Raw genomic sequence first — 92385 nt, 5'->3', positions numbered from 1 at the left:
CCCGTCGCACAGTTCAGACCGATCATGTCGATCCCCAGCGGCTCCAGCGCCGTCAGCGCCGCACCGATCTCCGAACCCAGCAGCATCGTGCCGGTGGTCTCGACGGTGACGGAGCAGATCAGGGGGACGCTGACACCGAGGGCCTCCATGGCGCGGCGGGCACCGATGATGGAGGACTTGGTCTGGAGGAGGTCCTGGGTGGTCTCGACGAGCAGCGCGTCGGCGCCGCCGGAGATCAGGCCCTCGGCGTTGACCTGGTAGGCGTCGCGGATCTGGGCGTAGGTGATGTGGCCGAGGGTGGGCAGCTTGGTGCCGGGGCCCATGGAGCCGAGCACCCAGCGCTGCTGTCCGGTGGAGGCGGTGAACTCGTCGGCGACCTCGCGGGCGATGCGGGCGCCGGCCTCGGAGAGCTCGAAGTTGCGTTCGGGGATGTCGTACTCGGCCAGGGCCGCGTAGTTCGCTCCGAAGGTGTTGGTCTCGACGCAGTCGACGCCCACCGAGAAGTACGCCTCGTGGACCGAGCGCACGATGTCGGGGCGGGTGACGTTCAGGACCTCGTTGCAGCCTTCGAGCTGCTGGAAGTCTTCCAGGGTGGGGTCCTGTGCCTGGAGCATGGTTCCCATGGCTCCGTCGGCGACGACCACGCGGGTCGCGAGCGCCTCTCGGAGGGCATCGGCCCGGGTCTGGGTGTCTGCGGGCGGGTTCGGCAACGAGGCCATGGTTGAGCTCCCTGGGATGCGACGGCTGTCGGCTTTGCGCCCCCGCTGTGTCAGGGGTGCACGCGGTCAGGGTAACCGCGCGGCACCCGCCCCGGTGAGGGCGTCCCACGTGGCGGACTGCATTCTGTGCGCGGGAGTCACACGGAAGGTCCCCTGGTCGGCGGCGCACCGGCAAACACCCAACCATGCACAAGGTCGGCATCGACCGATAGTGTTCAGCATTGTCGAACTACGTCAGCAGGAGGCTGCGCGATGGCACGGAACATCCAGTCGCTCGAACGAGCCGCTGCGATGCTGCGGCTCCTGGCCGGCGGGGAGCGCCGGCTTGGTCTCTCGGACGTGGCGTCCTCCCTGGGCCTGGCCAAGGGCACGGCGCACGGGATCCTGCGCACGCTGCAGGCCGAGGGCTTCGTCGAGCAGGACCCGGCCTCCGGGCGCTACCAGCTGGGCGCCGAGCTGCTGCGGCTGGGCAACAGCTACCTGGACGTGCACGAGCTGCGCGCCCGGGCGCTGGTGTGGACGGACGACCTGGCCCGGGCGAGCGGCGAGAGCGTGTACGTCGGCGTGCTGCACCAGAGCGGGGTGCTGATCATGCACCACGTGTTCCGGCCGGACGACAGCCGTCAGGTGCTGGAGGTGGGGGCCATGCAGCCGCTGCACTCCACGGCCCTGGGCAAGGTGCTGTCGGCCTACGACCCGGTCGCGCACACGGAGGCACTGGACGGCGAGCGGGAGGCGTTCACGCCGCGCACGGTGACCGACGCGGCGGGCTTCGAGGAGGTCCTCGACCTGACCCGGGCGCGGGGCTGGGCGGCCGACGTGGAGGAGACCTGGGAGGGCATCGCTTCGGTGGCGGCGCCCATCCACGACCGGCGCAGGATGCCGGTGGGCGCGGTCGCCGTGGCGGGCGCCGTGGAGCGGGTCTGCGGGGAGTCCGGGGAGCCGCGTGCCGCCCTGGTGGCGTCCGTGCGGGACTGTGCCCGGTCGGTTTCGCGCGACCTCGGAGCAGGCCGGTTCTGAGCTTGACCTGATCCCCTTTGGTCCACCCCTTGGCCGCTTTGGGCGCCATTCGGGTGGACCTCTTCGTTTCCGGACCGGCCATTGGCCGGATTTGGGCGATCGTACCGAGTGGTAACGATCCGGTTCTTTGACCTGGTCAGGCCTTGACGCGTTCTGAACCCAGGCGGAAAACTGCCGTTCATCGGTCGGCATTGTCGAACACCTACCGGCAATACGCGTTAGGGTAGGGCGAGGCCATGGACCGGTGAACCACTCACCGAGTGCGCGGACCACCGGAGGGACCCGGTGTCCGCCCACCCCCTGGACGTAAGACAAAGGAGTCGCGGGTGTCCAGCTCCGACATCTTCATCGGCGAGACCATCGGTACCGCCCTGCTCACTCTGCTCGGCGGCGGCGTGTGCGCCGCTCTCACGCTCAAGAGCTCCAAGGCCCGCGGCGCGGGCTGGCTCGCGATCACCTTCGGGTGGGGCTTCGCCGTCCTGATCGCCGCCTACGTCTCCGCGCCTCTCTCCGGCGCGCACCTCAACCCGGCGGTCACCGTCGGCATAGCCGTGAAGACCGGCGAGTGGGGCGACGTCCCCGTCTACTTCGCCGGCCAGCTGCTCGGCGCCATGATCGGCGCGGTCCTGATGTGGATCACCTACTACGGCCAGTTCCGCGCGCACCTGGCGGACCCGGAGAACATCAAGGACGCCAAGCTCGGCCCCGAGGACCCGCACCCGCACGACGTCGCCGGCCCGGTGCTCGGCATCTTCTCCACCGGCCCCGAGATCCGCAACGTGGTCCAGAACCTGGCCACGGAGATCATCGGCACCTTCGTCCTCGTCCTCGCGATCCTCACCCAGGGCCTCCAGGGCGAGGGCAAGGGCCTCGGCGTCATCGGCGTCCTCATCACCTCCTTCGTCGTCGTCGGCATCGGCCTCTCCCTCGGCGGCCCGACCGGCTACGCCATCAACCCGGTCCGCGACCTCGGTCCCCGCATCGTCCACGCCCTGCTCCCGCTGCCCAACAAGGGCGGCTCGGACTGGGGCTACTCCTGGATCCCGGTGGCCGGCCCGCTCGTCGGTGCCCTGCTCGCCGGCGGTCTGTACAACATCGCGTTCGCCTGATCAGCTTCGGCCGCGTTCGTAAGATCCGCACCGCCCTCCTGATTCCGCCTACTCAACAGACCTGCCAGGAGCAGCCACCATGACCAGCAGCACCGGCCCCTTCATCGCCGCGATCGACCAGGGCACCACCTCCTCCCGCTGCATCGTCTTCGACCGCGACGGCCGCATCGTCGCCGTCGACCAGAAGGAGCACGAGCAGATCTTCCCGAAGCCGGGCTGGGTCGAGCACGACGCCACCGAGATCTGGACCAACGTCCAGGAGGTCGTCGCCGGCGCCATCGCCAAGGCTGAGATCACTGCCGCCGACGTCAAGGCGGTCGGCATCACCAACCAGCGCGAGACCACCGTCCTGTGGGACAAGAACACCGGCGAGCCGGTGCACAACGCGCTGGTCTGGCAGGACACCCGCACCGACTCCCTCTGCAAGGAGCTCGGCCGCAACGTCGGCCAGGACCGCTTCCGCCGCGAGACCGGCCTGCCGCTGGCGAGCTACTTCGCCGGCCCGAAGGTCCGCTGGCTGCTCGACAACGTCGAGGGCCTGCGCGAGCGCGCCGAGGCCGGGGACATCCTCTTCGGCACCATGGACTCCTGGGTCATCTGGAACCTCACCGGTGGCGCCCAGGGCGGTGCGCACGTCACGGACGTCACCAACGCCTCGCGCACCATGCTGATGAACCTGCACACCCTGGCCTGGGACGAGAAGATCGCCGAGTCGATGGGCGTCCCGCTCAACGTGCTCCCCGAGATCAAGTCCTCCGCCGAGGTCTACGGCCACGTCAAGGACGGCGTCCTCGCCGGTGTCCCGGTCGCCTCGGCGCTCGGTGACCAGCAGGCCGCCCTCTTCGGCCAGACCTGCTTCGCCGAGGGCGAGGCCAAGTCCACCTACGGCACCGGCACGTTCATGCTGATGAACACCGGCGACAAGATCATCAACTCCTACAGCGGCCTGCTGACCACGGTCGGCTACCAGATCGGCGACCAGAAGCCGGTCTACGCCCTGGAGGGCTCCATCGCCGTCACCGGCTCGCTCGTCCAGTGGATGCGCGACCAGATGGGCCTGATCAAGTCCGCGGCCGAGATCGAGACCCTGGCCTCCTCCGTCGAGGACAACGGCGGCGCCTACTTCGTGCCGGCCTTCTCCGGTCTGTTCGCCCCGTACTGGCGCTCCGACGCCCGCGGTGTGATCGCCGGCCTCACCCGGTACGTCACCAAGGCGCACATCGCCCGTGCCGTCCTGGAGGCCACGGCCTGGCAGACCCGCGAGATCACCGACGCCATGACCAAGGACTCCGGCGTCGAGCTGGCGGCCCTCAAGGTCGACGGTGGTATGACCTCCAACAACCTGCTGATGCAGACGCTCTCGGACTTCCTGGACGCCCCCGTGGTGCGTCCGATGGTCGCCGAGACCACCTGCCTCGGCGCCGCCTACGCCGCCGGCCTGGCCGTCGGCTTCTGGCCGGACACCGACGCCCTGCGCGCCAACTGGCGCCGCGCGGCGGAGTGGACCCCGCGGATGCCCGCCGAGCAGCGGGACCGCGAGTACAAGAACTGGCTCAAGGCCGTCGAGCGGTCCATGGGCTGGATCGACGACGAAGACGCCAGCTGACGCACCAGCTGTCGAATCGACGAGGAGCTGAAGAGACATGAGCACCCTGCAGAGCGTCCCCACACTGGGCACGCACCCGACCGCCGGCTCGAACCCGAGCCGCGCCGAGACCCGTGAGCAGCTGGCCAAGGCCACGTACGACCTGCTGGTCATCGGCGGTGGAATCCTGGGCACCTCGGTGGCCTGGCACGCCGCGCAGTCGGGTCTGCGGGTGGCCATGGTGGACGCCGGCGACTTCGCCGGCGCCACCTCCTCCGCCTCCTCGAAGCTGGTCCACGGCGGTCTGCGCTACCTGCAGACCGGCGCGGTCAAGCTGGTGGCCGAGAACCACCACGAGCGGCGGGTGCTGGCCAAGGACGTGGCCCCGCACCTGGTCAACCCGCTCACCTTCTACCTGCCGGTCTACAAGGGAGGCCCGGTGGGTGCGGCCAAGCTGGGCGCGGGCGTCTTCGCCTACTCCGCCCTCTCGGCCTTCGGCGACGGCATGGGCAAGGTCATATCCCCGGCCCGTGCCGTCGCCGACAACCCCGGCCTGAAGACCGACAACCTCAAGGCCGTCGCCGTCTACTACGACCACCAGATGAACGACTCCCGCGTGGCCGTGATGACGGTCCGCGCGGCCGTCGAGTCGGGTGCCGTCGTCCTCAACCACGCCGAGGTCACCGGCCTGCGCATGACGCGCGGCCGGGTCTCGGGTGCCGAGCTCAAGGACCGCCTCGACGGTACCGAGTTCGGCGTCGACGCCCGCGTCGTGCTCAACGCCACCGGCCCGTGGGTGGACCACCTGCGGCGCATGGAAGACAAGCACGCGCTGCCGTCGATCCGCCTCTCCAAGGGCGCGCACATCGTCATGAAGCGCAAGTCGCCGTGGAAGGCCGCCATGGCCACCCCGATCGACAAGTACCGCATCACCTTCGCCCTGCCGTGGGAGGACCAGCTCCTGCTCGGCACCACCGACGAGGTGTACGAGGGCGACCCGGCGGACGTGCGCGCCACCGAGAAGGACATCCAGCAGATCCTGGACGAGGCCGCGTTCTCGATCAAGGACTCCGACCTCGACCGCTCCCTGATGACGTACGCCTTCGCCGGCCTGCGCGTGCTGCCCGGCGGTCCCGGCGGCGTCGAGAAGGCCAAGCGCGAGACGGTCGTCTCCGAGGGCGCGGGCGGCATGCTGTCCGTGGCCGGCGGCAAGTGGACCACGTACCGCCACATCGGCCGCGTGGTCATGGACAAGCTCGCCAAGCTCCCCGGCAGCCCGCTGACCGAGGACATGGAGCCGGTGAAGTCCCTCGTGCGCCGCGTCCCGCTGCCCGGTGTCGCCAACCCGAACGCCGTCGCGCACCGCCTGCTGGTGGACCGCGAGCCCGGCACCCGGATGGACCCGCTGACCGCCCGCCACCTGGCCTCGCACTACGGCTCCCTGGCCTTCGACATCGCCCGTCTGGCGAACGAGGACGCGGCGCTGGCCGAGCGGATCCACCCGGACGGCCCGGAGATCTGGGCGCAGGTCGCCTACGCCCGCGACCACGAGTGGGCCGAGACCGTGGACGACGTGCTGCGCCGCCGTACGACGGTGACCGTCCGCGGCCTGGACGACGAGTCCGTGAAGGCCCGCGTCGAGGAGATGCTGGCCCGCAAGGCATAGCTCGTACTCAGGTGGGGAAGAGGGGCGGTTCCGAGGGGAACCGCCCCTCTGTCGTGGGCTGTGGCGGCCGACCCCACAAGGCTTAGGCTTTCCCACGTACACGAGGAACTTCGGAAGGAGACCTGGGTGATCGAGCTTGAGGGCGTGCCCGAGCTGATCGACCCGGTCATGGTGGCCGCGTTCGAGGGCTGGAACGACGCGGGTGACGCCGCCTCCGGTGCGGTGGCGCACCTGGACCGGGAGTGGAAGGGCGAGGTCTTCGCGGCGCTCGACGCCGAGGACTACTACGACTTCCAGGTCAACCGGCCGACGGTGTTCCTGGAGCACGGGGTCAGGAAGATCACCTGGCCGACGACGCGGTTGTCGGTGGTCCGGATCGGCGGCGCGAAGCCGCGCGACCTGGTGCTGGTGCGGGGCATCGAACCGTCCATGCGGTGGCGGTCGTTCTGCAACGAGCTGCTCGGTTTCGCGCACGAGCTGGGCGTGGAGATGGTCGTCATCCTCGGCGCCCTCCTCGGGGACACCCCGCACACCCGGCCGGTGCCGGTCAGCGGGGTGACGTCGGACCCGGACCTGGCACGGACGATGGACCTGGAGGAGACCAAGTACGAGGGCCCGACGGGGATCGTGGGCGTGCTCCAGGAGGCCTGTACGCACGCGGGTGTTCCGGCGGTGTCGCTGTGGGCGGCGGTGCCGCACTACGTGTCGCAGCCGCCGAACCCGAAGGCGACGCTCGCGCTGCTGAACCGGCTGGAGGACCTGATCGACGTCAGGATCCCGCTCGGGGAACTGCCGGAGGACGCGCGGGCGTGGCAGCTGGGGGTGGACCAACTGGCCGCCGAGGACAGCGAGGTGGCGGAGTACGTCCAGACGCTGGAGGAGGCGCGGGACACGGCGGACCTCCCGGAGGCGTCGGGTGACGCGATCGCGCGGGAGTTCGAGCGGTACCTGCGGCGGCGGGACCCCTCGTCTGGCGACGGGCCGGGGGACGGGTCGTACCTGCGGGACACCTCCGGCGGGCCGCGCGCGCCCAAGCGCAAGCCGGACCCCTCCCCGGAGGAGCCTCCGGCGGCGCCGCCGGAGGACGAGCCCGGGGACGACTCCCCGGAGGCCTAGCGGTCCCGGAAGGGCGGGCGGGGTACGGCTGCCGCTGCGCGGAGCTGTCCCCTACCCGCCCTTTCACCGTTTCCTGGGGCTCCGCCCAGACCCCGCGCCTCAAACGCCGGCGGGGCTGATTTCAGCCCCGCCGGCGTTTGAGGCGGAAGCGGAGAAAGGGCGGGGCGGGGAGAAGGCTCCGCGCAGCGGATCCCCGGCCCCGCCCCGGGTGCTACAGGGCCACGCCCAGGAGGGCGTCGACCGTGCGGGAGACCAGGCCCGGGGCCGTCTCGTCCGTTTCGTCGGAGGCCAGCTGGGCCTCGACCCAGCGGTCCACCGCCGCGAGAGCGGCAGGGGCGTCGAGGTCACGGGCGAGGGCCTCGCGGACCTCTTCCACCAGGGCGTCGGCGGGAACGCCGTCCGGGCGGGAGACGGCCGCGCGCCAGCGGGCCAGGCGGGCCTCCGCCTCCGCGAGGACGGCGTCGGTCCACTCCCAGTCCGCCCGGTAGTGGTGCGAGAGCAGCGCCAGACGGATGGCCGCCGGGTCCACCCCGGCCCGCCGCAGGGCGGAGACGAAGACCAGGTTGCCCTTGGACTTCGACATCTTCTCGCCGTGCAGGGCGACCATGCCCGCGTGGACGTACGCCTTGGCCATCGGGAACTCGCCCGTCAGGGCGTGCGCGTGGGAGGCGCCCATCTCGTGGTGCGGGAAGGCGAGGTCGGAGCCGCCGCCCTGGACGTCGAAGCCCATGCCCAGGTGTTCCAGGGCGATGGCCACGCACTCGATGTGCCAGCCCGGCCGGCCGGGGCCCAGCGAGGCGCCGTCCCAGCTCGGGTCGCCCGGGCGGGCGGCCATCCACAGCATCGGGTCGAGGGGGTTCTTCTTACCCGGGCGGTCCGGGTCGCCGCCGCGCTCCGCGGACAGCAGCCGCATCGCCTGGGCGTCGAGGTTGGAGACCCCGCCGAAGTGCGGGTCGGACTCCACCGAGAAGTAGACGTCGCCCTCCAGTTCGTACGCGGCGCCCGCGTCGCGGAGCCGCTCGACCAGCGGCACGATGCCGGGTATGGCCTCGACGGCGCCGATGTAGTGCTGCGGGGGCAGCATCCGCAGGGCGGTCATGTCCTCGCGGAAGAGGGCGGTCTCGCGCTCCGCGAGCTCGGTCCAGTCGTGCCCGTCGCGCAGCGCCCGCTCGAGCAGCGGATCGTCCACGTCCGTGACGTTCTGGACGTAGTGGACCTGGCGCTTGTTGTCGAGCCACACGCGCTGGACGAGGTCGAACGCGTTGTAGGTCGCCGCGTGACCGATGTGGGTCGCGTCGTACGGGGTGATTCCGCAGACGTAGAGGCGGGCGACGGGACCGGGGTCGACGGTGACCGTCGCCTGGGTCGCGGTGTCGTGGATCTGGAGGTCGCGGCCCTTGCCGGGCAGGGCGGGGACCTCAGAAGCGGGCCAGGCATGCATGCTTCGAGCCTAACCGGACGACTGTTCCGGAAACGAATGGGAGCAGCACTGTTGGCTTGATCGACACCCTTGTGCTTTGGCCGGATCTGTGCGTTCGTTCCCATCCGGCCCCTTCCGTCGCCCGCCCTGCTCAGACGGGCGGCCAGGGGATCGACGGCCACTGCCCGGAGGGCTTCGGATGCGTCCCGCTGCGCAGCAGGAGGGCCACACGGGCCCGTACGGCGGCCAGCTCGGCGGGGGTGATCAGTTCGGCCAGCCGGGTGGTCAGCGGGCCGTCCTCGGCCAGCTGGGCCTCCAGGGAGGTCAGCACGGAGCGCGCCTCACCGGTCAGCGGCTCCCCCGCCCAGCCCCAGAGCAGGGTGCGGAGCTTGTCCTCGGAGTGGAAGGTCACACCGTGGTCGATCCCGTAGAGGCGGCCGTCGGGCGCGGGGAGCAGGTGGCCGCCCTTGCGGTCGCCGTTGTTGATCACCGCGTCGAGGACGGCGAGCCGGCGCAGGCGGGGGTCGTCGGCGTGGACGAGCAGGGCCGTGCGGCCCTCCCCGACCTCCGCGAGGGCGACCGCCTTCCAGCCCTCCCCGGCCTCCTCGCCCTCCACCAGCGCGAGCAGTCGCGGCTCCGGCTGTTCTCCGGCGTCGATCCAGTGCTGCACCATGCCCTCTCCGTAGGGGCCGTCGCGCAGCACGGTCGTGGGCACGAGTCCCCAGCCGGTGGCCTCGGAGACGAGGTAGGCGGCGCGCTCGCGCCGGGCGAGGTTGCCGTCGGGGAAGTCCCACAGCGGCCGCTCGCCCTTGACGGGCTTGTAGACGCATTCCGCGCTGCGGCCCTCGTAGGCCACGGTGCACAGCAGCACGGCGTTGGACGCCTCGGCGATCCGGCCGCGGACGGTGAGCTCACCGTGGGTGAGCAGCTCCTCTATCGGGGTCACGGCGCTCACACCTGGCGCCGGTACCCGTTCTGGCGGGGGCACACGTGCCCCTCGGGGTCCAGGGGCAGGCTGCACAGCGGGCACGGCGGGCGGCCGGCGTTGACCACGTCCAGGGCGCGCTTGGCGAAGGCCCGGGCCTGGGCGCCGGAGAGCCGCACGCGCAGCATGGGCGGGCCGTTCTCCTCGTCCTGGAGGAGCCGCTCCTCGGCCTCGGCGAGGTCCTCCTCGGAGTCGGCGTCGAGTTCGACGAGCGCCTGGGCCTCGACGATCATCCGCTGCTGTTCGCCGTCCCAGGCCAGCGCCATCGTCCCGACGCGGAACTCCTCCTCGACGGGGACGTCCAGCGGTGCGGTGTCGGCGGCCTCGGTGGTCGCGACGGCGGGGACGGGGGCGTTGCCCCCGGTGCGGCGCACGACCTCGTCGAGCAGCTCGTCCATCCGCTCGGCCAGCGCGGCGACCTGGGTCTTCTCCAGGGAGACGCTGGTGACGCGGGGGCCCTGGGAGGCCTGGAGGAAGAAGGTGCGACGTCCAGGCAGACCGACGGTGCCCGCCACGAAGCGGTCCGGCGGGTCGTAAAGGAACACCTGACGGGGCACGACCGGTCTCCAAGTCTGGGGCGGGGGCAGGGCTGCGCACTTGTGTTGGCCCTGCCACCCTACTGCGCCGTCCGATCAGGCCGCGCCCGCGCCGCCGCCCACGACGGCGTTGCCGCCGCCCTCGGCCGCGTTCTCCGCGGGGGGCGCCGCGGCCGGGATGAGCGGGGCGAGGTCGCCGGTGTCGCCGAGGCGCAGCAGGAAGGGCCGGGTGGGGGTGTAGCGGATCGCGGTGACCGAGCAGGGGTCGACGTGGACGCGCTGGAAGAGGTCGAGGTGCATGCCGAGGGCGTCGGCGACGACGGACTTGATGATGTCGCCGTGGGAGCACATCAGGAAGACGGCGTCGGCGCCGTGCGCCTCCTCGATCCGCGCGTGCCACTCGCGGACGGCGTCCACGGCGCGGCTCTGCATGGCGCGCATGGACTCGCCGCCGGGGAAGACGGCGGCGGAGGGGTGCTGCTGGACGATCTTCATGAGGGGTTCTTCGCCGAGTTCGGAGAGCTTGCGGCCCGACCAGTCCCCGTAGTGGCACTCCCCGATGCGCTCGTCGGTGTGCAGGGGCAGCTCGGGGCGGGCGGCGAGCAGCGGGGCCAGGGTTTCCCGGCAGCGCTGGAGCGGGCTGCAGACGGCGGCGGCGAGGGGCACTCCGTCGAGCCGCCCGGGCAGCGCGGCGGCCTGTGCGGCGCCCCGTTCGTCGAGGGCGACCCCGGGGGTCCAGCCGGCGAGCAGACCGGCGGTGTTGGCGGTGGACCGCCCGTGTCGTACGAGGATCAGCGTGGCCATGGGAGCAGCCTAAGCGCTGGTGCCGGCGTGCGGACGGGGCCCGGTGGGGGAAGAATGCCCCGCGTGATTGTGGACTGCGCGATGTACCGGGACGGCCGGCGCTCCGAGGCCCCGGGGGACCTCTCGGAAGCCCTGGCTCAGGCACGCGCGGTGGGTGACGCGTTCCTGTGGATCGGCATGTACGAGCCGACGGAGCAGGAGTTCGACCACGTCAGCCACGAGTTCGGACTGCACAAGCTGGCGGTGGAGGACGCGCTGACCGCGCACCAGCGGCCGAAGCTGGAGGTGTACGACGACTCGCTGTTCGTCGTCCTCAAGCCGGTGATGTACGACGACGACGCGGACACGGTGACCACGGGCGAGCTGATGCTGTTCATCGGCGACTCCTTCGTGGTGACGGTCCGGCACGGCGAGGGGGCGGCGCTGGCGGCGGTCCGGCGGCGGCTGGAGCACGAGCCGGGGGTGCTGCGGCACGGGCCCACGGCGGTGCTGTACGCGGTGTCGGACGCGGTGGTGGACCACTACATCGAGGTGGCGGCCGAGCTCCAGGCGGACCTGGAGGAGCTGGAGGCGGAGGTGTTCGCCCCGCAGACGGCGGACACCAAGAACACCGCCGCCCGGATCTACGGGTTCAAGCGGCAGGTGCTGGAGTTCCGCCGGGCCACGAGCCCGCTGTCGCAGCCGATGGACCGGCTCGCCTTCGGGAACGTGCCCTTCGTGCACGACCACGCCAAGCCGTTCTTCCGGGACGTCGCCGACCACCTGACGAAGGCGAACGAGTACGTCGAGGGCCTGGACCGGCTGCTGTCGGACGCGCTGGCCGCGCACCTGGCGCAGATGGGGGTCCGCCAGAACGACGACATGCGCAAGATCTCCGCCTGGGCGGCCATGGCGGCCGTCCCGACGATGGTCGCGGGGATCTACGGGATGAACTTCGACCACATGCCGGAGCTGCGGGAGTGGTGGGGCTACCCGGCGGTGCTGGTGCTGATGGCGGTCCTGTGCCTGGGGCTGCACCGGATGTTCAAGCGGCGCGGCTGGCTGTGAGCGCCGCCGCGCTCAGGCGAAGCCGGGCGCGGGGAGGGGACTGCCGCCCAGCGGGTCCGTGCGCTCGGGCTGGCGCAGCGCGATCATGCGGTGCCAGCCGCTGAAGCGCTCGTACGCGTACGTCCCGCGGATGCCGGCGGCGAGGGCGGCGGCCTTGGGCGCGGGCCAGCGCAGGAGCCGGCCCATGTGGTCCATGACGGCGAGGCTGACGTCCCGGTAGACGGCGATCTCGGCGAGGGCGCTCTCGCGCAGGAGGCGGTGGATGGTCCGGCCGTGTCCGGCGCGGGCCAGGCGCAGGAGTTCCTCGTGGCAGTAGGCGAGGTGGTTGTCCTCGTCGTGGCTGATCACCTTCACGGCCCTGCCGACCTCGGGGTGGCGGCCGAAGTGGCGCAGGAGCATGTCCATCTGGTCGGCGGCCCGCTGTTCGGTGACCCGGCTGTGCGCCAGGTAGACGACGATGTCCTCCTCGCCCAGCGGCTCGTCGCGGCGCAGTTTCTCGTGGGCGAGGCCGATGCCGCGGCGTTCGAGGAGCATCGTGTAGTCGGTCTCGGGCGGTACGGGGACGGCGGGCAGCCCGCGTTTGCGCAGCAGGGCGCGGAAGATCCGGCCGTGCTTGTCCTCGTCGGCGCCGTGCCGGGCGATCTTGGGCGCGAGGTCGCGCATGCCGTCGGGGACGAGGGCGGCGATCCTGGCGTTCTCCCAGCCGCCCTGGGACTCCCCGCTGGCGGCGATGGAGCAGAACAGCTGGAAGGCGTCGTCGCTGTCGACGATCTCCTGGAACAGGCTGCGTGCGGAGAGCATGGAACGAGTCAAATGCGGATGGAGCGGGCGGGCAACCGAGGGGTGCCGCGACTCGGCCGAATGAACGAAACCCCGGCCCGCGCCGCGGGGCGTAACCCCGCGGGCGGGCCGCGCGTTGTTCGCTGTGTCGGCCGTGGCGGGGAAGACCCCCCGAGCCCCCACCACGGCCGCAGGCTTCCGGCGCCGCCCCGCATCCGTCGCGCGGGCGGCGCCGGTGCGTCAGGCCAGGCCGGCCAGTTCCAGGGCCTCGGTGCCTGCGCGCAGGGCGGTGAGCCGCTCGTCCAGGGTGAACCCGGCCGGGGCGAGCGTGAGGGTGGTTACCCCGGCGTCGGCGTAGGCCCGCATCCCGTCGGCGATGCGCTCCACCGAGCCGAGCAGGGTGGTGGAGTCGATCAGCGAGTGCGGGACGGCGGCGGCCGCGGCCGTCTTGTCACCGCCCAGGTACTTGGCCTGGATCTCGGCGGCCTCCTTCTCGTACCCCATCCGCTGGGCGAGCTGGTTGTAGAAGTTCTGCTTGGGGCTGCCCATGCCGCCGACGTACAGGGCGGTGTAGGGGCGGAACATGTCCGCGAGGGCGTTCACGTCCTCGCCGACGGCCAGCGGTACGGTCGGGCAGACGTCGAAGCCGTCCATGGTCAGTCCGGCCTTCGCGCGGCCCGCGCGGATGTGGCGCAGGGCCGTCTCCTCCAGGTGCTCGGCGGCCGGGAAGATCAGCAGGGCGCCGTCGGCGATCTCGCCGGTCTGCTCCAGGTTCTTGGGGCCGATGGCGGCGATGTAGAGCGGGATGTGCGGGCGCTCGGGGTGCACGGTCAGCTTGAGGGGCTTGCCGGGGCCGCCCGGCAGCGGGAGGGTCCAGTGCTCGCCGTCGTAGCTGAGGCGTTCGCGGCTCATGGCCTTGCGGACGATCTCCACGTACTCGCGGGTGCGGGCGAGGGGCTTGTCGAACTTGACGCCGTACCAGCCTTCGGAGACCTGCGGGCCGGAGACGCCGAGGCCGAGGCGGAAGCGGCCCTTGGTGAGGGAGTCCAGGGTGGCGGCGGTCATGGCCGTCATCGCGGGCTGGCGGGCCGGGATCTGGAAGATGGCCGAGCCGACGTCGATCCGCTCGGTCTGGGCGGCGACCCAGGCCAGCACGGTCGCCGCGTCGGAGCCGTAGGCCTCGGCCGCCCAGCAGACGTCGTAGCCGAGGCGGTCGGCCTCCTGGGCGACGGCGAGGTTGTCGGCGTCCATGCCCGCACCCCAGTAGCCGAGATTGATGCCGAGCCGCATGTGTCGTCCCCTTACGATGTGCCGGTTTACCGATCAGTAACGTAGGTCTGCGCAGGGACTCTAGCGCGCCCGACGGCCTCACGGCAGTGCCCCAGTAGTCTCAGCGGTCATGGAGCAGAGGCATCTCGGCCGCACCGGACTGCGCGTCTCCCGGATCGGCCTCGGCACCCTGACCTGGGGCCGTGACACCGGCGAGGAAGCCGCCGCCGAGCAGTTGAAGACGTTCTGGGAGGCGGGCGGCACGCTGGTCGACACGGCCGACGTGTACGGCGGCGGGGAGTCGGAGTACCTCCTGGGGCGGCTGGTGGGCGGCCTCGTGCCGCGCCGGGACCTGGTCATCGCGACCAAGGCGGGCAGCGTCCCGGACCCCGACCGGCGCTTCAACGGCTCGCGCGGGCATCTGCTGGCGGCCCTGGACGACTCGTTGGACCGGCTCGGCACCGACCACGTCGACCTGTGGCAGATCCACGCCTTCGACCCGCAGACCCCGCTGGAGGAGACCCTCCAGGCGCTGGACCTGGCGGTGGCCAGCGGACGGGCCCGCTACGCGGGGGTCTCCAACTTCAGCGGCTGGCAGCTGGCGAAGGCGGCGACCTGGCAGCTGGCGGCGCCGGGGGTGCGGACCCGGCTGGCCTCGACGCAGATGGAGTACTCCCTGCTCCAGCGGGGCGTCGAACGGGAGGTCCTGCCGGCCGCCCTGGACCTGGGCGTCGGCCTGCTCCCCTCCTCCCCGCTCGGCCGGGGCGTCCTCACCGGCAAGTACCGCGAGGGCACCCCCGCGGACTCCCGGGGTGCGTCGGCCTCCCTGGCGGCCTTCGTGGAGCCGTACCTGGACGAGGCGGCCGGGCGGATCGTGGACGCGGTCGTCACCGCCGCCCAGGGCCTCGCGGTCACCCCGCTCCAGGTGGCCCTGGCCTGGGTCCGCGACCGCCCCGGGGTGGCCGCCCCCATCGTCGGCGCCCGAACGTCGGCGCAGCTCGCGGCGGCGCTGTCGGTGGAGGCCCTTAGTCTTCCGGAGGAGATCCGCCGGGCGCTGGACGACGTGTCCGCACCCGTGCACCGCTACCCCGACCAGGACTGGAGCACGCTGTGAGCACGGACCCCGAGACGACGCCGCCCGAGGCCACGCCCCCGGGACCGCGCCCGAAAGCCTCCGGCACCCCGGCCCCCGAGCCCCGACCCGCCCCGGCCCCGGGCGCCCCGCTCCCCGAAGCCGAGCCGCCGGCCGGAGCGGTCCCGGACGCCGGGCCGGCCTCCGCCGAAGGCGGTGCCGACGGCGGGGCGGCCCCGGGCGACGCCGGGGCCGAACCGGCGGCCGGGGCCGGGGTGGACGCCGGGGCGGACCCCGCCGAAGCTACCGACGGCGGAGCCGATGCCCGTGCCGAAGCCGAGGCGGGCTCCGGCGCCGCCGGGGCGGACGCCGGGGCCGGGGCGGAGCCGGATGAGGCCGTGCCCGCCGCGGACGGGGCGCAAGCGGACGGCGGGACGCCCGGCGGAGCCGGGGCGGAGACCGGTGGGGGTCCGGGGGCGGAGCCCCCGGTTTCGGGAAGGGGCGGGGTGGGGGAAGGCCCCGCAGGGTCCGCGCAGGCCGCCGCGCCGGACGACGCCGCCGGGCCCGGGAGCCGCTCCGGTGCCGATGGCGGGGACGACACACAGGCCGGGGGCGGGGCGGAGCCGCAGGCCGCCGAGGCCGGGAACGGGGACGAGCCGCAGGCCGCCGGGGGCACCGGCGGGGAGGGGGCCGCGGCCGGGCTCAGCGAGGCGCAGGCCGAGCTGGCCGCGCAGCGGGTCGAGCGGGAGCGGATCGCGCGGCGGAAGGCCGAGCGGGAGCACCCCGTCGACGCGGGCGGCAAGCTCAGCGGCCGCGCCGCCGACCTGCTGGCCGCCGTACGGGCCGTGGAGAGCGGGGCCAAGGCACCCGCCGTGACCTTCGACGAGGCTCCGCCCGCGCCCCGCCGGCCGGCGGCCCCCGCGCCCCCGCAGCCCCGCCCGCAGGCCCCCGTCCCGACCGTCGGCGACGTCGGGGCCGTGCGGGCCGTACTGGCGCGCGGCGGGGCCCCGGAGGCACTGGCCGGGCCGGCCGCCGAGGCCCTCGGCGAGGGCGCGGCCGAGCAGCTGGCCGAGGACCCCTGGCGGCTGCTGGCCGTCCCCGGCGTGCGCCCGGCGCAGGCCGACGGCTTCGCCCAGGCCCTGCTCGGCCCCGCGGCCGGCCCCGCCGACGCCCGGCGCGGCGCCGCCCTGGTGGACTGGCTGCTGGCGCAGGCCGCCGAGCGCGGCCACACCGCCCTGGAGGCCCCCGTGCTGGAGAAGGCCCTGGCCCAGTACGGGGCGCCGGCCCCCGCCGAGACCCTGGAGGCGGCGATCGGCGAGGGCGCGGTGCTGGTGTTCCACGAGCCGCTGGGCGAGCCCGTCGCGGAGGACGAGGAGCAGCCGGTACGCGTCCTCGTCGGCCTGGAGGAGCACGCCCTGGCCGAGGAGAGCCTGGCCGACGGCCTGGCCCGGCTGGCGGCCACCTTCACGGCCCCGGCCGACTGGTCCGCGGCCGCGGCCGGCCCCGGCGCCGACCTGGTCCGGGCGGTGGCCGCGGCCGGCCTGGTCACCCACACCGGCGGCGAGGCGGCCCGCGCCGAACCCCTGGCCCTGGCGGCGGCCGCCCGCGAGCGGGGCCTGCGCACCGTCCTGGCGGCGCACGCCCCCGCGCCCGGCGCCGTCACCGTGGCGGAGCTGCTGGCGGGGGCCCAGGGTCCCGGCCGGGACTCCGACGGCCGCTTCGAGCTGGACCTGCTGGTCGTCCTGGACGCCCCGCAGCTGGACGTGGAGGCGGCCGCGGCCCTGGTGGAGTCGGTGCCGGACGGGGCCCGGCTGGTGCTCTCCGGCGACCCCGGGGTGCTCGGCTCGGCGGGGCCCGGCCGGGTGTTCGCCGACGTGCTGGCGGCCCGCGCCTTCCCCCACGTGAATTCCCGGACCCCGGACCCGGGCCCGCTCGGCGAGCTGGTCTCGGGGATCGGGGTCGGGGAGCTGCACCAGGTCGACGCCCCCGGCAAGGAGGTCGTCATCGTGCCGGTGCGCGACGCCGGCGAGGCCGTGCACCGCACCGTGCAGTTGGTGGCCGACTCGGTGCCGCGCGCCTTCGGCGTCCCGGCGGAGGCCGTGCAGGTCATCACCCCGGGCCACGGCGGCCCGGCGGGGACCCGGGCGCTGAACGCGGCCCTCAAGGAGCGGCTCAACCCGGGCCCCGGCCGGTTCGCCGGCTTCGACCCCGGCGACCGGGTGGTCCACGTGCCCGCGCCCGGGCGGGCGGTGCCGGCCCGGGTGGTGTCCGCCGACGCGGAGGGGCTGCACCTGGACGCGGCCGGGGCGCGGATCGTCGTACCGCAGGACCGGGTGGAGGCGCGGGTGCGCCACGGCTGGGCGGTGACGGCGCACCAGGCCGTCGGCTCGCGCTGGCCGGCGGTGGTCGTCGTGCTGCCCGGGGACGCGGCGCAGGCCCTGTCCCGGGACTGGGTGTACACGGCGTTCGGGCGGGCCGGGCGGCACCTGTCGGTGGTGCACGGCGTCGACCAGGCCCTGGCGCACGCGGTGGCCCAGGTCCCGCCGAAGCCGCGCACGACCCGGCTCACGGGCCTGCTGCGGGCGCTGACGGCCGCCCAGCAGGAGCAGGTGTAGGACGAGGCGTGCCGCCTCCGCCCGCGGGGGACGGAGGCGGCACGGTCCGCGCTCAGGCCGGGGTCAGTCCGGAGGGCGCGGCAGGGCTGTCGTCGGTGTCATCGGCGTCGTCGGCGTCCTCGTCCTCGAAGTACTCCGCGTCCTCGTCGAAGACGGAACTCACGTCGAACCGGTGCAGGACGTCCTGGGGATCGGTCTGTCCGAAGGGCGTACCGAGCCAGTCCCCGGGTTCCGCGACCTCCTCCAGGGCGGCGATCCAGAGGGTGGAGTCGCCCTCCTCCAGGCCGAAGTCCTTGGAGCGGGAGGCGATCTCGTCGGGCTCGTACTCGCCGAAGAGGACGCCGAGCGCTCCGCCCGTGCCTCCGTCGTCGATGAGTTCGGCGTCGCGGTCGTGCGCGGCGACGCGTTCGGCCTGGGCGATCAGCCGGGCCGGTTCGACGACGGCGTAGTCGCGGCGGATGAGCACGCTGAACGCCGCGGGTTCGGCGGGGCCGGTGTAGCGGGCCCCTGTCTCGGGCGTCGGGATCTCGAAGGGGGTGACCTCGTCGTAGCGGTCGTAGAGGAGTTCGTCGTACTCCTCGGCAGCGGCGGCGAGTTCGTTGAACGCGGCGTAGACGGCCGGGTCCTCGTCCCCGATCCTGCTCTCGACCGCGGCGAGGTGACGGTCGAGAGCGGCCTTGACCGCCTCGGCGGCGGCGCGTACCTCGGCAACAGTGGGCAGAGCGGCATCAGACATAGTGCAGACGCTATCCGTAGCGGGCCGGTGCCCGCACAATAGATACGATGCCGGAATACGAATTCGTCGACGTGTACGTGCCCCGCGGGACGCCCCGCAAGGAGGCCACCCGACTGCTGACCGATCATGCGGAATACGGGCATTGGGAGCTCGACCGCATGACCCTGTACCGCGACGGCAGCCGCCGCGCGCGGCTGCGCCGCCGGATCATCCGCCAGGTCAGAGCCACCTGGTGAACCGGAGGCTGCCGGACGCGCGGCGACGCGGACCCCGCCGGTGCGGGGCCCGCGTCGGAGTGGCGGACCGTCAGGCGGAGTTGCGGGCGCGCCGGTAGAGCACCGTTCCCGCCAGCAGCAGTCCGCCCGCGAGCGGGAGGCCGGCCGTCATCGCGTCACCGGCGCCGGTGGCGGCGAGGCTGCCGCCCGGAGCCGGTGCGGAGTGGCCGGCCGGGGTCGTGCCGCCGCCCGTACCGGAGCCGGTGCCGGGAGTGCCCGGGGTACCGGGGTTCTGCTGCCCGCCGCCCGGCTGCTGGCCGCCCGGGGTACCGGGGGTGTGGCCGCCCGGAGTGCCCGGGTTGCCGCCGCCGGGGGTGTGACCGCCCGGCGTGCCCGGATTGCCGCCCGGCGTACCGGGGTTGCCGGGGTGGCCCGGGGTGCCGGGGTGTTCCCCGCCGGGGTGGCCCGGGTGGTCCTCGTCGCAGTCGTCATCGCCGCCGCCCGGGTTGCCGGGGTGGCCCGGGTTGCCGGGGTGGCCCGGGTGCTGCGGCCCGTGCGAGGTGTTGGCGCAGCGGTTGCCGAAGGCCGGGTTCAGACCCCCCACCACCGTCACGGTGTTGCCGCAGGCGTTGACCGGTACGGCCACCGGTGCCTGCACGTTGTTCCCGGACAGCAGGCCCGGGGAGTTCGCGGCGTGCCCGGAGGCGCCGGAGTCCGCCTGGGCGTAACCGCCGCCGAGCGCGAGGACACCCCCCGCCGCCGCCACCGTGACCAGCGTCTTCTTCGTGACCCTCGTGACCTGAACCGGTCGTCGCATCTGTGCTCGTCCCCTGGTGAGTGCGTTCGCGCGGCGGACAGGCTGTGTACGGGCTCCCCCGCCTGCCACGCCGACATGATCTGGTTCCGGGCCGGAAAGCCCGGCGGCCCCGGAGCGCTGGATTGCGCTCCGGGGCCAGAACTTCAGAAGCGTCAGGCGTTGACGCAGGTGTTGCCGAAGGCCGGGTTCAGCAGGCCGATGACGTTCACGGTGTTGCCGCAGACGTTGACCGGGACGTGGACCGGAACCTGGACGACGTTGCCGGACAGGACACCGGGGGAGCCGATGGCCGCGCCCTGGGCACCGGCGTCGGCGGCAGCCATGCCCGCACCCGCGAGAACCAGACCACCGGTGGCAGCCGCAGCGGCGACAACCTTCTTGAGCATTGTTCCTCCTAGTAGGCAATGCGGTCCCAGCCGCGGACCGCACCACCTGTAACGAGGAGGGATCACCGGGGCTACGAGCGTATGAGCGCATTCACTCTTCTCAGTGGAATCCGCACACCTTCCCGAATCCCCGGCGTTAGGCGTTGTCGATGAAGCGGTCGAGCACCCGTACGCCGAACTTCAGCCCCTCGACCGGAACCCGCTCGTCCACGCCGTGGAACATGCCCGCGAAGTCCAGCTCCGGCGGCAGCTGGAGCGGCGCGAAGCCGAAGCAGCGGATGCCGAGGTCGTCGAAGGACTTGGCGTCGGTGCCGCCCGAGAGCATGTACGGCACGGCGCGCGCGATGGGGTCCTCGGCCCGGAGGGCGCCCTGCATGGCGTCGACGAGCTTTCCGTCGAAGTCCGTCTCCAGGGCCTTGTCGGCGTGCACGTCCTCGCGCTTGACGCGCGGGCCGAGGATCCGGTCGAGGTCGGCGAAGAACTCGTCCTCGTAGCCCGGCAGGAAGCGGCCGTCCACGTGCGCCGTGGCCTGGCCGGGGATCACGTTGACCTTGTAGCCGGCGCCGAGCATGGTCGGGGCGGCCGAGTTGCGCAGGGTCGCGCCGACCATCTTGGCGATCCCGCCGAGCTTGGCGAGGGTGGCGTCCATGTCGTCGGGGTCGAGCGGGGTTCCGAGGGCGTCCGAGAGTTCGTCGAGGAAGTGCCGAACGGTCTTCGTGACGCGGACCGGCCAGGTGTGGCGGCCGAGGCGGCCGACGGCCTCGCACAGCTCCGTGATCGCGTTGTCGGTGTTGGTCATGGAGCCGTGGCCGGCGGTGCCCTCCACCGTCAGCCGCATCCAGTGCATGCCCTTCTGGGCCGTCTCCACCAGGTAGAGGCGGAGGTTCTCGTTCACGGTGAAGGAGAAGCCGCCGACCTCACCGATGGCCTCGGTGACCCCCTCGAAGAGCCCGGGGTGCTTGTCCACCAGGTGGCGGGCGCCGTACGTGCCGCCCGCCTCCTCGTCGGCGAGGAAGGCCAGCACGATGTCGCGGGGAGGCTTGCGCCCGCTGCGCATCCGGTCGCGCACGACGGCCAGCGTCATCGCGTCCATGTCCTTCATGTCGACGGCACCGCGGCCCCACACGCAGCCGTCGGCGATCTCGCCGGAGAAGGGGTCGTAGGTCCAGTCGGCGGCGTTCGCCGGGACCACGTCGGTGTGCCCGTGGATCAGCAGGGCCGGCCGCGAGGGGTCCTCGCCCTCGATCCGGGCGACGGTCGAGGCGCGCCCCTTGTGCGATTCGAAGATCTGCGGCTCCAACCCCACCTCGGCGAGCTTCTCGGCGACCCACTCGGCCGCCTTGCGCTCGCCGGGGCCCGAGTGGTCCCCGTAGTTGCTGGTGTCGATCCGGATGAGGTCCCGGCAGAGGTCGACGACCTCGTCCTGGCCCGAGACGGTGCTGCCCGCGCCCGATGCGCCCACGATGCTTCCTCCCACTGATCACGTACCGGCTGTCCTCCCATCCTCCCGCCCGCGGCCGCTCTCCCCAAGGGCGGTCCGTCGGCCGCGGGGGGCGTGATCGAGGACCCCGGACTGTTTGGTAATGTTTTCCACGTCGGAACGGCCGCCAGGCCGGGACGCACACACCCGGTCCGGGTGGCGGAATGGCAGACGCGCTAGCTTGAGGTGCTAGTGCCCTTTATCGGGCGTGGGGGTTCAAGTCCCCCCTCGGACACATCAAGAGAGGGACCCCGCTTCGGCGGGGTCCCTCTTCGTCGTGCGGCCGGTGTTCCGGAGGGGTTCGCGGTGGCCGGAAGCCGCCGGTCGGGGGTGGCGCGGACGCCCCCGGAATGTTTGGTAATGTTTCACCTGTCGCCACGGCCGCCGAGGCCGGAACGACACACACCCCGTCCGGGTGGCGGAATGGCAGACGCGCTAGCTTGAGGTGCTAGTGCCCTTTATCGGGCGTGGGGGTTCAAGTCCCCCCTCGGACACATCAGGAGAAGGACCCCACTTCGGCGGGGTCCTTCTTCGTTTTCCTCCGCTCCGCCGCCGTACGGGCCCTGGAACGGCGAAGGGCCCCCGGGCGGGCCCGGAGGCCGTCCCGGGGGCCCTTGGGGCCCGTGGGGCTGGTCAGTCGCGCGAGGCGGCGAGTTCGGCCACGCGGCGGCGGACCAGGAACCAGCCGCCGACCAGGGCCGCGGCGATGCCGGGCAGGATCATCACGGTGGTGCGGCCGACGCCGCCGTCGCACCACATCAGCACCAGCACGGTCACCAGGAAGATCAGGGTGACGATCTGCGTGTACGGCGCCCAGGGCAGCTTGTAGCCGGGGCGCTCGACGAGGCCGTTCTGCGCGCGGCGCCAGAAGAACAGCGAGCAGATCATGACCATGGCCCAGGTGCCGAGGATGCCGATGGAGGCCAGGTTGAGGACGATCTCGAAGGCCTCGCCGGGCATCCAGGCGTTGAGGCCGACGCCCGCGACGCCGAAGGCGGCCGTGAAGAGGACGCCGCCGTAGGGGACCTTGCCCTTGTTCATGAGGCCGGTGAACTTCGGGGCGGAGCCGGACATGGCCATCGAGCGCAGGATCCGGCCGGTGGAGTAGAGGCCGGAGTTCAGGCTGGACAGGGCGGCCGTCAGGACGACCAGGTTCATGATGCCGGCGGCGCCGGGCACGCCCAGCTTGTCGAAGACCGTGACGAAGGGGCTCTGGTCGGCCGAGTAGTCCGTGTACGGGAGCAGCAGCGCGAGCAGGACGACGGAGCCGACGTAGAACAGGCCCACGCGCCACATGATCGAGTTGATCGCCTTCGGCATGATCTTCTCGGGGTTCTCGGTCTCACCGGCGGCGACGCCGCACAGTTCGACGGAGGCGTACGCGAAGACCACGCCCTGGATGACCAGGAGCATCGGGAGCACGCCGGTCGGGAAGATGCCGCCGTGGTCGGTGATGTTGGCCAGGCCCGGGGTGCTGCCGTCGATGTCGTGGCTGGTGGCGACGAGGTAGATGCCGACGATCAGGAAGATCGCGAGGGCGGCGACCTTGACCAGGGAGAACCAGAACTCCATCTCGCCGAAGTACTTCACCGAGATCAGGTTGGCGGTGAGGACCACGGCCAGGGCGATGAAGGCGAGCACCCACTGGGGGATGTCGGTGAACATCGACCAGAAGTGCGCGTAGGTCGCCGCGGCCGTGATGTCGGCCACGGTGGTGGTGGACCAGTTGAGGAAGTAGAGCCAGCCGGCCGTGTAGGCGCCCTTCTCCCCCATGAACTCGCGCGCGTAGGAGACGAAGGCTCCGGAGGACGGGCGGTAGAGCACGAGCTCGCCCAGGGCCCGGACCACGAAGAAGGCGAAGACGCCGCACACCGCGTAGGCGATGGCCAGGGAGGGTCCGGCGCCGGCGAGGCGGCCGCCGGCGCCCAGGAAGAGGCCGGTGCCTATCGCCCCGCCGATGGCGATCATGTTGATGTGGCGGGACTTGAGGTCCTTGCTGTAGCCCTCGTCACCGGCGTCGACGTGGCGGGAGGAGGCCTCGGCGGTGGCCTCGGTCAAGGTGCGGTCACTCATATACGACTTCGCCTTCGTGGGTCGGACAGGCAGGCCGGAAGGCGCGTGCGGGGGAGCTGGGTGGTGTCCCCGTGCCGCGTTCCGGTGATTTTGTCGCCCCAGGAGACCATGAGCGTCCGCCCCCCGCCAAAATCGGCCACGGGGCGCGGCAGCCCCCGGCGACCTTGGAAACGGTCGCCGGGGGCTGCCGGGGGGTGGGAATGCGAGGGCTGCGGGGGCTGCGGGGCCTCAGGCGCCCGGTCCGGCCTCGGCGGCCTGGTCGAGCCGGAAGGCCTCGTTGCCCAGGCCGATGCGGGCGTGCGCCTCGGGGCGGCGGGCCTTGAGGACCAGCCCGTGGACCAGTCCGGCCAGCGCGGCCACGCCGATGATCGCGGGCAGTGCCCAGCTGAGCGCGGAGCCCTCCTCGGCGGCGACCAGGAGCGTGAAGTCCTTCACGGTGTAGACGGCGATGACGACCAGGGCGACGCCGGCGACGCCGGCCGCGACGAGCCGCCAGACCTGGGCCCCGGCGGCGCCCCGGCGGACGAAGAAGGCGATGACGGCGAAGGAGGAGGCGGCCATCAGGGCGGTCACGCCGAGGGCTCCGACGCTGCCCATCCAGGTGAACAGGTGCAGGACGGGGGCGGTGGGGTCGCCCGCCGGGGAGGTGTCGGTGACGGCGAAGGCGAGGACGACGAGGGCGGCCACCACGGTCTGGAGCAGGGAGCCGGTGGCGGGGGCGCCGGTGCCGGGGTTGGTGCGGCCGAAGCGGGCGGGGAGCAGGCCCTCGCGGCCCATGGCGAAGGCGTAGCGGGCGACGACGTTGTGGAAGCTGAGCATGGCCGCGAACATGCCGGTGACGAAGAGCACGTGCAGGACGTCGGTGAAGCCGGCGCCGAGGCGGCTCTGGGTGAGGTCGAAGAGGAGGGCGGGGCCGGCCTCGGCGGCCGCCTTGGTGATGTGCGCGGGCCCGGTGGCCACGCTGAGGGCCCAGGCGCTGAGGGCGAAGAAGAGGGCGACGAAGCCGACGGCGAGGAACATCACGCGGGAGACGACGATGTGCGGCTTGCTGGTCTCCTCGGCGTAGACCGGGGACTGCTCGAAGCCGACGAAGGCGGCGATGCAGAAGCACAGGGCGGTGCCGAGGCCGGCGCCGCCGAGGGTCGCGGGGTCGAAGGCGTGCAGGGAGAGGCCCTGGGGGCCGGGCTTGCCGAGGGCGGCGAGGTCGAAGACGACCACGAGGGCGCACTCGATGAGCAGCAGGACCCCGAGCACCTTGGCGTTGAGGTCGATCTTCAGCCAGCCGAGGGCGCCGGTGGCGGCGACCGCGAGCAGGGCGGGGATCCACCAGGCGATCTGCGTGTCCAGGTAGGTGGCGAAGAGGCCGGAGAGCTCGAAGCCGAGGATGCCGTACACGCCGACCTGCATGGCGCTGTACGCGACGAGGGCGACCAGGGAGGCGCAGGCGCCGGCGGTGGGGCCGAGGCCGCGGGCTATGTAGGCGTAGAAGGCGCCGGCGTTGTGGACGTGGCGGCTCATCTCGGCGTAGCCGATGCCGAAGAGGGCCAGGACGACGCCGAGGATCACGAAGAGGAGGGGCTGGCCGACGATGCCCATGACCCCGAAGATCGTGGGCATGACACCGGCGACGACCATCAGGGGCGCGCTGGCGGCGAGCACGGAGAGCAGCAGTCCGGCGGTGCCGAGGCGGCCGGCGCGCAGGGCGCGGTCCTGGCCCTTGTAGGTGCGTATCTCGGCCTCGGTGGCGGCGGCCGTCACGGTGGATCTGCCCGTCGGCATGGCAGGGTCCCTTCGGGGTCGGGTGGGCTGGGGGTGTCAGGCGGTGCCGAGCGCGGCGCTGCGCGCGGCGAGGAAGGCCTTGGTGGGGTCGCGGTCCGGGTAGGACCAGGGGGCGCGGGTGGCGTGGACCCCGATGCGGTGGAAGAGGGCGGCGGCTTCGGCGGGGCGGCCTTCGCAGAGCTTGGCGTGGGCGAGGAAGTTGAGGTCGACCCGGTTGCGGGGGTGGTCCTCGCGTTCCCACTCCAGCCACCAGTCGAAGGCGGAGCGCAGCACCTGGCGGGCGCGGCGGCCGGTCCAGTGCTCGACCGCGGCATCGGGCGCGGTACGGCCCTCGACGGCGGCGAGGACGCGGTAGCGCTCGGCGTGGGCGATGACGGGGAGCACGGCGAGCGGGGAGTCGGCCGGGGACTCCTCGGCGGCCCAGGCGGCGAAGTCGTAGACCTCGTGGAGCGGGTCGCGTCCGGCGGCGGGGTCGCGTTCGGCGAGCCGGGCGACCATGAGGTGGTGGGCGTGGTGGTGCTCGCGGTGGCGGGCCCGGACCTGGTCGAAGTGGCGGCTGAACTCCTCGTCGGTGCCGAAGGCCCGGGAGAGCATCAGGAGGCCGAGCCAGGGGGTGGGGTCGGCCGGGAGCAGGGCGGCGGCCCGGCGGCAGGCCTCGTCGGCGGCCTGGGCGCTGCCCTTGCCGCGCAGGGCGGCGTGGACGGCGGCGCAGGCGAGGAGGGTGGCGGCGTCGGCGCTGCCGGGTTCGGCGAGGAGCCATTCGCGGGCCCAGGCGGTGGCCGAGGGGGTCTGGGCGAGGACGGTGACGCGGTGGCCCCGGCGGTCCCAGTCGTCGCCGGTGGCCACCAGCAGGCTGCGGGCCCTGGCCCAGCGGCCCTGGGTGAACTGGCCGCGCACGGAGACGAGTTCGGTGTCGCAGAGGGCCGGGTCGAAGAGCTGGGCGTCCCGCTTGCGGGTGCGGCCGAGGGGCGGCGGCGGGGACATCCGCGGGTTCCCTCCAGAGCGCGGGCGCGGGTGGACGACGTACGGGGGGTGCGGGAGCGGGGCCGTGCGGGTGCGGGGCTGTGCGATGTGGTGCCGGTGTGCGGCGCGTGGGCGCGGGGCGCCTGGGGCGCGGCTCGATCGGCCCGGTGGTCAGTCGGGATGATCACTCACAGCAAACCGGTACGCACAGCTCCGCGTCAAGGTCCGGACTGGCGGGTGGCCGGAATCAACTGGTGCCCGAAGGGGGCACGTTGGGGCGTAGGGGGCGGGAGGCCCCGCTCCCGGCCCCCCCGCGCCCCGGTCGCCGGCGAGGCTGATTTTGGCGCGGGGCCCGTCAGACGAGGTGGATCGTGAAGCGCCTCACGACCCTGGGGGTCGTGGCGATCGTGTCGGAGTGGACCCAGCCGCGGGCCTTCTTGTAGTCCCCGGTGCCGCCGGTGATCGCGTTGTCGAAGGGACCCTGGTCGAGGTAGTTGAAGTACATGCCCTGCACGGTGAGCTGGCCGCCCGGGAGGGTGTAGGTCACGACGCACTGCTCCGCTTCGTCGGCGCCGCCGCGGGTGGTGGTGCAGGTGCCGTGGCTCTCGCCGACCTTGATGTGCTGGCTGTCGAAGAGGTCCGAGCGGACGACGACGGTATCGCCCTGCTTGGGGGAGCCGGGGACGACGGGGGTGACGGGGAAGCGGGTCAGCTCCTGCACCTCGGCGAGGACCGTGATGGTCCGGGCCTTGTCCATGGCCGGGGCGGAACCGGTGTCCGTCGCGGCGGCCGCGACGGGGGTGCAGGCGAGGAGGGTGGCCAGGGTGGCCGTGCCGAGGCAGGCCGCTGCGATGGGGCGCATCATGCGACTCCTGAGGTTGGTGTTCGGGAATGACCGGATGGCGAACTTCCATCCGATTCCGATCGATTCCTTCATAGCCCCGTCTCCACCGGGTCGCGGAGCACCCCCGCGCGAACCACCGGTACGTCCAGCCGGTCGGACCAAGGTCAGGCGGCTGTGGCGGCGGCCGCCGCCCGGCCCGCCGCCCGGCCGGAGAAGAGGCAGCCGCCGAGGAAGGTGCCCTCCAGGGCGCGGTAGCCGTGGACACCGCCGCCGCCGAAGCCCGCCGCCTCGCCGGCCGCGTACACGCCGGGCAGCGGCTCGCCCGAGGGGGTCAGCACACGGGAGGAGAGGTCGGTCTCCAGGCCGCCCAGGGACTTGCGGGTCAGGATCGAGAGGCGGACGGCGATCAGCGGGCCGGCCGCCGGGTCCAGGATCCGGTGCGGGGCGGCGGTGCGGATCAGCCGGTCCCCGAGGTACCTGCGCGCCCCGTGGATGGCGGTGACCTGGAGGTCCTTGGTGAAGGGGTTGGCGATCTCCCGGTCGCGGGCGGTGACCTCCCGCCGGACGGTGGCCTCGTCGAGCAGGTCCTCGCCGGTGAGCTCGTTCATCCGGCGGACCATCGCGGACAGGTCCCGTTCGACGATGAAGTCGGCGCCCCGGTCCATGAAGGCCTTGACCGGCCCGGGTACGGCTTGCCGGGCGCGGACCAGCACGTCGCGGACGGAGCGGCCCGTCAGGTCCGGGTTCTGCTCGGAGCCGGAGAGGCCGAACTCCTTGCCGATGATGCGCTGGTTGAGCACGAACCAGGTGTGGTCGTGCCCGGTGCGCATGATGTGGTCGAGGGTGCCGAGGGTGTCGAAGCCGGGGAAGAGGGGCACGGGCAGGCGCCGGCCGGTGGCGTCCAGCCACAGGGAGGAGGGGCCGGGCAGGATGCGGATGCCGTGGCGGGCCCAGATCGGGTCCCAGTTCTGGATGCCCTCGGTGTAGTGCCACATCCGGTCCTTGTTGATGTGGCTGGCTCCGGCCTTCTCCGTGATGCCGAGCATCAGGCCGTCCACGTGCGCGGGGACTCCGGAGAGCATGCGTGCGGGCGGGGTGCCGAGGCGGGCCGGCCACTGGGCGCGGACCAGGTCGTGGTTGCCGCCGATACCGCCGCTGGTGACGATCACCGCCTGGGCCCGCAGGCTGAAGGAGCCGGTGCTCTCACGGCTGCTCGCGGCGCCCCGTACCGCGTCCGAGGGGGCCAGGACCTCCCCGGTGACGGTGTCCACGGCGCCGGCGGTGGAGGCGAGGCCGGTGACCCGGTGGCGGAACCGCAGGGTCACCAGGCCCCGGGCGACCCCGGCGCGGACCCTCCGTTCGAAGGGCTCGACGAGGCCGGGTCCGGTGCCCCAGGTGATGTGGAAGCGGGGGACGGAGTTGCCGTGTCCGTTGGCGTCGTAGCCGCCGCGCTCGGCCCAGCCGACGACGGGGAAGAAACGCACCCCCTGGGCGTGCAGCCAGGGCCGCTTCTCCCCGGCGGCGAAGTCCACGTACGCCTCGGCCCAGCGGCGCGGCCAGGCGTCCTCCTCGCGGTCGAAGCCGGCGGTTCCCAGCCAGTCCTGGAGGGCGAGGGCGCGGCTGTCCCGGATCCGCATCCGGCGCTGCTCGGGCGAGTCCACGAAGAACAGCCCGCCGAAGGACCAGTGCGCCTGCCCGCCGATCGACCGCTCGGGCTCCTGGTCGAGGAGGATCACCTTCCGGCCCGCGTCGACGAGCTCGGCGGTGGCCACGAGGCCGGCGAGGCCCGCTCCGATCACGATCACGTCAGCGTCGTAGCTCATGCGTCTGCCCGTCCTCCGGTCGGTGGTGGGGCAGATCCTTTGCTACGGAGCGGTAACCCGTCAACAGCGGTGATTGGATGGGTGCGTGAGTGCCGCTGATGAAGTACTGGACGTGGTGGACCGGGACGACCGGGTCACCGGGCAGGCCCCGCGGGGTGAGGTCTACGCCCGGGGGCTGCTCCACCGGTGTGTGTTCGTGCAGGTCACAGATGAGATCGGGCGCGTCTTCGTGCACCGCCGGACCGCTTCGAAGCTGGTGTTCCCCGCGCACTACGACATGTTCGTGGGCGGGGTGCTGGGCGCCGGGGAGGACTACCCGGGGGCGGCGCTGCGGGAGGCGGAGGAGGAGCTCGGGGTGAGCGGGCTGGAGCAGCCGGTGCCGCTGTTCAAGTTCCTCTACGAGGGTCCGGGCGGTTCCTGGTGGTCCTACGTGCACGAGGTGCGGTGCGCGCTGCCCGTCGCCCCGCAGGAGTCCGAGGTGGACTGGCACGCCTGGCTGGAGCCGGAGGAGCTGGAGCGGCGGGTTGCCGACGGGGAATGGCCCTGGGTGCCGGACGGGCTGGAGGCGTACCGGCGGCTGCGGGCCTTCCGGGAGGGCGGTGCGCGGCCGCCCGCGCCCCGCGCCTGAGGGGGACGTAAATTGGACAGGTGATCGACTTCGGCAAGGACGTGCGCCTCTGGTTCGCCCCGCAGCGGCTGGGCGACGAGGGCGAGACCCCGGACTACCGCTTCTCCCTGGCCAACGAGCGGACCTTCCTGGCCTGGATCCGGACCGCGCTGGCGCTGGTGGGCGGCGGGTTCGCGGTGGACCAGTTCCTGCCGGACCTGCGCTGGGGGGTGCGGGTGGGGATGGCGCTCGCCCTGCTGGCGGTGGGGGCGGCCTGCGCGCTGCGGGCCGTGCACCACTGGGTGCGCTGCGAGCGGGCGATGCGGCGGGGCGAGGACCTGCCGCTGTCGCCGTTCCCGGTGCTGCTGAGCCTGGGGGTCGGACTGGTCGCGCTGGCGATGGTGGTGGTCGTGCTGATGGGCTGGACGGGCCGGCCGTGACCCGTCCGGCGGCGGCCGCCCGGGACGCCGGGCTGCAGCCCGAGCGGACCCGGCTGGCGTGGCGGCGCACCACGCTGGCGTGCTCGGTCACCGCGGTGCTGGCGCTGCGGCAGGCGCTGCACGGGACCGGTTCGCCGGTGGAGGTGGGCGGCGCCGCCCTGATCGCGCTGGTGTGGGTGGCGTTCCTGTGGGTGGCGCACCGGCGGATCCGGCAGCTCGCGGCGGCGCGGCCGGCGGGGCTTACGGGGCTGACCGCGGTGGGGGCGGCGGCGTGCGCGGTGGCGCTGGCGGTGTTCGCGATGACCGTGATCGTCTGACGGGTCCCGACCCGTCGGGTGCCCGACCCCGGCCCGAGCCCCGCCCTCCCCCGCTGCGGGTCCGGCTGACAGGATGCTGACCGCCTGTCACAGCGACCCGGGGAGAGCGCCCATGACCGTCGAGAAGCCGTATGTCGTCCAGCCCGCGGCCGGGGTGTACGCCTACGTCCAGCCGGACGGCGGCTGGTGCCTGAACAACGCCGGCTGGATCGCCGACGGCGGACGGACCGTGCTGGTCGACACCGCCGCCACCGAGCGGCGGGCCCGGGCCCTGCGCGAGGCGGTCCTGGCGGAGGGGTCCGCGCTGCCGCGGACCGTGGTCAACACCCACCACCACGGCGACCACACCTACGGCAACGCCGTCTTCGCGCCGGCCGTGATCGTCGGCCACGACCAAGCGCGCACCGAGCAGCTCGCCGCCGGGCACCAGCTGGAGCTGATCTGGCCGGCGACCGACTTCGGCGCGATAGAGATCACCGCGCCCGACCTCACCTACGGCGACCGGCTCACCCTGCACGCCGGGGACACCGAGGTGCGCGTCCTGCACCCGGGCGTGGCGCACACCACCGGCGACTCGGTGGTGTGGCTGCCGGAGCAGCGGGTGCTGTTCACCGGGGACCTGGTCTTCGCCGGGGGCACCCCCTTCCTGGCGATGGGCTCGCTGGCCGGTTCGCTGCGGGCGCTGGAACTGCTGCGCTCGCTGGACGCGGAGACCGTCGTACCCGGGCACGGGCCGCTGACCGACCCGTCGGCGTACGAGTCCACCGAGCGCTACCTGCGGTACGTGGCGGAGCTGGCGCGGGAGGGCCGGGACAAGGGGCTGACCCCGCTGGAGACCGCGCGCGGGGCGGACCTCGGGGAGTTCGCGGCCTGGCGGGAGAGCGAGCGGCTGGTGGCCAACCTGCACCGGGCGTACGCGGAACTGGCCGGGGAGCCGGAGGGGGCCCCGCTGGACATCATGGCCGTGCTGCGGGACATGACGGTGATGAACGGCGGCACGCCCATCCTGTGCCACGCGTGAGGGGATAGGGCGGCGGCGGGCCGGAAGGTCTTCTTTCGGCCCGCCCCCTGGACGGCATACCGACTGGTCGGCATGATGACTCGGGACACCCGTCGTCGACCCCACTTCCCACGGAGGCGCGCACATGACCCCAGCCGACCCCCGAGGCCTCGACCTGGAGCGGCTGCGCGACCGGCTCGACGCCGCGCTCCCCGGGCTCGTGGCCGGACCGCTGACCGGCCGGCTGATCGAGGGGGGCCGTTCGAACCTGACGTACGCGGTCACCGACGGCACGGCCCGCTGGGTGGTGCGCCGCCCGCCGCTGGGGCACGTCCTGGCCACGGCGCACGACATGCGGCGCGAGCACCGGGTGATCGCCGCCCTGCACGGGACGGCCGTGCCGGTGCCCGAGCCGCTGCTGCTGTGCGAGGACGAGGAGGTGCTGGGGGCGCCGTTCTACGTCATGGAGCACGTGGACGGGGTGCCGTACCGGACGGCGGAGCAGCTCGCGGAGATCGGCCCGGAACGCACCCGGCGGGCGGTGCTGGGGCTGGTGGACACCCTGGTGGACCTGCACGCGGTGGACCCGGAGGCGGTGGGCCTGGGCGACTTCGGCCGGCCCGAGGGGTTCCTGGACCGGCAGCTGCGCCGCTGGGGCAAGCAGCTCGCGGCCTCGCGGGGCCGGGAGCTGGCCGGGATCGACGAACTGCACGCGGCCCTGGGCCGGGCGCTGCCCGCCTCCCCCGCCCCGGCCGTGGTGCACGGGGACTTCCGGCTGGACAACGTGCTGATCGGCGGGCCGGACGACACGATCCGGGCGGTGCTGGACTGGGAGATGTCCACGCTGGGCGATCCGCTGACGGACCTCGGGCTGCTGGTGATGTACAGCTCGGACCTGGGCCTGACCGACTCCCCCGTCAGCACGACGAGCCGCGCTCCGGGGCATCCGGCGCCGGCCGAGCTGGTCGAGCGGTACGCCGCCCGCTCGGGCCGGGACACGGGGGCGATCGCCTGGTACACGGCCTTCGCCTGGTTCAAGCTCGCGGTGATCCTCGAGGGCATCCACTACCGCTACACGCTCGGGCAGACGGTGGGCGCGGGCTTCGACCGGATCGGCGAGCTGGTCCCGGTCTTCATCGCACACGGTCTGACCACCCTCCAGGAAGGCTGAGGAGCCGCCCCGATGGACTTCGCATTCGACACCCGGACCGAGGAACTCCGCGGGCGGCTGCTCGCGTTCATGGAGGAGTACGTCTACCCGGCGGAAGCCCTCGCCGCCGAGCAGCGCGCGCGGCTGGCCTCGCCCTGGGACACCCCGGCCGTCTTCGGTGAACTGAAGGCCGAGGCGCGCCGCCAGGGCCTGTGGAACCTCTTCTTCGTAGACCAGCACAGCCTGCCCGACGCCGAGTACGGGGCCGGGCTGACCAACCTCCAGTACGCCCCGCTCGCCGAGATCACCGGCCGCAGCCCGCACCTGGCCCCGATGGCCACCAACTGCGCGGCCCCGGACACCGGGAACATGGAGCTGCTCGCCCAGTTCGGCAGCGAGCGGCAGCGCAAGCAGTGGCTGGAGCCGCTGCTGGCCGGGGAGATCCGCTCGGCGTTCGCGATGACCGAGCCCGACGTGGCCTCCTCGGACGCGACGAACGTCGAGACCAGGATCGAGCGGGACGGCGACCAGTACGTGGTCACCGGGCGCAAGTGGTACATCTCCGGGGCGATGAACCCGGACTGCAAGGTCTTCATCGTGATGGGCAAGACCGACCCGGACGGCGCCGATCCGCGCCGCCAGCAGTCGATGGTCCTGGTCCCGCGCGACACCCCGGGCGTGGAGGTGCGCCGGGCGATGACCGTGTACGGGTACGCGGACCACGACCACGGCGGGCACGCCGAGGTGGTCTTCGACGGGGCCCGGGTGCCCGCGGAGAACCTGATCGGCGAGGAGGGCGCCGGCTTCACCATCGCCCAGGCCCGCCTCGGCCCGGGCCGGATCCACCACTGCATGCGGCTGATCGGCATGGCGGAGCGGGCCGTGGAGCTGATGTGCCGGCGCGCGGTGGGCCGTACCGCCTTCGGGAAGGAACTGGCCGCGCAGGGCGTCGTGCAGAACTGGATCGCGGACGCCCGGGTCACCATCGAGCAGCTGCGGCTGCTGGTGCTGAAGACGGCCTGGCTGATGGACACCGTCGGCAACCGGGGTGCGCACACCGAGATCCAGGCCATCAAGATCGCCACCCCGCGCGCGGTGGTGGGGATCCTGGACCAGGCGGTTCAGCTGCACGGCGCGGGCGGGGTCAGCCAGGACTTCCCGCTGGCCGAACTCTGGGCGGCGGCGCGGACGCTGCGGCTTGCGGACGGCCCGGACGAGGTCCACCAGCGCTCCCTGGCCCACCGCGAGCTGAAGCGCTACCGCTGAGCCGAGGGGGCGCCCCGGCCCGAGGCCGTCTCGATGACCTCGTCCAGCACCTCGCGGGAGCGGACGAGGTCGCCGATCATCCGGTCGATCCGGTCCCGTTCGGTGGCCAGTTCGGCCACCAGGGCGGGGGTGGCCCGTACCGACGGGCCACCGTCCTCGTCCCGCATGCAGGGCAGGATCTGCGCGATCTTGGAGCTGTGCAGTCCGGCCGCGTAGAGCTCCTGGATGCGGATCACCCGGTCCACCGCCCGCTCGGGGAAGTCCCGTTGTCCGCCGGGCGTCCGGTCGGAGACGAGGAGGCCCTGCTGCTCGTAGTAGCGCAGGGAGCGCTCGCTCACCCCGGTGCGCGTCGCCAGCTCGCCGATCCGCATGGTCACCCCGTTCGGTCTGGAAGCCCTTGAACCTGACACTGGTGTCAGCTTCTACGGTACCGGCATGACGCAGACACGACAGACCCTCGCCGCCGGATCCCTCCTCTTCTCCCCCGCCCACCTGGGCCCCCTCGCCCTCCCCAACCGCCTGGTGATGGCCCCGCTGACCCGCAACCGCGCCGGGGCCGACGGGGTGCCCGGGGAGCTCATGGCCGCCCACTACGCACAGCGCGCCTCGGCGGGCCTGATCATCGCCGAGGGCACCACCCCGAACGCCGTGGGCCAGACCTACCCGCACATCCCGGGCATCCACACCCCGGCGCAGGCCGCGGGCTGGCGGCGGGTCACCGAGGCCGTGCGGGCCGCGGGCGGGCGGATGTTCCTCCAGCTCCAGCACGGCGGCCGGATCGGCCACCCCGACACCAGCGGGCACGTCCCGCTCGCCCCGTCGGCCGTGGCGCTCCCGGAGCCGCTGCACACCGCCGCCGACCTCCAGGACTCCGTCACGCCCCGCGCGATGACGGAGGAGGACATCCGCTCGACCGTCGCCGACTTCGCGGACGCCGCCCGCAGGGCGGTGGACGCGGGCTTCGACGGGGTGGAGGTGCACGCCGCCAACGGCATGCTGCTCCACCAGTTCCTCGCCCGGAACACCAACCTGCGCACCGACGCCTGGGGCGGGCCGGTCGAGGGGCGGATCCGGTTCGCCGTCGAGGTGGTCCGGGCCGTCGCCGAGGCCGTCGGGCCGGAGCGGGTCGGCGTGCGCGTCTCCCCCGGCGGGGACGTCAACGGCATCGAGGAGGGCGACACCGGGGAGATCTACCCGGCGCTCCTCGCGGCCCTCGCGGAGCTGGACCCGGCCTACCTGCACCTGCTGTACGCCGACCCGGACGAGCCCTCCTTCGCGGAGTTCCGGCGGGCCTGGCCGGGCACGCTGATGGCCAACCCGCGGCTCTCCCGCGAGGAGGTCGCCGCCGACGCGGGCCTGGCGCGGGGCGAGCGGCTGCTGGCGGCGGGCGCCGACCTGATCGCCCTCGGGCGGGGCTTCATCGCCAACCCCGACCTGGCGGAACGCCTGCGCACGGGCGCCCCGCTGAACGAACTCCGCCCCGAGTTCCTGATGCACGTGCACGGCGAGGAGGGCTACAACGACTACCCGGTGCTCGCCCCCGCCGCCCTTGTCTAGGGGCGCAGGGAGCGCAGGAGCAGGTCGGCGAGGTGGTCGGCCACCTGGTGCGGGGTCAGCGGGCCGTCGGCCCGGTACCAGGTGGAGAGGTGGTGCACCGAGCCGAAGTAGTAGTCCACCACCAGGTCGGCGGGGGTGGCCGTGGCGAACACCCCGGCGGCCATGCCCTCCTCGACCAGTGCGCGGAACCGCTCGTGGTAGCGCCGGCGTTCGGCCCGGACCTGCTTGTACTTCTCCGGGCTGAGCTGGTGCATCGACCGGAAGAAGATCATCGCGTCGTCGAGGTTCTCGATCGTGGTGACGACGACGTCGGCCGCCGCTGCCCGCAGCCGTTCCTCGACGGGGGCACCGGATCCGGCCACCGCGTCGAGCCGCTGCTGCTGGAGGCGCAGCATGCGCGCGTACACCTCGTGCAGCAGGTCGTCCTTGGAGCCGAAGTAGTGGTAGAGCGCGCCCTTGGTCACCCCGGCCGCCTCGACGATCTCCTGGACGGAGGTGCGGTCGTAGCCGCGCTCGGCGAACAGCCTGGTGGCGACGGCCAGCAGGCGCTGCGGCACCGGGGTCTCACGGTCCTGGTCGCGGTCGTGGTCGCGTCCGTGGTCGCGGTCGCCGTCCTCGGGTCCGGCGGTGTTCCTGGCGGCCATGGCGCTCGCCTTCCTCTCCTGATCGTCCGACTGTTTTCAGCCGCGCTCGCGCAGTTCTCGTCGGAGGATCTTGCCACTGGTGGTCTGGGGAAGAACAGGCAGGATCTCCACCCGGCGCGGGTACTTGTAGGCGGCGAGGCGCTCGGCGCAGTACGCGGTGAGTTCGGCCGGCTCGGCGCGGGCTCCGGGGCGCAGGCTCACGTAGGCGGTGACGGTCTCCCCCCGGTAGGCGTCGGGGACGCCGACCACGGCCGCCTCCCGGACGGCGGGGTGGGTGTAGAGGACGTCCTCGACCTCGCGCGGCCAGACCTTGAAGCCGGAGGCGCTGATCATGTCCTTCTTGCGGTCGACGACGTAGAGCCAGCCGTCGGCGTCCATGAACCCGACGTCCCCGGTGCGCAGTTCACCGTCCGGGAAGGCGGCGGCGGTCTCCTCGGGCAGCCCCCAGTAGCCGGGCACGACCTGCGGCCCGCGGACGGCGATCTCGCCGGTCCGCCCGAGCGGGAGCTCGGCGCCGTGCTCGTCGAGGATCCGCACGAGGGTCTGCGCGCCCGGGACCCCGACGGAGAGGGTGCCGCTGCCGGGGTCGACGGGGGCCTCGCGGTGTGCGGGGACGGAGGCGCAGGGGGCGGTGCACTCGGTGAGGCCGTAGCCGTTGCGCAGGTAGAACCCGAACTCTGCGCGGAGGCGTTCGACGAGGGCGGGCGGGAGCGGGGCGCCGCCGGAGGAGACCACCTGGAAGGAGGCGAAGTGCTCGCGGGTGGCGGCGGGGTGCGCGGCCAGGGCGGTGAAGGCGGTGGCGGGCCCGATGGTGTAGGCGGGCCGGTGTTCGAGGAAGGCGTCGAGGACGGCTCCGGCGTCGAACCGGTGGGCGAGGACGAGGGTGCCGGCGTTGACCAGGCAGGCGGTGAGCTCGCAGACCAGCCCGGTGATGTGGAACAGCGGCGCGAGCACGAAGTACCCGGCTCCCTCGGGGACGGGGTGGCCGGTGACCTGGCGGACGGCGTTGTAGGTGATCGCCCCGTGCGGGTTCATGGCGCCCTTGGGGGTGCCGGAGGTGCCGGAGGTGTAGCTGATGAGCGCGGTGTCCTCGCCCCGCAACCCCGGGTCGGGCGGGGCGGGGCGGCCCTGCCGGGCCGTAGCGAGCAGGTCGGCCGGGGCCGGAGCGGGGGCCGGGGGAGATGGATGCGCGGGGGCCGGGGCGGAGCCCCTGGGTCTTTCAGCCTCCCCGGCGCTTGAGGGGGGAACGGTGGAAGGGCGGGGAGGGGCCGGCTCCGCGCAGCGGGAACCGCCGGCGGCCGGGGCCGGGGCCGGGAACACGCGGGGGTCGTTCCGGGTCTGGAAGTCCGTGGCGCGGGCCGTCAGGACGGTCCGCACCCCGGTACCCCGGACGGTCTCCCCCAGGTACGCCTCCCAGGCGGCACCCTCGCAGACCAGGGCGACCGCCCCGGAATCCGCCAGCACGTGCCGCGTCTCGGCGGACTTGTACATCGGGTTGACCGGAACGACCACCGCCCCCGCCTTCCACGCCGCCAGCACGGCCAGCACGAAGTGCGGGGTGTTCTGCAGCACGACCGCGACCCGGTCGCCCCGCCGGACCCCGCGCCCCGCGAGGTACCCGGCCAGGGAGTCGGAGAGGGCGTCCGCCTCGGCGTAGCCGACCCGTCCGTCGAAGTAGGCCAGCGCGGCCCGCTCCGGCGCCCGCGCCACGGCGGACCGGAAGGCGTCGAGCACACTGGGCGGCGGCGCGACCGGCGCCAGCTGCGCCGCGCTGAGCTGCCGCAGCCAAGGCCGGGCGGCGTAGGGGGAGCCGTTCCCGGCGGGGGTGGGCGTCATGGGGTTTCCCATTTCCGCTGGAGGTGGTTCATCGCGCCCAGCCACCGCTCGGGGTCGCTCGCGCGCCCGGCGTAGTAGTCCGCCACCTCGGGGTGCGGGAGGATCAAGAACCGGCCCTTCTCCATGCCGTCGAACAACGCGTCCGCGACCGCGTCCGGCTCGATCGCGGTCGGCGCCAGGACGAGTTCGCCCGCCGAGCCCGCGGCGGTCAGCATGTCGGTGCGCACGCCCTGCGGGCAGACGGCGTGGACCCGCACGCCCCGGTGGCGGTAGGTCAGCGAGAGCCATTCCGCGAAGGCGAGGGCACCGTGCTTGGTGACACTGTACGGCGCCGCCCCGATCATGGTGAGCAGTCCGGCGGCCGAGACCGTGGACACGAACCGCCCTTCGCCCCGCTCCAGCCAGTCGGGCAGCAGGGCCCGGGCGGCGCGCACGTGGGCCATGACGTTGGTGTCCCAGGCCGCCTCCCACACGGCCTCCTCCGCGAAGGCGTCGCCGCCCGAGGCGAGTCCGGCGTTGGCGCAGTACACGTCCACCCGCCCGCCGAGGGCCTCGCGCGCCTGTTCCACGACCGCCGAGGCGTCGCCGGGGACCGCGATCGCGCGGGCGCCGATGCCGGCGGCCACGGCGGCGGCCCGGTCCGCGTCGAGGTCGTTGACGGCGACGGTGGCGCCCTCGGCGGCGAAGCGGCGGGCGAGGGCCGCGCCGATGCCGCCGCCCGCGCCGGTGACGACGACTCGCTGGTCCTGGTACGCGTTCACGGGGATCACCTTTCGCCGCTGCTGCCCGATCCGGGCAGACTAACCAGTCGGTATGTCGGGGCGGAAGGGGTCCGCGCCGCAGCATGGCGGGATGACGCTGTCGCGACGCGGGCTGCTGGGACTGGCAGGGGCCGCCGGGGCCACGGGCGCGGTCGGAGCGGGACGGCCGGCCGGGCCGCCGCCGCCCGGCCGGGTGCGCACCGGTTTCGAGCGGCTGGCCGCCGACGGGTACGCGGAGCTCGCCGGGCAGCGGGTCGGGGTGGTCACCAACCCCACGGGGATCACCGCCGACGCCCGCCACCTCGTCGACGTGATGCACGCCGACCGACGGGCCGGCCTGGTCGCGGTGTTCGGACCGGAGCACGGCTTCCGGGGGACCGCGCAGGCGGGCGGCTCCGAGGGGGCCGGGCGGGATCCGGCGACGGGGCTGCCGGTGTACGACACGTACGGCAGGAGCGGGAAGCAGCTCGCGGACCTCTTCACCGCGGCGGGGATCGACACCCTCGTCTTCGACGTCCAGGACGTCGGCGCCCGCTTCTACACCTACGTCTGGACCCTCTACGACTGCATGCGCGCGGCCGCGCTGGCCGGCAAGGCGGTCGTGGTCCTGGACCGGCCCAACCCGGTCGGCGGCCGCCGGGCCGCCGGGCCCGTGCTGGAGCGGCCGTACGCGAGCTTCGTGGGCCGGGAGCCGGTCGCGCTCGCACACGGGATGACGGTGGCCGAGCTGGCCCTGCTGTTCGACGGCGAGTTCCTGGGGAGCGCCGGGCCGCGGCTGCGGACGGTGGCCATGGAGGGCTGGCGGCGGGGCTCCTTCTTCGGGGAGACGGGTCTGCCGTGGGTGCCGCCGAGCCCCAACGTACCCACTCCCGACACGGCGCTCGCGTACGCCGGGACCTGCCTGCTGGAGGGCACCACCCTGTCGGAGGGCCGGGGCACGACGACCCCGTTCGAGCTGGTCGGCGCGGAGGGCGTCGACCGGCGGTGGGCGGAGGCGGCGAACGGGCTGGGGCTGGCCGGGGTGTGGTTCCGGGAGGCCTGGTTCACCCCGTCCTTCTCCAAGCACGCCGGGAAGGTGTGCGGCGGGGTCCGGCTGATCGTGCACGACCGGGAGGCCTTCGACCCGGTGCGGGCGGGGATCGGGCTGCTGGTCACGGCGCGGCGGGTGTGGAGCGGGTTCGGCTGGCGGGCCGACCACTGGATCGACCGGCTGACCGGTTCCGACCGGGTGCGGACGCTGGTGGACGCGGGTGCGGGGGTCGAGGAGGTGGTGGGCGACTGGGCGGCCGGGCTGGCCCGGTTCGCGGCGGTGCGCGAGGAGTACCTGCTGTACCCGTGAGCCGCCCGCGAAAGCCACCGCCGCGGGTCTTTCCGTCGCGGCCCGGCGGCGGGATGCTGCGACCGACCCGGGGCACGGCTCGCGCGGAAGGGGGACGTCATGGCGGACGGCGGAGCGGGGATCGGGGTCGGGCCGTACCAGGAGCTGACCTTCGACGCGCAGGGGGACGTGGACCCGGCGACGCGGGCGGCGGTGGCCCGGATGGAGGCCACGGACCTGCTGGTCTTCGCCCATGGGTGGAACAGCGACCGTGCGACGGCGACACGGCTGTACGACCGCTTCTTCGCGCCATTTCCGGGACTGGTGGGGTCGGGGGTGCGGCTGGGATACGTGGGGGTGGTGTGGCCGTCGATGCGGTTCTCCGACGAGCCGATCCCGGACTTCGACCCGCACGCCGCGCTCGTGGGGGCGGAGGCGACCGGCGGTGCGGGTGTGGCCGGCGGTCCCGCCCTGGACGCGGACACGCGGGCGGCGCTGGACGGGTTCTGGCCCGGCCGGGAGGCGGAACTGGACCGGGTCGCGGCGCTGTTGGCTGAGCGGCCGGAGTCGCGGGCGGCGTTCGCGGAGTTCGGGGCGCTGGTGCGGGAGCTGGTGGGGGTGGCGGGGGCGGCCGGGCCGGGGGTGACCGGGGTGCCGGACGTGTTCGCGCTGGACCCGGTGGTGGTGTGCCGGGCCCTGACCGCCGCCCTGGCGGAGGCGGCCGCCGCGGCCGGGGAGGGGCCGGGCGCCGCGGGGCCGGCCTTCGCGCCCGGTGACGGGCTGCGCGCCCTGTGGGGCGGGGCCAAGGAACTGCTGCGGCAGGCCACGTACTACGAGATGAAGAAGCGGGCCGGGGTGGTCGGCGAGCACGGGCTCGGACCGGTGCTGACGGACCTCGCGGGGCGGCGGCCCGCCCTGCGCTTCCACCTCGTCGGCCACAGCTTCGGGGCGCGGGTGGTGTCGTTCTCGCTGCGCGCCGTACCGCAGGGGGCCCGCCACGTGAAGTCGCTGACGCTGCTCCAGGGGGCCTTCTCCCACTACGCGTTCAGCGACCGGCTGCCCCACGATCCGGGCCGCGGCGGGGTCCTGCGCGGGCTCCAGGGCCGGGTGGACGGACCGGTGGTGGCCTGCCATTCCTCCCACGACTCGGCCCTCGGGGTGTTCTACCCGCTCGCGTCCCGGATGGCGCGGGATTCGGCCGGTCTGCTCGGCTTCGACGAACGGTGGGGCGCGCTCGGTCACGACGGGGTGCAGGCGGTGCCGGGCGCCCCGCGGCTGACCCTGGAGGGGGCCCTGGCCGGGGGGCTTCCGGGGGCCGGCTGCGTCAGTGTGGACGCGGGCTCCGTGGTCCGCAGGGGCGGTCCTCCGTCGGGGGCGCACAGCGACATCTGCCACGAGGAGCTGGCCCGGATCGTGGTCGGCGCGGGGCGCATGGGGCGCTGACTTCCGGCCATGTGCCACCCACACGCCTCGACCGCCCCCGCATGCGCCCGCATCCGCTCGGGCATGTTGGGCACGTCGGGGCGGGGCGCTTCGTTCTACGCGGTGGTGACGCCGTGGTGCGGAGCGCGACGGGCGGGATACGGGCAGGGGTCTGGCGGAGGTGAAGGTACGGTGGCGGGATTTCGGAGTTTGGCCTACCAGGTGCGCGACGCGCGCAACGACCGGGCCCTGCGGCGCCATTCGCTGCGCCGCTGCCTGGAGCGGTTCGCGCCCTACGGGCACCGGGCGACGTGGTGGCACCTGTGCGACCGGCACGGGATCGCCCCCGAGGACCGGGGCGCGGATCCGCTGCGGCTGGTCGCGGCGCTGGAGGAGCTGGAGGACGCGCGGGCGGTCTGGCTGGAGTACGAGCGGCAGTTCGCGGCGCGGCGCAGACGCGAGAAGCACGACGGGGTGCGGCAGCCGGAGTGGGCCTGGGGCGGCAGCGGGGACGCCGTGGTGCGCTGCGCCGATCCGGGTGTACGGCCGGAGGGCACGCTCGGCGAGGTGCTGAGACGGCTGGTGCGGGTGCTGGAGTCGGAGCCGGGGACGGCGTGCCCGGTCTGCGGTGAGCGGGAGCTGCGCTGGCCGTCGGCGCTGGCCGGACCGGCCGCGTGGGGCGGGGCCTGGGCGTGGGACGGGCCGGTGTGCGGGGGTTGCGGGATCGTCGTGCCCCGGCCGGCCCTGGCGGACACGGTGGTGGTGCATCCGGCGCTGGTACGTCCGGCGGCGGCGGACGCGGCATGAACGCGCGTGGCGCGGACGGGGCGGGAGCCGGCTCGGCTGGGTCCGGCGGAGCAGGGGCGGGCGGCGGTGGTGCCGGCCTGGGCGGCCCCCGTGGCGAGGCGGAGTGGACTCGTACGCTCCAGGTCGCGCTGAACGGTTCGCGAGGGGCCGGTGACGGGGGCGCGGTGCCGCTGTCCCCGGTGGATCTGGCGGAGTCGGCGCTGGCGGCGGTCGCGGCCGGGGCCGGTGAGGTGCTGGTGCATCCCAGGACCCCGTGCGGGCGGGAGAGCCTTTCGCCCCGGGTGGTCGGGCCGGTGCTGGCGGAGTTGCGCGGCGCGGGGGTCCGCGTACCCCTGGCGGTGCCGGCGGGTGTGGCGGCCGAGCCGGATCCGGCGGGGCGGCTGGAGCGGGTGCGGTCCTGGACGGTGCTGCCCGACCGGGCGGTGGTGCCCTTCGCCGAGGCGGGGGCGGAGCCGTTGGGGCGGGCCCTGCTGGAGCGCGGGGTGGCGGTGGACGCCGTGGTCCCGCTGGGCGGCGGGGCCGGGACGGAACCGCTGGCCCGCTTCCTGGCGTGGAGCCCGCCCGGGTTCGAGCGGGTCCGGCTGGTGGTGGAGCTGGCGGAGGCCGACCCGGCGCTGGTGGCGGGGATGCGCTGGCTGCCGCCGGTGCCGGTCGTGCTGTACGGGCGTGAGGACGCGGCCTGGCCCGTGCTGCGGCTGGCCGCGCGGTGCGGTGCGGGCGCGCGGATCGGCGTCGGCGAGGTGCTGTCGCTGCCCGACGGGCGGCCGGCCCGGTCCAACGCCGAACTGGTCGCGGCCGCCGTGCTGTTGTGGGGCGGGGTCAGGACGACAGCCGGGAACCGCTGAGCTTCTGCCCGAAGACGTCGTCGGGGTTGGACAGCGCGCAGTTCTTCAGCGAGAGGCAGCCGCAGCCGATGCAGTCCGACAGGTGGTCGCGCAGCCGGCTGAGCCGGCTGATCCGCTCGTCGAGTTCGGCCCGCCAGGCTTCCGACAGCCGCGCCCAGTCCTCCCGGGTGGGGGTGCGCTCCTCGGGCAGCCGGGCCAGCGCGTCACGGATGTCGGCCAGCGGGATGCCCACGCGCTGGGCGGCGCGCACGAAGGCGACGCGGCGCAGCGTCTCGCGGGTGTAGCGCCGCTGGTTGCCGGCGGTGCGGCGGCTGCTGATCAGGCCCTTGGTCTCGTAGAAGTGCAGGGCGGAGACGGCTGCTCCGCTGCGCGCGGACAGCTGCCCGACGGTGAGTTCGTGGACGTTCTCGTGAATCTGCGGCACAGCTCCGAGGGTAGTCGCCGGTCCGTTGACAGACGTGTCGCCCCCCACCATGCTGAGCAAGCGCTTATTCACCGGGATACAGCGGAGACAGGGGCAGGGCATGGCCGAACCGAGGATCTTCACGTCCGCCGAGGAGTTGCACGCCGCGATCGGCGAGCCGCTCGGGCCGAGCGGCTGGCTGGAGGTGGACCAGAAGCGGATCGACCTCTTCGCGGACGCGACCGGCGACCACCAGTGGATCCACGTGGATCCGGAGCGGGCCGCCGCCGGGCCCTTCGGCTCCACCATCGCGCACGGCTACCTGACCCTGTCCCTGCTGCCCAGCCTGGTGCCGCAGGTCATGCGGGTCGAGGGGATGCGGATGGGCATCAACTACGGCCTGGGCAAGGTCCGTTTCCCCGCGACGGTGCCGGTCGGCTCCCGGCTGCGCGCCACGGCCGTGATCACGGAGGTCACGGAGGCGGGCGGCGGGGTGCAGGTCGCGGCGACGGTGACGGTCGAACGCGAGGGCGGCGAGAAGCCGGTGTGCGTGGCGGAGTCGCTGTCCCGCTACTACTTCTGAGCGGCCTCGGCGGCCGGGCGCGCGCCCACCATGCGCAGGACGAGGTCGGAGTAGAGGGCGCCGACCTCGTCGGGCGTGCGCCGCCCGTCCGCGTTGAACCAGCGGGCCACGTCGATGCACAGGGAGAGCACGGCGAGGGTGGTTCCGGGCACGTCGGGGACGTCGAACTCCCCCGCCCGCACCCCGTCGGCGAGGATGCGCCGTACGGCCGCGTCGCTGCGGCGGCGCAGGGCGACGATCTCGGAGCGGTGCTCGGCGGCCAGGGCGTCGAGCTCGTACTGGACCACGCGCGCGGTGGTGTGGTGCGCGGCGTGCCAGCGCACGAAGGACCGTACGGCGGCGTCGAGCCGGTCGGCCGCCGCGCCGGGGGCGGAGGCGGCGGACTCCAGGATCTCCAGGGCCTTGTCGTGGCCGATGCGGCTGATCCGGTGGAGCAGTTCTTCCTTGGTCTTGTAGTGGATGTAGAGGGCGGCCGGGCTCATGCCGGCGCGCCCGGCGATGTCGCGGGTGGTGGTCGCGTGGTAGCCGCGCTCCGCGAAGGCCTCCACGGCCGCGACGAGCAGCCGGCGCGCGGCGTCCGGGGTGACCTCCGACCACGCCTGGTAGCCGTCGGTGGTCTCCGCCGCGCTGTCCATCGCTCACCCTCTCCGCCCTGTAGGAAGGGAACAGCTTACCGGAGGGTGAGCAAGCGCTTAGGAACCGTGCCGGAGCCGGGGCTCAGAAGGCGGAGACGCCCGTACGGGCCCGGCCGATGAGCAGCTTCTGGATCTGGCTGGTGCCTTCGTAGAGGGTCATGACGCGGGCGTCGCGCAGCAGCTTCCCGGCCGGGTACTCGTCGACGTAGCCGTAGCCGCCGTGCACCTGCAGGGCGTTGGAGGCGGCGCGCACGGCGGCCTCGGAGGCGAAGAGTTTGGCGGTGGAGGCCTCGGTGGCGAAGGGCCGCCCGCGGTCGATCAGGTCGGCGACCCGCCAGGTGAGCAGCCGGGCCGCGTCCACGTCGACCGAGATGTCGGCGATCAGCTCCTGGACCAGCTGGTGGTGGGCGATCGGCTTGCCGAACTGCTCGCGCCCGGCGGCGTACGACACGGCCGCATCCAGAGCCGCCTGGGCGATGCCGACACAGCCGGCGGCCACCGACATGCGGCCCTTGGCCAGGGCGGACATGGCGACGGAGAAGCCCTTGCCCTCGGGCCCGAGCAGCGCGGAGGCGGGGACGCGGACGCCGTCGAGGGTGAGTTCGGCGGTGGCCTGGCCGCGCAGGCCGAGCTTGCCGTGGACCTCGCGGCGGGTCAGGCCGGGGGTGTCGGCGGGGACGAGGAAGGCGGAGATCCCGCGGTGGCCCGGGTCGGCGGGGTCGGTCCGGGCGAAGAGCAGGACCACGTCGGCCCAGGTCCCGTTGGTGATGAACATCTTGCTGCCCGTGATGACGTACGCGTCCCCCTCGCGGACGGCGCGGGTGGTGAGGGAGGCGGCGTCGGAGCCGGTGCCGGGCTCGGTCAGGCCGAAGCAGCCGAGGGCCTCGCCGGAGCAGAGGCGGGGCAGCCAGGACCGTTTCTGCTCCTCGGTCCCCCAGGCGGCGACGGTCTTGGCGACCAGGCCGAGGGAGACGGAGACGATGCCGCGCACGGAGGAGTCCCCCCGGCCGAGCTCCTCGGTGACCAGGGCGTAGGAGAGGTGGTCGCCGCCGGAGCCGCCGTACTCCTCGGGGACGGTGAGGCCGAGGAAGCCGAGGTCGCCGAGCTTCTTCACGATCGCGCGGTCCACGCTCTCGGCGCGGTCCCACTCGGCGGCGTACGGGGCGACCTCGCGCTCGGTGAACGCACGGGCGAGCCGGCGCACGGCCTCCTGCTCCTCGCTGAGCTCCAGGTTCACGGGTCCCTCCGGGCGTGGGGCGGGGTTTAACTAGCAGCGGTAGTTTCTGGCGGGCAGGGCCTACTATGTGGCGCATGGCCAGACCGCGCAAGCCCCTCCTCAGCCGGGACCGCATCGTCGAGGCGGCGGGGGAACTGGTGGACGCGGAGGGGCTGGAGGCCGTTTCGACGCGGCGGCTGGCGGCGGCGCTCGGGGTGAGCGGGCCGTCCCTCTACAACCACTTCCGGACGAAGGACGCGATCCTGGAGGCGGTGGCCGACGCGGTGAGCGCGCGGGTCGACCTGTCGATGTTCGACGGCGTCGACGGGCACTCCGACTGGCGGGCGGCCCTGCACGCGTGGGCGCACTCCTACCGGGCCGCCCTGGCGGACCATCCGAACATCGTCCCGGTACTGGCCCGCGGCCCGGGCCGCCGCCCGGCGGGACTGCGCCTGGCGGACGCGGTGTTCGGCGCCATGACGGCCGCGGGCTGGCCCCCGGCCCACGCGACCCGGATCGGCGCCCTTATGCGGTACTTCATCCTGGGCTCGGCGGTGGCCTCCTTCGCCCGGGGCTTCGTCGACGACGAGACCGCCTACGACCCGGCGGACTACCCCCACCTGGGGCAGGCCCACCTCCTGGCGGAGCGGCAGCACGAGGTCGACGAGGGCGCCTTCGAAACGGGCCTGACAGCCCTCCTGGACGGCCTGACCCTCCAGTGGAACTCCCTCCACCCCGCCAGGCCCTCCAGCCCCGCCGGCGATTGAGGCGCGGGGTCAGGGGCGGAGCCCAGACCTCCCAGCCCCGCCGGCGATTGAGGCGCGGGGTCAGGGGCGGAGCCCCTGGAGACGGAGAAAGGGCGGGGGCGGGGGCCGGCTCCGCGCAGCGGCCCACCCCGGCCCACCGGCATCGGCACCGGCACCGGCACCGGCACCGGCACCGGCATCGGCACCCGCCCTAGAACACGACCAGCGACCGCCCACCCTTACCGGCGACCATCGCCTCGAACGCGGCCGGAATCCCCTCCAGCCCGATCCGTTCGGTGACCATCGCCCCCAGGTCCAGCCGCCCCGCGCGGACATGCTCAGCGATCACCGGCAGATCCCGCGCCGGATCACTGTTCCCGTACACGCACCCGCTGAGCGTCCGCGCGAAGTGGAAGATCTCCAGCGCGTGGAAGCTCACCCGCTGTTCCTTCCCGCCGATCCCGACGACCGTCGTCCGCCCGCCCCGCCGTGTCGACTCCCACGCGCTGCGGATGGTCTCCGCCCGGCCCACGCACTCGACGGCCACGTCCGCCCCCTGCCCGCCGGTCAGCGCACGGATGTCCTTCGCCGTGGTCTCCGAGGCCAGGACGAACTCGGTGGCCCCGGCGGCCCGCGCCAGTTCCTCCTTGGCCGGGGAGACGTCGACGGCGACGACCGGTCCGGCCCCGGCGATCCGCGCGGCCTGGAGGGCGGCGAGGCCGACCCCGCCGACGCCGAACACCGCCACCGACTCCCCCGCCCGGACCCCGGCGCTGTGCCGCACGGCCCCGTACCCGGTCAGCACGGCGCAGCCCAGCAGCGCGGCCTCCTGGAGCGGGATCCCGGCGGGCGCGGGCAGCACGCAGTTCGCCGCGACGACGGTCTCCTCGGCGAACGCGGCGACGTTCAGCCCGGGGTGCAGCTCCACGCCCTCCGCGTCGTGGGCGTAGACGGCGCCGACCCCGGACAGGGCCTTGGCGCAGAGCCAGACCTCGCCGATCCGGCAGTGGTGGCACTCCCCGCAGGACGGCGCCCAGTTGAGCACCACCCCGTCGCCGGGGGCGACATGGGCCACCCCCTCCCCGACGGCGAGGACCGTCCCCGCGCCCTCGTGGCCGAGGACGGCGGGGACGGGCACGCGCATGGTGCCGTCGGTGAGGGAGAGGTCGGAGTGGCAGACCCCGGCGGCGGCGAGCCGCACCCGGACCTGCCCGGGTCCGGGATCGGGCAGCACGATCTCCCGTATCTCCAGCGGGGCTCCGACGGCGGGCAGGATGGCGGCGCGGACCATGGTCGTCGTCTCCGTGTCGTGTCTTCGGCTAGGGCGGGTTCGGGCGTTCGGGTCGGGTCTTCGGCTCGCGGGGTCAGAACTGCAGGGACTTGGTCTGGAGGTACTCCCCCAGACCGTGCGGGCCGAGCTCGCGGCCCACACCCGACTGCTTGTAGCCGCCGAAGGGCGCGAGCACGTTGAAGCGTCCGCCGTTGATGTCCACCTGCCCGGTGTCCATGCGGCGCGCGAAGGCCACGGCCGTCTCGGCGTCCGCCGCCCACACCGCGCCGCCCAGTCCGTAGATCGTGCCGTTGGCGATGCGCAGCGCCTCCTCCTCGTCCTGGTAGGGGAGGATCGCCAGCACGGGGCCGAAGATCTCCTCCTGGGCGATGGTCATCTCGGGGGTGACGTCGGCGAAGACGGTCGGGGCGACGAAGTACCCCCTCTCCTGGGGCGCGTCGAGGCCGCCCGCGACCAGGCGCGCGCCTTCCTCCACGCCCTTGGCGATGTAGCCCCGGACACGGTCGCGCTGCTTGGCGTTGACGACCGGCCCGAGGCGGGTGCCCGGGTCGCGGGGGTCGCCCGAGGGGTACTTGGCGACGGCGGCGGCCGCGAGGGTGACGGCCTCCTCGTACTGGTCCTGGTGGACGAGCATGCGGGTGAGCGCGTTGCAGCTCTGGCCGGTGTTGTTCATGACGTGTCCTACGCCCGCCGCGACGGCCTTGGCCAGGTCGGCCCCGGGCAGGATGACGTTCGCCGACTTGCCGCCGAGCTCGAGGGCGACGCGCTTGACGGCGGCGCCGGCGATGGCGCCGATCTTCTTGCCGACGGCGGTCGAACCGGTGAAGGAGACGAGGTCGACCCCTTCGTGTTCGGCCAGCGCCTGGCCGGCGACCGGGCCGGTACCGGTCACCAGGTTGAAGACTCCGGCCGGGATGCCCGCCTCGTGCACGGCTTCGGCGAAGAGCTGTGCGGTCAGCGGGGTGTCCTCGGCCGGCTTGAGGACGACGGTGCAGCCGGCGGCGAGAGCGGGTGCCACCTTGGCAACGACCTGGTGCAGGGGATAGTTCCACGGGGTGATCGCCCCGACCACCCCGACCGGCTCCATGAACACGGTGGAGTGTCCGAGCCGCTCCTCGAAGGAGTACGAGGCGGCCAGTTCGGCGTACGAGGAGGCCACCGCGATGGGCGCGCCGACGTGCACGGCCTCCGCGAAGCCGAGCGGGGAGCCCAGTTCGGCGGTGATGGTCTCGGCGATCTCCGCCTTGCGGGCGACCAGCACGTCCCGCAGGGCCCCGATCAGCGCGGCGCGCTCGGCCGCGGGGGTGGCCGCCCAGCCGGGGAAGGCGGCGCGGGCGGCACGCACGGCGGCGTCCACGTCCTCGGCCGTGCCGGCCGGTACACCGCCGATGACCCGCTCGTCGGCCGGGTTGACGACCTCGATCCGGCCGGATCCGGCGGCGGGCCGCCACTCCCCGCCGATGTACATCCCGTCGTGGGCCTTCATCGCATTCCTCCCGAGCACGCACGAGCGCGTAGACGCGCGGACTGACGTCCGGACCACCCTACAAACTAGCGCCGGTAGTTTTCGGACGACCAGGGGTCCCGGCGGTCAGATGATGCCGAAAAGCATCCCCGCCGCGAGGACCACGAGGGAGGTGAGGGCCGCCCATTTCACGGTGAACCGGGTGTGGTCGCCGAACTCGACCCTGGCCATGCCGACGAGCACGTAGACGGCCGGAACCAGCGGGCTGGACATGTGCAGGGCCTGTCCGACCAGGGAGGCGCGGGCGATCTCCAGCGGGGAGACGCCGTGGGCCGCGCCCGCCTCGGCCAGGACCGGCAGGACTCCGAAGTAGAAGCCGTCGTTCGACATGAAGTAGGTGAGGGGCAGGCTCAGCAGTCCGGTGACCAGGGCCATGTGCGGGCCCATGCCGTCGGGGATGGCGCCGACCAGCCAGTCGGCCATGTGCTTGACCATGCCGGTCCCGGAGAGGACCCCGGTGAAGACGGCGGCAGCGAAGACCATGCCGGCGACGTTGAGGACGTTGTCGGCGTGGGCGGCGATCCGGGCCTTCTGGTCGGGCATGTGCGGGAAGTTCACCGTCAGCGCGAGGGCCGCGCCGAGGAGGAAGAGCACCGGGATGGGAAGCAACTCCATGATCATCGCGGTGAGCAGGGCTGCCGTGAGGGCCGCGTTGAACCAGTAGAGGCGGGGCCGCAGGGTCGGACGGTGGGGGTCCAGGCCCTGGAAGTCCTCGGGGCCGTCGGCGGGAGCGGGACCCTCGGGGCCCTCGGCACCCACGGGACCCCCGGGACCGGCGGTCGGCGCGGGATCCGCGTCCGGGCCGACGCCGCCTTCCGCACCGCCCGTGGCGGCACGCGCGCCCCCGGCGCCGGCCTTCGCACCGGATCCGGCCGCGACCAGGGACTCCGGCTCCCGCTCCGCCTCCTCGCCGGGCAGGGCCAGGGAACCGACCCGGCGGCGCTCACGGACGCCCAGGGCGTAGGCCAGGAGGAAGACGAAGACCAGACCGGCGGCCAGTGCCGGGATCATGGGGACGAAGATGTCGGCCGCGTCGAGCTTGAGGGCGGTGGCGGCGCGGGCGGTGGGGCCGCCCCAGGGGAGGGTGTTCATCACCCCGTTGGCGGTCGCGGCGACGCCCGTCATGACCACCAGGCTCAGGCCGAGCCGCTTGTAGAGCGGATACATGGCCGAGACCGTGATCATGAAGGTGGTGGAGCCGTCCCCGTCGAGGGAGACGATCGCCGCGAGGACGGCCGTGCCGACCACCACCCGCATGGGGTCGGCCTTGCAGAACCGCAGGATGCCCCGGACGACCGGATCGAAGAGGCCGACGTCGATCATCACGCCGAAGTAGACGATGGCGAACATCAGCATCGCGGCGGTCGGCGCGAGCTTGCCGACGCCGTCGATGACGTAGTCCCCCAAGTGCGCGCCCTTGCCGGCGAAGACGCAGAAGAGCGCGGGGACGAGGACGAGCGCCGCGATGGGCGACATTTTCTTCAGCATGATCAGGACCAGGAAGGTCGCGATCATGGCGAAGCCGAGGAAGGTCAGCATGCAGGGAAGGTAGGTGCCGCCTCCTGGGGCCAACAAGACGTCCGGGCGTGAGCAATACGAGCAAAACCCCAGCTCAGGGCAGGGGTGTGAGGGTGACGGGGAAGCCGTTGAGGACGGCGGTGCCCGACAGGGGGTCGAGGCGGCTGCCGTCGAGGAGCTGGTTCACGTTGACGCCCGCGACCGTGCCGGCCACCGCGAGCCGGGTGCCGTCGCGGTCGTGGCCCCAGCCGTGCGGGAGGCTGACCACGCCGGTGCGGACGGTGTCGGTCACCTCCACCGGGACGTCCAGGCTGCCGCCCTCGGCGGTGACCCGGGCGCGGCCGCCGTCGGCGAGGCCGAGCCGGTCGGCGTCACGGGGGTGGACCTGGAGGGTGCAGCGGTTGGAACCTCCGACCAGGGCCGGGACGTTGTGCAGCCAGCTGTTGTTGGACCGCAGGTGGCGGCGGCCCACGAGCACCAGGGCGGCGGGACGTTCGGCGAGCGCCGCGCGCAGCCGGGGCAGCTCGGCCGCGATCGGGTCCGGCAGCAGCTCGATCCTGCCGCTGCGGGTCCGCAGCAGCCCGGGGAGCCGGGGCCGCAGGGGGCCCAGGTCGATGCCGTGCGGGTGCGCGAGGAGCCGCTCCAGGCTGAGGCCCCGCTCCACCGCCTCCGCTTCCGCCGCCTCCGCCCCGGCGGCGCCGAACAGGTCTCCGTACGGCCCGAGACGGAGCATCAGATCGAGCCTGCGCTCGGGGCCGTTCTCTCCGGTCAGCATCGCCTGGAGGCGGGCCGGATCGGCTCCGTGCAGGGGTGAGTTGCGGTCGGCGGTCTCCTTGGCGAGGGCGGCCCGGATCGCCGTCTCGTCCACGGCGGACGGCTCGGCGGAGCCGTGCATGCCGGAGACGGCCAGGACGAGGCGGGCGAGGATCTCGCACTCGTCGAGCCGGTCCGCTTCCAGGGGGACTGCGGGGCGGGTGTAGCGGACCTGGTTGCGGATGGCGAAGCCGTTGAAGGAGAAGTCGTGGTGCGCGGTCTGGGAGGGCGGCGGCGGGGGCAGGACGACGTGGGCGTGGCGCGAGGTCTCGTTCAGGTAGGGGTCGACGCTGACCATGAAGTCGAGCCCGGCCAGGGCCGCGTCGAGCCGCCGTCCGTCGGGGGCGGACAGGACGGGGTTGGCGGCGATGGCGATCACCGCGCGGATGCGCTCCTCCCCCGGTGTCTCGATCTCCTCCGCCAGGGCGGCGGTGGGGAGTTCGCTCTTGACCTCGGGGTGGCCGCTGACCCTGCTGTGCCAGCGGCCGAGGGCGAAGCCCCTGCCGGGCCCGGCGGGACGGGGCCGCGGGCCGGTGGCGGGCAGGGGGAACAGGGCCCCGCCGGGGCGGTCGAGGTTCCCGGTGAGGACGTTCAGGACGTCCACGAGCCAGCTCGCGAGCGTCCCGTACTCCACGGTGCAGCTGCCGATCCGCCCGTAGACGGCGGCGGTCGGCGAGGCCGCGAGCTCCCGGGCGAGGCTGCGGATCTCCTCGGCCGGCAGGTCGCAGGCGGGAGCGACGGCCTCAGGAGTGAAACTCCCGAGGGCGTCGGCGAGTTCCCCGAGGCCTTCGGTGTGTTCCGCGAGGGCTCCGGGGGCGGTGAGCTTCTCGTCCAGGAGGGTGTGCGCGAGCGCCGCGAGCAGCAGGGCGTCGCTGCCGGGGCGCGGGGCGAGGTGCCGGTCGGCGAGCCGGGCGGTGCGGGTGCGGCGCGGGTCGACGACGACGAGCGTCCCGCCCCTGGCCCGCAGGGCCTTGAGGCGGCCGGGGAAGTCGGGGGCGGTGCACAGGGAGCCGTTGGATTCGACGGGGTTGGCGCCGATCAGCAGCAGGAAGTCGGTGCGGTCCAGGTCGGGCACGGGGATGGCGAAGGGGTCGCCGAACAGGAGCCCGCTGGACACGTGCTTGGGCATCTGGTCGAGCGTGCTGGCCGTGAAGAGGTTGCGGGTGCCCAGGGCGCCGAGGAGGAGCGGCGGGTAGAGGGCTCCGGCCATGGTGTGCGCGTTGGGGTTGCCGAGGACGACGCCCACGGACTGGGCGCCGTGCTCCCGGACGAGTGCGGGGACGGCGGCGGCGATGCTCTCGTACGCCTCCTCCCAGGTGGCCTCCCGCAGTCGTCCGTCGCGGCGGACGAGGGGGGCGCGCAGCCGGTCCGGGTCGGAGTCGAGGGCGCCGAGGGCCGCGCCCTTGGGGCAGATGAACCCGCGGCTGAAGACGTCGTCGCGGTCGCCTCGGGCGCCGGTGACGGTGGTCCCCTCGATGGTGAGGGTGAGGCCGCAGGTGGCTTCGCAGAGGGGGCAGATACGCGGGGCGGTGCGGGGCATGGGCCCTCCCGGGGGCGGCAGGCGGCGCGGGCGCGGAACTGCGGGACCCTGCCGCGCGCGGCGCGGGCCCGCGGGCGCCCCGAGCATACCGACCGGTAGGGACGGCGGGGAGGGGGTGGCGGCAGCCCGTTCGGTTCCGGCGGGCGGAGAGGCCGGCGGCGGCGGGGCGGCGGGGGTGGGGGCGCGGAGGGGACCGGGGGCGACCGGGCGGCCGGGGGGCGGCGTTCGGGCGGGGGCCGCCGGGTCAGTCGAGGACGCGGGCCAGGTAGGCGTGCATCATCGCCCGGGTCTCGTCGACGATGCCCGGGTCTCCGGCCGGGTCGGACCGGAAGGCGAGCTGCACGAGGGCGTCCGTCGCCTCCACGGCCACCAGGACCGCCCGCCGCAGAACGGGGTCGGGGGTGAGCCCGAGGTGGGCGCACAGGAGGCCGGTGAGGCGGGCCGCGACCTGGTGGTTGGGGTCGGCGGCGGGGCCCTCCGCGGGCGGGGCGGGCACCCCGAAGTCGACCAGGGCGAAGCCGGGGAGGGTCCGTTTCATCGCCAGGTACTCGTCCAGCACCGCGTCCACGACGGGCCGCCAGTGCGTGGCGGGGACCTGGGCGAGCCGTGCCGTGATGCCCTCGGCGTACCGGTCGAGGTTGCGCTGGGCCAGGGCCGCGGCCATGGCCCGCTTGTTGCCGAAGAAGCGGTAGACGGAGCCGATGGGCACGCCGGCGCGCAGGGCGACGGCGCGGGTGCTCAGGTTCTCGTACCCGGTCTCGTCGAGGAGTTCGGCGCAGGCGTCGAGGATCCGGGCGAGGCGGTCGGCGCTGCGCTGCTGGACCGGGGTCCGGCGCAGGGGGTGGGCGGGAGGCACGGGATCCATCATGCCCTTCCTGACGGCGCTCGGTTCCGGCTCAGTTCAGGAGGAGGGTGAGCCCGCCGATGGTGTACGTGATCATCAGCGCGAGCAGCGGCAGTTGTCCGGCGACGGCCTTCGCCGGGGGGAAGAGGCGGACGGAGCGGTCGTGGGCGGCGATCACGCCGAGTACGTGCCCGGCGACGACGGCGATCACCTGGAGGGCGGCGAGACCCGCGGGACCCAAGGGGGGACTGGGCTCCGGGGCATTGTCAGTGCCCAGTGCCATGCTTACTGTGCGTGGTCCTTCGGTGACGAGGAGGGAGAAGTAATGGGCGGTGAGATAGCCGAGGGCGATCGGTACGAGTGAGTGGGCGAAGGCGGTCAGCGGGCGGGGGTTCGGTCCGCTGACGAGGCGGGTGGCTCCCGCGCAGAGGCAGTACAGGGTGGCGACGAGGGCGACGGAACCGAGGAGTCCGAGCGTGGCCGTGGGGGTGCGGCCGAGGGGGGAGGTCTGGACGGCGTTGATCCAGGAGGGGTTGTCGGAGTAGCCGTCGTAGGCGGTGGAGCCGAGGAGGACGCAGACGGTGGCGACGAGTCCGGGCCGCTCGGGCGTCGCGTCGAGTCCGTGGAAGGGGTTGCGCAGGACGAGACGGCCGTCGCGGCGGCGGCCCAGGGGGGAGAGCCGGGAGAGGAGGTCGGAGTAGGCCTCGAAGGGGTCGGCGGCGCTGAACCAGTCCTCGCCGTGGCGGGCGGCGAGGAGCAGGTTCGGGACGGCGTAGACGGTGAGGGCGATCAGGAGGGAGGTGGTGGACGCGGGATCGGGAGAGACGAGTTCGAGCCAGGTGAAGGCGAACAGCCCGGCGGCGGCGGGCCATTGGCCGAGCCCGGGCGGTAGGGGGCGGCCGGCTCCCGGCGGGCGGCGGCGGGCCCGGTCGAGGAGGCGGTGCAGGGTGCGGAGCGGGTTGAGCGGGCGCCAGACGGGGCCGAGGAGGAGGGAGGCGGGCACGAGTCCGACCCACAGCAGGACGTAGACGGCGCCCGGGGCGGGGTTGCGGGCGGGGTCGTCGGGACCGAGGAGGAGGTGGAGGAGTACGGCGAGGGCTGCGGCGAGACCCAGTCCGCGCAGGGTGGTGCGGGTGGCCGGCGCGTCGGCCACCCGCTGGATCCCGGCGGGCAGGGCGAGCCCGGAGCGGTCGCCGCGGAAGCGGGAGGCCGACCAGAGGAGGCCGAGGGCCAGGAAGGAGACGAAGAGTGCGGTGAAGGCGCCGGCGAAGGCGTAGAAGGGGGAGACCGGCAGATCGTGCTGGGAGCCGATCCCGTGGGCCAGGAGGGTCGACGGGCCGGTGGGGCGGGGGGTCACCGGACGAGGAGCTGGGTCAGGACGAGTCCGGACTCGTGGGTCTCCACCTCGAAGAGGCCCGTGCGGTCGGCCGTCAGGACCAGGGTGGCCTCCTGGCCCGCGGACAGGGCGAGTTCCTTGTCGTAGCCGTGGACGTGCAGGGTGTCGGCGCGGTCGCTGGTGACGCGCAGGGCGATCCGCTCACCGCGCCTGAGCTCGGTGCGGGTGGTGGGCGGGGACACCTTGCCGTCGCGGACGGTGAGGGTGACGGTCCGGTCGGCCGGGGGTGCCTGCGGGGACGCGGGCGCCGGGGTGCCGGTCGGGGCGGGGGCGGTGTGGCTGTGGGACTCCTGGCCCGGGGGGCCCGCGGTCAGCTGCGCCGTCGCCTCGACGGGCTTGCCGGCGACCGCCCAGGCCGTGTGGTCGTCGGCGTAGAGGCGGACGGTCAGGGTGTGCGCGCCCTCGGGCACCTGCGCGGCGGGCAGGTGGAACCAGGGGCCGTACACACGGGCCAGCTTGTGGCCGTCGAGTTCCAGGTGGGCGTGGCCGGCGCCGGGGAGGGCGGCGCCGCCGGTGCTGTCGGGGGTGAAGCGGAAGTTGGCCACGGCCAGCTGGAGGTTCCAGCCGTCCTCGGAGTCGGGGCGGGTGGTGAGCCGTACCTCCGGGGCGCCCTGGGCGGGGACCTCGCGCAGGCGGTGGCCGCCGCCGTCCTGGGTGTCGAGCAGGGTGCCGACGTCGCCGGAGGCCTGCTCGTGGGTGGTGCCGGGCTTGTGGTGGGTGGTGGCGCGGCCGCCGCAGCCGGTGGCGGCGGCGCCCGTGAGCAGGAGGAGCACCGCCACGAGCGCGGCCGTGCGGGCGCGCCTGCGGCGCGGGTGGGCCTGCCGGGTGGCCGCCCGGCAGGCGTCGCACGGGACGTGGGGCTCTGCGGCGTCGGTCACCGCGGGGCCGGTCACTGCGGGCCTCCGGTCGTCGGACGGGCCGCTGCGGCCCCGTTCCCCACCGGGCCGCCGTCCGCGCCGCGGCCCGGCTCCGCCGGACGCCCGGCATCACGGCCCGGCCGAACCGGCCTGCCCGGGGCTGCCCGGCGGGCGTTGGAGGGGGGTGCGGTCGGGGTCGGGGCGGGGGTGGGGTTGTCGGAGGGGGGTGGGGTGGCGGGGTGGGTGGGGGTGGGCGGGCCGGGGCGGGCTGAGGCCACGGCCGCCCACAGCACCCACACCACCGCGACCAGGCTGCGGATCCAGGCGGGGCTCAGCGGGATCCAGGGGACCATCAGCACGGCCTTGTCGAAGGCGTCGAGCAGGGTCAGGGCGCCCAGGAGCAGGGTGAGGCGGGCCAGCCAGGGCCGCTGCGGGCGCAGGGCCAGGCCGGTGCCGGTCCACCACAGGCCGAGCAGGAGCAGGGCGAGAGCGGGGACGGGGGTGTGGGTCAGGGAGGTCGTGGAGCCGGCGACGTCCAGGGCCAGGCCGGCCAGGCCCAGCAGGGCGGCGGCCGTGCCCAGCCGGGAGCGGCGCAGGCGGCGGCCCCACAGGACCGCGCCGACCAGCAGCAGGACCGCCGCCACCGCGAGGGCGACCTGGGTCTCGACCCGCTCCAGGCCCCGGGCCCCGTACCAGTCGCAGCCGGCCGGGAGCCTGCGGGCCTGGACGTTGTAGTCGGCGCAGACGAGCAGCTGGGTCAGCTTGACCGGTTCGCCCACGAGCCGGGCCGAGGCGCCGCTGACCTGGCCGCGCGCGGCGCCGCACTGCGGGAGCGTGCCCGGGGTGGAGCCGTCGGGGCCGTCCTGCCAGCAGTTCCCGCGGCCCTGGCCGTCCCACCACACGTCGCTGCCGTTGGGGCGGGAGGCACCGGACCTGTCCTTGCCGAGGACGTTGCCGGCGTAGCGGTTGTGGTGGGAGGTGTCGGTCTGCCTGGACCACTTCTCCTCGCCCCGGATGAAGGCCGGCACCGCGCTGAGGAAGAAGCCGGCGCGCCGGTGCCCGTAGACCCAGTTGTTCTCGTAGACGTTCCAGTTGCCGCCCGCGGTGATGATGCCGGTGCCCGGCGGCATGGAGATCTGCGGGCAGACCACCCCCTGCTCGTAGCCGCGCGCGACGGGCGGCTTGGCGCAGGTGCCGTCGGCGACGTAGGGGTAGTAGTCGGCGTTGTTGTCGTGGATCAGGTTCCGCTCGAAGCGGGCGTGGTTCTGCGGGAGGCCGGGGTGGCCGGGGAAGGCGCTGTCCATCGAGGCGCCGCCCATGTTCTGGTCGAACTCGTTGTCGTGGACCCACACCGAGTCCCCGGCCGTGCCGGAGTAGCCGACCATGTTGTGGTGGCTGCGGCAGCCGGTGATCTCGATGGAGTAGCGGAGTACGTCGTAGCCGCGGCCGTCGTTGATGTTCGAGGCGCTGCCCGGGTAGATGCCGGAGTCCCCGTTGCCGTAGGACTCGCAGTTCTTGTAGAGCCCGTGGTCGCTGGCGAAGGTCAGGAAGCCGTACTCGTCGTTCCAGCGGGTCAGTACGTCGTCGATGACGAAGCCGTCGGCCGCGAGTACGTACAGGGAGTTGAAGGTGGTGCGCTGCGCGGTGAAGTTGCGGAAGTAGACGCCGTCGGACCCGTCGGCGCGGATGGCGTTGAGCTTCCGGTACTTGGCGTCGACGACGACGTCCGTGCGGGCGGCCCCGGTCCCCTCGATCTGCAGGTCCTTCTTGCCGAGGATCGCGACGAGGTTCTGGTTGTGGCGGCACCGCACCTGCTGCTCGTAGGACAGGATCTGGTAGCCGAGGGCCGAGTCCGGGGCCTTGAGGTGGGCGCACTCCCCCTCGGGCTCGGGCAGCGAGGGCTCCTCCTCGTAGAGGCCGGGGAGGATCGCGATGTTCATGCCCGGCCGGTCGACGGCGTCCACGGCTTCCTGGAGGTGGCGGTACCCGGCCGCCTGGCAGCGCTCGTAGAGGGCGAGGTTGCGCTGTCTGAGCTGCTCGGGGAAGGCCGCGGTCCGGCGTTCGAAGTCGGCCCGGTCGGTCTTGCAGACCAGCAGGTCGGGCTCGGCCGCGCGGTAGACCGGGACGGATCCGGAGCCGTCGGGGAGGGTGACGGGGCGCTCCTCGTGCGCGCGGGCTTCGGGCGCGGCGGCGAGGAGGGACAGGAGCGCGAGGAGGGCGGCGAGGAGCGCCGCCGGCACGGCAGGGAACCTGCGGGTCCACGACATGCGCGAGAGAGTAGAGCATTGTTCATCTTTTCGGATCCCCCCGCGCACGGGCACGCCCGCGGGCCCTGGCCGGAAACACGGCGTTGACGTGCGGGGCGCGGAATCCTACTGTCGGCCATAGGATTCCTTCGACGGAGCGGGAGCAGCCCCCATGAGTGAGCAGGCCAGGAAGACGGCGCAGGCGCTGGAGTACCTCACCGGCTTCGGCAACGAGCACAGCTCGGAGGCCGTGCCCGGCGCCCTCCCGCTCGGCCGCAACTCCCCCCAGCGCGCCCCCCTCGGCCTCTACGCCGAGCAGCTCAGCGGCAGCGCCTTCACCGAGCCCCGCCGCCACAACCGCCGCTCCTGGCTCTACCGGATCCGCCCCTCCGCCGCCCACCCGGCCTTCACCCGCGGCGACAACGGCGCCCTGCGCACCGGCCCCTTCACCGAAACCGTCCCCGACCCCAACCGGCTGCGCTGGAACCCGTTGCCCGACCCCGCCCCCGGCACCGACTTCCTGGCCGGCCTGTGGACCCTCGGCGGCAACGGCGACGCCACCCAGCGCACCGGGATGGCCATCCACCTCTACTCCGCCAACGCCGACATGACCGACCGGGTCTTCAGCGACTCCGACGGCGAGCTGCTGATCGTCCCCGAGCGCGGCGGCCTGCTGCTGCGCACCGAGCTCGGCCTGCTGTCCGCCGGCCCCGGCGAGGTGGCGCTGATCCCGCGCGGCGTCCGCTTCCGCGTGGAGCTCCTGGACGGCGACGCGCGCGGCTACGTGTGCGAGAACTACGGCCGGCCCTTCGAGCTGCCGGACCTGGGCCCGATCGGCGCCAACGGCCTGGCCGCCGCCCGCGACTTCCGGGCGCCGGCCGCCGCGTACGAGGACGTCGAGCGCCCGACCGAGGTGGTCAACAAGTTCTGCGGCAACCTCTGGGCCGCGACCTACGACCACTCCCCGCTCGACGTGGTCGCCTGGCACGGCACGCACGTCCCGTACGTCTACGACCTGCGCAAGTTCAACGTCATCGGGTCCATCAGCCACGACCACCCGGACCCGTCCGTCTTCACGGTCCTGACCTCGCCCTCCGACACCCCGGGCCTGGCGGGCGTGGACTTCGTCGTCTTCGCCCCGCGCTGGCTGGTCGGCGAGGACACCTTCCGCCCGCCGTACTTCCACCGCAACGTGATGAGCGAGTACATGGGCCTGATCGAGGGCGCCTACGACGCCAAGGCCGAGGGCTTCGTCCCCGGCGGCGGCTCGCTGCACAACATGATGTCCGCGCACGGCCCCGACCGGGAGACCTTCGACAAGGCCAGCGCCGCCGAGCTGAAGCCGCAGAAGATCGACGACGGCCTGGCCTTCATGTTCGAGACCCGCTGGCCGATCACCGCCACCGCCCAGGCGGCCGGCGCCGACCATCTCCAGCGTGGATACGACGACGTCTGGGAGGGTCTCGAGCGGCACTTCCGCGCCTAGTATTCCCCTGCCCCCGCACCGCTCAGCCTGCCGCCCCGGCCACCGGGACGCCAGCCCGTACGGAGAACCACCCGTGACCGCCTTCGCCCCCGACTCCCTGGTACTGAACCGGAAGCTGCCCCTCTGGTACCAGGTGTCGCAGTCGCTCCGCGCCTCGATACTCGGCCGCACCCCGGACGCCTCGCTGCGCCTGCCGACCGAGGAACAGCTCGCCGAGCACTACGGGGTGAGCGTGCTGACGATGCGCCAGGCGCTCAAGGAGCTGGAGGGCGAGGGGCTCATCAGCCGGCACCGGCGGCGCGGCACGTTCATCGAGCCGGGCGCCCGCCGCAGCGCCCCGGTGCGGCTGCTGGGCTCGGTCGACGCGATCGTGGCCCAGCAGTCGGGCGAGGCGACGACGGTCCTGGGGCACGAGCGGACGCCGGTGTCCGGGGAGCTGCTGGAGCACTTCCCGGACCTGCCGGAGGTGGTCACCTTCCGCCGCCTGCGGCGCGACGGCCGGAGCGGGGAGCCCACGAACTGGGCGGAGAACGCGGTGCGCCCCGAGCTGGCCGAGGCGGTGGACCTGGCCGACCTGGAGCGCTGGCCGATGACCAAGGTGCTGCGTGACGTGGTCGGCGTGCGGATCAGCCGGATCACGGACACCGTCGAGGCGCGGCTGGCCGACCCGGAGACGGCCGAGCTGCTCCGGGTGCCGCTGCTGAGCCCGATCCTGCACTACACGGGCGTGACGTACGGGGAGGACGGGCGGGTGGTCGACGTGGCCCGGATCCGCTACCGGGGCGACCGGTTCTCCTTCACGGTCACGGTCGACGCGCCCTGAGCCGCCCTTGAGCGGCCCACGAGCGGGCCCCGAGCGGGCCCGAGTCCCGGCCGGGCCCCGGACGACGGCCTACTTCTGCAGCTCGTCCTCCTCGGTCGCGCGCTCGCCCTCGGCCTGCGACGGCGTGGTCCGCGTCGTCGGCGCGTGGTGGCTCTGCTGGAACTGCTTCTCGTCCATGTCCTCGTCGAGCCGCTCGCCCTCGGCCTGCGAGGGGGTCGAATACTCGTCGTACTGACTCATGGCCGGCTCCTCGGTCGGTACGGATACGTACGTAGGTGACGTACGCGTACATAAGGAGCGTAACGCTTCGGCCGGGACGCGGCCCGGCCCCGGCCGCCCGTCGCTACCATCTGCCGGGTGAGCGAAGACGTACCCCTGCTGGACGATCTGATGCCCTGGTCCGTGAGCGGCCTGCGCCTGGGCCGCGCCTGGGTCGCGGCCCCCGACGCGGCCACGCTGCGCGCCCGCTGGACGGCCCTGACCGGGGCCGAAGGGCCGGAGCGCGAGCGGCTGTTCCGCCCGAGCCGGACCCGTACGCCCTCCGCCGGCGCGGCCGCCCTGCCGGGGCAGCGCTCGGCCACCTCCCGCTTCGCCGACGACCCCGGCCCCTTCCCGGACCCCGTACGGGTGCTCCGCGCGCCCTTCGACGAGCAGTGGCTGCTGCCCGACCAGCGGCTCATCGACGCGGCCCGCCCCGAGCTGTGGCGGGTCCTGGACGGGCAGCAGCTGTTCCTGCTGGAGAACCCGGGCCTGCTGGTCACCGCCCACCTCCCAGCCGGCCGGCTCGGCCGGATCCGCCCGCTGCACCGGCGCCCGGGCGGCGCCGAGGCGAACCTCGCCCCGGGCCTGGCGCGCCTGCTGGGCGGGCGCTACGGCGGCTGGGTCACCCCGGAGGACGTGCTCTGCTGGATCCTCGCCGCCGGCCGCCCCGGCCCCCACGGGTACGAGGTCCCGCTCACCACCGACCCCGGGCGCTGGCGGGCCGGGCTGGACCTGGGCCACCGGCTGCTCACCGTCCAGCTGCGCGGGGCGCGCGGCGGGGAGGTGCCGCGGCTGCCCGGCGGACGGCGGCCGTACGTCCGCGCGGCGGTCACGGCCTGGCCGCGGGAGCTCGGGTACGACCCGGAGACCGAGACGCTGACGGTCGGGGACGGGGTGGTCTCCCCCGTCCCGGCCGGGGCGTGGGAGTACGAGGCGCAGGGCGTGCGGGTGCTGGACTCCTGGTTCGCCGCCCGCGGCGCGCACCGGGAGCCGGAGGCGCGGGGGCTGGAGGGGTTCGGCCCGGCCGAGTGGCCGCAGGCGTGGACCTCCGATCTGCTCGCGCTGGTGACCACCCTGGCGCTGCTGGCCGATCTGGCGCCGGAGCGGGCGGCGTTCGCCCCCGGGCCGCAGCTCCCGCGGGCCCAGCTGGCGGCCGCCGGCGTGCTGCCGCCGCCCCGCTGGGCGCGCCGCCCGGCCTCGGTGCTGGACCACCAGGAGGAGGGTCCGGGGGGCCAGTTCGCCCTGCTGTGAGCCCCCGGCCCGCCCCGGCCGTCGCGGCGAGGGGGTGACAGACCCCGCTCCCACCCGGTAGGCAGGGCCCATGGCAGCCACCGAACCCCTCCCCCTGTCCGGCCTCACCGTCGTCGCCGTCGAGCAGGCCGTCTCCGCCCCCTTCGCCACCCGTCAGCTCGCCGACCTCGGAGCCCGGGTGATCAAGGTGGAACGCCCCGACGGCGGCGACTTCGCCCGTGCCTACGACACCGCCGCCCGGGGTTTGGCCTCGCATTTCGTGTGGGCCAACCGGGGCAAGGAGTCCCTCGCGCTGGACCTGAAGGACCCGCGCGGGCTGGAGGTGCTGCACGCCCTGCTCGGCGGGGCCGACGTGTTCGTGCAGAACCTCGCGCAGGGCGCGGCCGCCCGGCTCGGGCTGGACGCGGCCTCGCTGTGCGCCCGCTACCCGCGGCTGGTGGCGGTGGACATCTCCGGCTACGGCGACGGGGGCCCGTACGCGCACAAGCGGGCCTACGACATGCTCGTGCAGTGCGAGGCGGGGCTGGTGTCGGTGACCGGGACCCCGGAGCGGCCGGTGAAGGCGGGGATCCCGGCGGCCGACATCGCGGCCGCCATGTACGCCTTCTCGGGGGTGCTGGCGGCGCTGCTGCGGCGCGGGACGACGGGGCGCGGCGGTCCGGTGGAGATCTCGATGCTGGAGTCACTGGCCGAGTGGATGGGGCATCCGCTGCACCACACGCTCCACGGCGGGGAGCAGCCGGTGCGGACGGGTCTGGCGCACGCGGTGATCGCGCCGTACGACGCGTACGCGACGGCCGACGGGGACCGGGTGCTGCTGTCGGTGCAGAACGACCGCGAGTGGGGCCGGCTGGCCCGGGAGGTGCTGGACCGGCCGGAGCTGGCCGCGGATCCGGCGTTCGCGACGAACGCGGCCCGTACCCGGGGGCGGGAGGAGACGGACGCGGTGGTGGCCGGGGTGCTCGGCAAGCTCTCGGCCGACGAGGCGGTGGAGCGGCTGGAGGCGGCCGGGATCGCCTGCGCGCGGCTCAACTCGGTGGCACAGCTGGCCGGGCACCCGCAACTGGCGGCACGGGACCGCTGGCGGGAGGTGGGTTCACCGGCGGGCCCGCTGCGGGCCCTGCTGCCGCCGATCGGGCTGCCGGGTGGCCCGGAGGCGGTGATGGGAGCGGTGCCCGCGCTCGGCGAGCACACCGACGCCCTGCTGCGCGGCCTGGGGATGACGGACGCGCGCATCGCGGAACTGCGCGGGGATGGCGTGATCGCCTGAGGCCGGGACGCGCCGGGGCGCCGGGACGTCGGGGCGCGGGGACCTCGGGGGTGCCGGTGGCTCCGGCGCGGCGTGCGCCGGAGGACGCCGGGTGGAGGGGACGGGGCCGGGGTGCAGCCGGACGGGCCGGCTGCGCTACGGGGACGGTCGTCGGGGGCGGTTACGCGCGACGGCTGCCGAAGAGGGTGCGCCGCAGCCTGCGCAGCGGTGCGAAGAGCGCGACGCGCGCGCTGCGGCTCCGCTGGACGTGGGTGTGGTCGCGCGAGGTGAGCTCGCGCATCAGCAGGGTCGCCTCGGCCACGTCGTGGCGCGGGACGGCGGGTCCGCCCAGCACGGCGAGGTGGCGGTCGAGGCGCGAGCTGGTCGCGCTGCTCCCGCAGGTGATGGCAGGCACGCGGGGCGGCCTGCTGCGCATCGTTATCTGTTCCATGTCTCTCCCCACCCGTATCAAGGCACCCGGCCCGGGCAGGCTAACCCTATCGCCTGCGCTATGTCCTCGGGTATCCCGGTGGTGTGAATTACCCCTGTGGGTACGGGTAGTTGACGATTACTCAGCGGAGTCGACCGTCACTCTCCGTGCGAGATGCGGCACTTGGGAACACGCTCGGTGAGCACCGTGCGGAGTGTCGTCACGACGGGGGTCGCCGCGGCTGCGCTGCGCTAACTTGGAGTGATCACCCGGTGACTCGAGGGGGAATCGCGTGAGTGCGGACGAAGGCGTGGAGTCCGGGCGTGTCATCGCCGGGCGGTACCGGCTGCTCGGTCCGCTGGGCCGCGGCGGCATGGGCGTGGTGTGGCGGGCCCGCGACGAGGTGCTGGGGCGGGAGGTCGCCGTCAAGGAGGTGCGCGCCCCCGCCGGACTGGACGCGGCCGAGGCGGCGCGGCTGTACCGGCGGCTGGAGCGGGAGGCCTGGGCCGCCGCCCGGGTCTCGCACCGCGGGGTGGTCACCGTCTACGACGTGGCCTCCGAGGAGGGCCGGCCGTGGATCGTGATGGAGCTGGTGCGCGGGCTCTCGCTGGCGGAGGTGCTGGAGGGCGAGGGGCCGATGACCCCGCAGCGGACCGCGCACGTGGGCGAGCAGGTGCTGGCGGCGCTGCGCTCGGCGCACGACGCGGGAGTGCTGCACCGGGACGTGAAGCCCGCCAACGTGCTGGTCGCCAATGACGGGCGGGTGGTGCTGAGCGACTTCGGGATCGCGAGCCTGGCGGGGGCCGCGCCGCTCACGATGCCCGGCGAGGTGATGGGTTCCCCCGAATTCCTCGCTCCGGAACGGGCGTTGGGGCGCGATCCCGGTCCGGAGTCGGACCTGTGGTCGCTCGGGGTGATGCTGTACGCCGCCGTGGAGGGGGTCTCGCCCTTCCTGCGGGACACCCCCGTGGCCACCCTGGAGGCCGTGGTGGACGCCGAGCCGCCCCCGGCGCGCCGGGCCGGTCCGCTGGAGCCCGTGCTGGAGGGGCTGCTGCGCAAGGACCCGGCCGCGCGGCTGCCCGCGGCGGAGGCCGCCCGGATGCTGCGGATCATCGGCGCGGGCGGGGCCGTACGGGACCCGGGCGGGCCGGTGTGGGATCCGGCGGCGCCGACGGTGGTGGCCGGGCCGTACCAGGGGGACCGCGGGACCGTGCCGGTCCCCTCGGCGCCCCTGCCGCCGGAGCCGCCGGACCGGCGCGGGAGCGGGGCGGGCGTGGTGCTCACCCTCGGCTTCCTGGCGCTGCTGGCGGTGCTGGCCCTGCTGGTGTGGCTGCTGGTGCGCGACACCGGGGGCGGGAGCGGGGCGGCCGGGGACCCGGCCCCGACGCGGCCACCCTCGCCGCCCGCGTCCGCGCCGGCCTCGGAGCCGGCTTCCCCGTCCGGATCCGCGACCAGCGGGCCCGCGCAGAACGTCACGTTGTACGTGCACACCCTGCGCGCCGCCTACGCGGGAAGCTGCCCGCCGCCGGCGACGGGCACGCCCTCGTTCACCGGCACCATCGAGGTGGCCGTGGTGCCCGCGGTGGTGGAGTACCGCTGGGCCAGGCTCGACGGCTCCACGTCCACGGCGCCGTGGCAGAGCATCACGTACGAGGAGGGCGGGGCCCGGACCCGTCAGCTGAACCACGACGAGCCCGTGGAGCGGGCGGACGGGAGCGTGCAGGACGCGGTACGGCTGGAGGTGCGCGCCCCGCAGCTGAAGACCTCGGCCTGGATGGAGTTCTCCGTGGCGTGCGCGGAGGAGACCCCGACGGCCGGGGCCTCCTCCCCCGCTCCCCCGAGCCCCTCGGGTTCGCCCTCCGGGACGCCGGCGCCGGCACCCGGGGGGCCGACGCCGGCGGGGAGCCCGGTGGCCGGCCCTCAGGCCTTGCCGCTGAACACCGGGAGGTAGCCGCCGGACTGCCCGGCGGCGGTGGGGTGGTACGACTCGCCGATGTTGGTCCAGTTGACGCTGTGCAGCCAGGCGTCGCCGGAGCAGATCTCGTGCCCGGTGAAGGCGCCGACGACCGAGGCGAAGGTGAAGCCGTGGTCGGCGGCGCGTTTGGCGACGGCCGCGTTGAGGTAGTCGGAGGCGCCGTTGATGGCGGAGCGCTCGCCCTCGGTGAGACCGGCGACGCAGCTCCCGTTCAGCTGGTAGAAGCGGGGGTAGCCGAGGACGACGACCCTGGCGGAGGGCGCGCGGCCGCGGATGGCGTCGTAGACCTGGTCGAGCTGGCCGGGGAGGGTGGAGTCGACGTACGCCTTGGCCTGGTTGACGCGGTTGACACAGGTGGATTCGGACTGCAGGACGCAGGTCGTCATGACGTCGGAGAAGCCGGCGTCGTTGCCGCCGATGGTGATGCTGACCAGGTCGGTGCCGGAGTTGAGCGGGCCGAGCTGACCGGAGATCACATCACCCGTACGGGCGCCGGAACAGGCGGTGAAGGAGAAGGTCTGCGGGGAATGGGCGGCGGCCCACAGGGCCGGGTAGGCCCGGGTGGTGCGCTTGCAGTTGCCGCTGGCGGAGTCGTAGTTCCCGGCGCCGACGCCGGAGGAGTACGAGTCCCCGAGGGCGACATAGCCGAAGTCGGCCTGGGCGGAGGCCTGGCCCGCGCCGAAGAGGGCGGCGCCCGCGGCGAGTAACAGGGAGGAGGTGAGGGCGGCGAAGCGCGACAGTCTCATGCTCATGGGTGCGGCTCCTCGTGGGGGGAGGGTGGGGGGAGTGTGGGGTTACTCCTCAGTCGTTGGTACAAGCAGCCGGGGCTGGCCGGAAGTGTTCATGCCAAGAATTTTCCGGGCGGGATCGGCGGCCGAATCTTCACGACCGATGCGTTTGAAGAGGGAACTTGGGCACCCGATCCGGCGAAACACGGGTGCGGGAGGTCAGTTCGTGCCGGATCATGGGCGCCATGCCAGCAGACCCGCATGACGCGCTGCCGATCCGGCTCCACGTGGACGACAGTGACTCACCGTCGGACGTCGTCGACGCGCTCTTCCTCGGCCGGTTCGCGACCGGCGAGCAGCCGTACGCGCAGAGCGTCACCATCGAGCGGGTGAAGGCGGAGGCGACGCTGCTGCCCCCGCGGGCCACCGTGCTCCGCTCGGCACGCGACACCGACCGCAGCGCCACGCTCGCCGAGGGCGAGGGCTGGACGGTCCTGGTCTCCCGCTGGAGCCGGGGCGCGGACGTCACGGTCACCGCGGTCAGCGACGAACTCGCGCAGCGGGTGCTCGGCGAGGCCACGGACGGCGCCCAGGACGAGCCCGAACCGCAGCCGGAGAACGTCACGATGGGCTTCTGGTACGTCTCCCCCCGCCGGGGGCCGTACCGCACGACGCGGCAGATCTCGGCCGGTACGTGGGCGGAGGTGCGGCCGAACTACACGGCGCCGGTGGCGGCCGCGATGGACCGGCTGATGAAGGTCACCCCGGACGACATCGCGGGCCGCCTGCTGCTGTTGCACGGGCCGCCGGGGACGGGCAAGACCTCCGCGCTGCGGACGCTGGCGCGGTCGTGGCGGGACTGGTGCCAGGTGGACTGCGTCCTGGACCCGGAGCGGCTGTTCAACGACGTGGGCTACCTGATGGACATCGCGATCGGCGAGGACGAGGGCACCGCGAAGGGGCGCTGGCGGCTGCTGCTGCTGGAGGACTGCGACGAGCTGATCCGCGGCGAGGCGCGGCACACGGCGGGGCAGGCGCTGTCGCGGCTGCTGAACCTGACGGACGGGCTGCTGGGGCAGGGGCGCAACGTGCTGGTCGGTGTCACCACCAACGAGGACCTGGAACGGCTCCACCCGGCGGTGGTCCGGCCGGGCCGCTGCCTGGCCCGCATCGAGGTCGGCCCGCTGACGCGCGGGGAGGCGGTGGAGTGGCTCGGCACGGACGAGGGGGTGTCCCGGGAGGGGGCGACCCTGGCGGAACTCTTCGCCCTCCGGCGGGGGACGGGGCCGGCGGCGGTCCTCCCGGCCCAGTCCCAGCCGGAGGCGGGGCTGTACCTCTGAGGCTCCGCCGGGGGGTCGTCCGTCGGCTGCGGACCGTTGCCGCCGCGCGGGGCTACTGGGCGGTGTAGCGAGCCCGGAGGGCGGCGGTGGCTGCGGCGAGGGCCTCGGGTTCCGTGAGGCCAAGACGGTGCGCGCGGTCCGCGTACGCCTGCGCGGCCAGGGCGGCCTCCCGCGAGGACCCCTCGCCCGCCGCGACGAACGTCCCGTTCCGGCCCCGCGTCTCGATCACCCCGTCCGCCTCCAGCGCCCGGTACGCCTTCGCGACGGTGTTCGCGGCCAGCCCCAGTTCCTCCGCCAGCCCCCGCACCGTCGGCAGTTTGAAGCCCGCCGGGAGCCGGCCCGACCGGGCCTGGTCCGCGATCTGCGCGCGCAGCTGTTCGTACGGGGCCGCCGAGCCGGCCGCGCCGTCGATCCTGAGCCTGAGGGGGTTGGTCGAGGTCACGGGCCGATTGTAATTCGCAGGCGCCGGTGGCCCGTCCGCCCGTAACGTCGGCCCCATGAGCCTTGACGCCGTGCACGTACGCGATCTGCGCCCCGACGACCCCGCCGACGCCGAGGCCGTCGTACGGGTGCGCCGTGCCGCCCTGCCGTTCCTGGTCACGACCCCGGACGGCGTGGCCTTCGAGCTCGGCTCCGCGCACCCCGACGCCCGCTTCCGCCTCCTGGTCGCCGAGACGGCGGACGGCCGGGTCGTCGGTACCGCCCGGGTCGGGCTCGCCCACGACAGCCCCGAGCCCGGACAGTCGTACGTCAACGCCTACGTCGACCCCGCCGACCGGGCCCACGGCGCCGGCACCGCCCTGCTGCGCGCGGCGGAGGAGCACCTCACCGCGCACGGGGCCGTGGACGCCTACGCCTGGGTGCTCGACGAGCCCGCGCACCGGGCCTTCGCCGAGCGGCACGGCTACCGTCCCAGCCGCTCCGCGCACTTCCTGCGCCTGGACCTGGCGGCGGCCACCCTCCCGCCGCTCCCCGACGACCTGCCCGCCGGGGTGGAGCTGCGCCCGGCGTCCGCGTTCGCCGCCGACCCGCGCCCGCTCTACGAGGCCGACGCCGAGGCCACGGCCGACGAGCCGGGCGACGTCCCGGCCTCGCTCGACGACTACCAGGAGTGGCTGGACGGCGTCTGGCACGACCCGACCCTCGACCACGGGCTGACCTCGGTGGCCGTCGTCGACGGGGAGGTGGCCGCCTTCTCGGCCGCCCGCACCGACGGCCGCACCCGCTACGGCTCGGCGATGACCGGCACCCGGCGCGCCTTCCGCGGCCGCGGCCTGGCCAAGCTCGCCAAGACGGACTCGCTGCGGCGGGCCCGCGCGGCCGGCTACACCGAGGCCTTCACCGGCAACGACGCCGGGAACGAGCCCATGCTCGCCATCAACGCGTGGTTCGGATACCGGATCTGCGCGACCGAGACCCGTTTCACGAAGAAGCTCGGAGGACCAGCGCTGTGAGCACCACCTGGACCATCACCCTGACCAAGGCCGGCCGGACCAAGATCGCCTACCCGGCGGCACAGCTGTCCGACGACGGTGACCGGATCTCCGTACGGGCGCCCTGGGCGGCCGAGGGCGTACGGGACTTCGGGTTCGTCCGCTTCGAGCCCGGCGACGTGTTCGTCGAGCACTTCTGGCGGACGCGCTGGTACGCGGTCAAGGAGGTCTGGAGCGGGGAGGGCGTCCTGAAGGGCTGGTACTGCGACGTCACCCGGCCGGCCGTGGTCCGCGAGGGCGGGATCCTCGTGGAGGACCTGGACCTGGACCTGTGGGTGTCGGCGGACGGGAAGACCGTCCTGCGGCTGGACGAGGACGAGTTCGCGCAGAGCGGCCTGGCCGCGAGCGACCCCGAGGCGGCGGGCCAGGCGGTACGGGCACTGGACGCGCTGGAGGAGCGGGCCCTGTCCGAGGAGGGTCTGGCCGCCCTGCTGCGCTAGGGCCTGGCGGCCCCTTTCTGTGGGGGTGCTTAGGGGTTCCTTAAGAGGAGCCTAAGGATCCTCTTGGGGGGCGCGAAGGCGGCCGAACGGGCTGTGCGGCGGGCTAGCTTGGCCGGGCCAGGGAGGTCGTGGTGCGGTGCCGGAACCCTTGCGGGGGCGGTGGCGCGGCGGCCGGTTCCGCTGGTGCACCCCGCCCCGCGCCCGAAGGAGATCCGCCCATGCCCGCACCCCACCGCCGCACCGCCGCCCGTGTCGCCGCCGCCGGTCTGGCCCCGCTCGCGGTGGCCGCGTACGCGGCCGTTCCGGCGGCCGCCCACGGGTCGATGACGGACCCGGTCAGCCGGGTGGCGGCCTGCTACGCGGAGGGGCCGGAGGCGCCGAAGTCGGCCGCCTGCAAGGCGGCGGTCGCCGCGAGCGGCCCGCAGGCCTTCTACGACTGGAACGCGGTGAACATCGCGAACGCCGCCGGGAAGAGCCGGTCGCTGATCCCCGACGGGCAGCTCTGCTCGGCCGGCAACCCCAAGTACAAGGGGCTGGACCTGGCCCGCGCGGACTGGCCGGCCACGCCCATGACGGCGGGGGCGCACACCTTCCGCTACAAGGGGACCGCCCCGCACAAGGGCTCCTTCGAGCTGTACGTGACGAAGGACGGCTACGACCCGTCGAAGCCGCTCAAGTGGTCCGACCTCGAAGCCGCGCCCTTCGCGAAGGCCACCGACCCGGCCATGCGCAACGGCGACTACGTGTTCGGCGGGACCCTGCCCAAGAAGAGCGGCCGGCACCTGATCTTCAGCGTCTGGCAGCGCTCGGACAGCCCCGAGGCCTTCTACACCTGCTCCGACGTGGTCTTCGGCAAGGACGGCGGCGGCAGTGGAGCGGGCAGTGGCGGCAGCGGCGGGACCGGGGCCGTCCCGTCGACGGGCGCCTCCGCGCAGCCCTCGCGGCCCGCTCCCGTCGAGCCGCCCCAGGCGCCGACGGACCGGCAGATCTCCGACGGGGCCGGCAAGTCCACCGTGGAGCACGGGGGCCACGGCGACGACGACCCGAAGACCAACGGCCGGGCCGCCGCCTCCCCGGTCGCCGCCGCGCCGGTCTCCGCCCCGTCCGCCTCCCCCCTCGGCGGCGGGGACGGCGGGAACCTCGCGCAGACCGGCGGGAACGGCGCCACCCCGGCGCTCGCCATCGCGGGTGCCGGGGTGGTGGCCGTGGGGGCGGCCGTGCTGTTCGCCGTGGCCCGCCGCCGGGCGACGGGCTCGGGCCGCAGCGTCCGCTAGCGGGGCCGGGTCAGTCGAAGACCGAGGCGCACGTGGTCCGTTCCGCGTGCGCCGGGTCGAGGGCGTTGGCCGCCTCGTGCCAGGCGATCCGGTCGGTCAGGCCGATGGCCACGTGCTCCGAGAGGTCCAGGGGGCACAGGTCCTGCAGGACCACGTTGCGGACGCCCGGTCCGTCGAGGAAGGCGCTGCGGTACGGGGTGACCACCTCGTCGTACTTGGTCGCGATGACGGTGTAGGAGACGCCGGGGACGGTGTCCCCGCCCGCGTTCAGCTTCTGCTGGAAGGGCGATCCGACGATCTGGTCGGCCAGCCCCGGGGTCGCCGTGCTGATCAGGTCGGCCGCCCCGGGGAAGTACGGGAGCAGCTGGGTGAGTCCGGACAGGGTGGTGCCGTGGTTGTCGGGGGCGAGGCCGACGAGGGCGTTGACCTTGGCGGCGCCGCCCAGGAACTTCAGGTAGTAGCGGGGCATCATGCCGCCCTGGGAGTGCCCGACGAGGTCGGCCTCGGGGGCGCCGGTGGAGGCCAGCACCTTGTCGACGAAGGCGTCGAGCTGGCCGGCCGACGCGGCGATGGGGCCGAGCCCGTTGAAGAGGGGCACGCCGGGCAGCTGGCCGTAGTCGAGGGAGTAGACGCAGTAGCCGCGGTGGACCAGGTAGGGGGCGAACCCGAGCCAGTTGTCGACGGAGTTGCCGAAGGTTCCGTGGACGAGGACGACCGGGCGGGGGTGTTCGGCCGAGGGCTTGCAGGACCAGTCGTTCCAGCCGCTGCTGGGGGCGGACGCCGCCTGCGCTGCGCCGGTGGGGGCGACGAGCGCGGCGGCGGCCAGGGTGAGGACGGCCAGCGGGCGGAGCAGGCGTCTCCAGGGCAGCATCGTGTGATCTCCTTGCGGGTCAAGGGGAATGGCGTGGGGGTTCCGTCCCGTGATCCGGATCACATGGGGGGAGCTGCTGCCGCTAAATTACGGGCGAGTAGCAAGACTTGGAAGTTACGCGTCGGTAAAAACTCGCGTGTCCAGCGTGCCTCCAGTACCGCTCGGGAAGGATGGACGCCCCTGGCCCCCCATCCCGAGGTGAGCGTCGCCATGCACGAGGCCCCTGGAGCCGGTACCGCCCTGGCCACCCCGTCCGCGCTGGCGGCCGACCCGCTGGTCGCCGCAGTAACGGAGACCGCCGTACGGGTCCTGCGGCCCGGGGCGGAGCGCACGGCGGCCGAGGGGGTGCCGCGCACCCACCTGGACGCGCTCGCCGCCTGCGGGGCGTACGGGCTGATCGGATACGAACCGGAGCCGCTTTCCGGCCTCACGCCCCGTCAGGTGGTGCGGGAGGTCCACGAGGTGCTGGCGGCGGTGGACCCGTCGACCTGGTTCGTGTGGACCCAGCACGTCCCGCTGGCCAGGGCCCTCGCCCAGGCCTCCGGTGCGGCCGGCGCCGCCCTGCGCGGGAGCTGGCTGCCGGCCCTCGTGCGCGGGGAGCGGCGCCCCACGGCGGGCTACGCCTTCCTGCGCCGCCCGCAGCCGCCCGTCACGGCGGTGCGGGTGCCGGGCGGGTGGCGGCTGGCCGGGCGGATGCCGTGGGTGACGGGGTGGGGGGTGGCCGACTCCCTGTACGCGGGCGCCGTCACCGGCTCCGACGAGGCGGTCCTCGCCCTGGTCGACCTGGCCCCCGGCGCGGAGGCGGAGGGGCTGAGCACCGTCGAGGAGGCCCCGCTGTGGGCGATGGGCGGAACGCACACGGCCTCCGTCGAGCTGCGCGGGGTCTTCGTGCCCGACTCCCGGGTGCTCGGGGTGGTGCCCCGGGCGGAGTGGATCCGGGCCTACGACCTGGAGAACGCCGACGCCCAGCCGGCCGTCTTCGGCCAGCTGCGCGCCACGGCGGACTTCCTGCTCCGCTCGGCCCCGTACGAGGAACTCGGCCTGCGCCTCGCCGAGAAGGCCGCCCGGCTGCGCGCCGAGGCCTACGCCCTGCGCGACGAGCTGCCGGCCGGCGAGGGGGCCGGGGCCCGGCTGTCGCTGCGGGCCGCCGCCCTGGACCTGGCCGTACGGTCGGCGGCGGCCTGCGTGGCGGTGGCCGGGGGCCGGGCGGTCCAGTACGGGCACACCGCGGGCCGCCTCTCCCGCGAGGCCCAGTTCCACCTGATCCAGGCCCAGACCACCCCGCTCCGCACGGAGACGGCCCGGCTGATGCTGGGCGACCTCTGACCTCTGACCTCCGGTCCGGCCCCGGACCCGGCCCCGGGTCCGACCCACGGCCCCGCCGGGACCCGGCCGAAGTCGGCACGGTCGGGCCCGGGAGCACGGCTGCAAGCGCCCCGGAGGCGAACCGAGCCCTAAAAGAACAGCGCGGCGGGGCGGACCGTGCCCGGGCCGAAGCGGGCGTTGGCGCGGTCGATGGCGGCTTCCACCGTGAGGCGGGCCTCGCGGACCGGGTCCAGGGAGAGCTGCCGGGTCACGCCCTCCGCCGCCGTGAGGTCCTCGGCGCGCAGCACCATGCCGGTCAGCCGGGCCCGTTGCAGGCCCGCCGCGTCCATCAGGCGGTAGGCGAGGGTGCGCAGGTCCTCGTCGTGGGCGGAGGGTTCCACCAGCCGCCGGGAGCGCTCCCACCGGGTGCCGCCCGCGAACTGCAGGGTCAGGCACAGGGATCGGGCGGCCTGGCGGCGCCCGCGCAGCTGGGCGCCGAGCCGGACCACCAGGCCGAGCAGGGCGGCCCGGGCGTGCGGGCCGTCCAGTTCCTGGCGGGCGAAGCCGGTCCGGACGGCGGCGGAGGAGGGCAGCCCGCGCGGGGTGACCGGGCGCGGGTCGATCCCGCGGGCGCGCTCCGCGACGAGCCGTCCGGCCCGTTTGCCGAGGATCCGCTCCAGGACCCCGGGCGGGACCTGGGTGAGCGCCCCGACGGTGTGCAGCCCGAAGCCGCGCAGCGCCTCGGCCTGGCGGGAGCCGAGCCCGTACAGGGACTCCACCGGCAGGGGTGCGAGGAAGCCGGGCACCCGTTCCCCGGGCACGGCGAGGACTCCGCCGGGCCCGTCGACGCGGGCGGAGGCCATGGCCGCCACCGCCCAGGTGTCGGCGACGCCGATCCGTACGTCCGTGCCCAGCCGGGCCACCGCCCGCAGCCGGACCACCTCGGCGATCCGGGCGGCGTCGGCGCCGAAGTACCGCCGGGCACCGCGCACCTGGACCAGCGCGGCCCGCGGCGGCAGGGCCTGGAGCAGCGGGGAGAACTCCCGCAGCAGCTCCAGCACCTCCCGGTAGCCCTCCCCGGTCACGGCGGGACCGCAGCGCACGTGCAGCACCCCGGCCCCGCCGGGATCGGGAGGAAGGACGGGGGCGGGGGCGGGCACGGGGGCCGGTGCCGTCGTCATCCCGCGCTCCCCGGGCTGGAGTGCCACAGCTTGCGGCCCGTCGCGGCGCGGTCGCCGGGCGGCTGGAGGTCGGCCCACGGGTTCATCTCGTAGCCGGTCGCCAGGTGGATGCGCCGGCCGCTGTCCCCGGGCCCGGCGGGCAGCGGCTGCGCCAGCCGTGCCGTGACCGCCTCCAGGCCCTCGTCCTCGCGCAGCCGCACCAGTTCCGCGAGGTCCCAGGCGGCCGCCCCGACCACGCTCAGGCTCTGCGGGCCGCGCCGCTGCACGACGCCGCGCACCAGCAGCAGGAAGGAGTGGAAGACGGTGTGCGCGCATGCCTCCTGGCTGTCGTCGAAGAAGGCCAGGTCGACCAGGCCGGTGCCGTCGTCCAGGGTGGTGAAGATGACCCTCCTCCCGGAGCGGATCGGCGGGGTCTGGGTGGCCGCCTTGGCGCCCGCGACGAGCACGGTCCGGCCGTGCGCGGTCTCGCGCAGGCGGTGGGCCGGGACCACTCCCAGTTCGGCGAGGAAGGCGTGGTGGCCGTCCATCAGGTGGCGGGAGGCGTCCATGCCGAGGACGCCGAGCTCGGTGCTGAGCCGTTCGGCCTCGGTCAGGTCGGGCAGGCCTGCGGGGGCGGTGGACCGGCCGCCGCCCAGGGGCAGTTGGGTCGCGCCCTTCGCGCCGGCGGCGCGCTGGGCGCCGTGCAGCTCCGTCAAGTGCAGCAGCAGGTCGCGGCGGTTCGCTCCGAAGGCGTCCAACGCGCCGACCTGCGCGAGCCGTTCGGCCACCGGGCGGCCGGGGTGGGCGCGGTCCCAGAAGTCGCGCAGGGAGGCGTACGGCTGCCCGGCCTCGATGCGCAGGGCCTCGGGCCCGCTGATGCCGTGGACGTCGGACAGGGCGAGCCGCAGCCCCCAGACCCCGGGCCCCCGCCCCTCCGACTCGTCGGACACCAGTTCGATACGGTGGACGACCGCCGAGTGGTTCACGTCCAGCGGCAGCACCGGCACGCCCCGGCGCCGGGCGTCCGCCAGCAGCAGCCGCTTGGGGTACATGCCGGGGTCGTGGGTGAGCAGCCCGGCGTAGAAGGCGGCCGGGTGGTGGGTCTTGAGCCAGGCCGACTGGTACGTGGGCACGGCGAAGGCCACCGCGTGGGCCTTGCAGAACCCGTAGCTGCCGAAGGCCTCGACGATCTCCCAGGTCCGGGCGACCACCTCCGCCGCGTAGCCGCGCCCGGCGGCCGTCGCCGCGAACCAGGCCTTGATCCGGCCCTGCGACTGGGGGTCGGAGAGCCCGCGCCGCACCCGGTCGGCCTCGTCGCGGCCGCAGCCGGTCATGACGTGCACGATCTCGATGATCTGCTCGTGGAAGACCACCACCCCGTAGGTCTCGCGCAGCGCGTCGGCGAGGTCCTCGTGCGGGAAGCGCACCGGCGCCCGCCCGTGCCGGGCCTCGATGAACGGCCGCACCATGTCGGCGGCCACCGGCCCCGGACGGAACAGCGAGATGTCGACGACCAGGTCGTGGAAGGACGACGGCTGGAGCCGCCCGACCAGGTCCCGCTGGCCCGGGGACTCGATCTGGAAGCAGCCCAGCGTCTCGGCCGAGCGGATCAGCTCGTACGTGGGCGCGTCGCCCGGCGGGACCTGCGCGGGGTCGTCGAGGTCGAGCTCCTCCCCCGTGGCGCGCCGGATCTCGGCGACCGCGTGCGCCATGGCGGACTGCATCCGCACGCCCAGCACGTCGAGTTTGAGCAGGCCGAGGTCCTCCACGTCCTCCTTGTCGAACTGGGACATGGGGAAGCCTTCGCCGCTGGTGGGGACCACGGGGGTGCGCTCCAGGAGGGTGGCGTCGGAGAGCAGCACCCCGCACGGGTGCATGGCGGTCCCGCGCGGCAGCGCGTCCAGCGCCTCGACGAGGTCCCACATCCGGGCGTGCCCCTCCCCCAGTGCCTCTTCGCGCATGCCGCGCAGCTCGGGCAGTTCGGCCAGGGCCGCGCGGGCGTCGCGGGCGCGGATGTGCGGGAAGGCCTTGGCGAGCCGGTCGACGGCGGCCGGGTCCATGGACAGGGCGGCGCCGACGTCGCGGATGGCGTGGCGGACCCGGTAGGTCTCGGGCATGGCGACGGTGGCGACGCGTTCGGTGCCGAAGCGGGCGATGATCCGGCGGTAGACCTCCAGGCGGCGGGCGGATTCCACGTCGATGTCGATGTCGGGCAGGACGCGGCGGCGCCGGGACAGGAAGCGTTCCATGAGCAGGCCGTTGGCGACGGGGTCGGCGTGCGCGATGCCGAGGAGGTGGTTGACGAGGGAGCCCGCGCCGGAGCCGCGGGCGGCCACCCGGACGCCCATCTCCCGCACGTCGTCCACGACCTGGGCGACCGTCAGGAAGTACGAGGCGTAGCCGTGGAAGGCGATGACGTCGAGCTCCTCGTGCATCCGGTCCCAGTAGGCGCGCTCGCCCGCGTAGCCGCGCAGCACCATGCCGGCGGAGGCGCGGGAGGCGAGGACCCGCTGGGCGGTGCGGTGGGCGGCGCCGACGAGGCGGGGCTCGGGGAAGTGCACGGAGCCCAGACCGAGGTCGTCCTCGGGGTCGACGGCGCAGGCCTCGGCGGTCTCGCGGGTGCGGGCGAGCAGCCGGCGGGCGTCGGCGGGCCGCAGCCCGGCCGCCTGCGCGATCCGGTCGGCGGTGTCGGCCATGGCGGCGGGGTCCTTCAGCCACCGCTCGCCGCTGTCGAGGGGGCCCCGGGGGTCGACGGGGACCAGCCGGCGGGCGGCGTCGAGGACGTCGGCGACGGGTCCCTGGCCGGCGTCGGCGTAGCGGACGGCGTTGGTCAGCACGGCCGGGACGCCCTGTTCGGCGGCGAAGCCGACGGTACGGGCGGCCAGGCGCAGCGAGCCGGGGCCGGTGCCGGGGCGGCCGTGGTGGACGGCCTCCAGGCGCAGGGCGTCCCCGTAGCGCTCCCGCCAGGGCGCGAGCAGCCGCGCGGCCCGGTCGGGGCGCCCGGCGGCCAGCGCCCGCCCCACCTCGGATCCGGGCCCGAGCAGCACGAACACCCCGCCCCCGCCGAGCGCCCCGAAGGGCACCAGAAGCCCCTGGCCTCCGGCGGGGTGCGGGAACCCCGCGTCCCCGGCCCTGCCGGAGGTACCCGCGCCGCCCCGGCCGGCCGCACCGGCGCCCGGCTCCGCGCACCCGTCGTCACCGGCGAACGCGGCGCCGAAGGAGGAGCCGGCCCGGCCGAAGGAGGAGCCCGCCCCGGAGGCGGAAGCCCCGGCCGTGCCGGAGGCGGCGTCCGCGCCGGAGCCCGGCGCGGAGCCGGAACCCGGCCAGGGGCCGCCCGCGCCGGCCGGGGCGTGGGCGGCGGTGACCAGGCGGCAGAGTTCCGCCCAGCCGGCGGCGCCGTCGCGGGCCAGGAAGAGGGCGCGGGGGGCGGACTCGTCCACGAAGGCGCCGCCCCTCACGGGCACCCGCCGCCGGTACGAGGCCTCGGCCCCCCGGCCGGCCGGGCCGGAGCCGCCCGGCCCCGTGGGCGACCCCGCAGGGGACACGGCCAGGTCCACCCCGAACAGCGGCCGGATCCCGGCCGCCGCGGCCGCCTTCGCGAAGCGGACCGCCCCCGCGAGGGTGTCGCGGTCGGTCAGCGCGAGGGCGTCCATGCCCCGCTCGGCGGCGCGTTCCGCCAGCCGCTGCGGGTGCGAGGCGCCGTAGCGCACGGAGAACCCCGAAACGGTGTGCAGATGCGTGAACCCGGGCACCCGCGGCCCTCCTGCTTCCCTCGACCTTCTTGCCCTCCCCCTTCTCCACCATAGAGCAATTCGAATACCCGTGCGAAACACTTGTTCGATCATCCATTCGGCCCGCCCCTGCTGCGCCCGGCCCCCGGCGCGCGGAGCGTGGGGGCATGACCCAGCCCACCCCCCGCCCCGAGGCCGACGCGGGCCCCTCCGGCGGGTTCCTCGCCGAGCTCAAGGACGCCGTGACCACCCGGGCCGCCGTGCTCGTCCTGGGGGTGCTGGCCCTCCAGCTCGCCTTCATCACCTCCTACATCGGGGCCTTCCACCACCCGAAGCCCAGCGAGATCCCCCTCGCCGTGGCCGCCCCCGCCGAGCCGGTCGCCGCGCAGGCCGCGCAGCGGCTCGCCGCCCTGCCCGGCAAGCCGCTCGACCCCCGGGCGGTCGCCGACGAGGCGACGGCGCTCGCGCGGATCCGCAACCGCGAGGTGGACGGCGCGCTGATCGTCGACCCGGCCCGCCCGAACGACCGGCTGCTGGTGGCGAGCGGTGCCGGGGCCTCCCTCTCCCAGGCCCTGGAGCAGATCGTCGGGGCGGCCGAGAAGTCGCAGGGCCGGGGCCTGACCGTCGTGGACGTGGCCCCCGCCGACCGGGGCGACAGCCGCGGCCTGAGCTCCTTCTACCTCGTGGTCGGCTGGTGCGTGGGCGGCTACCTGTGCGCCGCGATCCTCGCCATCAGCGCCGGCGCCCGGCCCGCCAACATCCACCGCGCCCTCATCCGGCTCGGCGCGCTGCTGCTGTACGCGATCGCCGCCGGGCTGCTCGGCGCGGTCATCGCGGGCCCGGTGCTGGGCGCCCTGCCGGGCTCGATCGCGGCCCTGTGGGGGCTGGGGACCCTGGTGGTCTTCGCGGTCGGCGCGCTCACCCTGGCCCTCCAGGGGCTGGCGGGGGTGGTCGGCATCGGCCTGGCGATCCTGCTGGTCGTGGTCTTCGGCAACCCGAGCGCGGGCGGCGCCTACCCCTACCCGCTGCTGCCGCCGTTCTGGCGGGCGATCGGCCCGGCCATGCCGCCGGGCGCGGGAACGTTCGCCGCGCGGTCCGTCGCCTACTTCCGGGGCAACGGCGCGGCCGGCCCGATGCTCGTCCTGTCCGCCTGGGCGGTGGCCGGGGCAGCCGTCACCCTGGCCTGCGCGAGGGCCCGCCGCGGTCGGCCGGGGGCCGCGGTGGGCAGCGGCCTGCCCGACCAAGCCCCCTGAGGCCGGACCGTCGCGCCCTATCGCATCGGCCTCCCCGGGAGCACAATCACCCTGACTGCTCGCGCCTGACGTGAGGGAGGGAGCGCGTGCGCGAAGAGGTGCGCACCGCTGACGGACGCGTCCTGACGGCGGAACACTGGGGCGACCCGGACGGAAAGCCCGTATTCCTGCTCCACGGCATGCCCGGCAGCCGGCTCGGCCCGGCCCCCCGGGGCATGGTCCTCTACCAGCGCCGGGTCCGGCTCATCGCCTACGACCGGCCCGGCTACGGCGGCTCCGACCGCCATCCGGGGCGCAGCGTGGCCGACGTGGCCCAGGACGTGGCCGCCGTCGCCGACGCCCTCGGCGTGGACACCTTCGCCGTCGCCGGCCGCTCGGGCGGCGCTCCCGGGGCCCTGGCCTGCGCCGCGCTGCTGCCGGAGCGGGTGACGCGGACGGCGGCCCTGGTCCCCATCGCGCCCCGGGACGCGGAGGACCTGGACTGGTTCGCGGGGATGGCCGCCTCGAACGTACGGGAGTACACCACCGCCGCCGCCGACCCCGAGGAGCTCACGGCCCGGCTGATCCCGCGCGCCAGCGGTATCGCCCGGGACCCCGGGCGGCTGCTGGACGAGCTGCGGCGGGAGCTGACCGCCAGCGACCGGATGATCGTCTCGGACGCCGGCCTGCGGTCGATGCTGCTGCGCAACTACCGCGAGGGGGTCCGCACTTCGGCGTTCGGGTGGATCGACGACATGCTCGCCGCCAGCAGCCCGTGGGGGTTCGACCCCGCCGACATCCGCTGCCCCGTGCTGATCTGGCACGGGGAGCTCGACGTGTTCTCCCCGGTGGGCCACGCCCGCTGGCTGGGGCGCCGCATCCCCGGCGCCACCACCACCATCGATCCGGACGCCGCGCACTTCGCGGCCCTGCGCGCGCTGCCCGACGTCCTCACCTGGCTGCTGCGCGAACTGCCCGCCCCCTCCGTGGAGGAACAGCAGCCCGCCTGAGGGGCTACGGGGTCTCCCGCGCCGCCTCGGCGAGCAGGGCCAGGACCTCGGCCAGGCGGGCGCGGACGGCGGGGTCGGCCACGGTCCCGTCGGCGCCGACCGTCCCCCGGTCCACCGGGATCCGTACGCAGGCGGCGTCGACCACGGCCGCGCCGGTGTAGCCGAGGACCGTGCGCAGCGTGGCCTCGGCGCCCCCGCCCCGGCCCGGGGCGGCCGCGTTCACCCAGGCCACGGGCTTGTCGGAGATCTCGCTGCCGCCCACCGTCCAGTCGAGCAGGTTCTTGAACGAGCCCGGCAGGGTGCCCGCGTACTCCGGGGTGCAGACCAGCAGCGCCGCGGCCCCGGCGATCGCCTCCCGCAGCGCGGCGACCGGTGCGGGCAGCGGGTCGGCGTCGTCGTCGGGGTTGAAGTGCGGGAGGTCCGCGAGGCCTTCGTAGCGGACGGCGGCCGCGGCCCCTTCGGCGACGGCTTCGGCGGTGCGCAGCACGGCCTCGTTGACGGAGCCGGCGCGCAGGCTCCCGGAGAGGAGCAGGATGACGGGAAGTGCGGGTGACGTGGGCATCCGTCCACGCTAGCGACCGGACCGGAGCACTCTCCCGGCACCCCCGGAGAACTGGATCTTGCCGTCCGGCGAACGGCCGAATACGGCACCTCGATTATTCCCCCACTCTTTCTATAGAACGCTTGACCAGGCGTCATGTCTCGGTTGCCAATGGGGTGCGGACGAGTAAAGTCCGAGCCAGACGCCGGCGGCGCGCCGGAGTCATTCCCTCCCCTTCCCTACGGCCTCCCCGAGGACGGTGCCATGAACACTTCCGCCACCCCTCCGACCAGCGCGGACAAGGACCTCCGGGTCCCCCTCGACAAGATCGACGTCCGCAATGCGTCCGTCGCCGCGGCGCTCGGCCGGGTACTGCCGTCGGAATCCGGTCGTCACGCGCAGGCACCGATCTTCAACTCTGCGCTCTGACCATGCAGTACGCGCTCTAGACTGGTGGAATGACCGGCCTGATCGCATTTCGCGAGATCGTCCTGAAGGTTCACAGCAGATGCGATCTTGCGTGTGATCATTGCTATGTCTACGAACACGCTGATCAGAGCTGGCGAGCCCGGCCGAAAGTGATCTCCCCCGGGGTCATTTCCCGGACCGCGTCGCGGCTCGCCGAACATGCCCGTGACCATGCACTCCCCTCCGTCACGGTGATCTTCCACGGAGGGGAACCCCTGCTGGCGGGCCCGGAGCGACTCGGCCTCGCGTGCGAGGAGTTCACCCGCGCGCTCGCCGGGACGGCCGACCTCGACCTGCGGATCCACACCAACGGTCTCCAGCTGAGCCCCCGTTACCTGGACCTCTTCGCCGAGTACGGCGTCCGGGTCGGCGTCTCCCTCGACGGGGACCGCGCGGCCAACGACCGCCACCGGCGCTTCGCCGACGGCCGCTCCAGCCACCCGCTGGTCCTGGAGGCCCTCGCCCTGCTGCGCTCGGAGCCCTACCGCCACCTCTACCAGGGCCTGTTGTGCACGGTGGACGTGGCCAACGACCCGGTCGGCGTGCTGGACGCCCTGGTCGCGCTGGAGCCGCCCCGGGTGGACTTCCTGCTCCCGCACGCCACCTGGCAGACCCCGCCGCCCCGGCCCGGCGGCGCGCCCGACGCGTACGCCCGCTGGCTGCTGCGGGCCTTCGACCGCTGGGAGGAGCTGGGGCGGCCGGTGCCGGTCCGCCTCTTCGAGTCCCTGCTGTCCACCCTGCGCGGAGGGCCCAGCCTGACGGAGTCCCTGGGGCTGGCCCCGACCGACCTGGTCGTCGTCGAGACCGACGGGACGCTGGAGCAGGTCGACTCCCTCAAGAGCGCCTTCGAGGGGGCCGCCGCCACCGGGTTCAACGTCTTCGACCACCCCTTCGACCTGGTGGCGGCCCACCCGGGCGTGCGGGCCCGGCAGCTGGGGCTCGCGGGTGTCAGCGGCACGTGCCGGCGGTGCCCTGTCGTTCGTTCGTGCGGCGGCGGCCTCTACACCCACCGCTACCGGGAGGACGGCCCCGCCGGAGCGGGCTTCGACAACCCCTCCGTCTACTGCTCCGACCTGCGGGAACTGGTGGAGGGGGTGGAGGGCCGGACGGCCGCCCGGGAGACCGCGCCGGAGCTGGCCGACCCGGCCGAGCTCGCCCGTTCCCAGGAGGAGCTGACCCGCGCCCTGCTGGCCCGGTTGCACGGCGAGCTGGCCGGCGCCCCGGACTGGGCGCGGGCCTGGGAGCTGCTGACCGGGGTCGAGGGGGCGGACCCGGACGCGCTGGACGCCGTACTGGGGCACCCGTTCACCCGGACCTGGGTGCTGGAGGCCCTGGACGCCGCCCGCGAGGGCCGCCTCGACGCCCCGGGCGCCGCCCGCAGGCTGGCCGCGCTGGCGGCGGCCGCCGTCCTGCGCGGGGGGCTGGAGCCGGCGGCCGAAGTGGCGTACCGGGACGGCGAGGTGTACCTCCCGACGCTGGGCCTGCTGCGGCTCGGGGAGCCCGGTACCGAGGGCCGGGCCGCGCTGCACGCCACCGGCGAGGGCTACGCGGTGGTCCGGGCGGGCCGCACCGAGCACCGCTTCGGCCCGGCGGCGGGGGACGCGCGCTGGCTGCCCGTACGGACCTGGCGGCCGGGGCCGGCCCAGCGGCCGGTGGCACTGGAGGACCTGGACCCGTACCGCAACTGCTTCGCCCGCCCGCCCCGGCTGCGGCTCGGCGCCGGTGAGGCCGACGCGTGGCGGCGCCGGCTCGACGCGGCCTGGGCCCTGCTGCACCGCACGGTCCCCGAGTTCGCCCGGGCGGCCGCGGCCGGGCTGAGCACCCTGACCCCCCTGGCCGGCGGCCCCCGGGCGCAGGGCTGGGGCGAGGCCGGGCGGCACGGGCCGGGCGCGCTCGGGGTCCCGTACGCGGCCGGGGTGCGGGAGACCGCGCTGGCCCTGCTGACCGGGCGGCGGCGGGCCCGGCTGCGGGCGCTGACCGAGGTGACGGACCTGTACGCGCTGGACGGGGCCTGGCAGCACCCGTCGCCCTGGCGGTCCCGCCCGGTGCCGGTGTCGCGACTGCTGGCCGACGTGCACGAGCGGGTGGCGGTGGAGGCGTACCGGCGGGCCACGACCACCCAGGAGCCGGGCGGCGCGGACCGGATCCACCGGGCCCTGGACCACCTGTCGGAGGCGGCCGAGCTGACGGTGACCGGCAAGCGGCTGGTGGAGGAACTGCGCTGGGAACTGAAGGCGGTGGACGCGTGACCTCCCCCCTCCCGCGCGGGAACTCCGCGCTCCGCGTGCCGCGTTCCTTATCCGGACCCGCCCAGGCGCCCGCCCGCGCACCCGCACCCCCGAGTGCCCCCGCCCTGGCCGTGCAGCTGCGGCTGCTCGGCGTGCGCCCCGGCCGGCGGCTGCTGGTGCACGCCGCGCTCGGCGGCACCGGCCTGCGTCCGCAGACCCTGCGCGAGGCCCTGACGGGAGTGCTGGGCCCCCACGGCACCCTGGTGGTCCCGGCCTTCACCGCGGAGAACTCCCTCACCTCCTCCGCCCACCTGGCCAGGATCTCCGGGCTCGACGCGGAGGCGGTGGCGGCCTTCCGCGCGCGGATGCCCGCCTTCGACCCGGAGCGCACCCCGAGCCAGGGCATGGGCGCCCTCGCCGAGGCGGTCCGGACCGCGCCGGGCGCCGCCCGCAGCGGCCATCCGCAGACCTCATTCGCCGCGCTCGGCGCGGACGCGCACCGGATCTGCGCGGAACACCGGCTGGAATGCCATCTCGGCGAGGATTCCCCGCTGGGGAAACTGTGCTGGGAGGGAGGACAGGTTCTCATGATCAATGTGGGATTCGAGTCCTGCACCGCTTTCCACCTCGCGGAGTACCGAATTCCGAAGCCCCCCTTGCGCATGTACGACTGTGTGGTGAAGGTGAACCCTTCGGGCGGCCCACGGGGGAAGGGGCACGAGGGGGAGTGGACCAGATACGAGGACGTCGCCCTGGACGACGGTGATTTCCCGGAGATCGGCCGGGCATTCCCGGATTCGCTCCTGCGCCGGGGAAAGGTGGGCGGGGCGCCCGCCGTCCTCTTCTCCATCACGGACGCCGTCGATCACGCCCAGACCTGGATGACCGAAAACAGACGCTGATTGACTGAACGAGGAGGGGATGTGGCGAAGGAGCTCCGGAATGATGTTCCTTCGCTCGCATCTTCGGGACGGGGGTCGTGTGCCCGCATCAGTGCAGCCGTATTTTTTCCTGAGTTACGCGCATACGCCGAGGTTCGGGCCCGGAGGACCCGACCCGGACATGTGGGTGGAGCGGCTCTACCGTGATCTCTGCAACCACATCATGGCGCTGACCAGCCTGCCCGCCGGCTCCGAGGTCGGCTTCATGGACCGCGAGATACGCAGCGGCGAGGGCTGGTCGGAGCGGCTCGGGGCGGCGCTCGCCACCTGCCGGGTCTTCGTCCCCCTGTTCTCGCCGCGCTACTTCGCCAGCCAGATGTGCGGGAAGGAGTGGTTCGCCTTCGCGCAGCGCGCCATCCAGGTGGGCGCCGCCAGCGACGAGAAGACCGAGGCCATCGTCCCCGCCCTGTGGGTGCCGGTGCCTCCCGCGCAACTGCCGCTCCCCGCCGAGCGGTTGCAGTTCAACCACAGCACCTTCGGCGAGCGCTACGTCACCGACGGGCTGTACGGGCTGATCAAACTGCGCGGCTACGCCGAGCAGTACGAGCACGCCGTGTACGAACTGGCCCGCCACATCGTCGGGGTGGCCGAGAACGTCCGCCTGAAACCGGTCCGCCCGCTGGACTACCGGGTGGTGCCCAGCGCCTTCGGCCCGGCCGGCGGCCGCCACGGCAGCCCCTCCGCCCGCACCCTCCACGTGACGGTGGCCGCCGCCTCCCGGCACGACCTGCCCGAGGGCCGCAGCCCCGAGTACTACGGGGAGAACGCCCTGGAGTGGAACCCGTACCACCCCGCCTCCCGGCGGCCGGTGGCCTACGTGGCCGAGGAGCTCGTCAAGAACCTCAACTACCAGACCACCCTCTCCTCCTTCGACGACGAGGCCGGCCACTTCGACAGCAAGCAGCCGCCCACCCGGCCGGAGATCCTGATCGTCGACCGCTGGGCGGTGGAGGACGAGCACCGCCGCCAGCGCCTGGCCGCCTTCGACCAGGAGCACCGCCCGTGGATCAACGTGGTGGTGCCGTGGAACCGCTACGACCACCAGAGCCGGGCCAAGGAGGAGGAACTGGCCCGCCGGCTGGAGGAGACCCTGCCGGTCAAGATGAGCCAGGGCCGGGCCGCCTGCCGGGCCGCCGCCAACGGCGTGGCCAGCATGGAGACGCTCGGCCAGATCCTCCCGCAGGTGGTCGAGGCGGCCGCCCAGCAGTTCCTCAGACACGCCCAGGCGTACCCGCCGGCCGGGCACGCCCCCACCGAACGCCGGCGCCTGGTCGGGCCGATGGGGATGAGCGACCCGCCGCCGGCCCCCTTCCCGCCCACCGCGCACCCGTACGGGCCGGAGGGCGGCGACGCAGCCGACACAGCCGACGACAGCACCGAAACCGACCGGGGGGACACGGATGACAGCCAGTCGTGACAGCCGTGACGGACGCATCGTCACCTTCTACTCGTACAAGGGTGGTACGGGCCGCACGATGGCGCTGGCCAACACCGCCTGGATCCTCGCCTCCAACGGCAAGCGGGTGCTCGCCGTGGACTGGGACCTGGAGGCCCCCGGCCTTCACCGCTTCTTCCACCCCTTCCTGGACCCCTCCACGCTCGGGGCCACCACCGGGGTCATCGACCTGATCAGCGAGTACGCGTGGGCCGCCACCAGCCCGGTGCAGCGGGCCTCCGACTGGCACAAGGACTACGCGCGGATAGAGCCGCACGCGGTCTCCCTCAGCCCGGAGAACCTGGGCTGGGACTTCCCCGACGGGGGCACCCTCGACTTCGTCTCGGCGGGCCGGCAGAACCGCGAGTACTCGGCGACCGTGTCCACCTTCGACTGGGACAACTTCTACGACCGGCTCGGCGGCGGCCTCTTCTTCGACGCCCTGCGGGCCGACATGAAGCGCAACTACGACTACGTGCTGATCGACAGCCGCACCGGCCTGTCCGACATCGCCGACATCTGCACCGTCCACCTCCCCGACGTCCTGGTCGACTGCTTCACCCTCTCCGACCAGTCCATCGACGGCGCCGCCTCCGTCGCCCGGCAGATCGACGAGCGGTTCAACGACCGCGGCATCCGGATCTACCCGGTGCCGATGCGCATCGACGAGGGCGAGAAGGAGAAGGCCGACGCGGGCCGGGCGCTGGCCCGGATCAAGTTCGACCGGTTCCCCGGCGGGCTCGTGGGGGACGAACTGACCGCCTACTGGGGCGCGGTGGAGATCCCGTACCGCCCGTACTACGCCTACGAGGAGACCCTGGCCACCTTCGGCGACGAGGCCGGGCTCACCAACTCGCTGCTCTCCGCCTTCGAGCGGCTGACGGCGGTGGTGACCGAGGGCGAGGTCACCTCCATGCCGGTGATCGCCGAGGAGGTCCGGCTGCGGATCCGGGACGCCTTCACCCGCCGCCGCCCGGCCCTGCCCGCCGACCTGTTCCTCTCCTACGTCGCAGAGAACCGGATGTGGGCCGACTGGATCGAGTCGGTGCTCACCCGGGCCGGCTTCCGGGTGGTGCCCAGGGACGTCTCCGCCGAACGCCCGCCGGCCCCCGAGGGCGGCGCCGGCGACACCCTGGGCGGCGGGACGGGCATCAGCCTGGACACCGCCGGCCGGACGGTGGTGCTGCTCTCCAGCGCCTACCTCAAGTCGGCCCGGGCCGTGGACGTGTGGAACCGGGCCGCCGCCGAGGACCCCACCGGGGGCCGGCGGCACCTGGTGCCGCTGCGGGTGGGCGACGTGCGCCTGGCCACGCCGTACATCGACCGCAACCCGGTGGACCTGTTCCGGCTCGACGAGGTGCACGCCACCGCCGCCCTGCTGCGCGCGGTGGAGCGGCCGACGGCCCTCGCCGACACCGTCGCCGGCGCCTCCCAGCCCGGCCCCCGCTTCCCGGGGACCGTCCCCAAGATCTGGAACGCGCCGCCCCGCAACCCCGGGTTCACCGGCCGCAGCATGGTGCTGGAGCGGATGCGCGACCAGCTGGGCGGCGGCATGGCCGTGGTGCTGCCGCAGCCGCAGACCCTGTACGGGCTCGGCGGCGTCGGCAAGACGCAGGTGGCGCTGGAGTACGTGCACCGGTTCATGGCCGACTACGACCTGGTGTGGTGGATCTCCTCCGAGCAGACCGACGACGTGGTCGCGGCCCTCGCCGAACTCGCGGTACGGCTGGGCGCGCAGACCGGCGAGGACATGGCGGCCGCCTCCCAGGAGGCCATCGACCTGCTGCGCCGCGGCGTGCCGACCTCGCGCTGGCTCCTGGTCTTCGACAACGCCGACGATCCCGAGACCCTCAAGCGGTTCTTCCCGCCGGGCGGTCCGGGGCACGTGCTGGTGACCTCCCGCAACCAGTCCTGGTCCCAGTACGGGGACGCGCTGCCGGTGGACGTGTTCCTGCGCGAGGAGTCCGTCGAGCACCTCCAGCGCCGGGCGCCCGGGCTCACCAAGGAGGACGCCGAACAGGTGGCGGTCGCGGTGGGCGACCTGCCGCTGGCCGTGGAGCAGGCCGGGGCCTGGATCGCGGAGACGGCGACGCCCGTGTCCGCGTACCTGGAGCAGCTCGCGGAGCAGACCGCGCGGGTGCTGGGCCTGAACCAGCCGGCCGGGTACCCGCAGCCGGTGGCCGCGACCTGGAACGTGTCCATCGAGCGGCTCCAGTCCCGCTCCCCCGCCGCCGTGCGCCTGCTCCAGCTGTGCGCCTTCTTCGCGCCCGAGCCGATCTCCGCGAACCTGCTCTACAGCAAGGAGATGATCGACGCGCTCAAGCCGTACGACGCCTCCCTCCAGGAGAAGCTGGTGCTGGGCCGGGTGATCCGGGAGATCGGCCGGTTCGCGATGGCCAAGGTCGACCAGGTCGGCAACAGCATCCAGGTGCACCGGCTGGTGCAGGCCGTGATCCGGGCGCAGCTGTCGGAGGAGGAGCAGCGCGAGGCCCGCCACGCGGTGCACCGGATCCTGGCGGGGGCCCGCCCGGACGACGACGAGCCGATAGACAACCCGGCGACCTGGCCGAAGTTCAACACGATCTGGCCGCACCTGAACCCGTCGGAGGCGCGGTTCTGCAAGGAGCCGGAGACCCGCCGGCTGCTGATCGACCGGGTCCGCTACCTGTGGAAGCGCGGTGACTTCAAGGCCGCGTACACCCTGGGCGAGGAGCTGCGCGAGGCCTGGCGGGAGATGCTCGGCAGCGACGACCTGCAGTACCTGTACCTGCGCTTCCACCTGTCGAACATCCTGCGCTCGCAGGGCCGGTTCGTGGAGGCCAAGGAGCTGGACGAGGTCACGCTGGAGCGGCAGCGGGAGGCGCTGGGGCCCTCGCACCCGCACACGTACATGACCACCAGCGGGCTGGCGATGGACCTGGGCGCGCTCGGCCGGTACGGCGAGGCGATGGAGCTGGCGACGGCGGCCCACGAGGGCTTCGGCCAGATCTTCCACGAGGCGCACCCGCGCACCCTGGCGGCGGCGAACAACCTGGCGCTGAACCTGCGCATGGTCGGGCAGTACGCGCGGGCCAGGGAGATCGACCAGGAGGTCTTCGACCGGCGCACGGAGGTGCTGGGCCCGGACCATCCGTACACCCTGTCCTCGGCCCAGAACCTGGCCCGCGACCTGCGCGAGGTCGGCCGGTACGACGACTCGGTGCAGCTGCTGGGCCGGACGTACGAGATCTACAAGCGGACGCTGGGCCGGGCCTTCCCTGGCACCCTGTCGGCGGCGAAGAACCTGGCGGTGTCGCTGCGGCGGGCCGGGGAGCTGGAGGACGCGCTGCGGCTGACGACGGCGACCCGCAACCGCTACCGGGCCAAGTACACCTCGGTCAACCCCGACCTGCTGGCGTGTGAGCTGAACCTGGCCTCGGACCTGTTCGCGACCGGTGATCCGGGCGCGGCGCGGGAGCTGGCGCAGGAGGTGGTGGACGAGTACATGAAGGTGCCGGGCGAGAAGCACCCGTACACGCTGGCCGCGCTGAACAACCTGGCGGTGTTCCACTGGGGGACGGGCGCGGCGGAGACGGCGGAGCCGCTGCTGCGGCAGACGATCCGCAGCATGCGCGAGGTGCTGGGCGACAACCATCCGCACACCATCTTCGCGCACCTGAACCTGGCCAACGCCCTGGCGGACCTCGGTGATCCGGAGGGTGCCCTGGAGCTGGAGCGGGAGGCGGTGGTGCGGCTGCGCGAGGCGCTCGGCGCGCACCATCCGGAGACCCTGGCGAGCTCGTCGAACATGGCGGTGAGCCTGGACATGACGGGCCGCAAGGAGGAGGCGGCGCGGGTGCGGGCGGAGGCGGTGTCCGAGTTGGCGCGGCTGCTCGGGGAGGACCACGGTCTGACCCGGTACGCGCGTGACGAGCGGCGGGTCCACCGGGACCTGGAGCCGCTGGCGGTGTGATCCGACGAGGGCGGCGGGGCTTTCGGGCCCCGCCGCCCGGGAGCGAGCGCAGGGGGCGCCGTGACCGACAGCATGACCTTCAGGGGCGAGGACCTGCCGGCCCTCTTCCACCACACCGATCAGGCGGCGGTCTCCCGGCAGCGGGAGTCCGTCCAGGCCACGCGGACGCAGCTGGTGCTGCTGGTCGTGGCCGCGGGGGCGGGCGCCCTTCCGGCGGGGCCGGCGGCGGGCGGGGCGCACCTGTTCGCGGCGCTGAGCGCGCTGGCGTACGCGGGGGTGCTGGCCGTGGGGGTGCGGGCGACGCGGCGGCGGGCGCGTCCGCAGTGGCAGCTCAACCGGAGCGCGGCCGAGTTCATCAAGTCGCTGGCGTGGCGGTACGCCGTGCACGGGGCGCCGTTCGGCAGTGAGGTCGCCGGGGTGGAGGGGGTGTACCGGGCGCGGTTGGAGAAGGGGCTGGACGAGCTGCGCAAGATGGGCTGGCGGGATCCGCGGGCGGAGGGCCTGGTGCCGGAGGGGGCCGAGATCACGGGGGCGATGCAGCGGCTGCGGGGGCTGGGGTACCAGGTGCGCCGGGAGACGTACGTCCGGGACCGGCTGATCGAGCAGCGGACCTGGTACCAGCGCAGGGCGGAGGGCTCGCGGCGGGCGACGGCGCTGTGGTCGTGGACGATCGTGCTGCTGACCTGCCTGGGGCTGGTGTGCGCGCTGTCGGGGGCGTTCGGTTCGGGCCCTGGGGCTTCGGCTGCGGCGGGGGTGACGAGTGCGGCCGCGGCGGCGGCGATCGCCTGGAACGAGGTGCGCCGCCACCATCCGCTGATCGAGGCGCACACGCTGATCGAGCAGGACCTGTCGGCGATGATGGTGGTGATGCAGACGACGATCACGGAGTCGCAGTGGCCGTCGGCGGTGTACGAGACGGAGCGGTACGTGTCGCCGCAGCACACCGACTGGCTGGCCCGGCACAGCAGTTGAGGCGTGGTCCGGGGGCGCGGTTCAGTCGCGGGCCGCGCCTTCGGGCCAGATGACGGTGACGGGTTTGCCGAGGGCCCGGGCGTAGGCGACGATCTCGCCGGTGCCGCCGTGTCCGCGGGCCGGGAGGCCGTCCCAGACGGCGACGAGCCGGTCGCAGGTGTCGGCGATGTAGGTGCCGGCGGCGTAGTAGGCCTCGTCGGTGGAGCGGGGGAAGGCCATCACGACCTCCTGGGTGGCCCGTTCCCTGAGGCGGCGGTAGGCGGCGAGGCCGCCGCCGTCCCGGAAGGTGTCCTCGTAGTCCCCGCTGGGGATGACGACGGTCAGTTCGGCGCCGTATTCGAGGGCGATGGCGGCGAAGAGCTGGTCGGCCCCGTCGGCGAGGCTGGACAGGGCCTCCAGGGGCCCCGGGTGCCCGCCGAGGACGGCCCGCAGGCCCGCCTCGACCTGGGCGAGGCAGGCGTCGGGAATCGCCCGGTGGCCCGTCACGCCGATCCGCTTCATGCGAGCTTCTCCCCCCGGTGGACGCCCTAGGGCCTGTCGTCAAACCCCCGTCGTCGCCCGCGGGGCAGACGGGGGTTTGACGACAGGCCCTGACATCCTCCCAGAAGGCGGGAGGACGTCCAGGGGGCCTGCGCCGGGGTGGGGTTTCCGTGCCGTCAGTAGACGCTGACGCCGTAGGCGCTCAGGGCCTCGGTGACGGGCTGGAAGAAGGTGGTGCCGCCGGAGCTGCAGTTGCCGCTGCCGCCGGAGGTGAGGCCGACGGCGCGGCTGCCGGAGTACAGGGGGCCGCCGCTGTCGCCGGGTTCGGCGCAGACGTTGGTCTTGATCATGCCGTAGACGACGTCGCCGTTGCCGTAGTTCACGGTGGCGTTGAGGCCGGTGACGGAGCCGCTGTGGATGCCGGTGGTGGAGCCGCGGCGGGTGACGGACATGCCGTTGGTGGCGTCGACGGCGCTGGTGATGTCCTGGTTGCCGACGGTGCCGGGCGGGACGGGACTGTTGCTGGCGTACTTGATGAGGCCGTAGTCGTTGGTGGGGAAGCTGGAGCCCACGGTGGTGCCGATGGTGGTGGTGTGGGAGGTGCTGGTCCACCAGGTGCCGGCGCCGTCGGTGCAGTGGCCGGCCGTCAGGACGTAGTAGGTGCTGCCGCTGCGGACGTTGAAGCCGAGGGAGCAGCGCCAGCTGGTGGCGTAGATGGCGTCGCCGCCGGAGAGCAGCTTCCTGATCTTCCCGGGGGTGCGTTCGATGCGCAGGGCGGCCGCGTCGGGTCCGGCCTCGTGGCGGATTCTGGCCAGGTCGGCCTGGGTGACGGTGGAGTCGGCGGTGACCACGAGGGTCCCGGTGGCG

81 protein-coding genes and 2 tRNA genes (1 of these 83 running past the window's edge) are annotated in these 92385 nt (G+C 74.1%); 42 read left to right on the top strand and 41 right to left on the bottom strand.

Annotation, left to right across the window (positions count from 1 at the left end; all coding sequences use genetic code 11):
* Positions 1–719, bottom strand: a 719-nt coding sequence (locus ACFY0O_RS33880; protein WP_388954003.1) for a homocysteine S-methyltransferase family protein, incomplete at its 3' end; no start/stop codon positions are given.
* A 252-nt stretch (positions 720–971) separates the two neighbouring features.
* Here ACFY0O_RS33880 and ACFY0O_RS33875 point away from each other — a divergent pair.
* The 5 genes from ACFY0O_RS33875 to ACFY0O_RS33855 all read left to right on the top strand — a co-directional run bounded on the left by ACFY0O_RS33875 (position 972) and on the right by ACFY0O_RS33855 (position 7215).
* Positions 972–1739, top strand: coding sequence for an IclR family transcriptional regulator (locus tag ACFY0O_RS33875; RefSeq protein ID WP_388954000.1), 768 nt, complete (start codon positions 972–974; stop codon positions 1737–1739).
* Between the two features lie 326 nt (positions 1740–2065).
* Positions 2066–2848 carry an MIP/aquaporin family protein gene (locus ACFY0O_RS33870; RefSeq protein WP_388953997.1) on the top strand — a complete coding sequence of 261 codons (783 nt, stop codon included), beginning with the start codon at positions 2066–2068 and terminating at the stop codon, positions 2846–2848.
* A 79-nt stretch (positions 2849–2927) separates the two neighbouring features.
* Positions 2928–4454 carry a glycerol kinase GlpK gene (glpK, locus tag ACFY0O_RS33865; RefSeq protein WP_358899572.1) on the top strand — a complete coding sequence of 509 codons (1527 nt, stop codon included), beginning with the start codon at positions 2928–2930 and terminating at the stop codon, positions 4452–4454.
* 37 nt (positions 4455–4491) lie between these two features.
* Positions 4492–6099 carry an FAD-dependent oxidoreductase gene (locus ACFY0O_RS33860; protein ID WP_388953995.1) on the top strand — a complete coding sequence of 536 codons (1608 nt, stop codon included), beginning with the start codon at positions 4492–4494 and terminating at the stop codon, positions 6097–6099.
* A gap of 126 nt (positions 6100–6225) precedes the next feature.
* A complete protein-coding gene (locus ACFY0O_RS33855) occupies positions 6226–7215 on the top strand; it encodes a PAC2 family protein (RefSeq protein WP_388953993.1) in 990 nt (329 codons plus the stop codon).
* Between the two features lie 211 nt (positions 7216–7426).
* On the opposite strand, the gene mshC is transcribed toward ACFY0O_RS33855, so the two are convergent.
* The 4 genes from mshC to ACFY0O_RS33835 form a co-directional block, all read right to left on the bottom strand.
* Positions 7427–8656 carry a cysteine--1-D-myo-inosityl 2-amino-2-deoxy-alpha-D-glucopyranoside ligase gene (gene mshC, locus ACFY0O_RS33850; RefSeq protein ID WP_388953991.1) on the bottom strand — a complete coding sequence of 410 codons (1230 nt, stop codon included), beginning with the start codon at positions 8654–8656 and terminating at the stop codon, positions 7427–7429.
* Positions 8657–8786: 130 nt separating this feature from the next.
* Complete coding sequence (locus tag ACFY0O_RS33845) at positions 8787–9581, bottom strand: SCO1664 family protein (protein WP_388953988.1); 795 nt, start codon at positions 9579–9581, stop codon at positions 8787–8789.
* A 5-nt stretch (positions 9582–9586) separates the two neighbouring features.
* Positions 9587–10177, bottom strand: a complete 591-nt coding sequence (locus tag ACFY0O_RS33840) for a DUF3090 domain-containing protein (protein ID WP_358898203.1) — start codon at positions 10175–10177, stop codon at positions 9587–9589.
* Between the two features lie 75 nt (positions 10178–10252).
* The gene (locus ACFY0O_RS33835) at positions 10253–10960 is read right to left on the bottom strand and encodes a histidine phosphatase family protein (RefSeq protein ID WP_388953985.1); all 708 of its coding nucleotides are present in this window, start codon (positions 10958–10960) and stop codon (positions 10253–10255) included.
* A 54-nt stretch (positions 10961–11014) separates the two neighbouring features.
* On the opposite strand from ACFY0O_RS33835, the gene corA reads away from it, so the two are divergent.
* Positions 11015–12007 (top strand): magnesium/cobalt transporter CorA, encoded by a 993-nt coding sequence (gene corA, locus ACFY0O_RS33830; protein WP_388953983.1) that lies wholly within the window; start codon positions 11015–11017, stop codon positions 12005–12007.
* Positions 12008–12019: 12 nt separating this feature from the next.
* On the opposite strand, the gene ACFY0O_RS33825 is transcribed toward corA, so the two are convergent.
* Positions 12020–12808, bottom strand: coding sequence for a ferritin-like domain-containing protein (locus ACFY0O_RS33825; protein WP_388953982.1), 789 nt, complete (start codon positions 12806–12808; stop codon positions 12020–12022).
* A gap of 219 nt (positions 12809–13027) precedes the next feature.
* Positions 13028–14077 (bottom strand): LLM class F420-dependent oxidoreductase, encoded by a 1050-nt coding sequence (locus ACFY0O_RS33820; RefSeq protein WP_388953979.1) that lies wholly within the window; start codon positions 14075–14077, stop codon positions 13028–13030.
* Positions 14078–14186: 109 nt separating this feature from the next.
* Here ACFY0O_RS33820 and ACFY0O_RS33815 point away from each other — a divergent pair, with 109 nt between their 5' ends.
* Together ACFY0O_RS33815 and ACFY0O_RS33810 are read left to right on the top strand one after the other, a co-directional pair.
* Complete coding sequence (locus tag ACFY0O_RS33815; RefSeq protein WP_388953977.1) at positions 14187–15170, top strand: aldo/keto reductase; 984 nt, start codon at positions 14187–14189, stop codon at positions 15168–15170.
* Positions 15167–17743: a helix-hairpin-helix domain-containing protein gene (locus tag ACFY0O_RS33810; RefSeq protein ID WP_388953976.1), complete on the top strand. Its 2577-nt coding sequence runs from the start codon at positions 15167–15169 to the stop codon at positions 17741–17743. Before ACFY0O_RS33815 ends, ACFY0O_RS33810 begins: the two co-directional genes overlap by 4 nt.
* A 52-nt stretch (positions 17744–17795) precedes the next feature.
* Here the strand turns inward: ACFY0O_RS33810 and ACFY0O_RS33805 are convergent, their stop codons facing one another.
* Positions 17796–18479 (bottom strand): hypothetical protein, encoded by a 684-nt coding sequence (locus ACFY0O_RS33805; RefSeq protein WP_388953974.1) that lies wholly within the window; start codon positions 18477–18479, stop codon positions 17796–17798.
* 47 nt (positions 18480–18526) lie between these two features.
* On the opposite strand from ACFY0O_RS33805, the gene ACFY0O_RS33800 reads away from it, so the two are divergent.
* The gene (locus ACFY0O_RS33800) at positions 18527–18715 is read left to right on the top strand and encodes a DUF5703 family protein (RefSeq protein ID WP_079425334.1); all 189 of its coding nucleotides are present in this window, start codon (positions 18527–18529) and stop codon (positions 18713–18715) included.
* A gap of 70 nt (positions 18716–18785) precedes the next feature.
* Here the strand turns inward: ACFY0O_RS33800 and ACFY0O_RS33795 are convergent, their stop codons facing one another.
* The 3 genes from ACFY0O_RS33795 to ACFY0O_RS33785 all read right to left on the bottom strand — a co-directional run bounded on the left by ACFY0O_RS33795 (position 18786) and on the right by ACFY0O_RS33785 (position 21359).
* Positions 18786–19511, bottom strand: coding sequence for a chaplin (locus ACFY0O_RS33795; protein WP_388953972.1), 726 nt, complete (start codon positions 19509–19511; stop codon positions 18786–18788).
* Between the two features lie 152 nt (positions 19512–19663).
* Positions 19664–19897 (bottom strand): chaplin ChpH, encoded by a 234-nt coding sequence (chpH, locus tag ACFY0O_RS33790; RefSeq protein ID WP_125601690.1) that lies wholly within the window; start codon positions 19895–19897, stop codon positions 19664–19666.
* Between the two features lie 136 nt (positions 19898–20033).
* A complete protein-coding gene (locus tag ACFY0O_RS33785) occupies positions 20034–21359 on the bottom strand; it encodes a M20/M25/M40 family metallo-hydrolase (protein ID WP_358898187.1) in 1326 nt (441 codons plus the stop codon).
* A gap of 168 nt (positions 21360–21527) precedes the next feature.
* On the opposite strand from ACFY0O_RS33785, the gene ACFY0O_RS33780 reads away from it, so the two are divergent.
* Both ACFY0O_RS33780 and ACFY0O_RS33775 read left to right on the top strand, forming a co-directional pair.
* A tRNA-Leu gene (locus ACFY0O_RS33780) sits at positions 21528–21612 on the top strand.
* 174 nt (positions 21613–21786) lie between these two features.
* A tRNA-Leu gene (locus ACFY0O_RS33775) sits at positions 21787–21871 on the top strand.
* A gap of 139 nt (positions 21872–22010) precedes the next feature.
* Here the strand turns inward: ACFY0O_RS33775 and ACFY0O_RS33770 are convergent.
* The 5 genes from ACFY0O_RS33770 to ACFY0O_RS33750 form a co-directional block, all read right to left on the bottom strand.
* Entirely contained in the window at positions 22011–23450 is a 1440-nt protein-coding gene (locus ACFY0O_RS33770; RefSeq protein WP_388953969.1) for an amino acid permease, read from the bottom strand.
* Positions 23451–23678: 228 nt separating this feature from the next.
* A complete protein-coding gene (locus ACFY0O_RS33765) occupies positions 23679–25229 on the bottom strand; it encodes an APC family permease (protein ID WP_388953966.1) in 1551 nt (516 codons plus the stop codon).
* Between the two features lie 36 nt (positions 25230–25265).
* Positions 25266–26213 (bottom strand): hypothetical protein, encoded by a 948-nt coding sequence (locus ACFY0O_RS33760; protein WP_388953963.1) that lies wholly within the window; start codon positions 26211–26213, stop codon positions 25266–25268.
* Between the two features lie 334 nt (positions 26214–26547).
* On the bottom strand, positions 26548–27054 hold the full coding sequence (locus tag ACFY0O_RS33755; protein WP_388953961.1) for a hypothetical protein: 507 nt from the start codon (positions 27052–27054) through the stop codon (positions 26548–26550).
* Between the two features lie 146 nt (positions 27055–27200).
* The gene (locus tag ACFY0O_RS33750; RefSeq protein WP_388953959.1) at positions 27201–28859 is read right to left on the bottom strand and encodes an FAD-binding dehydrogenase; all 1659 of its coding nucleotides are present in this window, start codon (positions 28857–28859) and stop codon (positions 27201–27203) included.
* Between the two features lie 85 nt (positions 28860–28944).
* Here ACFY0O_RS33750 and ACFY0O_RS33745 point away from each other — a divergent pair, with 85 nt between their 5' ends.
* From ACFY0O_RS33745 to ACFY0O_RS33720, 6 genes are all read left to right on the top strand, one after another.
* Entirely contained in the window at positions 28945–29487 is a 543-nt protein-coding gene (locus ACFY0O_RS33745; RefSeq protein WP_388953956.1) for an NUDIX hydrolase, read from the top strand.
* A 20-nt stretch (positions 29488–29507) separates the two neighbouring features.
* Positions 29508–29906 (top strand): YidH family protein, encoded by a 399-nt coding sequence (locus ACFY0O_RS33740; protein ID WP_388953954.1) that lies wholly within the window; start codon positions 29508–29510, stop codon positions 29904–29906.
* Positions 29903–30223 carry a DUF202 domain-containing protein gene (locus ACFY0O_RS33735; RefSeq protein ID WP_388953951.1) on the top strand — a complete coding sequence of 107 codons (321 nt, stop codon included), beginning with the start codon at positions 29903–29905 and terminating at the stop codon, positions 30221–30223. Before ACFY0O_RS33740 ends, ACFY0O_RS33735 begins: the two co-directional genes overlap by 4 nt.
* Positions 30224–30335: 112 nt before the next feature.
* Positions 30336–31244, top strand: coding sequence for an MBL fold metallo-hydrolase (locus ACFY0O_RS33730; protein ID WP_388953948.1), 909 nt, complete (start codon positions 30336–30338; stop codon positions 31242–31244).
* 124 nt (positions 31245–31368) lie between these two features.
* Positions 31369–32394, top strand: a complete 1026-nt coding sequence (locus ACFY0O_RS33725) for a phosphotransferase family protein (RefSeq protein WP_388953945.1) — start codon at positions 31369–31371, stop codon at positions 32392–32394.
* A 12-nt stretch (positions 32395–32406) separates the two neighbouring features.
* Positions 32407–33639: an acyl-CoA dehydrogenase family protein gene (locus ACFY0O_RS33720; protein WP_388953942.1), complete on the top strand. Its 1233-nt coding sequence runs from the start codon at positions 32407–32409 to the stop codon at positions 33637–33639.
* Here ACFY0O_RS33720 and ACFY0O_RS33715 read toward each other — a convergent pair.
* The gene (locus tag ACFY0O_RS33715) at positions 33630–34010 is read right to left on the bottom strand and encodes a MerR family transcriptional regulator (protein WP_388954031.1); all 381 of its coding nucleotides are present in this window, start codon (positions 34008–34010) and stop codon (positions 33630–33632) included. The genes ACFY0O_RS33720 and ACFY0O_RS33715 overlap by 10 nt on opposite strands.
* A gap of 64 nt (positions 34011–34074) precedes the next feature.
* Here ACFY0O_RS33715 and ACFY0O_RS33710 point away from each other — a divergent pair, with 64 nt between their 5' ends.
* Complete coding sequence (locus ACFY0O_RS33710; RefSeq protein WP_388953940.1) at positions 34075–35196, top strand: alkene reductase; 1122 nt, start codon at positions 34075–34077, stop codon at positions 35194–35196.
* On the opposite strand, the gene ACFY0O_RS33705 is transcribed toward ACFY0O_RS33710, so the two are convergent.
* Genes ACFY0O_RS33705 through ACFY0O_RS33695 form a run of 3 tightly spaced genes read right to left on the bottom strand, consistent with a single transcriptional unit; the run spans position 35193 to position 38446 of the window.
* Positions 35193–35840, bottom strand: a complete 648-nt coding sequence (locus ACFY0O_RS33705) for a TetR/AcrR family transcriptional regulator (protein WP_388953937.1) — start codon at positions 35838–35840, stop codon at positions 35193–35195. The two genes, ACFY0O_RS33710 and ACFY0O_RS33705, sit on opposite strands and share 4 nt — an antisense overlap.
* A 36-nt stretch (positions 35841–35876) precedes the next feature.
* Entirely contained in the window at positions 35877–37676 is a 1800-nt protein-coding gene (locus ACFY0O_RS33700) for a class I adenylate-forming enzyme family protein (RefSeq protein WP_388953935.1), read from the bottom strand.
* A complete protein-coding gene (locus tag ACFY0O_RS33695; RefSeq protein WP_388953932.1) occupies positions 37673–38446 on the bottom strand; it encodes an SDR family oxidoreductase in 774 nt (257 codons plus the stop codon). The genes ACFY0O_RS33700 and ACFY0O_RS33695 overlap by 4 nt, the downstream gene beginning before the upstream one ends.
* An 82-nt stretch (positions 38447–38528) precedes the next feature.
* On the opposite strand from ACFY0O_RS33695, the gene ACFY0O_RS33690 reads away from it, so the two are divergent.
* The 4 genes from ACFY0O_RS33690 to ACFY0O_RS33675 all read left to right on the top strand — a co-directional run bounded on the left by ACFY0O_RS33690 (position 38529) and on the right by ACFY0O_RS33675 (position 42829).
* A complete protein-coding gene (locus ACFY0O_RS33690) occupies positions 38529–39776 on the top strand; it encodes an exo-beta-N-acetylmuramidase NamZ domain-containing protein (protein ID WP_388953929.1) in 1248 nt (415 codons plus the stop codon).
* Positions 39777–39875: 99 nt separating this feature from the next.
* Positions 39876–41198 carry a serine-threonine protein kinase gene (locus tag ACFY0O_RS33685; RefSeq protein ID WP_388953927.1) on the top strand — a complete coding sequence of 441 codons (1323 nt, stop codon included), beginning with the start codon at positions 39876–39878 and terminating at the stop codon, positions 41196–41198.
* 171 nt (positions 41199–41369) lie between these two features.
* Positions 41370–41984 carry a hypothetical protein gene (locus ACFY0O_RS33680; protein WP_358898149.1) on the top strand — a complete coding sequence of 205 codons (615 nt, stop codon included), beginning with the start codon at positions 41370–41372 and terminating at the stop codon, positions 41982–41984.
* Between the two features lie 77 nt (positions 41985–42061).
* Positions 42062–42829 carry a 3-keto-5-aminohexanoate cleavage protein gene (locus ACFY0O_RS33675; RefSeq protein WP_388954029.1) on the top strand — a complete coding sequence of 256 codons (768 nt, stop codon included), beginning with the start codon at positions 42062–42064 and terminating at the stop codon, positions 42827–42829.
* Here the strand turns inward: ACFY0O_RS33675 and soxR are convergent.
* Positions 42804–43253 (bottom strand): redox-sensitive transcriptional activator SoxR, encoded by a 450-nt coding sequence (gene soxR / locus ACFY0O_RS33670; protein WP_388953924.1) that lies wholly within the window; start codon positions 43251–43253, stop codon positions 42804–42806. The two genes, ACFY0O_RS33675 and soxR, sit on opposite strands and share 26 nt — an antisense overlap.
* Positions 43254–43353: 100 nt before the next feature.
* Here soxR and ACFY0O_RS33665 point away from each other — a divergent pair, with 100 nt between their 5' ends.
* Positions 43354–43815, top strand: coding sequence for a MaoC family dehydratase (locus ACFY0O_RS33665; protein ID WP_358898143.1), 462 nt, complete (start codon positions 43354–43356; stop codon positions 43813–43815).
* Here ACFY0O_RS33665 and ACFY0O_RS33660 read toward each other — a convergent pair.
* Entirely contained in the window at positions 43806–44450 is a 645-nt protein-coding gene (locus ACFY0O_RS33660) for a TetR/AcrR family transcriptional regulator (protein ID WP_388953921.1), read from the bottom strand. The two genes, ACFY0O_RS33665 and ACFY0O_RS33660, sit on opposite strands and share 10 nt — an antisense overlap.
* Before the next feature lie 82 nt (positions 44451–44532).
* Positions 44533–45687 carry an acyl-CoA dehydrogenase family protein gene (locus ACFY0O_RS33655; protein ID WP_388953918.1) on the bottom strand — a complete coding sequence of 385 codons (1155 nt, stop codon included), beginning with the start codon at positions 45685–45687 and terminating at the stop codon, positions 44533–44535.
* A gap of 74 nt (positions 45688–45761) precedes the next feature.
* On the opposite strand from ACFY0O_RS33655, the gene ACFY0O_RS33650 reads away from it, so the two are divergent.
* Positions 45762–46433, top strand: a complete 672-nt coding sequence (locus ACFY0O_RS33650) for a TetR/AcrR family transcriptional regulator (protein ID WP_388953915.1) — start codon at positions 45762–45764, stop codon at positions 46431–46433.
* 190 nt (positions 46434–46623) lie between these two features.
* Here ACFY0O_RS33650 and ACFY0O_RS33645 read toward each other — a convergent pair whose 3' ends face one another.
* From ACFY0O_RS33645 to ACFY0O_RS33610, 8 genes are all read right to left on the bottom strand, one after another.
* Entirely contained in the window at positions 46624–47703 is a 1080-nt protein-coding gene (locus ACFY0O_RS33645) for a zinc-binding dehydrogenase (RefSeq protein WP_388953913.1), read from the bottom strand.
* A 73-nt stretch (positions 47704–47776) separates the two neighbouring features.
* A complete protein-coding gene (locus ACFY0O_RS33640) occupies positions 47777–49189 on the bottom strand; it encodes an aldehyde dehydrogenase family protein (protein WP_388953910.1) in 1413 nt (470 codons plus the stop codon).
* A 105-nt stretch (positions 49190–49294) separates the two neighbouring features.
* Positions 49295–50767, bottom strand: a complete 1473-nt coding sequence (locus ACFY0O_RS33635; RefSeq protein ID WP_388953908.1) for a CitMHS family transporter — start codon at positions 50765–50767, stop codon at positions 49295–49297.
* A 73-nt stretch (positions 50768–50840) separates the two neighbouring features.
* Positions 50841–53099: a molybdopterin oxidoreductase family protein gene (locus ACFY0O_RS33630; RefSeq protein ID WP_388953906.1), complete on the bottom strand. Its 2259-nt coding sequence runs from the start codon at positions 53097–53099 to the stop codon at positions 50841–50843.
* 244 nt (positions 53100–53343) lie between these two features.
* Positions 53344–53964, bottom strand: a complete 621-nt coding sequence (locus ACFY0O_RS33625) for a TetR family transcriptional regulator (RefSeq protein ID WP_388953904.1) — start codon at positions 53962–53964, stop codon at positions 53344–53346.
* A gap of 31 nt (positions 53965–53995) precedes the next feature.
* Positions 53996–55300 (bottom strand): hypothetical protein, encoded by a 1305-nt coding sequence (locus ACFY0O_RS33620; RefSeq protein WP_388953903.1) that lies wholly within the window; start codon positions 55298–55300, stop codon positions 53996–53998.
* Positions 55297–56118 (bottom strand): hypothetical protein, encoded by an 822-nt coding sequence (locus ACFY0O_RS33615; protein WP_388954028.1) that lies wholly within the window; start codon positions 56116–56118, stop codon positions 55297–55299. The genes ACFY0O_RS33620 and ACFY0O_RS33615 overlap by 4 nt, the downstream gene beginning before the upstream one ends.
* Before the next feature lie 110 nt (positions 56119–56228).
* Entirely contained in the window at positions 56229–58463 is a 2235-nt protein-coding gene (locus tag ACFY0O_RS33610) for a right-handed parallel beta-helix repeat-containing protein (RefSeq protein ID WP_388953900.1), read from the bottom strand.
* Between the two features lie 151 nt (positions 58464–58614).
* Between ACFY0O_RS33610 and hmgA the strand changes: the two genes are divergently transcribed.
* Both hmgA and ACFY0O_RS33600 read left to right on the top strand, forming a co-directional pair.
* Positions 58615–59928 carry a homogentisate 1,2-dioxygenase gene (hmgA, locus tag ACFY0O_RS33605; protein WP_388953898.1) on the top strand — a complete coding sequence of 438 codons (1314 nt, stop codon included), beginning with the start codon at positions 58615–58617 and terminating at the stop codon, positions 59926–59928.
* Positions 59929–60001: 73 nt separating this feature from the next.
* On the top strand, positions 60002–60751 hold the full coding sequence (locus ACFY0O_RS33600) for a GntR family transcriptional regulator (RefSeq protein WP_388953895.1): 750 nt from the start codon (positions 60002–60004) through the stop codon (positions 60749–60751).
* Between the two features lie 69 nt (positions 60752–60820).
* On the opposite strand, the gene ACFY0O_RS33595 is transcribed toward ACFY0O_RS33600, so the two are convergent.
* Complete coding sequence (locus tag ACFY0O_RS33595; RefSeq protein ID WP_388953893.1) at positions 60821–60991, bottom strand: hypothetical protein; 171 nt, start codon at positions 60989–60991, stop codon at positions 60821–60823.
* Positions 60992–61141: 150 nt separating this feature from the next.
* On the opposite strand from ACFY0O_RS33595, the gene ACFY0O_RS33590 reads away from it, so the two are divergent.
* The gene (locus tag ACFY0O_RS33590; RefSeq protein WP_388954026.1) at positions 61142–62263 is read left to right on the top strand and encodes a type ISP restriction/modification enzyme; all 1122 of its coding nucleotides are present in this window, start codon (positions 61142–61144) and stop codon (positions 62261–62263) included.
* Between the two features lie 70 nt (positions 62264–62333).
* Positions 62334–63533, top strand: a complete 1200-nt coding sequence (locus ACFY0O_RS33585) for a CaiB/BaiF CoA transferase family protein (RefSeq protein ID WP_388953890.1) — start codon at positions 62334–62336, stop codon at positions 63531–63533.
* Between the two features lie 160 nt (positions 63534–63693).
* Here ACFY0O_RS33585 and ACFY0O_RS33580 read toward each other — a convergent pair whose 3' ends face one another.
* The gene (locus ACFY0O_RS33580) at positions 63694–63963 is read right to left on the bottom strand and encodes a hypothetical protein (protein WP_358895053.1); all 270 of its coding nucleotides are present in this window, start codon (positions 63961–63963) and stop codon (positions 63694–63696) included.
* A 271-nt stretch (positions 63964–64234) separates the two neighbouring features.
* Between ACFY0O_RS33580 and ACFY0O_RS33575 the strand changes: the two genes are divergently transcribed.
* The gene (locus ACFY0O_RS33575; protein ID WP_388953888.1) at positions 64235–65893 is read left to right on the top strand and encodes a serine/threonine-protein kinase; all 1659 of its coding nucleotides are present in this window, start codon (positions 64235–64237) and stop codon (positions 65891–65893) included.
* Here ACFY0O_RS33575 and ACFY0O_RS33570 read toward each other — a convergent pair.
* A complete protein-coding gene (locus ACFY0O_RS33570; RefSeq protein WP_388954023.1) occupies positions 65863–66663 on the bottom strand; it encodes an SGNH/GDSL hydrolase family protein in 801 nt (266 codons plus the stop codon). The two genes, ACFY0O_RS33575 and ACFY0O_RS33570, sit on opposite strands and share 31 nt — an antisense overlap.
* Before the next feature lie 227 nt (positions 66664–66890).
* Between ACFY0O_RS33570 and ACFY0O_RS33565 the strand changes: the two genes are divergently transcribed.
* On the top strand, positions 66891–67985 hold the full coding sequence (locus ACFY0O_RS33565; protein ID WP_388953885.1) for a DUF5925 domain-containing protein: 1095 nt from the start codon (positions 66891–66893) through the stop codon (positions 67983–67985).
* 52 nt (positions 67986–68037) lie between these two features.
* Here the strand turns inward: ACFY0O_RS33565 and ACFY0O_RS33560 are convergent, their stop codons facing one another.
* Entirely contained in the window at positions 68038–68427 is a 390-nt protein-coding gene (locus ACFY0O_RS33560) for a GntR family transcriptional regulator (protein ID WP_388953883.1), read from the bottom strand.
* Positions 68428–68482: 55 nt separating this feature from the next.
* Here ACFY0O_RS33560 and ACFY0O_RS33555 point away from each other — a divergent pair, with 55 nt between their 5' ends.
* From ACFY0O_RS33555 to ACFY0O_RS33545, 3 genes are all read left to right on the top strand, one after another.
* Positions 68483–69439 (top strand): GNAT family N-acetyltransferase, encoded by a 957-nt coding sequence (locus ACFY0O_RS33555; RefSeq protein WP_388953880.1) that lies wholly within the window; start codon positions 68483–68485, stop codon positions 69437–69439.
* Positions 69436–69918 (top strand): DUF402 domain-containing protein, encoded by a 483-nt coding sequence (locus ACFY0O_RS33550; protein ID WP_358895058.1) that lies wholly within the window; start codon positions 69436–69438, stop codon positions 69916–69918. Before ACFY0O_RS33555 ends, ACFY0O_RS33550 begins: the two co-directional genes overlap by 4 nt.
* A 218-nt stretch (positions 69919–70136) precedes the next feature.
* On the top strand, positions 70137–71192 hold the full coding sequence (locus ACFY0O_RS33545; RefSeq protein ID WP_388953877.1) for a lytic polysaccharide monooxygenase: 1056 nt from the start codon (positions 70137–70139) through the stop codon (positions 71190–71192).
* Between the two features lie 10 nt (positions 71193–71202).
* On the opposite strand, the gene ACFY0O_RS33540 is transcribed toward ACFY0O_RS33545, so the two are convergent.
* Positions 71203–72063: an esterase/lipase family protein gene (locus ACFY0O_RS33540; RefSeq protein ID WP_388953875.1), complete on the bottom strand. Its 861-nt coding sequence runs from the start codon at positions 72061–72063 to the stop codon at positions 71203–71205.
* A 210-nt stretch (positions 72064–72273) separates the two neighbouring features.
* Between ACFY0O_RS33540 and ACFY0O_RS33535 the strand changes: the two genes are divergently transcribed.
* Positions 72274–73389, top strand: a complete 1116-nt coding sequence (locus ACFY0O_RS33535; RefSeq protein WP_388953872.1) for an acyl-CoA dehydrogenase — start codon at positions 72274–72276, stop codon at positions 73387–73389.
* A gap of 128 nt (positions 73390–73517) precedes the next feature.
* On the opposite strand, the gene ACFY0O_RS33530 is transcribed toward ACFY0O_RS33535, so the two are convergent.
* Together ACFY0O_RS33530 and ACFY0O_RS33525 are read right to left on the bottom strand one after the other, a co-directional pair.
* Complete coding sequence (locus ACFY0O_RS33530) at positions 73518–74549, bottom strand: hypothetical protein (protein WP_388953869.1); 1032 nt, start codon at positions 74547–74549, stop codon at positions 73518–73520.
* The gene (locus tag ACFY0O_RS33525) at positions 74546–78280 is read right to left on the bottom strand and encodes a DNA polymerase III subunit alpha (RefSeq protein WP_388953866.1); all 3735 of its coding nucleotides are present in this window, start codon (positions 78278–78280) and stop codon (positions 74546–74548) included. The genes ACFY0O_RS33530 and ACFY0O_RS33525 overlap by 4 nt, the downstream gene beginning before the upstream one ends.
* 146 nt (positions 78281–78426) lie before the next feature.
* Between ACFY0O_RS33525 and ACFY0O_RS33520 the strand changes: the two genes are divergently transcribed.
* Together ACFY0O_RS33520 and ACFY0O_RS33515 are read left to right on the top strand one after the other, a co-directional pair.
* Positions 78427–79512, top strand: coding sequence for a DUF3533 domain-containing protein (locus ACFY0O_RS33520; protein ID WP_388953863.1), 1086 nt, complete (start codon positions 78427–78429; stop codon positions 79510–79512).
* A gap of 86 nt (positions 79513–79598) precedes the next feature.
* Positions 79599–80501: an alpha/beta hydrolase gene (locus ACFY0O_RS33515; RefSeq protein WP_358895067.1), complete on the top strand. Its 903-nt coding sequence runs from the start codon at positions 79599–79601 to the stop codon at positions 80499–80501.
* A 4-nt stretch (positions 80502–80505) separates the two neighbouring features.
* Here ACFY0O_RS33515 and ACFY0O_RS33510 read toward each other — a convergent pair whose 3' ends face one another.
* Positions 80506–81063 carry an NADPH-dependent FMN reductase gene (locus ACFY0O_RS33510; protein WP_388953861.1) on the bottom strand — a complete coding sequence of 186 codons (558 nt, stop codon included), beginning with the start codon at positions 81061–81063 and terminating at the stop codon, positions 80506–80508.
* A gap of 243 nt (positions 81064–81306) precedes the next feature.
* Between ACFY0O_RS33510 and ACFY0O_RS33505 the strand changes: the two genes are divergently transcribed.
* The 6 genes from ACFY0O_RS33505 (at position 81307) to ACFY0O_RS33480 (ending at position 91038) form a co-directional block, all read left to right on the top strand.
* Positions 81307–81471 (top strand): hypothetical protein, encoded by a 165-nt coding sequence (locus tag ACFY0O_RS33505; protein WP_388953858.1) that lies wholly within the window; start codon positions 81307–81309, stop codon positions 81469–81471.
* A 29-nt stretch (positions 81472–81500) separates the two neighbouring features.
* On the top strand, positions 81501–83759 hold the full coding sequence (gene fxsBH / locus ACFY0O_RS33500) for a radical SAM/SPASM protein FxsBH, inactivated beta-hydroxylase extension form (RefSeq protein WP_388953855.1): 2259 nt from the start codon (positions 81501–81503) through the stop codon (positions 83757–83759).
* Between the two features lie 104 nt (positions 83760–83863).
* Positions 83864–84640 (top strand): aminoglycoside N(3)-acetyltransferase, encoded by a 777-nt coding sequence (locus ACFY0O_RS33495; protein ID WP_388954020.1) that lies wholly within the window; start codon positions 83864–83866, stop codon positions 84638–84640.
* 43 nt (positions 84641–84683) lie between these two features.
* Positions 84684–86096, top strand: coding sequence for a TIR-like protein FxsC (locus ACFY0O_RS33490; protein ID WP_388954019.1), 1413 nt, complete (start codon positions 84684–84686; stop codon positions 86094–86096).
* On the top strand, positions 86080–90066 hold the full coding sequence (fxsT, locus tag ACFY0O_RS33485; RefSeq protein WP_388953851.1) for an FxSxx-COOH system tetratricopeptide repeat protein: 3987 nt from the start codon (positions 86080–86082) through the stop codon (positions 90064–90066). Before ACFY0O_RS33490 ends, fxsT begins: the two co-directional genes overlap by 17 nt.
* A gap of 72 nt (positions 90067–90138) precedes the next feature.
* Entirely contained in the window at positions 90139–91038 is a 900-nt protein-coding gene (locus ACFY0O_RS33480; RefSeq protein ID WP_388954016.1) for a DUF4231 domain-containing protein, read from the top strand.
* Between the two features lie 21 nt (positions 91039–91059).
* On the opposite strand, the gene ACFY0O_RS33475 is transcribed toward ACFY0O_RS33480, so the two are convergent.
* Both ACFY0O_RS33475 and ACFY0O_RS33470 read right to left on the bottom strand, forming a co-directional pair.
* Positions 91060–91539, bottom strand: coding sequence for a hypothetical protein (locus ACFY0O_RS33475; protein WP_388953848.1), 480 nt, complete (start codon positions 91537–91539; stop codon positions 91060–91062).
* A gap of 155 nt (positions 91540–91694) precedes the next feature.
* Positions 91695–92385 carry the 3' portion of a S1 family peptidase gene (locus ACFY0O_RS33470; RefSeq protein WP_388953845.1) on the bottom strand. The gene runs 194 nt beyond the window's last position, so 691 of the gene's 885 nt are visible here — the last part of the coding sequence; its start codon lies beyond the right edge, outside the window; the stop codon is at positions 91695–91697.

The organism is Streptomyces sp. NPDC001594, assembly GCF_042893675.1.
GTDB lineage: Bacteria > Actinomycetota > Actinomycetes > Streptomycetales > Streptomycetaceae > Streptomyces.
Note: the sequence above shows the minus strand (reverse complement) of the source record. Positions and strands in the feature narration are given on the sequence as shown.

Coding starts and splice junctions, on each gene's coding strand:
- ACFY0O_RS33610 (WP_388953900.1), bottom strand. CDS start 58,463: ATGTCGTGGACCCGCAGGTTCCCTGCCGTGCCGGCGGCGCTCCTCGCC.
- glpK (WP_358899572.1), top strand. CDS start 2,928: ATGACCAGCAGCACCGGCCCCTTCATCGCCGCGATCGACCAGGGCACC.
- ACFY0O_RS33820 (WP_388953979.1), bottom strand. CDS start 14,077: ATGCGGCTCGGCATCAATCTCGGCTACTGGGGTGCGGGCATGGACGCC.
- ACFY0O_RS33720 (WP_388953942.1), top strand. CDS start 32,407: ATGGACTTCGCATTCGACACCCGGACCGAGGAACTCCGCGGGCGGCTG.
- ACFY0O_RS33505 (WP_388953858.1), top strand. CDS start 81,307: ATGAACACTTCCGCCACCCCTCCGACCAGCGCGGACAAGGACCTCCGG.
- ACFY0O_RS33585 (WP_388953890.1), top strand. CDS start 62,334: ATGGCAGCCACCGAACCCCTCCCCCTGTCCGGCCTCACCGTCGTCGCC.
- ACFY0O_RS33480 (WP_388954016.1), top strand. CDS start 90,139: ATGACCTTCAGGGGCGAGGACCTGCCGGCCCTCTTCCACCACACCGAT.
- ACFY0O_RS33635 (WP_388953908.1), bottom strand. CDS start 50,767: ATGCTGACCTTCCTCGGCTTCGCCATGATCGCGACCTTCCTGGTCCTG.
- ACFY0O_RS33815 (WP_388953977.1), top strand. CDS start 14,187: ATGGAGCAGAGGCATCTCGGCCGCACCGGACTGCGCGTCTCCCGGATC.
- ACFY0O_RS33640 (WP_388953910.1), bottom strand. CDS start 49,189: ATGAAGGCCCACGACGGGATGTACATCGGCGGGGAGTGGCGGCCCGCC.
- ACFY0O_RS33770 (WP_388953969.1), bottom strand. CDS start 23,450: ATGAGTGACCGCACCTTGACCGAGGCCACCGCCGAGGCCTCCTCCCGC.
- ACFY0O_RS33760 (WP_388953963.1), bottom strand. CDS start 26,213: ATGTCCCCGCCGCCGCCCCTCGGCCGCACCCGCAAGCGGGACGCCCAG.
- ACFY0O_RS33705 (WP_388953937.1), bottom strand. CDS start 35,840: ATGGCCGCCAGGAACACCGCCGGACCCGAGGACGGCGACCGCGACCAC.
- ACFY0O_RS33730 (WP_388953948.1), top strand. CDS start 30,336: ATGACCGTCGAGAAGCCGTATGTCGTCCAGCCCGCGGCCGGGGTGTAC.
- ACFY0O_RS33755 (WP_388953961.1), bottom strand. CDS start 27,054: ATGCGCCCCATCGCAGCGGCCTGCCTCGGCACGGCCACCCTGGCCACC.
- mshC (WP_388953991.1), bottom strand. CDS start 8,656: ATGCATGCCTGGCCCGCTTCTGAGGTCCCCGCCCTGCCCGGCAAGGGC.
- ACFY0O_RS33690 (WP_388953929.1), top strand. CDS start 38,529: ATGACGCTGTCGCGACGCGGGCTGCTGGGACTGGCAGGGGCCGCCGGG.
- ACFY0O_RS33490 (WP_388954019.1), top strand. CDS start 84,684: ATGTTCCTTCGCTCGCATCTTCGGGACGGGGGTCGTGTGCCCGCATCA.
- ACFY0O_RS33765 (WP_388953966.1), bottom strand. CDS start 25,229: ATGCCGACGGGCAGATCCACCGTGACGGCCGCCGCCACCGAGGCCGAG.
- ACFY0O_RS33630 (WP_388953906.1), bottom strand. CDS start 53,099: ATGCCCCGCACCGCCCCGCGTATCTGCCCCCTCTGCGAAGCCACCTGC.
- ACFY0O_RS33530 (WP_388953869.1), bottom strand. CDS start 74,549: ATGACGACGGCACCGGCCCCCGTGCCCGCCCCCGCCCCCGTCCTTCCT.
- ACFY0O_RS33520 (WP_388953863.1), top strand. CDS start 78,427: ATGACCCAGCCCACCCCCCGCCCCGAGGCCGACGCGGGCCCCTCCGGC.
- ACFY0O_RS33700 (WP_388953935.1), bottom strand. CDS start 37,676: ATGACGCCCACCCCCGCCGGGAACGGCTCCCCCTACGCCGCCCGGCCT.
- ACFY0O_RS33535 (WP_388953872.1), top strand. CDS start 72,274: ATGCACGAGGCCCCTGGAGCCGGTACCGCCCTGGCCACCCCGTCCGCG.
- ACFY0O_RS33795 (WP_388953972.1), bottom strand. CDS start 19,511: ATGCGACGACCGGTTCAGGTCACGAGGGTCACGAAGAAGACGCTGGTC.
- ACFY0O_RS33835 (WP_388953985.1), bottom strand. CDS start 10,960: ATGGCCACGCTGATCCTCGTACGACACGGGCGGTCCACCGCCAACACC.
- ACFY0O_RS33540 (WP_388953875.1), bottom strand. CDS start 72,063: ATGCTGCCCTGGAGACGCCTGCTCCGCCCGCTGGCCGTCCTCACCCTG.
- ACFY0O_RS33645 (WP_388953913.1), bottom strand. CDS start 47,703: ATGGTCCGCGCCGCCATCCTGCCCGCCGTCGGAGCCCCGCTGGAGATA.
- ACFY0O_RS33805 (WP_388953974.1), bottom strand. CDS start 18,479: ATGTCTGATGCCGCTCTGCCCACTGTTGCCGAGGTACGCGCCGCCGCC.
- ACFY0O_RS33580 (WP_358895053.1), bottom strand. CDS start 63,963: ATGGAACAGATAACGATGCGCAGCAGGCCGCCCCGCGTGCCTGCCATC.
- ACFY0O_RS33555 (WP_388953880.1), top strand. CDS start 68,483: ATGAGCCTTGACGCCGTGCACGTACGCGATCTGCGCCCCGACGACCCC.
- ACFY0O_RS33545 (WP_388953877.1), top strand. CDS start 70,137: ATGCCCGCACCCCACCGCCGCACCGCCGCCCGTGTCGCCGCCGCCGGT.
- chpH (WP_125601690.1), bottom strand. CDS start 19,897: ATGCTCAAGAAGGTTGTCGCCGCTGCGGCTGCCACCGGTGGTCTGGTT.
- ACFY0O_RS33860 (WP_388953995.1), top strand. CDS start 4,492: ATGAGCACCCTGCAGAGCGTCCCCACACTGGGCACGCACCCGACCGCC.
- ACFY0O_RS33565 (WP_388953885.1), top strand. CDS start 66,891: ATGCCAGCAGACCCGCATGACGCGCTGCCGATCCGGCTCCACGTGGAC.
- ACFY0O_RS33825 (WP_388953982.1), bottom strand. CDS start 12,808: ATGCTCTCCGCACGCAGCCTGTTCCAGGAGATCGTCGACAGCGACGAC.
- ACFY0O_RS33750 (WP_388953959.1), bottom strand. CDS start 28,859: ATGAGCTACGACGCTGACGTGATCGTGATCGGAGCGGGCCTCGCCGGC.
- ACFY0O_RS33625 (WP_388953904.1), bottom strand. CDS start 53,964: ATGGATCCCGTGCCTCCCGCCCACCCCCTGCGCCGGACCCCGGTCCAG.
- ACFY0O_RS33595 (WP_388953893.1), bottom strand. CDS start 60,991: ATGAGTCAGTACGACGAGTATTCGACCCCCTCGCAGGCCGAGGGCGAG.
- hmgA (WP_388953898.1), top strand. CDS start 58,615: ATGAGTGAGCAGGCCAGGAAGACGGCGCAGGCGCTGGAGTACCTCACC.
- fxsBH (WP_388953855.1), top strand. CDS start 81,501: ATGACCGGCCTGATCGCATTTCGCGAGATCGTCCTGAAGGTTCACAGC.
- ACFY0O_RS33660 (WP_388953921.1), bottom strand. CDS start 44,450: ATGGACAGCGCGGCGGAGACCACCGACGGCTACCAGGCGTGGTCGGAG.
- ACFY0O_RS33475 (WP_388953848.1), bottom strand. CDS start 91,539: ATGAAGCGGATCGGCGTGACGGGCCACCGGGCGATTCCCGACGCCTGC.
- ACFY0O_RS33725 (WP_388953945.1), top strand. CDS start 31,369: ATGACCCCAGCCGACCCCCGAGGCCTCGACCTGGAGCGGCTGCGCGAC.
- ACFY0O_RS33510 (WP_388953861.1), bottom strand. CDS start 81,063: ATGCCCACGTCACCCGCACTTCCCGTCATCCTGCTCCTCTCCGGGAGC.
- ACFY0O_RS33590 (WP_388954026.1), top strand. CDS start 61,142: ATGCCCTGGTCCGTGAGCGGCCTGCGCCTGGGCCGCGCCTGGGTCGCG.
- ACFY0O_RS33875 (WP_388954000.1), top strand. CDS start 972: ATGGCACGGAACATCCAGTCGCTCGAACGAGCCGCTGCGATGCTGCGG.
- ACFY0O_RS33800 (WP_079425334.1), top strand. CDS start 18,527: ATGCCGGAATACGAATTCGTCGACGTGTACGTGCCCCGCGGGACGCCC.
- ACFY0O_RS33570 (WP_388954023.1), bottom strand. CDS start 66,663: ATGAGACTGTCGCGCTTCGCCGCCCTCACCTCCTCCCTGTTACTCGCC.
- ACFY0O_RS33715 (WP_388954031.1), bottom strand. CDS start 34,010: ATGCGGATCGGCGAGCTGGCGACGCGCACCGGGGTGAGCGAGCGCTCC.
- corA (WP_388953983.1), top strand. CDS start 11,015: ATGCCCCGCGTGATTGTGGACTGCGCGATGTACCGGGACGGCCGGCGC.
- ACFY0O_RS33685 (WP_388953927.1), top strand. CDS start 39,876: ATGGCGGACGGCGGAGCGGGGATCGGGGTCGGGCCGTACCAGGAGCTG.
- fxsT (WP_388953851.1), top strand. CDS start 86,080: ATGACAGCCAGTCGTGACAGCCGTGACGGACGCATCGTCACCTTCTAC.
- ACFY0O_RS33665 (WP_358898143.1), top strand. CDS start 43,354: ATGGCCGAACCGAGGATCTTCACGTCCGCCGAGGAGTTGCACGCCGCG.
- ACFY0O_RS33650 (WP_388953915.1), top strand. CDS start 45,762: ATGGCCAGACCGCGCAAGCCCCTCCTCAGCCGGGACCGCATCGTCGAG.
- ACFY0O_RS33710 (WP_388953940.1), top strand. CDS start 34,075: ATGACGCAGACACGACAGACCCTCGCCGCCGGATCCCTCCTCTTCTCC.